We start from the raw sequence: 87,784 nt of genomic DNA, 5'->3' as shown, positions 1-87,784 counted from the left end.
TTCGACCGGAACCGACAGTATACAAGCCGTTAGGGAACTGCAATCGTCCGCAGAGCGTGACAGTGTGGAATCGAGTTGCGTCCTTAACAAATGGGGTTGCACGCTTCGCCACACATCCTCCCAACAACGTGCCTCACGTTCTACTAGCCCCCACTGGGAGCAATGCGACAGTCCGGATTTGTTGGAACGGTTCGACGCCGCAACTGCTCCTAAAGGACACGGCGGAGGCCCTCATTGGAGATCGGAGGTGCGTCGGCCCGAGCGCCTCGAGAAGGCGCACCCGTCACTCTCGAGGGGATTAGGCCGCCCCAGTGTCCGTACGGTCGATTTAGCATGGTCTGACGTCGTGTTATTGACACATATCATCCGATAAAGGACCATATATGTATGACTGACATAACCTCGCATGTCGCATCCGGGATCCTGGGTGTGTCGACGCGTGAAGTGCGTCGGTTGGCTGCTGAAGGCAGGATTCAGGGTTCGCGTTACATAGGCAGGACTTTGGTGCTCGATGCAGCGGAAGTGCATCGGCTAGCGCGCGGTCGTAGGCGCCAGGGAAGGCCGTGGTCGGAGAGGGTCGCTTGGGCGGCTCTCAACCTTTTGTCGGGGAAAGAGGCGGGTTGGTTGTCGTCGCCGGAGCGAACGCGATTAATGCATCGACTTCGGAGGGTCACGGTAGAAGACCTTGACCACCTTGCGGCGCATCGCGCCTGGGTAAGGCGTTTTCGCGGTCGGGACTCCACGCTGGATGACCTTGGGTCGTACGTAGTTCCCACGGGTAGTTCAGCTTTAAATGACGCACAGCTGGGGCTGTTGGGGCTGACTAGGGCGACGCGACATCTCGACGGCTATATACCGCTGTCGGAGTTGGAAACATTGCAAGAAAAGTTCGGGCTGGTCGAGGATCCTTCAGGAAACGTGACCTTGCGGGGGGTGAGCGTCGAGGATGCGTTTGAGGACGGCATCACTCCCCGTGCGGCAGTCTTTTTGGATCTGGCAGGTTCTCTTAATACACGAGAAAGCGTCGCGGGATTGCAAGAAGCAGCCACTCTGATTGCCGCTGTGGCGGTATAGCACCCATGGCGACTGCCCCTGACCGTCCGCAATGGTCGATACCGATGCCGACGGGCGGTTGGGGTCCTCCGTGGCCGCAAGCAGTCGAGTTGATTGGGGTCATTTCAGGCGATCGATGGACGCTAATTGGCGGCCTCATGGTTCAGTTGCATGTTGCCCATGCGGGCCTTGCGGTTCAGAGAACGACGACGGACATCGATATGATTCTGCATATCGAGACCGGTGCAATCACCTTCCCCGACGCGAGGAAGGCTCTTGAATGTCTCGGCTACGCAATGCAACTTCCACTTGGGAAAGGGAACCCAGTACATCGATTTGCGCGCGGGCAGGCTGATCGCGTAGACGTGATGGTTGCGGATCATCTCGCGCCAGATTATGTACCAAAAGTGCTCGGGCACAAGGTATTTCAAGTTCCGGCTGGTGCCTCGGCACTACGAAAGACTGTGAACTGTACGATTGAGCGCGAAGGCGAGAACAACCTAACGTTTAGTATTCCTGATGTGCTTGGAGCATTGGTCCTCAAAAGTGCTGCCTACAAGGAGGACTCGCGTGACCGTGATCGGCACTTGGACGATGCCGCATTGTTGTCATGCATTGTCGAAGATCCGTCCCGTGAAGTTGAACGGCTCGACCGCGGCAGTGACAGAGGTCGGATACAGCTACTTGCCGCAGAGCTGAAAGATCCAAGCCACCGGTCGTGGCAATTAATTCCCGAAGAAATACGTGAATACGGAAGAAATGCTCTCGCGATAATGAGCCGACATCCGGCGCCCACTAAACAACCGCGGCGTATGGGCGTAACTAAGGGATGACGTCAGTCGCTATGAATGGCCAGGCCCCTAGCGCCTCCCTGATGATCCGTTGTTACTAGTCCGTCAGCTCCGCGTCTTCGAGTCGGGCCAGACTCGTTCATGAGGTGAATGCGGGAGCCAGGAAACGCTGCAGCACCTGTTGTTCCACGCGACGACTTGCGAGGGGCCAGTAGGCCAGCGATAACACCACCCGGACGATCCACTGCGCGGCTTGGGGATCGTCGTCCGTGATACCGGTGAGCTCGGCGGCAAGATGACTGAGCACCGGCGACGAATGCAACTCGTCCAAATCCGGGCGACTGTTTGGAGTTAACATCAGGCGCCGCAGCGGGTCAGACCTGATCTGCTGCAGCGCCACACTGACAGCGGTGAGGACCCGCTCCGAACCACTCAGCCCGTCGACGGCATGCCGAACCCTATCGATGATCCGCGCTGAAAGGCGGATCAGCACTGCGTCGCGTATCTGGGCTTTACCCCCCGCGTAGCGATAGATGGTGGCTCTTGAACAGTGGACCCGTTTCGCCAAGGCGTCGATGTCGAAAGCATCCAGGCCTTCTCGTACCACGAGGTCGGTCGCGGCGGCATAGATGCGATCGGCCGCAGCGGCTCGGCGGTCGCCACCGACAACCCAGTCATCGCGAGCCATGGCCGCCCACCTCCGTGCACTGTGAAGTACATATCTTCTCAAGTCTGAGACAACCTTGACACTATGTCTCACCGATTTCCACTGGTGGCTTCGGCTCTGATGAGACAGTCCCAGCGCGAACCCTGCAGCGGGGTTTGCAACTTCGTGGACTCCGATTGACGCAGGACGCCGTTGTCGCTCAGCGTGGAGGAATGACATCGCTGGATGGTGACCTCGGACTGGCGCTGTTTGACGACCAATTCATCCAGAACCCGCACCGGCTCTACGAGCAGATGCATGAGACCGGGCATGTCCATCGCATTGGCGAGTCGGACTTTTACGCCGTGAGTAGTTGGGACGCCGTCAACGAGGCGGTTACCCGCTGCGACGACTTCTCGTCCAACCTGACCGCGACGATGATGTATCAGCCGGGAAGCGCCGTGACCGCTTTCCACGTCGGGGAACTCGGGGGACCCACCCAGGTACTGGCTACTGCTGACGAGCCTGGCCACTCGGTGCATCGAAAGTTACTGCTGCCGCAACTCGCAGCCAAGCGCATCCGCGCCTTCGAACCATTCATCGCCGATACCGCCGCTCAGATCTGGAATACCCATGCGCGACATGGATGTATCGAATGGATGAGCGCGATGGCAAACCGGCTACCGATGATGATCGTTGGCAGAATCATCGGGGTCCCCGCCGCTGACGTCGACAAGCTCATCCAATGGGGCTACTCCGCGACCCAAGTCGTCGAAGGACTGGTTTCCCAAGAACAGATGAACACCGCAGGAATCGCCGTGTTGGAACTCAGCGGTTACATCACCGAACAGTTCCAGCAGGCGGCAGCCGATCCACACGACAATCTGCTGGGCGACCTCGCGAACGCCTGCGCCGCCGGCGAACTAGACGACTTGGCAGCTGTGGCCATGATGATCATCCTCTTCAGTGCAGGCGGCGAATCCACTGCCTCTCTCATCGGTTCTGCGGCATGGGTTCTCGCGACACAGCCAGACATCCAGAGGCAGGTGCGCGACCAACCCGAACAGCTCGGGGCGTTCCTCGAAGAAGTACTGCGCTACGACCCACCCTTCCGGGGCCACTATCGACACGTCGTCAACGACACCGAACTGTGCGGCGTCGAACTACCCGCGGACTCGCGGCTGCTCCTGCTGTGGGGAGCAGCTAATCGAGACCCGTCACACTTCGACGATCCCGGACAGTTTCGACTTGACCGGCCTGCGGGCAAGGGTCACATCAGTTTCGGCAAGGGAATCCACTTCTGCGTTGGTGCGGCGCTCGCCCGGCTGGAGGCGAGGATCGTGGTAGGCCAACTCCTCGAGCAGACCTCGAACATCGCCGCCGCCGACGTCGGCACGTGGCTCCCAAGTCTCCTGGTGCGACGTCTCGAACGCCTACAGCTTGCGTATGAGTGAGACGCGCGACGGGTCAGGGATGGGCGACGAGGTACGTTTCGTTGTCCAGTCCGGCGGTGAGTTCGTCGATGTTAAACGGGCGGTCGAGGCGCGCGCGGAGCGTGGCGGGATCGACGAGAAGACTGATTTCAGCGGTCTGGTGTGCAACCAGGCGTCCGATCAGTGGATAGATCCGACGCATGATCGCTCGTTCAGCGGTAGTGCACCGTGAGGCGCAGTAGCCGACGTGTCCTACCTCGTCGATGAGGATTTCGCTGTAGAGGCGCTCGACGCGTTCGCAGACATCCGGCTCGTCGGCGAACAATTCGATCCCGGCGCGGCGCAGTTCGTCGAACATCACGCAGCCGGCCATCTCCGCCGCGCCGACGAACAAGATCCCAAGTCGCTCAGGGAGAAAGACGCCAGTCTTGACGAATTGGCGCATCACGAACGGCGGCGGCACCACTTGGAACGTCAGGTCGAAAACGTCTAACACGTACGCGAGAAGCCGGGTGTGGTAATGCTCTTCGAGTTCGAGGTACACCCGCTCGGGCGGCAGCTCCTCGTCGCTGTTCATTCCATAGGTTTCGCCAAGCCCCACGCCGAACCGCTCAGCTTGGTTCAGTTTGGCGGTGGCCAACAGGAACAGCATCTTGCGGTCCAAGCCTGGTTCGGGTTTTCGGCGGCGCAGGTTTCGCAGGAAAATCGCTCGGTCAGCGGGATGGCCTGAACGCACTGGATGGGTTTCAAGGTGCCTGAAGAACTGCTCGCGGTTTTCCAAGCGTCTATTGAGCAGGTCAGCTTCTCCGTCGCGCCTGCGCAGGAAGTCCCGGTAGCCCTCGATACCTGTGGTGGTCATCGCGTCTCCATTCCTTTGACCATCGTTGTCACGTAACGGCTCAGCACCGCATCCGCAGTCGCAGAGTCCTGTACGCCGGTTGCAAGTAGCGCGAATAGCCCGGCCAGGAAAAACACTCCAAGTTCATCTGCGTGCGCATCCGAGTGAACCCGCCCCGCTTGTTGCGCTGCGGTGATAGTCCCGATCACAAACTGCGCCAACGGGTGTTCTGCTACTTCGTCTTCCACGGGCCGGGTCGAGGAGAAGTGCAAGCCCAGCATGTCGCGGAAGACGACGGGCCCCAAGCGGCGTTCTGCTGCCAGGACGTGACGCACCAACTGCAGAAGTATGGACATCAAGTCGTCGTCGTCGTTCAGCGCGTCGCGTAGTTCGACGACGATCTGGGCCTGTTCGTTTCGTTCCAGTTCGACCAGGACGTGTTCCTTGGTCGGGAAGTGGAAGTAGAACGTTCCGCGCACCACTCCGACAGCGTTTGCGATGGCAGTGACGTCGGCGGCGGCCAAGCCCGAGCGACCGATTTCGGCCAGTGCGGCATCGAAGAGACGGGCCCGGGTTTCGAGCCGTCGGGCTTCCCTTGCGCCACCAGACGAACCTGCTGCCGGGTTGGCGCGCAGCGACGGCATACGAGGACCGTATACCCGTCGCTGACGGTCGTCAATGACGGCCGTCAATGAAAGGGGCGACTACGCGGGCAGTGACGACAGTCATAGATCACCGCATCATCATCCCCGACTACAGCGGTTTACCAGCCGTCACGAACTGCAACGCCCGCTGCGCCTGCTGCTCGACGTCGACCAACCCGGCCGTCGTGAAAATGTCGACGAACTCGTCGCGGCCGAACATGCGCACCCCGATCACGCTGGCCCCGGCGTCCAACGCATGTCGGAGCGGTGCGGTTTGCCCCGCATAACTGGTGAGGATCGCCACGCGTCCGCCCGGCCGCAGCACCCGCAGCATTTCCTCGGCGACTCGAAACGGTTCGGGCATCAGATACAGCGCACCGAAACAACAGACGGCGTCGAACGTTTCGTCAGCGAACGGCAACGTGCGGGCATCGCCGCGGACATAGCAGGTGCCCGGCCCGTGGTTGTCGAGCACCGCGCGGGTCAGCATCGGTTCGGAGATGTCAAACCCGACGGCTAGGCCACCGGCGGGCAGTCGCCTCGCCAACTCGCCGGTGAAATTACCTGGGCCGCAGGCAACGTCGAGCAGTCTCTTCGCTGACGACAACTGCAAAGCCGCGGCTGCGCGGCGCTGCTCGGCGCCGGTGGTGATCCCGCTGGCGACATAGAACGACACCGGCCGCCACAGTCGTTCGTACACCGTCGCGACGAAGGGGCTGTTCATCGCGCGCTGGGCAAACGTGGGCACCGGGGCGGCTGTCGATTCCCCCAACACGTCGAGGAAGCCATGGCGCTCCGACGCGGGCCGAGTCAGCAGATCGCGGGTCGCGGTGAGCGGATCGTCGCTGACGTCCATCAGATCAGGCCAAGCGCCAGCATGGCGTCGGCAACCTGGGTGAAGCCGGCGATGTTGGCTCCGGCCACATAGTCGCCGGGCTTGCCGTATTCATCCGCGGTGGCCAGGCACCGGTCGTGGATGCGGCGCATGATCTCGGCCAGGCGTTGTTCGGTGTCTTCGAACGTCCACGAGTCGCGCGACGCGTTCTGCTGCATCTCCAGCGCGCTGGTGGCCACGCCGCCGGCATTGGCCGCCTTGCCGGGGGCGAAGACCACGCCGGCTTCGGCGAAGAGTTTGACCGCGTCGGGAGTGCAGGGCATGTTGGCGCCCTCGGCGACGATGCGACAGCCACCCTTGATCAGCCGGGCCGCATCCGAGCCGTTGAGCTCATTTTGGGTGGCGCTAGGCACGGCAATGTCGCAGGGCACCTCCCACACCGACCCGCCGCCGACGAAGTGTGACTCGCCGCCGCGGGACTCGGCGTAGGCGCTGATGCGCTCCCGGCGTACTTCCTTGACGTCTTTGAGCAACTCGAGGTCGATGCCCTTGTGGTCGACGATGTACCCGGAGGAATCCCCGCAGGCGATCACGTTGCCGCCGAGTTGATGGATCTTCTCGATGCCATAGATTGCGACGTTGCCCGACCCCGACACCACGACTTGCTTGCCGTCGAAGGATTGATTGGCCGCTTTGAGCACCTCGTCGATGAAGAATGCGGTGCCATAACCGGTGGCCTCGGTGCGCACCTGCGAACCGCCCCAGGTCACCCCTTTACCGGTAAAGGTGCCGGATTCGTAGCGGTTGGTGATGCGCTTGTACTGCCCGAACAAGTAACCGAGTTCCCGGCCGCCGACGCCGATGTCCCCGGCCGGGACGTCGGTGTATTCGCCGATGTGACGGTAGAGCTCGGTCATGAACGACTGACAGAAGCGCATGATCTCGGCGTCCGAGCGGCCCTTGGGGTCGAAGTCCGACCCGCCCTTACCGCCGCCGATCGGCATGCCGGTCAGCGCGTTTTTGAAGGTCTGCTCGAATCCGAGGAACTTGATGATGCCCAGGTAGACCGACGGATGGAAGCGCAGGCCGCCCTTGTAGGGGCCGAGCGCGGAGTTGAACTCGACCCGAAAGCCGCGGTTGATCTGCACGACGCCGGCGTCGTCGGCCCAGGGAACGCGGAAGATGATCTGCCGTTCCGGCTCGCACATCCGCCGGATGACGGCAGCGTCGGCGTACTGCGGGTGCTTTGCCACCACCGGCCCCAGGCTGCTGAGGATCTCGTAGACGGCCTGGTGGAATTCCGTCTCGCCCGCGTCACGGCGTAGCACTTCGTCGTAGATGTCGTGCAGCTTTTCGTCCAGCACCGTTAAAGGTTATCGGTCCTTGCCGCGGCCCGAACTCGCGCCATAACCTGGGCAACAATTGCGCCGCGACCAGGGGTGTGCGAACTGGCGCACCGGACAGGGGGCGAGAAGTTCATGGCCACCGAGGCGACGGCGTTGCGCGCCGACGAACTCGCGGCCATGGAGGTCTTTGCCGGCTGCCCGGTCGAGGACTTGATGCCGTTGGCCGCCAGCCTGCAGCCCCTGCACGCCGCCGCCAACCAGGTGCTCATGCAGCAAGGTGAGCAGGCGGTCTCGTTCCTGCTGATCTCCACGGGTGCCGTCGAGGTCAAGCATGTCGGCGACGACGGCGTCACGACCGTCGAGGAGGTCTCCGCCGGCATGATTGTCGGAGAAATCGCCCTGCTGCGTGACATCCCCCGTACGGCCACCGTGACCGCACTCGAACCGCTGACCGGGTGGATCGGCGACAACGATGCGTTTGTCCGAATGGTGCACATTCCCGGTGTCATGGAGCGGCTGGTCCGCACCGTGCGCCAACGGCTGGCCGCATTCATCACGCCGCTGCGAATTCAGGTCCCCGACGGCACCGAACTTCTGCTTCGCCCCGTGCTGCCCGGCGACAGCGAGCGGACCATGCAGGGACATGTCCGGTTCTCCAGCGAGACGCTGTATCGGAGGTTCATGTCGCCTCGGCTTCCCAGCCGGGGGTTGATGGACTACCTGGCCGAGGTCGACTACGTCGACCACTTCGTGTGGGTGATCACCGACGCCGACGGCTATCCCGTCGCCGACGCCCGCTTCGTCCGTAACGACGGCAATCCCGCCGTCGCGGAGATCGCCTTCACCGTGGCGGACGCTTACCAGGGTCGCGGCATCGGCACGTTCCTGATCGCGGCACTATCGGTCGCGGCGTACGTCGACGGTGTCGAGAAATTCACCGCCCGGGTGCTTGCCGACAACGTGCCGATGCGGACCATCATCGACCGCTACGGCGCCTTCTGGGAACGCGACGACGTCGGCGTCGTCACTACCGTCATCGACGTGCCCGACCCGAGCGACCTGCCGCTTGAATGCGACATGATCAGCCACCTCAAACGTGTTGCCCGCCAAGTGATCCGGGCGGTCGGCTGAGAACTCAAAACGGTATCTGGTGCGCAGTGAACTGTGCGGTGACATTGCCGATCAGCGAGTGATCGTAGGGATCGATCGCCTGCGGCTCGGCCCCGTCGGTCAAGTCCAGTCCGTCCAGTTCCACCCAGATGGTGTTGGGGCTGGTCGACAGTTCGAAAACATACGTCCGGTGGGTGTGGTCGGTGACGGTCCGGTATTCGGTGTTGTAGATGCCGAACTCGCCATAGGGCGCGCCGAAGGGCACGGAGACGTTCCGCATGATCGCCATCACGGACGCCACTGCCTGGCGCTGGTCTTGCGGTTCGGGTAACAGCGCCGAGTAGTACGCGGCACGTTGGAATCGGTCGACCGGGTTGACGTTGCCGGGCAGCGGCATATCCCGACTCGGATGGGAAAAGTCCTGCTGTTCCAAGAGCGCCAGCTGCTCGTCGTAGCTTGGGTCGTTGGTCATCAACGTGTACTGGCGGCCGTGGTGCACGACCTGCTTACCGTCGGCGAATTCGATGATCGCCGAGTCGCCCGAGGCGTCCTCGATGGCGAGATGGATGGTGGCGTCGCGGCCGTGGGCGCCGACCATAACCAGTTGAACACCGTCCATCAAGCTCAGCGCCTCGGCGACGGTGGCGGCCTGGTCGAGCAGATACTGCACCCACAAACCGGTCTGTAGCCCCGGTCGGGACGCATCCCGCTCGCCGAAGCTGGTGGACTTCAGATACAGCCCGTGAGCACCGAGCCCACGCTCGTTGACGCCGTCGATACTGCCGATGCCATAGACCGTGGTGACCACACTGCCGTAGCGGCTGGTCCAGTGCAGCGCGTTCTCGTCGACGATCGTGGTGCCGGCCAGCGCGCCGCCATCGCGCTGCCGTCCGCGGGGGAACGCCACGATCAGCGGCTGGGTTGATTCCGGCCAGTCCATACTGCGTCCGGTCAAGACGGCGAGCTCGTTGGTGTTCCACAAGACACGGGTGCACATGGCCGAACCATATCTCTTCAGCTCTGGTATCAACGTCGCATGCGGCGGGTGTGGATCGCTGCGGCGGCGGCCGTGTTGACCGCGGCCTGCGGCCACTCGCCGGGCCCCGGGCCGGCGCCGTCGGCGAGCACGTCGACTCACCCGATCAATCCCGCCAACATCAAACGGGTGGGCCGGGAGCTGCCGTCCGGCTACGAAGTGCGCGGCGTTTCGGATATCGCCGCCCCGCCGGCGATCTGGGGCCTGGCCGCAAAGTGGACCGCCGATCCGGCGCGCTGTGGCGCGCTGGCAGACCCGGTCGACGGTCACTTTCAATCCGCGCAGGGCGTGTCGGGTTCCGGCGCCGGCGGCATCATCTACGCGGTGGTCACCGCGGCACCGACGCATCTGGATCCCGCGTTGGTGGCTGACTGCCCGCATTGGACCATGGCCAACCGGCGCGCCGTCGCTCGTGTCCATCTCATCGCGGCGCCTGACGTCGATGGCGCCGCGACCCTGGGCATGGCGAGCGAAACCACCACATCGGTCGAAGGCGGTAATGAAATCAGCTCGGGGACAACGACGTTCGCCGCGTATCTGGGCGACTACTATGCATTCGCCGCGGTGGTGACCGACCCGGGGTCGCCGCATCCGTCGCTGACACCGCAGACGGCTGCCGACCTGCTGGTGAAGACCGTGTCCGCGTTACGCAGCTGATCGCGGTGAGTTAGATTGCCACCGTGATGCGCTTGGCGATGGCAATCGGGTGCGTGTGCTGGCTGGCCGCCTGTGGATTCGGCGAGCCCGCCACCACCTCGGCCGACATCACCAAGGTATCCCAAGTGAAGTCGAGCTTCGGTCCTGATTTCCAGGTCAAGGATATTCCCAAGACAGGGATCGACCCCAAGCTGCTGTCCTCGCACAAGCTGCCTGAAGGACTGCAGTTCAAACCCGCAGACTGCGCGAAATTCGTGGTAGGCCAACAGATGCCGTCTGGGCTGCAGGGCAACATGGCGGCGGTGTCGGCAGAGGGCAACGGCAACCGGTTCATCACGATCGCCTTGCAGACATCCCAAGCTCTGCCGTTCAACGACCCGGGAAGAAACTGCACGAAGGTTGAATTCTTCGGAGGCCCGGTGCGCGGTTTCGTCGAAGTTGTCGACGTGCCGCAGATCGACGGGACGCGCACTTTGGGAGTACACCGCAAGGTCCAAACCGTGGCCGACGGCCAGCCCCGCACCGGCGAGCTGTACACCTATTCGGCGCATTTCGGCGACTACCAGGTCATCGTGACCGCCAACCCGCTGGTCGTACCGGACAAGCCCGTCGCTGCTGTGGACACCGAGCGCGCGCGTGACCTATTGGTCAAAGCGGTTGCCGCCGTCCGGAGTTGAGCTAGCGCACGTCGCGGGGCCGAAACTGGATACTGATTCGCGGGCCCGCGCAGCGCGATGTCTTGGGCACCGAGTGCTCCCAAGTCCGCTGACATGATCCGCCCATGACCAGCAGATCGCCATGACCCTGCGGTAGCCGCAGCGACGGCCCGCCGCCACGCGGCCGCATCGCGAACGTGCGGATAGCGCCGAGGCTGACGATCGCCACCATGGTGTCTTCTGCGCTGCTGCGCCCGATGGTGTCGCCATGCCAGGCAACGCTGTCGGACCCGTCGCGGTACAAGCACATGCCGACGGTGGTGAACGGCTCGCCCAACTCACCGGCGTAGATGTCGTTGAGCCGGCGCCGCAGGCGTGCCAGCTGAGGGTGCGGCGGATCCTCGACGGCGAGGTCATGAAAGCTGACCAGTCGCGGCACGTCGAGCACCTGGTCGTACATCCGGCGGCGTTCGGCACGCCACGGCACCGCGGCCATCAGCTCGTCGAACAGGTCGTCGGCATCGGTCAGCCAGCCCGACCGGATGTCGATCCAGGCGTCATCCCCGAGCGCTCTGCGCTCGTTGCAGTCGAACAGCGACTCCTGTACCGGTATCGCCACGGCTACGAGTTTATCGCACGCGCGTTCGAAGGCTATTGCAGGCGGACCGGGCCTGGTCCTTGCTCGGCGAGCACGTCGCCCGGATTGGACAGCGCACAACTGTGCAGGCTCAGGCAACCGCATCCGATGCAGTCGGCGAGATTGTCGCGCAGCCGCTGCAGGTGCAGGATCCGGTCGTCGAGGTCGGCGCGCCAACCGGCCGATAATCGCGCCCAGTCCTTGCTGGTGGGCACGCGATCGGTGGGCAGCGTGGCCAGCGCCTCTCGCACCTTGGCTAGCGGGATGCCCAGTCGTTGCGACAACCGGATGAATGCGACGCGGCGCAGGGTGTCCCGGCCATAGCGGCGCTGATTGCCCGAGGTGCGACGGCTGGTGATCAGTCCCTGCCGCTCGTAGAAGTGCAGAGCCGAGATCGCGACGCCGGCTCGGGCAGCCAGTTCACCCGGTGACAGCTCCCGCGCGTCCATACCTAAACATTACTTGAGGTGTGGTTTGGCGTTACGGTGCTAACTGTGAGTGTCGGCCAGCTGGGCTGCAATTCGGAGACAGGGACGTTGCGGACGGTCATCCTGCACCGGCCCGGTGCCGAACTGCGTCGGCTCACGCCGGGCAACAACGATCAGCTGCTGTTCGACGGGCTGCCCTGGGTCGCACGCGCGCAAGAGGAGCACGACGCGTTCGCCGAGCTGCTGCGGTCGCGGGGCGTCGAAGTGGTGCTGTTGTCCGATCTACTCACCGAAGCTCTGCACAGTGGTGCCGCACGGATGCAGGGAATCGCCGCTGCCGTTGATGCTCGACGGTTGGGTTTACCGCTAGTACAAGAGCTTTCGGCCTATTTGCGTGGGCTTGAGCCAGGTGCGTTGGCCCGTGTGTTGATGGCCGGTATGACCTTTGCCGAGTTACCGCCGGATACCCGGTCCGATGTGTCGTTGGTGCGCCTGATGCATCACGGCGCCGACTACGTCATCGAGCCGTTGCCCAATCTGGTGTTCACCCGCGATTCGTCGATCTTCGTCGGGCCGCGGGTGGTCATCCCGTCGTTGGCGCTGCCGGCGCGAGCCCGCGAGGCATCGTTGACCGACCTGATCTATGCCCACCATCCGCGGTTCACCGGGGTGCGGCGCGCCTACGAATCGCATACCGCGCCGGTGGAAGGCGGCGATGTGCTGCTGTTGGCACCGGGCGTCGTCGCGGTCGGGGTGGGGGAGCGGACCACGCCGGCGGGTGCGGAAGCCTTGGCGCGCAGCCTGTTCGACGATGACCTCGCCGAGGTGGTGCTGGCGGTACCGATCGAACAGAAGCGCGCGCAGATGCACCTCGACACGGTGTGCACCATGGTCGACACCGATGCGGTGGTGATGTACGCGAACGTCGTCGACACGCTGTCGGCGTTCACGATTGCCCGCACACCCGATGGTGTGAAGATCTCCGAGGAAGCCTCATTCGTCGATGCCGCTGCTGCGGCGATGCGCATCGACAAGTTGCGGGTGATCGACACCGGCTTGGATCCCGTGATCGCCGAACGCGAGCAGTGGGATGACGGCAACAACACCTTGGCTTTAGCGCCCGGTGTCGTCGTCGCCTATGAGCGCAACGTGCGGACCAATGACCGCCTTGAAGAGGCGGGGATCGAAGTGCTCACCATCGCCGCCTCCGAGTTGGGCACCGGCCGCGGCGGGCCGCGTTGCATGTCCTGCCCGGTCGCGCGCGACCCGCTTTGAGTTCGTTTACCGCGAGACAGAAGCCACGGCTGTGCTTTCAGGCCGCTTCGCGACCCTGGCTTCTGTTTCGCGGCGGCAACGGATACCCGCGGCGGGCAAGAGCGTTTCGTGCCCGCTTGATGATGCCGTAGGGCCGATCCTCCTTGATCACTTTGATCACATGCCAACCCAAGCCGCCGCACATCTCCGCTCGCCGGATGTCCTTCACATATTGTCGTCGGTCCGTGCGATGGTGGTCACCGTCGTATTCGAGGGCCACCATCGGCTCTTCCCAACCCATGTCGAGATAGGCGACGGCGTCGCCATCGGACACTCGAATCTGCGTTTTAGGCCGGGGGAGTCCAGCATCGATCAGCAGTAGCCGCAGCCAAGTTTCCTTTGGCGATTCAGCACCGGCGTCCATCAGGCTGATCAGTGGCCGCGCGCGTTTGTTCCCACGTGCACCGGAATAGCGATGGATCAAGTCCGTCAGATCCGCTTGGGTGATGCCTGTTGCGTGGGCCAGCGCGTCAAGGTAGGCGACGGCCATGGTGCGCCGAAGGTATCGAGCCAGGTCGTAGCCGGCTCTCGCCGGCGTGGCAACTGTCAATCCTCTAACAGATGTCACCTCGTCGGCCTGGAATCGCTCATCTCGAACGATGGTGCCGGGAGGATAATGGTTGTTCCGCCAAAGCAACTCGACCGGCGCGTGCTCGTCGACCCATCTGGCGCCGTGCAGGGCGGCCGCCGCCCGTCCGGTGATCACGGCCCGACGGCCCGACCACAGCCATGCGCCGGCCGCCATGTCCTCTAACGATCGACACATTTCTTTCGGGATGTAGATATCCGGAAAGATGGGCCGGAAGTTCCACCGCAATTCGCCGCGGGTCAACGAGCCGCAGCGCAACGCCTCACTTCCGATGAAGGGTGCACTCATGCGCGTGATCATGGCCCCAATTACCGACGCCGTGCCGCCAGCCAGAAGCCAGGGTTGTGGATAACGCCAATGAGCAGCCGTGACTTCTGTCTCGCGGCAAAGACCACTAGCGCCAACTGGGCAGCCAGATCTCCATGTTCCACGTGGACTGTGAAATCGGCTGACCGGTGAGCACCGGAAATAGCCACGCGAAGTTGGTGAGCACCAAAGCCACATAAGCCGATACGACGATCAGGCCGAGCACTCGGCGCTCGGCACCTTGACGAGGTTTGTACAAGATGTCACCGAGAACCAATGCGATAGCCATGACCAGAAACGGCGCCATCGTGGCGGCGTAGAAGAAATACATCTGCCGGTCGATGTCGGCGAACCACGGCAGCCAGCCTGCGCAGTAGCCGACCAGCACCGCGGCATAGCGCCAGTCGCGCCGCACCAGCATTCGCCACGCCGCATAAAAGAGCACCGGCACCGAAAGCCACCACATCGCAGGAGTGCCGACCAGCATCACCGCCTTGACACACGACTGCGCGCCGCAACCGGGGACGTTCTGTTGATCGATGGCGTAGAGCACCGGTCGCAGCGACATCGGCCAGGCCCACGGTTTGGATTCCCACGGGTGGTAGTTCCCGGCCGAATTCGTCAGCCCGGAATGGAATTGGTAGGCCTTGAACGTGTAATGCCACAGCGAACGGATGGCATCGGGCATCGGGAAGGATGCCTCGGGGCCGATCGACTGGCCCACTTCGTGGCGGTTGATGGCAGTCTCGGAGGCAAACCACGGCCCGTAGGAAGCCAGATACACCGCGAACGGAATGACCAGCAGCGCATACGCCGTCGGAGCCACGTCGCGGCGCAAAACCCCCAGCCACGGCCTCGGCACCCGATAGGCGCGGCGCGCGGCGACGTCGAACGCCAACGACATCAACCCGAAGAACATCACGAAGTACAGGCCCGACCACTTTGTGGCACAAGCCAATCCGAGCAGCACGCCGGCGCCGAACCGCCACCAGCGCACACCCAGCCGCGGTCCCCACATCGTCTCGGCGCTGCGGCCCTCGAGCAAAACGATGTGCATGCGTTCGCGAACCTGGTCACGGTCGACGATCAGCGCGCCGAACGCCGCGACCACGAAGAACGCCAGAAAGCCGTCCAACAGGGCGGTCCGAGACGCCACGAAGCTGACACCATCGGCGATGAGCAGCAATCCGGCGATCCCGCCGACCAACGTCGAACGGCTGATCCGCCGCACGATCCGCACCACCAACGCCACCAGAAGCACTCCAAGCAAGGCTCCGGTGAACCGCCAACCCACCCCGTTGTAACCGAAGACCGCTTCACCCAGCGCGATCAGTTGCTTGCCGACCGGCGGATGAACCACCAAGCCGAACCCCGGATTGTCCTCGACGCCGTGGTTGTGCAGCATCTGCCACGCCTGCGGCGCGTAGTGCTTCTCGTCGAAGATCGGGGTGCCGGCATCGGTAGGCGAGCCCAGATTCACAAAACGCGTCACCGCCGCCAGCGCGGTGATCGCGGCAGTGACCGTCCAGCCGTGCAGGCGGTCGACGGGCCCGAAATCGGCCACCGGCATCAGCGGGCCGGGGCTGACGACGGGAACTGTCCGCTCGGCGGCGACGTCGACGGGCGGGGCGGTCGTCACAAGCACCGATCGTAGGCTGTGGCCCATGACCGCTGGCCGACTATTGCTGGGCGCCACCCCGCTGGGCCAGCCGTCGGATGCCTCCCCGCGGCTGATCGCCGCCCTGGGTTCTGCTGACGTGGTGGCCGCCGAGGACACCCGTCGGGTGCGGACGCTGGCCGGGGCGCTCGACGTCCGCATCGCCGGCAAGGTGGTCAGCCTCTACGACCAGAACGAGGACACCCGGGTACCTGCGCTGGTCGACGAGATCACCGCCGGCGCGACGGTGCTGGTCATTAGCGACGCCGGGATGCCGGTGATCAGCGACCCGGGCTACCGGTTGGTGGCGGCGTGTGTCGAGGCCCGCCTGGACGTGACGTGTCTGCCCGGGCCGTCGGCGGTGACCACCGCGCTGGCGGTGTCGGGGCTGCCGTCGGACAAGTTCTGCTTCGAAGGGTTCGCCCCGCGCAAGCAGTCGGCGCGGCGATCCTGGTTAGCGTCGCTGGCGCAGGAGCGGCGCACGTGCGTGTTCTTCGAGTCGCCGCGGCGTCTGTCCGCCTGTCTGCACGACGCCGTCGAACAACTCGGCGAGACACGGCGGGTGGTGGTGTGCCGCGAGCTGACCAAGGTGCACGAGGAAGTGGTGCGGGGGACACTGGCGGAGCTGGCGGCCTGGGCGGCCGACGGCGTGCTGGGCGAGATCACGGTGGTGCTGGCCGGCGCACAGCCACGCGCAGACATGCCGGCCCTGGTCGCTGAGGTGGAAAGCCTGACGCGCCAAGGGATTCGCGTCAAGGATGCGTGCGCGCAGGTCATTGGCGAGACGCCGGTGTCACGGCGTGAGCTCTACGACGCGGTCCTGCGGTCGAGAGGCTGACAGGATCGGTGCTGCTTTGTGCAGGCACTCGTCCCACTCCGCGTCGGCGTCGGAATCGGCGGTGATGCCACCGCCCGACCCCAACACCGCGTTGCCGGCGGTATCGAACTCGACGGTGCGGATCGCAACGTTGAGTTCGCATCCGGCTACCGGCGACGCCAAACCCACTGTGCCGCAATAGACACCGCGCCGCGACGATTCCCAGTGCGAAATCAACTGACGGGCTCGCAGTTTCGGAGTACCGGTGACCGAGGCGGGTGGGAAGGTGGCGTCCAGCAGCGCCGGCGTCGGCAGGTCGACGGGCACCATTGCTGAGACCGTGGACACCAGATGCCACACGCCCGGCGCGGGCCGCACTACCAGCAGCTCGGGCACGGTGACCGTTCCGGTGACCGCCACCCGGCCCAGGTCGTTGCGAACCAAATCGACGATCATGATGTTTTCCGCCACGTCCTTGACCGAAGCCCGCAGCGCCGACGGCGGGGCGTCCAACGGCAGCGTGCCCTTGATCGGACTCGAGGTCACGACGGCACCGCGCCGGCACAGGAACAGCTCCGGCGACAGTGACGCCACCGCGCCCCACGGCCCGGCGAGATAGGCCGCCCGGCCCGGGTCCATCTGCTCGACGGCGTTGGCGAAGAAGTCCAGCGGTGCCCCGCTGAGGGAACCGGTGAATTGCGTGCACACGCACGCCTGATAGACCTCCCCGGCGCGGATGGCCTCCAAGCAGGCCAGCACTCCGGCGCGGTGGGCGTCGCGGTCGCCGGTATCCCAATCGATTCGGCAAGTCCGCGGCGGCACGGGCGTGGCCAGTGCCTCCGCCAGCCATCCCGGCATCGCCGCCCCCGACAGGCTCTCGAACCACCACTGCCCGCCGCGATCACAGCGCAACACGCAGTCGGTCCACCCGCCCGCCGCTTCAGGCACCCGGGACGGCGGACCGTCGGCGCCGGGATCGGGGTAGGACAGGTAGCCGATCCAGCCGCCGCCCACCGCGGCGGTGCCGGAGCCCGGACGAACGGCGAACGCGTCAACGGCGTCGACCGGCCGCACCGACACGCTGGGCGCAAGCACTGCCCGCGACCCGAACCAGTCACCGGTCAACGCCGCCGGTGGCGGAATACCGCGCCGCTGGGCGGCCTCGCCGACGGCGCGTAGCACAGCGGCTGCGCCGCCGAGATCGCCGAGCCGGTCGATTCGCATCAACCCAGCTTTGCAGACGCTCAGCCGCGGCTGATCTCCTGTGGGGTGGTCAGCCTGGTCAGCTTGTCGGGGTTGCGCATCGCGTAGAAGTTGGTGATCTTGCCGTCGATGATTTCGACGGTGAACACACCCTCCAGCTGGCCGGCGCGGTAGAGCAGTACCGCGGGCGCGGCGTTGCACACCACGGTTTCCACCCGGACATCGGGGACCTGCATGCCTCGGCCCACCAATCCGACGACGGCCCTGGCGACCTTCTCGGCGCCGACCACCGGACGGCGAGCCGCGCTGGCTTTGCCGCCACTGTCGGCGGTCCAGGTCACATCCGGCGCCAGCATCGACATCACGGCTGTGACGTCACCGGTAGAGGCTGCAGCCATGAATTCTGCGGTGATACGCGCGTTCTGCTCCGGGTCGACCGGAGTGAAGCGCCGGCGGCGAGCCTGCACGTGTTCGCGGGCTCGGTGGGCGATCTGTCGCACAGTTGGCGTGGGTTTGCCGACCGCATCGGCGATTTCGGCGTAGTCGAAGCCGAACACCTCTCGCAGCACGAACACCGCGCGCTCGTCGGGCGTCAGCGTCTCCAACAGAACCAGCATCGCCATCGACACCGATTCAGCCAGCACCACGTCGGCTGACGGATCCTGTTCGTCGAGCAACAGCGGCTCGGGCAGCCACGGGCCGACGTAATCCTCACGGCGCCGGGCACCGGCCCGCAGCGCATTGAGCGCCTGCCGGGTGACCAGCCGGGCCAGATAGGACTTCGTGTCGCGCACGGTCGACAAGTCGACGTCGGCCCATCGCAAATAGCTGTCCTGCAGGACATCGTCGGATTCGGTTGCACTGCCCAGGATTTCGTAGGCAATGGTGAACAGCAACGGCCGCAGCAGGGTGAACCGTTCGGCGTGTTCGGTGGGCGCGGCGGTCACGATACCGTGACCGCCGCATCCGCGATTTGCTGCGGGCGCTTGCCACCCTTGAGCCAGCGGTACCAGCCGGGTTTGGCGGCCTCGCGACGGATGCCCCAGACCGTGCCCTTGCAGACCACTTCCTTGATCGGCGCGCCGAACCGCCCGCCGATCGCGACGTTGATCGGGGTGTCGTCGAGGCGGGCCAGTTGGACGGTGGCATGCGACCGGCCGAGGCTGATGCATTGTCCGGTGAACGCCTGATTCACCGGCTCGGGCTCGGTGCCCCCGATGCGGCTCAACACAGTGTTGGCAGCTTGGGCGCCGAGCGGGATCGCGGCCTGGCAGCTCATCCGCAGCGGCTTACCCGACGGGGCGGCAGAGTCGCCGGCCGCCACGATCCGGATGTCGTCGACGCTCGTCAACGTCTCGTCGGTGAGCAACCGGCCCAACCCGTCAGTGCGAAGACCGCTGCGGGCGGCCAGGTTTGGCACCCCGAAGCCCGCCGTCCATATTGTGACTGCGCTGGGCAGGACGGCACCGTCGCTCAGCACCGCAGCGTTGGGTCGTACTTCGGCGACTACCGCCGTCTCCAGGATCTCGACGCCGAAGCGCGCCAGCGTCTTGGTTACCGAGCGCCGGCCGGCGCGGGCCAAGGACGGCCCTAATACGCCGCCGCAGACCAGCGTCACGCGCCGACCCTGTTCGGCCAACTCAGACGCTGTTTCGATGCCGGTCAAACCACCGCCGACAACGGTGATCCGGGCTTGCGGACCCAGCGCTTCCAGGGCACCGCGTAGCCGTTCGGCGTGCTCGAATTCACCGACAGTGTAAGCGAATTCAGGAGCGGCGGCGGTGCTGCCGACGGCGTAGATGAGGTAGTCGAAGTCGAGGGTGGCGCCGGAGGCCAACGCCAGCGTGGAATCGATGGTGTCGATCCGCTCGGCGGTGTCGACGACCAGTTGCACGTGCTGGCCCAGCATGGTGCCGTAGTCGACGGTGGCGGCGTGCGTACCGGCGACGAGCTGGTGCAGCCTGATCCGCTCGACAAACATCGGGCGCGGATTGACCAGGGTGACGTCGACGTCGGCACGCACCCCCAGGTGGTTGGCCGCCAGTGATCCGGCGTATCCGCCGCCGACGACGACGACGTGGGTGCGCTGCTCGCTCATAGCTGTCTCCTTCTTGCGGGTTGTGCCCTTGAGACACCGCCGGGGCAGCGAACGTGACATCGCGTGACCCAGATCACTCCGGCAGGAAGACGAAGTTGTTGACGTAGACGCCGCGGGCCGCCCATCCGTCTTCCCGGGTGCCGATGTTCGCCGGGTTCTGATGCTGTTCGGGGTCGAAGTCCTCGACAGAACGACGGACGTCGTCGAGGTCGAAGTAGCCCCGGTAGCCCAGGCCAGCCAGAAATTCGGCGATCGCCGGCACTGCGCCCGGATGGTGGCGCTCTTCGGCCTCCACGACAAGGGCGGGCCGATTGTGTTTGAGCGTGTCGGCGGCGCCCCGCAGCACCGCGAGTTCGTGACCCTCGACGTCGATCTTGATGAATCCGACGTTGTGCAAGCCCAGATCGTCGAGCCGCCGTACCTGGACGCCGACAGTGCGGATCGAACCGTCGGCGTCGGTCAAGGTATTCCCACTGTCGATGGTGCTCCGTCCCGGGTCGGATTCCAGCACGCGCATCGCCATCACACCGGGGCTGTCCGACAATGCCGCCGCCTCGATTCGCACTGCCGCATTGACGGCGTTGAACATCGCTTTGAGGGCACGCGCTTGGGCGGGCCGCGGTTCGAACGCGATCACCGACCGCGATGACGCCAGCATTGCGATGGTGAATTCACCGACGTCGGCCCCGATGTCCACCGAGATGCGATCCGGATCGCAAAGCGACTGCACCAGCTGTATTTCCGGATCGCCCTGGCTAAGGCGTTGCAAAATGGCGTATTTGCGCCGCCAGAACCAGCGTGGCGCTATTGCCTTTGCCAGGGGCGCGAGCCGACGCTTGGTCGATACGACAATGGGCATCTGCGGTGGTCCTCCCTGCAGTTTGCGGAGGACAACCCTAGCCGACCCGAAACGTCTGGCACCAGAACGGCTTTTTGCAGCAGCCGGCTGCGAGGCATTGAGCTCACTAGGGTCTTGTGTTTTTATAAACGCACTAGTTAATTGACATGTGGCGCCACCAAGCTTGTCCGGCCAGATACTTAATTAGACAGGCGCCCAATAGCTCTCAGGCGACCAGGTGTGGCGGCAACCGTCACGCAACGCGCCATACCGGTAGGGAGGACGCGTGGCGCGTAACTTGGTCACAGCCGTTGCCGCCCGGCTGATGATGGCGACCGCTGCCAATGTGCGCGAAGTCAGTGAGCAGGTACTGGCTCACCTTGTTCGCAAGCTCGACGTGGACGCCAGCTTTCTGCGGCACAACGATCATGACCTCCGGGTATCGGAACTGGTCGCAGAATGGCCACCGCGGCCGGTGACCGATCACGATCCGCTGGCCGTAGTGCCATTCAGCAGCGCCGACCCCATCTTCGCGCTGTGCGAAGACGGCAAGAAACCGGTGGTGATCGAGCCGGATCAGAAGGCGCGGGCGTACCGGATCGCCGGCAGCCGCCATGTCGCACCGCCCACCGTGGCCTGCGCACCGCTGATATCCGGGCAAGTGACCACCGGCATGCTGGCGTTCGTCAAATTCGGCCGCAGGAATTGGAAGCCGGAAGAGATCGACACGCTGGAGGCAGTCGCGTCGCTGTTCGCCCATCTTCAGGCCCGCGTGACCGCCGAGGAGCGGCTGCATTACCTGGCCGGCCATGACGACTTGACCGGGCTGCACAATCGGCGAGCCCTGGTTGCGCACCTTTCGGATCGGCTCGCGACTAGAGACCACGGGCCCGTCGCCGTTCTCTATCTCGACCTCGACCGGCTGAAATCGATCAACGACCGGTTCGGCCACAGCGCCGGTGACTGGTACATCCAGGTGTTCGCCGAACGGCTGCGTGCCAGCGTGGGAAGCCGCAACATGATCGCTCGACTCGGCGGGGATGAGTTCGTGATCATCCCGGAACGGTCGATGTCCACCGAGACCGCGGAAGCACTTGCGCGACGGCTTCGGACGATGCTGTGCGACCGGTTGGCGATTGCCGGCGACAGCATCACCTCCACCGTCAGCATCGGGGTGGCGGTCGGGCTGCCCGGCCGCGACGACACCACCGACCTGCTTGCCCGCGCTGATGAAGCCGTCTTGACGGCCAAGCGGGCCGGCGGCAACGACATCGCCGTGTCGAAGGGCTACGCGTCCGCCGAGAACGCGCTGCGCCATGACATCGAACTCCACCTCCAGGGCGACATCGACGACGATGCGTTGGTGCTTCACTACCTGCCGGAGGTCGACCTGTGGAGCGGTGCGATCGTGGCGGCCGAAGCCCTCGTCCGGTGGCGCCACCCCAAGCGGGGTCTGCTGCTCCCCGATGCGTTCATCGGTGTCGCGGAGTCGATGAACTTGGCCGGCGAACTGGGTCGGTGGGTGATGCGCAACGCCTGCGCCGAGTTCAGCCAGTGGCGCTCACGCGGTTTAGGCCAGAGCACCTGTTTGCGCATCAACGTCTCGCCGGCTCAGCTGGTGACCCGCGGCTTCGTCCGCAGCGTCGCCGACGTCATCGACGAATTCGGCATCGACAGCGGCTCGGTATGTCTGGAAATCACCGAGCGCGCAATGGTGCGTGACATCAAAACCACTCGACGCACGCTCGAGGAGCTGAAGGAGGTAGGAGTCCAGATCGCGATCGACGACTTCGGCACGGGCTATGCCGTCCTGTCCTACCTCAAATCCCTTCCGGTCGACATGCTCAAGATCGATACGACGTTCGTGCGTGAGCTCGGCACCAGCCCCACCGATCTGGCGATCGTTCGCGCGATCATCGGGTTGGCTGAGGCGTTCGACCTGCAATTGGTCGCCGAGGGCGTCGAAACCCCGGCTGCTGCACTGACTTTGATGCGCCACGGGTGTCACCGCGCTCAGGGATACCTGCTGTCTCGTCCGATCCCGGCCGAGGCCATGGAATCGCTGCTCGCCACGGGCTGGATGCCGATGCCGTTTTTGGCTGATCGCGAAGCCCTGACGCTGGGCGCGATCTAGTAACGATGATTCGCCGGATCCGTGACATCACCGGAGTCGTCGTGGTGTGCGCGGTGCTGGCCGCAATGGGTGGGTGCGGTGCCGCCCGACGTGACGGTCCGCTGGCTGCCACGAGCGCTCCGCCGATACCACACACCGTGCAGGAGATGGCGAACCCGCTGCGCGGGCAGTACGAGGATCTGCTGAAACCACTTTTCCCCCAAAGCAACCCGGCACAGCGGCGTTACCGGCCCTGGCCCACGTCGTACGACGCCAGTTTGCGCGTGTCCTGGCGGCAGCTGCAGCCGACTGACCCGAACACGCTCGGGCCCGATGCGCCCGATGACCTCAAATACGACTTCAGCCTGATCGACGACACGCTGGCGCAGCTGGCCGGCCGCGGCGTCCGGCTGACGCTGCGGGTGTACTCCTACAACTCCTGCTGTGATGCCGTTTACCCGGACAACACCAACGTCGCGATACCGGACTGGGTGCGCGGGCTGCCCGGAACGACCACCACTTACCCCGCGTCGACGAGCGGCCCCGGCGCGCAAGCGGTTACGCAAGTCGTACCGAACTGGAACAGTCCCGAGTATCTGGCCGGATTCGAGCAGCTGCTGGCGGCGCTCGGCCGCCGCTACGATCGCGACGAACGGCTGAGCGTGTTCGAGTTCTCCGGGTACGGCGACTTCAGCGAGAACCACAACGCTTACCTGCGTGACGCGCTGGGCACGCCGGGGCCGACGCCGGAAGACAGCATCACGGCACTCGGGTATTTCAGCCAGTTCCGCGACCAGAACGTCACCAAGGCCTCCATCCAGCGGCTGGTTACCGCGAACGTCGACGCTTTCCCACACACCCAGCTGGTGGTCACCCCGCAGAATCCGGAGATCGTTCGCGAATTGTTCGCCGACGACGTCACCGAAAAGCTGGCCGCACCAGTGGGCATCCGGTCGGACTGCCTGGGTGTGTATGCGCCATTGCCGGTGTGGGCGGAGTCGGACAAGTCCTACTATGTGCAGTCCGACGACCCGCTGGTCAACCGATTCCGCGAACGGCTGTCCGCGGCACCGGTGATCACCGAGTGGTGTCAACTCCCGGCGGGGACCAACCCCAAGGACTACTACCAGAAGGGCCTGAGCGACGTCGTCAAATATCACGTGTCGATGACGTCGAGCATCAACTTCCCGGATGCGGCAGCGTCCGCTGCCATGGACCCGGCGTTGTACGCACTGTGGTGGAAAGCCAACGTGTTCGCCGGCTACCGGTATTCGGTCGAAGCCAGATCGGGGTCTGAGACGCTCCGCAACGGGGTGGCATCGATCGCAGTCGGCTGGACCAACCACGGCTCGGCCGCCGCCACCGAAAAATGGGTGCCCGGCTACCGCCTCATCGATTCCTCTGGTGCGGTGATCCGCATGCTGCCGTCGACCGTAACGTTGCAAACCCTGGTTGGCGATCACTCCGGCGACGAGCCGGTCCCGGCGTCGACGACCGAGTCGGTAGATGTCGAGGTGGCCGGCTTAGCGCCGGGTCATTACACGTTGCAGGCGGCGGTCGGCTGGCAGCAACACAAACCGGGGGCTTCTCACGTGGTCGACTACCCGCCCATGCAGTTGGCACGGGACGGACGCGACAGCTCGGGGTGGTACCCGGTCGCGTCGGTTGACATCCCGATCAGCGCGCTGAGCACCGCAACCAACCCCTGACGAGTGCGACGTAGGGTTTGCGATTCCCATAGATATTAGACACAATGCTAGGGCATTCGCGTGTACGCGAACTGCGAGAGAGGTTATCGGTGGATTTCCGTACCTTTGCCCGGACAATGGCCAGGCATTGGAAGCTTGTCGCGGGCGCGTTGCTGGCGTGCCTGGTGGGCGCTGCCGCCGTCACGGCCTTCCAGACGAAGAGCTACGAATCGTCGGCCACCATCTTGATCTCGTTCTCCGGCGAAACGAACCTCGGCGACGTGTACCAGGGGACCGAAGCGGTCCAGGAACGGCTGTCGTCCTACGCCCAGATCGCCGGCGGGCACGCGGTCGCGCAGCGCGCGGTCGACGAGTACCACGCCCCGACCACTGCCGATGCTCTGGTGAGCCAAACTCACGTGTCGTTCACGCCGAAATCCATGTTGTTCACCGTCACGGTGCAAGACACAGACCCCAAACGGGTCGCAGCACTGGCCACCGCGATGGCTGACGCGTTCGCCGCGATGGTCCCTACGCTCGGCGCGGACCCGCCTCCGCCGCCGCCTCCAGTTCCGTTACCAACCCCGGTGGCACTTCCTTCCGAGCTGAACAGCGAAGAGTCTTCGGACGCAACGTCCCTCGAGTCGACCCAGCGAGCCGGTGTCGCGCAGCCGGCCCCACTGCCGGCGCCGCTGACGGCACCGCTACCGGTGGTGCGGGCGACGGTGATCGAACGACCCGGCATCCCGGATTTTCCGATCAAGCCCGTGCCGATGCGCAACATGGCCATGGGCCTGGTGGCCGGTCTGTTGCTGGGCATCGCCGTAGCGCTCACTCGCCAGGCCGCCGACCGCACCGTGCGTGACCGCGAACAGCTCGAAGAGCTTTCCGGCGCACCGACGCTGGCCGAATTGCCCGGACGCCGCAGCGGGGCCTTACGATTCGGCGCCGACGGAGCGTTCGACGACGCGATGCGCAGCTTCCGGACCCGGCTGCTGCGGGTGATGGGGCCCGAAGCGCGCCGGGTGCTGGTGGCAGCACCATTCGGCGGCGAGGGCAGCACCACAACCGCGTTGAATCTGGCTCTGTCATTCCTTGAGCTCGGCGAGACGGCGCTGCTTGTCGAAGGTGACGTGCGCCGGCCCGTCCTGGCCGGGTTACTGAACGTCAAGTCGGGAATGAGCCTGGCCAATGTGTTGGTCGATCCTGCCACCGCCCTCGACGCTGTCCGCGCGACACCCGTCGAGGATCTGTTCCTGCTCGCGGCGCGGACTGCTCGCGGTGACGAGACCTTGCCCCGCAGTTCGCAATTGCCGCAGGTGCTGCACGGCTTGTCGACACATTTCGGCAGGACGGTCGTCGACGGACCGCCGGCCCTGGCCACCGCTGACACCGGATTGCTGGCCGACGCAGTAGAAGTCACCGTGCTGGTCGTACGGGCAGGACGCACCACCATCGACGAAGTCAAAGATGCGCTGCATGCGCTGCGCACGGCCGGTACCGACGTCGTCGGCACGGTGTTGACCGATGCCCGGATACCACGGCACACCCGTGCGGCGATTCATGCCTATTGGCGTAAGCCCCACCGGGCCAGGCTGCGCTCGGTGTGATCCTCTACGCCACCCGCCGGCAGCAGCTGGCCATGACTACCGGCATGCGGGCGGCATTTCTGTTCGGCTGCTTCATGTTCGGCGTGTTCTCGGTGCGCAACACCACCCAGGGGGTGTTGCTGATCGGCGCGACCTTCTGCCTGGTGCTGTACTGGACCAAGCCCGAGATGATGGGCTGGGTTGCACTGTTTTTGGGATGTGCGTCGCTACCCCAGGGCCTGCCTCCCGGCAAAGTGATCGGTCCGCTGACCATCTACGGCCACCATGTGCCGTTGCTGCTTGGCATCTGTTACCTGATCCCGATCGTGCGGCTGCGGCTATCCACGTTTGCGCTGCCGTTGATGTTCCTGGGCACCGTTTTCTTCTTTACCGCGGCCGGATTCGCCACCGGCCATGCCCCTGCCGCGGTGCTGCACGAAGCGACGCTGCTGCTGGAAATGGTCGGCGGATTCGTACTGGCGCTGCTCCTGGTGTACGGGGGCTACATCAGCGGAACCGTTCGGGTGGTCGCCGTGACGCTGTGGCTGTCGGCGGGCATATCCGTGCTGAGTTCCCTGCACGTCATCCGCTTGGCCGGCCGGGCCGAAAGCCTGGAAGGAACCACCGGCGCCGCGGAAGCCACCCGGGTGATCACCAACACCCTGACGCCGGCCATCGCCGTACTGGCCACCCTGGTGGCCGCGCAGATCGTGGGGCGGGTGCGGCCCGGGGTTGTTCTCGCGCTGGGCCCCCCTGCGCTACTCATCCCGTTGTTGGCGTTCTCGCGTAACACGCTGATCGCAGTCGGATTGGCGGCCGTTGTCGCCTTCGGCACCAGCAACAGTTGGTCGGCGTTGCGACGCACGGTCAAGCTGACGTCGATCAGTGTGGCGATCTTTGCCGTGACGGTGCCCGGGGCGCTGTTTCTGTTGCAGCATTCAACCGCCGGGGCCTGGCTCGGCGATCAGTTTACCGCGTTCAATCATCGTGTGCTTGGCGGGGTTTCGAGCAGCGCACTGGCCGCGGACTCCTCGACCCAGGCCAGATTGGCCGAAGATGCCAACCTCTACCGTGCGATCGGCCAAGCACCGCTATTCGGTCACGGGCTGGGCTACGCCTATCAGCAACCATTCGGAAAAGACCCCGACGAGTTCACCGCCACACTGGGTACCACCTACTCGCACAACTTCTATCTGTGGTGGCTGTGCAAGGCCGGAGCGGTCGGAATGGCCGCATTCGCGATGTTCGCAGTGGTGCCCGTCGTCCAGGCGCTGCGCCGCGCGTCGGCGCCGGCGAAGATCAGTGCGGCGGTCAGCATTGGACTGCTGGCGATGTGCGTCGTCGACCCCCTGCCTGAGGACCCGGCCAACGCCCTGACGCTCGGCATGGCGTTGGGATCGGCGATGGCGTTCGGGATGTCGCGGTGACGGACATGGCAGACCGGCTGCGGGTACTGGTGGTCGGCCCGGCGCCGGCCGGTGCGCTGAGCAGGGGCGGCATGGCAACCGTGGCTGCGATGATGGCGGCACATCCCGACGACCGATTCGCGGTTACGGTCGTACCGACGTACGTGGACGGTCCGCTGCACCGGCGGCTGGCGACTGGTGTGCGTGGAATGCTCTGCGCCACTTGGGTGCTGTTGTGCCGGCGGGCTGACGTGCTGCACGTGCACCTCGCGCATGGCGGCAGCGTCGTGCGCAAAGCGCTACCGTTGGCTGCGGCGCGGCTGGCCGGTGTTCCCGCGGTGGTGCACGGACACAGTTATGACTTCGGTGGCTGGTTCGACCGCCTGCCGCACGTCGCAAAGCATGTGGTGCGCCGCCTACTGGTCGCCGATCAGTGGCTGGTGCTGGGCAAGCGTCACATCGAGGAATACGCCTACCGACTACAGCTATCCGATAGACGAATCGATGTGTTACCCAACGCCGTTCAGATCCCCGACGTCGCAGTCAACCAATCCGGGGACGAGTCGGTGCATGCCGTGGCTGTCGGGCGGTTAGGGGAGCGTAAAGGCAGCTATGACGTGATTGCCGCCATCGGTGTGCTCGACGAGGCGGTGCGGGCCAGACTGCGCGTGACGTTGGCCGGCGACGGCGACGTCGAGCAGGTTCGAGCCGCGGTCGCCGCAGCCGATTTGACGGGCCGCATCGACGTGCCGGGCTGGATGGACTCGGCGGCGCGAGACGAATTGCTTGGCAGCGCTCATATTTTCCTGCTTCCCAGCCGCGACGAAGGCCTCCCGATGGCGCTCCTGGAAGCGATGGCCTACGGGCTGGTGCCGGTGACGACGACGGTCGGCAGCATCGGCGAGGTCGTCACCGACGGCCTCACCGGTGTCGTGGTGCGGCCCGGATGCCCCGCCGAAATTGCCGATGTGCTAACCGCATTGGTGGATGACGACACGCTACGGGCGCGCCTGGGCGTCGCCGCACGCGGCCGCGCTAGGCACTTCGGGCTGGATGGCTGGTATGAGCGGTTGGGGCAACTGTGGATGCAACTCGCCGGTGATCGGCCAGTACTTCGGTGATGACGTCGATCAGCTGATCGGCAACGCGGTCAACGCTGTAGCGCAGGGTGTAGTGGCGTGCCGCTGTGCTGCCCAGTCGGACCGCCGCAGACGGATCAGCCAGAACATCGAAAGCGGCGGCCAGCCCGTCGACGTCGTCGACGCCGATCGGCGGGCAACCCGGCGGCTGATACTCGGTGAGCCCGCCGATATTCGAGACAATCGGCATGACGCCCAGTTGCATCGACAGCACTTGGACACCGCTTTGCGAGGCACGCCGGTAGTGCGCGACAGAGCCTTTCGCGGCGGCCAGCGTGCTCACCACGTCGGCATAGCGGTACGGCCCGGGCCGCCACCGGATGTGCCTGGGCAGTGTGCGCTGAATCCCGAGACCGTCGCCGATGAGGACCAAATCGTCGCCGTGCCAAGCGTCGCCGGTGACGTGTCGCTGCCAGGCTTGCAGCACCACGTCGAGGTTCTTGTAGGGATTGAGTCGGCCGATCATCACAAAGTCGCGGCGGCCGTCGGGGCGCACGAGGGGCGGCGTCAAAGCCGGATCGAGGTCACTGGTGAGCGGCACCACATGCATCCGGGTGCCGGCCGTGTCGCGCCGGGCGGCGACAGCGCACGCGACGTGCTGGCTGTAGGTGATGGTGGCCGCCGATCCGGCGCCCCAGCGGTCGAACACCGCACGCTCATAGGCCGGACGCTGTTCGACGGCGTCGTGCGGCTGGTCGTCGTGGACCAGCTGGACGCGGGGAGCCCGGCCGGCCAGAGCAATCCAGCGTGGATCGCGCACCAACTCGGTGATCACGACGTCGGCGCTGTACCGGCGGATGCGGCGCCACGCCGCGAACCAGGCCGGCCATGTGGCGGCAGTGCGAAATCGCGGGTCGAGCACCAGCTCGTAATCACGGGCGGTGTCGGACTCCGGGTGCTGGTCGGAGGTCACCAGCAACACCTCAACTCCGCAGCGCCGCAGTGCTTCGGCCTGCACGCGTGCGAGCGGCCGCATCCACGGCGAAAGCCAGAGCACCCGGGGAGCTTTCACAGCACCGTCCAACGTCCATCGAGCTGCGGATAGTGTTGTCGCACCTCGTCGTACAGGTCCGGAAGAGTCAACAGCACGCAATCGGGGTCGGCCGAGATCAGCTCCTGCGGTGAGATGACGGCGATATCGGTTCCGGGAATTCGGCGGCCGTGCTTAGCGGGAGACGCGTCGGCGATCGCTGAGATCAGCCGCTGGTCGATACCGGCGATGCTGAACAGCGAAGCCACGCGTGAGCCCGCACCATACCCGTACACCGAACGTTCATTGTTCGCCTGGGTGGCCAGCCAGCCGCGCAGCCGTGCAACCTGACTCTCGACCGCCAGCTGCAGTGACTCGAGGGCGGTGGCAGAGGTCAGTCTGCAGTCCAGCTCGCGCTTCAGGATCGCCTTCACAGAATGGTCCGGCTCGATGCGGCCGTGCACAGCGGCAACCAGGACGGTGCCGCCGTACAAGTCGAACTCCCATGCCGTCGCCACGCTCATCCCGACCGCATACAGCAGCCGGGTCAGCGTCGTCAGTGAGTAATAAGCGAAGTGGCCGTGACGCAACGTGTTCCACTGCCCCTGGTCGACGATCGTCAACAGTGAGTGAAATTGCAGCAGCAGCACTCCATCGGACGCGGTGGTTGCGGCGCGGAGCTCGAATGCCGACCGCTGGTCCCGCTCGTGCATGATGCCGAACGAGTCGAGCACGACATCCGCGGTTTCGCCGACCCGGAACCCCCGGTCGGCCAGCAGCGGCAACCATGTTCCGCCGTGTGGGCTGCCGAACTCGCGTACGGTGTCGCCCCGCAGCCAGCCCGCTTCGGCGACGTGTCGTACCGCTTCGGCGGCCTGGTCTCTCAGCGCTTGCGGCTCCACGCCGCGTGGCTCGGCCGCCACCGTATCGTCGTACGCTAGTTGGGCAAGCCCGCAGCGCAAGCACAGGTCCATCGCCAACGGATGCGACGACTCCTGCGGGCTCACCGGCATATCCGCGGACGGAAAGTCGTCTGCCGCCGGCACTTTCCCCAGGTCGAGAACGCGCTGCAAAATGCTGGCGCCACAGCCTCGGCAGCGGCTCACGGCGACATCGACCAATGGTGCTTGCTGCCGGCGAAGATAGCGCTGTGCAGTGTCGGAAGCGGGAAGACCAGTTGCCCGCCCCAGTCGGCGATGTAGCCCAGCTGCTCGGTCAGCTCGGTTTCCAGGTTCCACGGCAGCGCCACAACCACGTCCGGTTGGTCCTTGGCGATCAGCTCGGGCTGGTGGATCGGGATCCGTGTGCCCGGTGTGAAGCGGCCGTGCTTGTACGGGTTACGGTCGACGGTGTAGTCGAGCAGATCGCTGCGAATTCCGCAGTAGTTGAGCAGCGTGTTGCCCTTGCCCGGTGCGCCGTAGCCGACGACGTGCTTGCCGTCGGCGCGGCACTGCAGCAGGAACCGTAACAGCTCCTGCCGGACCTCCTCGGCCCGCAGGCGCAATTGCAGATATCCCTGCACGCCATGCAATCCCGCTGCGTCCTCGATGCGCAGCACTTGGGCCACCCGCGCGGTTGGTGGCCCGGCTGCCGCGGCGGGGCGAGCCCACACGCGGATCGAGCCGCCGTGGGTGGGTATGAGTTCGACGTCGACGACAGCCAGCCCCGCTGTGGCCAACGTACGAGTCGCCGAAAGCAGTGTGTAGTACTGAAAATGCTCGTGATAGATCGTGTCGAACTGGCCGAAAGCGATCAGGTTCAACGCGTGGTGCACCTCAATGCTGAGCCATCCGTCGTCGGCGAGCAGTCCGCGCAGGGCCTGGGTGAAGCCCAGCAGATCCGGGATGTGTGCGTAGACATTGTTAGCGACGAGCAGGTCGGCGGGTCCGTGCTCAGCACGAATGGTGCTTGCCAACTGCTCATCTAAAAACGCCGACATCGTCGGCACATTGCGGCCGGCAGCGGCGGCGCCGACATTGACCGACGGCTCGATTCCCAGACAGCGGACGCCGGCGGCTACGGCATGTTGCAACAGGTAGCCGTCGTTGCTGGCGACCTCGACCACGAACGACGTTGGCCCAAGGCTCAGTCGTTCGACGGCTTCGTCGACGAAAGTCTTCGCGTGCCGGACCCAGCTATCGGAAAACGACGAGAAGTAGGCGTATTCGGTGAAGGTGTCTTGCGGTGTGATCAGCGCGGGAATCTGCAGCAGCAGGCAGTTTTCGCACAGCCGCAAGTGCAGCGGAAACGTCTGCTCGGGTAGGTCGAGCTCGTCGGCGGTGAGGAACTTTTCGCAGGGCGGGGTCGCCCCGAGATCCAGGATGCTGACGAGTTGGTCGGAATCACACAGGCGACAACGCATGCAACCCTCGATTCGTAACGTGGTGGCCCGCGGCGCATCCTCGTGAACCAGTTCTCGCCGGACCGGCGCCGATGATCACCACTTCGTACATCACAACACCGCTTCAATCGCTTCGAGATAGCTGTCGGTCATTGCGGCCACTGTGTAGCGGCCGCGCATGCGCTCGAAGCCGCGGCGGCCGATCGCCGCCAACGACTCGGGCTGCGCCAGGATTTGGCCCAACTGATCGCGCCAACCCGCCACCGTCACCGGCTCGACGACATAGCCGGCTTGTCCGTAATCCAGCATTTCGGGGACCGCGCAAACCCCTGAGGCGGCAACGGGAACCGCACGCGCCATCGCTTCCAAAATCACCAGCGGGAAAGCCTCTGAGCGGCTCGGCACACAGAGCAGGTCGGCCTCGGCCAGAGCAGGGCCGGGTCCGGGCGACCAGCCGCGCCACCGTACCCGGTCGCGCAACGCCGTGGGAGTGTTGGCGCGCAGCCGGTCTCGATCGGGGCCGTCGCCGAAAATCGACAGCGTCCACGGCATATCCACCAACGCCGAGAGCGCCTCGATCAGCAGATGGGGGTTCTTGTGTTCGACGATGCGCGAGAGCATCACCAGATGCAGCGGCTTGCCGGGGACGCGGATCCGCCTTGTCGGCTCATCGGGTGTGGTGACACCGTTGGGTGCTACGAAGCTCCGGCTCCCGAGCCGATGATATCGGTTGAGCATGTCCCAATGCCGCTGCGCCAGAACGATGAAGGCATCCGCTCGGCGCATCGCCGCAGTCAGTGGTCGGGAGTAGATGGGCCGGTCCGGTTCCGGGGGGATGTGCGGTGCGACCAACCAGCGCCGACCGCGGCCGGCGGCCCGCCACAACGTCGCGAAGCCGGTTTCGGTGTTGGTGTCGCCGCTGATCACCACCGCCTGCCCGGCGGGGATATCGAGGGCCGGCGCCCACCAGGGTTGACGCACTACACGCACGCTGTGTGGAATGTCTCTGATCAGCGGCCCGAACCGCTGCATGCAGGCCAGGGTGACCGAATAGCCTCGCCGGTCCAATTCGGCTGCCAGCAACGCCTTTTGTCGCTCGGCGCCGCCGTACACCAGGCGGTTGGTGGTGATCACAATCGACGGCCGCGTTGTGCGCCGGCCGCTGCGCAGGGTTCTGCGGACACTACGGTTGGACCGCTGCAACCTGTCCAAAACCGTTGTCCCGGCCAAGTAGACGTCCGCGTGGTGGACGCTGTGTTGGTGTTCGAGTAGCAATGCGGCGTGGCTGCGCAACAGGTCATGGTTGCGGCGCCGTTCGATGGACGAAACCGGGCCACCATGCGTCGCGCCAGGACCGGCGGCTGATGCGCCGACCGCCGGCGACCCGTGGTCGACGCCGATTTCGTCGGCCAGCAGAATCCGCCAACCCGCCGCCCGGGCACGGGCCTGCCAATCGGCTTCTTCGCCGTAGAGGAAGAACTCTTCGTCGAAGCCGCCGATCTCGTTCCAGGCCGCCCGGTTGATCGCCAGGCAGGCGCCCCCGATGTAGCCGTCGATGCTTTCCGCTTCGGCAGGCTGACGAGCGTAGAGGTGTGAAAGTGGCGTGCCACGTAGTGCATTGGAGTAGCCGGCGGCCCCCACCAACGCACGGACCAGTGTCGTGTGGCGGGTCGCCATGTCCCACGCCGCCGGTCCCGGTGCGGCGGTGTCGCGCACCATCGGCGAGACGGCAGCGACGTTCGGTCGGCGCAGCAACTCCCGAGTGCGGGTCAACGGTCCCAGCAGGCGGGCATCGGGATTGAGGATCAACAGGTCGGTGTCGGGCGGGGTGTGTTCCACCAGCGCGTTGAAGGCGGCAGCGAAGCCGAGGTTCACCGGACCGATCACCCAGTGCACGCTCGGGTGGCGGGCAGCGAGTTCTTCACGGCCGGGGTATCCGTCGCCGCTGTTCTCGTACACGTAGATCGCTAGCCCGGCAAGATATTCGCCGATACTGGCGAGGCACTTTTCCAGCAGATCATGGCTCTTGTACGTCACGATCAGCACCGCCAGAGGGCGGTTCGCCGGCAGCGGCGCGGGGTCGCCGTGGGGCCGTTTGAGATATGCCCGGTTGAGTTCGTCAACCATCAGCGCCACTCCTCCTCATCACTTCGTTCTGCATCGTCGCGGCGCGAACCATCAGCGCCACTCCTCCCGCGCATCGAACTCACCGTTGACCAGTCGACCGGGCCCGCGGTCATGCTGACCGCCAGGTACGTCGCGGCGGCCGCGGTAATGACAAGCACCACATGCTGTCCGGTCAGCAGCAACACCGCCACGACGCTGGCCGCTGTGGGAACGAGTACCCGCAGCAGGAACGTCAGCGGTGTGCGGTAACCGCATTGGCGCTGCAGCCACCAACTGGCGACCACCAGGCCGAACAGTTCGGTGCACACCAGCGCCACACCCGCTCCGACAGCACCGAACCTGCTGTCCAGCATGAAGTTCAGGGTCACGTTGACTGCCAGCGTGGCGATCGCCAGCCGAAACAGGAATCCCTGGTGGTGGCAGGCGAACAGGCCCTGACTCAGGGTGCTGGTGACGAACCGCAGCGCTGCGGCGAGAAACAACAACGCCAGCGTCGGCGCCCCGCGGCCGACGAACGCCCGATCGCCGAATAATCCAATCAAGGGTCCGGCCAGTAGTGCTCCGACCACCGCGATCGGCATGGCCACGAAGCACATGAGTTCGACGCTGCGGCGCATGAAGGCGGCGAACGCAACGACATCGCGGGAAAATCGTTCGGTGGCCGTCGACAGCGTCGACTTCAAGAAGAACGTCGAGACGATCGCGGTGTTGCCCGCGATCGTGTAGGCCAGCCCGTACACGCCCACTTCGGCATGAGTGCTCAGCACCGACAGGATCACACCGTCGGTGCGCCAGTAGAGGATTGCCAGTACCGCTACTCCGATGGGCGCCAGGCTTTCCCGAAGTAGATCAGCGACCTCCCTGGCGGAGAAGATCGGTCGCAGTGAGATGTGCCGCGCCGCTGCGACGCCTTGAATCAGCAATTGCAGCGCGGGTGGGATGAGTTGGGCGACCGCGAACCAGATGACGTCGGCGCGTACCGCTATCAAAATGCTGACCATGGTCAGCGTGCCCAGTCGGCCGGCCAGGTCGGAAAACGCCACGGCGAAGAACCGGACGGTGGCCAGAAACACCGGTTCGAAGCGCGTCGTCATCGTCAACATCAGTAGTTGCCCCGAGAGCACGACCAGCATCACCCGCACATCGGCGTCGCGATAGACCAGAAACCCGGACCCGGCGGCCAGAGCGGCCAGTGGAACGCAGCACATCAGCGACAGGCCGCTGTTGAGCCGGACCAGCCGCTCGAGTTCGCCACGGCCCGCGGTGACCCGGCGCACGATGACGGTGCCGATCCCGAGATCGGCCAGACTGCCCCACATTCCGATGAACGCGACCGCGATGGTCAGTTGCCCGTAGCGCGCGGGACCCAGATATCGGGCGGTCATGGCTACCGAGACGACCGATGCCAGCATTCCCAGCGCGCGGCAGATCAGCTGGATCGTAAAAGCGTGAGCGATTCGCGCAGGCGAAGCTTCGGTGTCGGCGCGTAGCATCGGCTCGGGCATAGTCGCTCAGTACGCTCCGTCGCGGCCGAAGACGGCTTTGAGGGTGCGGGCGATAATCAGCAGATCGCCGGCCATTGACCAGTTGTCGACATATGAGAGATCCAGCCGAACGGATTCCTCCCAGGAGAGATCTGACCGGCCGCTGACTTGCCACAGCCCCGTCACGCCGGGTTTTACCAGCAGCCGCCGCCTGACTTCGCCGTCGTAGTTTTCTACCTCGCGTCTCAACGGTGGTCGTGGGCCGACGACGCTCATGTCCTGCTTCAGTACGTTGATGAATTGCGGCAGTTCGTCGATGCTGAATCTTCGCAGGACTCTGCCGACAGGTGTGACCCGTGGATCGCGGCGGATCTTGAACAGCATGCCGCCCACGCTTTCGTTCATCGGCAACAGCCGGTCGAGCTGGGTGTCGGCGCCGTGCACCATGGTGCGGAACTTCAACATCGTGAAAGGCTTGCCGTCCAGTCCGATTCGCTCGGACCGATAGAACGCCGGGCCTCTGCTGGTCAGTTTGATCGCCGCGGTCGCCACGAGGAGCAATGGCAGCGTTGCGGCCAGCGCGGCCAGCGAAAAGCAGAAGTCGAAGATCCGCTTCTCGAACGATTTGGCGCCCTGGTATTGCGGCTTTTCGACGTGCAACAGCGGGAACCCGGCTACCGGCCGCAGAGCCAGCCGGGATTCGGCGACGTCCATGACTCCCGGTGAGACAACGAGATCGACGTCCATGGGCTCCAGCCGCCACATCAACTGCCGGATGCCGCGCGCCCCGAAACGCTCCGTTCCAGTCACGGCAACGGTGTCGGCACCGCACCGGGGTATCGCCGCCAGCGCGTGGGTCTCATCGCCGAGGATCGGGATTTCGCGACCATGCACTACGAGCTTCTTGCCGCGCGACGGTCCATAACCTGGGATGCCGGCGCCGACGACGACGTAGCCGTCCCTGGGATTGCGCATGAGTTCACGTGCCAGATGGGAGACTCCGGGACGGTCGCCGATCGCCACGACCATCGTCTGGTACTTGCCACGCGCCCGCTGACGCGAGATATACCGGCGCCACACGTTGCGGCTCGTCAGCAATCCGACAGTGCCGACTGGCAGTGCGACCGCCAAATACCCTCGGGCCAGGTCGATTTTGGCCAGCAGCGTCGCCATGGCGATGATGCCGAACGTCCAGAATGACGCGCTGGCGATCCGTCGGTACTCGTCGATGCCGGCTCCGATGATGCGGGATGACCTGGTATGAAACACCGCGATCGACGACATCCACAGCGCGGCAAAGAGCAACGAGAACAGCGTCATCAGCTGACCCGGGTAGCCCGACGTATCTGGCGATTCCCCGAACCTGATGTATTGGGCAAGCATGACCGAGGCGAAGACGATGATCGAGTCGGTGATACGCAGCGAGGTGGCATACCGGTGCTGCCAATGCCGAGCGGCGACGCCGGTTGTCGCGGCCGGGCATTGGTCGACCGCCGAGGAATGCGCCCGGCCCGTCAGCGGTTTGGATACCAACGAGGTCATGGCGATCCGCCCGCGGTCTCGGCGTAGTAAGCCCCGGGGTAGCGGATGAGTTGGGCGCGTCCCGCCCGTAGTAACGAGATCGGGCCGTGCACTAGGTAGCGGCGGGCCAACCGCCGCGGCTCGTGGGTTAACCGGAAGAACCATTCCAGGCCGGCATTTTGCATCCAGTCGGGCGCGCGCCGGGTCTGGCCGGCCAAAAAGTCGATCGCGCCGCCGCACACCAGGAAAACCTTTGCCCCGGAGTCGAGTCCGTACTGGTCGACCCATTGCTCCTGACGTGGCTTGCCGAGGCTGACAATGAGGATGTCGGTGCGGGCAGCACGGATGGCCGCGGTGAGCCGGTCAGAGCACGACGCTATCTCTGCCGCCTCCGGCGCCCACGTCCCTGAGATGGCCAGCGCCGAAAAGTGGTCCGCCAGGTAGCCGGCCAGACGGCGATGGGTTTCCGGACTGCCGCCGAAGAAGCCCACTCGTCGACCCGTCGATTCGGCAAGCGCTAATACTTCAGGCAGCAAGTCAGCGCCGGTGATGCGGGGCCACCCACCCGTGGTGAGCAGCCGGCCGCGCCACGCGATCGGCATTCCGTCGGCCAGTAGAAGCCATTCCAATCGCCCGCGGGGCGCCGCAGCGAGTTTTCGAAAATGATGCAGGTGATCGAGGTTTACCGAGCCGATGGCCAAGCCGGCAGCGGAGCTCGATTGCAGCCGCGACTCGATGATCGACAGCACCTCGCGGGCCTCGCGGCGCTCGACGATGCTGCCGCTGACCACCATCCGTACCGTGGCCGTCGACGTGCCGGCCGTCATGGCCGCCCTCTGCGCCTGATCACGATGCCGTGCTCGCCGGGCTGACAAACGGCCAACTGGCGTCCTTTTCGGAGATGACTGTGACCGGTAGCGGCCACGCAACGGCAAATTCCGGGTCGTCCCAACGGAATCCCTGCTCACCGGCGGGCGCGTGGGCGCCGCTGGCTTGATAGAGGACCTCGGTGTCGTCGGAGAGTGTTTGCAGCCCGTGTGCGACGTAGGGCGGCAGGAACAACGCTCGGTGGTTGTCGGCGGTGAGGTGCACCATCACGTGCTTGCCGTAGGTGGGTGATTGAGGCCGTACGTCGACGGCAACGTCGACGATGGCGCCCCGGGTACAGCGCACCAGCTTGGCCTCCGCATACGGTGGCGCCTGGCGGTGCAGACCCCGAAGGGTTCCGCGCGCGTAGTTGTAGGAGATGCTTGTCTGCGCGACAGTCACATCCAAGCCGTATTTGGCGAACTCGTCGACACAGAACGACCGTGAGAAGAACCCGCGATGGTCACGGTGCGGTTCGATGTCGATGATGGTCACCCCTACGACATCAGTGGGTGTGTACTTCACTCAGACCTCCGTCCAGAACAAGCGCTGATCAACCTGCCCGGTCTTGAGCAGGTATTCGATTTGTTTGAGGCGGGTATGGCCGCGGCCATGGAATGTCTCCGGCTCCATCGCGATCGTGTCGAACACCCGATGTAGTTGGGCGGCGCCGGCTGCCACATCCCAGCGCGCACGAAAGTCACCGAATAGCTGGTGGATCTTGCCGAAGGCCACGCGGTAGCTGCGGTTGTCTCCGCTAGGCGAACCGAAAGTGAGGTCGCAGCCGGGAAACTCGGCGCTGACCGCTTCGGCGATCTCACGCACGGTCAGGTTGTTGTCGTCGGTGCCGACATTGACCACCAGGTTGTGTACGGTTTGGCGATCGGCCCGTAGTGCGCAACCGATCGCCTGTGCGATATCGAGAGCATGGACCAGCGGCCGCCATGGCGTGCCGTCACTGGTCATCGCGATGCGGTGTTCGGTCCAGGCGAGTCCTGCCAAGTTGTTCAGCACGATGTCGAATCGCATCCGCGGGGAGGCGCCGAACGCGGTGGCGTTGCGCAGGAAGGCCGGTGAGAAATCGTCGTCGGCCATCGCGGCCAGGTCTCGTTCGACCAGCGCCTTGCATTTGGCGTATGGCGTCATCGGGTTGATCGGACTGGTCTCATCGACGGTGCCCTCGGCGATCCCGTAGACGCTGCACGACGACATATAGATAAACCGGTTGACGCCGGCCTGTTTGGCGCAGTGTGCCAAATGCACGCTGCCGCGATGATTCACATCGAACGTCACATCGCCGATGAGGTCGCCGATCGGATCGTTGCTCAGCTCGGCCAGGTGCACGACAGCATCGAACCCGCGCAGATCGTCGACGGTGACGTCGCGGATGTCGCGCACGACGGTCAGCGGCACAGCGCTGTTCGGGCTGTCGGTGAGGTGAGCCGGGCAGAGCCAGCCGGCCTTGTAGTATCCGGTGTCCAGTCCGACCACATCGTGGCCGTCGTCGAAAAGCGCTGGGGCCACAAGGCAGCCCAGATAGCCTTCGGTCCCGGTGACCAGCACTCGCAATGTCAGTCCCTTCTTTGTCGTGGTGACGCGGCGGCTGGCCGGTTAGTTGGGTGACTGCATGTCGCCGGGTTGGAGCACGGACTTCGTGACGGTGAAGGCTTCGGCGAACCGCGCGCGGCATTGCACGCCGCGAACGCGCAACAGGCCCATGAAGGCCTCGTCGTCGAACCAGTCACGGCCCGATTGCGAGGGATAGCACTCCGTCAGCACCGCGGCTTTCCGGTGTGCGGTTTGAGCGGAAACCGGCACGTACACCGAAGGATTGGGCAAGTCGGACTCCCATTTGAGAATCTCGTAACCGAGGGTGAGGTGGTCGCGAAACTCGGTCGGTATCAACTCGGCAAGCAGCCGGTGATCCTGGTGATGATCGGCGCGCTGGGGGCCCAGCACCAGATCCGGCTGGCAGCCGCGACGGAAATCGGCCAGATGTTGCTTCACCGTCGCCCAGTGTTGGGGGAGCCGGCCGTCCGGCAGGTCGGTCACCGTCAATCGCACGTCGAGCGAGGGACATAGCGCCGCGAAGGCGTTCTTTTCCTCGATCTCGCGCTCACTGCCCCCGCCGGTGAGTACCAGGGCATGCACGACGACATCGGGATTGCGACGCGCGATCTCAAGCAACGTGGCGCCTGCGCCGATGACGATGTCATCACAGTGCGCCCCGATGGCGGCAACCGACGTGAGGTTCGACGGCCTCAGTGAGATCATGCCGTGCGGTCCCGCCGCTGCGGCGGATCCCACACCATCCAGGGCCGGACTCCCCTGTTGTAGTCGGCGTCGAGTTCGGCGCGTTCTTTGAACGTGTCGGCTGGTTTCCAAAAGCCGTCGTGGCGGTAACCGATCAACCGGCCGGTGCCGGCCAATGTCATGCATGCATCGCCGACCAAGTCGCCGTTCTCCGGGATCAGATCGATCACCTCCCGGCGAAGCACGAAATAACCGCCGTTGACCCAAATGGGAAACTTCGTGACCGGGGCGATCTCTTTGATGTCGCCATCGGAAGCGATGTCCACACAGTGGAACGACGATTGCGGCGGGACGATCAGCATCGAAGCCATGGCATCACTGCGGGTGACACGGTTGATGATGTCGTCGAGTGGAGCGTCGGTCAGGACGTCGGCATAGTTCGCCAGGAAATATTCGTCGTCGCCGAGGAATTGGCGCACCCGGCGCAACCGCTCGCCGATCGGCGACTCGAGGCCGGTGTCAACGAAGGTGATCGTCCAATCGGAGATGTCGGAATCGAGCAACTCGACCCGGCCGGCCCGAATGACGAAGTCATTGGACTCGGTCTCGCGGTAACGGAGGAAGAAGTCCTTGATCTTTTCGCCGCCGTAGCCGAGACACAGCACGAACTCCCGGTGTCCGAAGTGTGCGTAGTACCGCATCACGTGCCATAGCAGCGGCCGCGGTCCGACCAGTTGCAGCGGCTTGGGTATGACATCGTCCTCCGCGGTACGCATCCGCATGCCGTAGCCGCCGCAGAACAGCACGACCTTCATGAGGCGGCGATGAGGTGGTTGCGGGCGCGGAAACTGCTGCGCGAGTTGATCTTTGGCATGACTCCCACACTACATACTTTAGGAATGATTTGGAAAGCAATTAGCGACGTATGGTTTGTTCTGTTCAGGCCCAGCTGGAGCCGACGGCGGAGTCGGTGCTGGCCATGTTGTTGCCGGCGGTTTGGACTTTTTGGCCGTGGGCGTTGGCTTGTTCGTAGATGACTTGGAAGTTGCGGCCCAGCTGGGTGATGAATTCCTGGCAGGCCACCGAGCCTGCGCCGCCCCAAAAGTCGCCGGCGGCAAGCACATCGCGGATGATGGCTTGGTGTTCGGCTTCCAGGGAGGCGGCCTGGGCGCGGATCAGCGCGCCGTGGGCATCGACATCGCCGAATTGGTAGTTGATGGTCATGGCGGGTTCTCCTAGCTGCTCAGGATCTGCTGGGATGCTTGTTCTTGTTGCTCGTAGTTGTTGGCGTCGCGGATTAGCCCGTCGCGTACGCCGTGGAGCATGTTGACGATGTTGCGAAACGCGGTGTTCATCTGGCCCATGGTGTCGTAGGAGGTGGCCTGGGCGGTTCCGCTCCAGCCGGCTCCGGCGATGTTTTGGCTCGACGCCCACATCTTGCGGGCTTCGTCTTCGACGGTTTGGGCGTGCACGTCAAAGCGGCCGGCCATGTCGCGCATGGCGTGCGGGTCGGTCATAAACCGAGTGGTCATGGAACTCTCCTTACGGTGTGGCCATCGGAACAGCTTGGGCCGACGGGGTTTTCATATGACACCGCCGTAGCCGGCGGAAGGCGGTCGGGCCATGACGGTGTGCACGAGCCCATATTTGGGACCGGGGGTCGCGGTCGCCCCGACGGGCATTCCGCGCGGCAAGCCGCCTAATAGGCTCGGCGGTGCCGCGGCTGGGGCGCCCGCGCCGATGCCGGACACCGGGGTGCCCACAGATGTCAGCGTGCCGGTCTGGACCGCCGCTGCCCAGGTCTGCGGCACCGACAACGGGCCCAGCGCAGCGGCCTGGCCAACGCCGGCGAAAACTCCCGGAACCGCGGACTCGAGCGCCCCGACCGCGCCTTCGGCGGCCTCCCATGCGCCGGCGGTCGTCAGACCCTGCAACGTTTGCGCCATGCCGAGCACGCTGGAGAGCGCGTAGAGCGGCGTCGCCGACACCATCAAATAGCCCGGCAGCAAGCTGGGCCACTGCTCGGTGATTCCGGAGAGCCCCGTCGACCCGCCACCCAGCAGTGTGCCCCACGGGGTGGTGACCTCGGCGGACGTCGCGGTTGGGGAGGCAGGCGATGAAAGTTGCTGGAGTGCATTGGGAATCGAGGACACCAGCGACGACAGCGAGGACTGCTGGGTCGTGGCGGTACCGGTGGCCTGGGCGACCGCAGTGCCCTGCTGGGCAACACCCACCGGATTGGTGGTCTGCGGTGGTGACGTGAACGGGGTCAGCTTCGAAGCGGCGGCGGAATTTGCGGCGTAGCCGTACATCGCTGCGGCGTCCTGGGCCCACATCTCCCCGTATTGGGCCTCCACAGCTGCGATGGCCCCCGAGTTTTGACCGAAGAAGTTCGTCGCCATCAGCGAGATCAACTGAGCTCGGTTGGCGGCAACCACTCCGGGCGGCACCGTCATGGCAAACACCGAATCGTAGGCGTCGGCCGCCGCCCGCGCCTGGCTTGCCGCGTGCTCGGCCTGCGCGGCGATCGTGGTTATCCACGCCGCGTACGGCGTGGAGGCGCCGGCGATCGACGCCGACGCGGGCCCCAGCCACGGTCCGCTGGTCAGTCGCGAGATCACGGTGTAGTACGACGACGCCGCATTCTGCAATTCGGCCGCCAGCCCATCCCAGGCCGTCGCGGCGAACAGCATCGACTCCGGGCCCGGACCCGCATAGATCCTGGCGGAGTTGATCTCTGGTGGCAGGCCACCGAAGTCCAGTCCGAGCACTACCGGCTCCCTAGCCGGCCGAGGCCGCGTTCGCGGCGTCGGTGGCCGCGTACGACTCTGCGCTAATGCTCAGTGTGTTCACGAACATCTCGTGAATGGCCTGGGCCTGTGCGCTGATGGCTTGGTACATCTGCGCGTGCGCAGCGAATTGCGTCGCGGTCAGGGCCGAGACCTCGTCGGCGGCCGCCGGGACCACCCCGGTGATCGGGGCGGCCGCAGCCGCGTTCTGGGTGCTGATCGCGGCGCCGACGTCCTGCAGCTTGCCGGCCGCCGAGGCCAACGCCGCCGGCTGTGTGGTCACGAACGACATCTGCTTCTCCTAACGGAAGGCCGCTCGCTGGCGAGGCGGCGGCCCGCGTGATCTCATGCGCGCCGGTCAAGACTTCATGCGAACAGACCGACAATGGGTTGCAGAGCAATAGTACATACTTTTTGAATGATGTAAACCCGAAACACTTACTGATGGTATCCGCATTTCGGTGGCAGATGACTTAAGCTTTACGAACGCGGCAGTCGAGCAGAGGCTGCTACGCCTGCAGGCGGCTCTGTTCGAGGGAGAAGTCGCACCGTGATGCCGATGACCGCAATGACCACTCCGGGCCCGTACAGCGCCGATGTCGTCGTCCGGTCGCGACTCGGCGCAGTCCAGCGTTGCGGGGCCGGGCGATGAACGAACCCACCGACAGCCGGGCCGATACCACGCGGCAACAGATTCTGCGCGCCGCCGCGCACCAATTCGCCCGCCGGCCGTACCACGAGGTCGGACTCGACGACATCCTGGCCGACGCCGAGTTGACCAAGGGCGCAATGTATTTCCACTTCCGGTCGAAGCACGCCTTGGCGTTGGCCATCATCGAAGCGCAAACGGTGGCGGCTACCGCCGCCATCCAGGACTTGCTCGGGCGCAAGCTTTCTGGTCTGGAAACTCTTGTCGACTTCATCTACCTGATCGCGGTTCAAGACCTCGCCGAGGACAGAGCTCGCGCGGCTTTGCATCTGCTCGAGACGGTCGGCCGGGCCGAAGAATTTCAAACCAGACTGCAGGATGGCTGGATCGAAAGCATTGCGCTGGTTGCCGAGCGTGCCATCGGCGAGGGCGACATCATTAAAGACTGCGATCCGCACGACGTCGGGCGTCTTCTCGTGTCGCTGTATCTGGGGATGCGCTATACCAGCAAGCTGGACAAAGCGGAGCGCTTCCTTCTGGACCTCGAGAAGTCCTGGGCGCTTGTGCTGCCCGGCATCGTCCACGCCGACCGGATAAGTTACTTTCGCCAATTCATCAGGCGGCGTACGACGCTCGCAATCAGCGCTGCGGGCCAAGCGGCTGGCGGTGGATGATTTCCGGGACCGACACCCGGATGCACGATCGCGGCCAACGAACCAGCGACTGTTAGGCTTGGCGCGCTGGCCGGAAATGTGAGACGCCGAGGGTCCGGAGTCTAAGCAAATCAACGGAACTCCGGAGGTGCAGGGCGATGGCGCGCCAGATTCGATCGGAAGCCACCCGGCGGAAGATCATCGACGCCGCGATTGAGGTGTTCGGCGAGGTCGGTTATGCCGCGGCCGGTTGGGCCGCGATCATCGAGCGGACCGGGATGACCAAGGGCGCCCTCTATCACCATTTCGACTCGAAGGAATCGCTCGCGTCGGCCATCATCGAGGAAGGTTCGGGGACCGTGCTCACGGCGTTTCGCAGCATGTGTGGATCGTCTTCGCCTGCGTTGGAGAACATGATCCACGGCACGTTCGCCGCCACCGAGCTGTTCTCGTCGGACAAAGTAGCCCGCGCAGCCGAACAGCTGACCTTCGCCGTGAGCGGATTCAGTGCGGCGGCCGCACAGGTGTACACGGACTGGCTGGACGCGATGGCCGCCCAGGCGCAACGGGCGATCGGCGAAGGCGATCTTCGCGACGGTCTGGTTCCCGAAGCGGTCAGCGAGTCGATCGTCACTGCCATGTTCGGAACTCGGTTGTTGGCCAAGTCGATACCCGGCAGGGACTTCGCCGGGGGACTCAATCGCATGTGGGAGCAGCTGTTGCCGGTCATCGCAGCTGATGCATCGCTGCCTTATTTCCGCGAGTTTCTGGCGCGCGAGGCGTTGCGTCAGTAGCGCGGTCCAGCGCCCTGGCTCATTCACGAGATCAGTCAGTTTCGCCCCTGCAGGATTCCTTCGATGTTGCGCTCTGCGAGTGCGGTAATCGACATGAACGGATTGCAGCCGAGGTAACCGGGCAGCAGCGAGGCGTCGTTGACATAGAGGTTGTCGTACCCCTTGACCCGCCCATAACTGTCGGTCGCCGTCCCGCGAACACACCCGCCCATCGGGTGGACCGTGTTCGGCGCGAAGATGTTTCCGTCGAAAATGTCGTCGCGATAGTCGACGCCGTTGGCCTGAGTCACCTTGTCGAAAACCACCCGCGCTTTCGCGCACAAGTGCTCGGTATACCCTTCGGGCCAGTCGATGCTGATCGAGTCCGAACGACGGTCGTAACTGATCTCGGCGCGGTCCCCGGTCTTGACCATCACGTAGTAACCCAAGGTGAACGTTTCGACCGGCAGCGGGAGCGAGAACATGCTGGCGTACACCGGGTTATCGGGATCGGCACGCCCATCAAGGTTGATCATGCCCATGAGCGATTGTTCGGTTCCGGCGGGGTCGCTCTCGTTCAGGGTGTGGGCCACCATGATGTCGCCGTTGTTTCCATAACCGCGGCCGATTGCGTCGCTCAAGTCGGGTAGCGTCCCGGTATCTCTGGCCCGCAGTAGGAGTTTGGTGGTCCCGAGGACGCCGCCGCTGAGGAAGAGCTGGTCGCAAGCGAATTCGTCACGACCGAGTTCGTTGCCCCAACGGTCGATTTCACGGGTGGCGACCACGTACTCGCCCGAGCGTTCGCGCCAGATGTCGGTCACCTCGGTGAGGGGTTTGAGGCTAACTTTTCCGGTGGCCAGCGCGTCGCCGATATAGGTCTGGTCGACGCTGCCGAATCGACCGTTGTTATTGCCGTACTGTTGCTCGAATGCCAGCGCCGAACGTTGAACCTGGCCGGCCTCTTCGTATTTGATGTAGGGGAAGGAAAACGCACTGCCGTTGTAGTCGACCGGATACCCGGCTGCCGCCGCGTACTGCCTGCCCACCCGTGCGTACTGGAAGCATGGCGTCTTCTCGAACCACCGCATGTCGCGATAGTTGATCAACAGCGTGTCCCTGGCGCGTTGCATATAGGTGCCCAGGAATTGGGCGGGGTCGATGTCTGGAAAGGTTTCCCGGACTTGTGCCGGTGTCGGGATCGCGGCAATGGCCGCGTTGATCATGGACCCGCCGCCAACGGCGATGCCGCGGAATACATTGTGGGACCCGTGGACGACCTTGTCGCAGATGCCGGCCTGAACCGGCTGCGGCGAGGGCATATGTTCGGCCACCGAGTCGATCGAGACGCCGCGGAATGACGGGACCAGGCTCGGTGGATGTTTGGTGAACCAGCCCGCCCGGGTGTCCGGCGGTAACATCTTCGAAAATCGCCGGCCGTCCTCGTCACGGGTATCCCAGAGCCGGCCTTGTTCCAAGATCAACGTCTCGATGCCCGCTTGGCCCAGCCGCAACGCCGACACCCCACCGCCGTAGCCGCTGCCCACCACAATGGCGGGGTAGTGCCGTCGCGAAGCCGTTCGCTCGCGGGTCAATTCGAGCCCCACGGCGCTGGCGCCGGCCGCTGCGGTAGCCAACGCACTGACACCCAGAAAACGTCTGCGCGACATCACCACTCTGCGGCTCCTTGACGTGCTCTGATGGCCATCACCGGCGTGGACCGACTGTGTCGCTGCCCGACCGCGCGCCGCGATAACGCCAGGACAGGACGCCCGACAGCAGAACTCCAAGCCTTCTTAGACGGTTATACACCGACCAAAGGTATTAAAACAAGAGTTTTGAAGTATGATCAGTCATGCTACGTTCGGAAAATGCACTACCGGAACTCGTCGGGCCTGCGCACCAGGGACCGCCCGGTGCAGGGAAGCGCGCCGACCGGGCGCGATTTGTTCGCGGTCCCGGAGTGGCGGGATCCCAAGCGGTATCTGTGGTTGCTTGGTTCGGTCGTTCCGGCGTTCGTGTACGCGTCGTGGCTGGGCGTCCAGCTAACCGGTTCGGGAGTGTTTTGGTGGTTCGCCCCGATCGTGACGTTCGGAATCATCCCGGTCCTCGACCACATCGTGGGACCCGACGCGGATAACCCCCCCGACAGCACGGTGGCGCGACTAGAGGACGAGCGCTTCTACCGGTGGGCAACGTACCTGTATCTGCCCAGTCAATACCTATCGATCATCTTCGCCTGCTGGCTGTGGAGCGGCGGGGGCTGGCTCACGATGGATGTCGTTGACAAGTCGGGTCTGATGGTGACCGCCGGGATAATCGGCGGGGTCGCAATCAATGTCGCGCATGAACTGGGGCACAAGCGACCGCAGTCGGAGAAATGGTTGAGCAAGGCGGCGCTGGTGCAGAGCTGCTACGGACACTTCTTTGTCGAGCACAACCGCGGGCACCACGTGCGAGTCGCGACCCCGGAAGACCCGGCCAGTTCACGGATGGGTGAAAGCCTGTATCACTTCATTCTGCGGTCGGTAGCCGGCGGTGTGCGGTCGGCCTGGGACATCGAGGGCCGGCGGTTAGCGCAGTCGGGGCGGTCACGCTGGACTCTGAAAAACGACGTGCTCAGTGCATGGCTGATGAGCGCGGGACTGTTTGCCGGACTGGTTATTTGGTTCGGCATCGTCGTTCTGCCGTGGCTCGTCGGACAAGCGATACTCAGCTTCTGCCTGCTGGAGATTGTCAACTACATGGAGCATTACGGCTTACGGCGCCAAAAGCTCGCCAACGGGCGCTATGAACGGGTGCGTGCCGCGCACAGCTGGAACAGCAACACCGTCATCGCCAATGTCTGCCTGTTCCACCTGCAACGGCACTCCGACCATCATGCTCATCCGCTGCGCCGATATCAGGCGCTGCGCCACACCGACGAAGCCCCTCAACTGCCCAACGGGTATGGCACCATGCTGCTTTTGGCTATGGTGCCCCCGTTATGGCGTCGAGTGATGGATCCGCGTGTCCTTGACCACTACGGCGGCGACATCCGCTTGGCGGCGCTGAGCCCGCGCCACGAAAGGCAACTGCTGCAACGCTATTCGCTGCGGCCAGAGCACCAGTTCGCCTCGTAACGATGGCCAACTGGTTACGAGACGTCGCGACGGACGTCAATTCATCCCGGTCACTCTCGGGCCGCGCTCGGGCTCGCCGGTGGCGTCACCTGCTCGAGGTCTTTCCGTCCTTTCACGAAATGCGAGTGCTGGACCTCGGCGGCACACCGGAGTCATGGCGGATGGCACCGGTTCGGCCCAAGGCGATCACCACGGTGAACCTTTTGCCGTTGGAGTCATGGACTTCCGACATCGTGGCGGTCCAAGGCGATGCCTGCGACTTGCCGAGTTCGGTGGCCCGGGACCGCTTCGATCTTGTTTTCTCCAATTCCCTGCTCGAACACGTGGGCGGCCATGTGCAGCGCCAGCGGCTCGCCGGCAACGTCCATTCCCTCGGCGATCGGCATTGGGTGCAAACGCCGTACCGCCATTTCCCGATCGAGCCGCACTGGCTGTTTCCCGGCTTGCAGTGGTTGCCCTACGAGGCACGGGTACAGATCTCTATGCGCTGGAACCGCGGTCACGTTCGCACGCATACCCGCGAAGAGGCTGAGCAACAAGTCGACGAGGTTGAGCTGATCGGCATTTCGCAGTTGCGGCGATACTTTCCGTCATCGACGCTCTGGTACGAGCGCTTCGCCGGGCTGGTCAAGTCGTTGGTGGCCGTCCAATGCTGAGGGCCGGTGTGCGGTGGTCACGCGGTCGGCTCTGACGATCCGGGCCGGTATCCCGGCCACCTCGACGTCGTCGGGCACCGACTTGGTGACAACTGCGCCTGCCCGGATTCCGACGCGGCTGCCGACATCGGCGCCGAGGATCATCGCGAGGGGATAGATATAGACGTCATCGCCGATGACCGGAATCTTGCCGTTGGCTTCGCCGATAGTCACGCCCTGGTGGATTCGGCAGTTGGCGCCGACCCGTGCCCGGCAGTGCACCCATACCGGACCGGGATGTGCGATCGACAGCCCCGGGCCGAATACGTTGCGGGAAATGTAGAAACCAAACCGTTCACCTAGCAGCTTGGTGCGCAGTTGGAGCCACGCGGCAACGAACCGCCCGAGCGGTGTTCGGGCCGTGTTGGACCAATACTCGGATTTGCGCAGCAGACGCTGGAAATAGGCGGGCCGTTCCAAGAGGCGATAGCGGAACCTCCAGCGTTCCAATCCGTTCGCGCGCAAGTCCGCAGCTAGGTAATCCTTCAGGTCCTGACGGGTCCTGATCACTCGCCTACCATACTGTAGGTATCCGAATCAGGCTAGAGGTACACCAGTAGTTTGCACCCCGCCCGTCAGCCCGCACGCCCGTATTCGGGTGACTGGCGTCAGGCGCACGCGATGGCGGTGATCGGTCGAGTGGTGCTCACAATCCGGGCGGGCATGCCGGCCACCTCGACGTCGTCGGGCACTGACTTGGTGACGACTGCGGCGGCGCGGATTCCGACGCGGCTGCCGACGTCGGCGCCGAGGATCATCGCGCAGGGGTAGATGCAGACGTCGTCGCCGACGACGGGGATTTTGCCCTTGGCTTCGCCGATCGTCACGCCATGGTGGATGCGGCAGTTCGCGCCCACCCGAACCTGATAGTGGACCCAGATCGCGCCGGCGTGCGCGATCGAGAGGCCCGGGCCGAATACGTTGCGCGGGATCATGAACCCAAGTCGTTCGCCCAGCAGCTTGGTCCGCAGCCTGAACCAGGCGGCGACGGCGCGGGCGACCGGCGTTCGGGCCGAATTCGACCAGTACTCCGACTTGCGCAGCAAGCGCTGGAAGTAGGCCGGGCGCTGGGTGAAGCGGTCGCGGAACCGCCACCGCTCCAACCCGTTTGCCGTCAAGTCCGCCGCCAGGTAAGCAGTCAAATCCGCGCGAGTCCTGATCACCTGAACACAGTACTACGAGTTAGGCAAATCCCGTGGGTTTCATACTTTCGGTCGGCTAGTGAGGTGTCTGAGCGGCGCTGTCAGCGCTCGTCGACCCAGAGTTGTTCGGTCAGGTCCTGGAATGTCGCCAGCGCCACGTCGTCGTCGGCGCGCAGCAGCGCGGACTTACTCATCAGCGCCCGGACCGTCGAGCCGTCGCGGTGGGCAAGTTCGACCACCATGTTCGCCAGCGCGTGGACGACGGAGAGGGCGGATTCGGCGGCTGGCGCCGTGTGAAAGATTTGCGGGAACTTCAGCGACAGAACCTCCTCGGGGTCGTAACCCAGCATCTCCGCAAAGGCGGTATTCGCGAACAGAATGGTCCCGTCTTGCATGACGGCGAGCACCGGAACCGGGATCCGCTCCAACACCACCGACGCGGGCAACTGGGTCAAAGTGACCGCCGGTGATTGACTGGGCCAGTTTCGTCGCCGCTCCATTCGCCGATTATCACCCACCGCCCAGCGGCGAACTATCACGAAATTGTTGGCACAGCGTCAGTAAGCCACCGCGGCGATCGCTTTCGATGTCGAACGACGCGGCGTGGCCTCAACGCCCGGCGGACTCCGTGTCGTTGGAGGTTGGCTCGCGGTCAGCCGGTTGATATCGCGGAAACACGCCAGTGGGCGAGGGCAACACCGTGCCGGGCGCCAGCCGGGTGTCGATCACGTCGAACGTTCGTTGATCGGCGGGCTGGCCGAGCAAATCGAGCAACCTGGCCGCCGACTGCGGGAGCACCGGCTGAATGAGTAACGCCGCGATTCGCACCGCCTCCAGCGTGGTGTAGAGCACGGTGCCGAACCGAGCCTGATCGGCCGCGGCCTCGCTTTTGCGCAGCACCCAGGGCTGCTGAGCGGAGAAATAGCGGTTGGCGGCGCCCAGCATCAACCAGATCGCCTCCAACCCTGAATGCATTGCCTGCGCGTCGAATTCGGTGCGCACCCGGTCAAGCAACGCATCGGCGTTGGCCAACAGTTCGGCGTCGTCGGCGGTGAACTGGCCCGGCTGCGGCACGATCCCGTCGAGGTTCTTGGCCACCATCGACAATGATCGTTGCGCCAGATTGCCCAACTCATTGGCCAAATCGGCGTTGATCCGGGTGATGATCGCCTCGTCGCTGTAGCTGCCGTCCTGGCCGAACGGTACTTCGCGGAGCAGAAAGTAGCGCACCTGGTCGACACCGAATCTTTCGACCAGCTCGACCGGGTCGATCACGTTGCCGACCGACTTGCTCATCTTCTCGCCGCGGTTCAGCAGGAACCCGTGCGCGAAAACCCTTCGGGGAAGCTCGATTCCGGCCGACATCAGAAACGCCGGCCAGTAAACGGTGTGAAAGCGAATGATGTCCTTGCCGATCATGTGCAAATCGGCGGGCCAAAAGCGGCGAAACATCTCACCTTCGGTGTCGGGATAACCCACCCCGGTCAGGTAGTTGGTCAGCGCGTCGACCCAGACGTACATGACGTGGTCGGGATGCCCGGGCACCGGCACACCCCAGTCGAACGAGGTGCGGGAAATCGACAGATCGCGCAATCCGCCCGACACAAAGCTGACCACCTCGTTGCGCCGGACATCGGGGCCGATGAAATCCGGGTGGGCTTCGTAGTGCGCCAACAGTTTGTCCGCATACGCCGAGAGCCGGAAGAAGTAGGTCTGCTCCTCGGTCCAGGTCACCGGAGCGCCGGTTTCGGTGGCCACCCGAGTGCCGTCGTCGACAAGCACGGTCTCCGACTCGGTGAAAAACCGTTCGTCGCGCACCGAATACCAGCCCGAGTAGACGTCGAGATAGATGTCGCCGGCGTCGACCATCCGCCGCCAGATGGCCTTGGACGCCTCGTGGTGATCGGCGTCGGTGGTGCGGATGAACCGATCGAAGGAAATGCCGAGCTTTTCCTGCAACCGCTGAAAGACATCGGAATTGCGCCGGGCCAACTCGGCGGTCGGAATGCCCTCTGCCGCCGCGGTCTCGACCATCTTGAGGCCGTGCTCGTCGGTTCCGGTCAGGAAGCGCACGTCGAAACCGTCGAGTCGCTTGAACCGGGCGATCGCATCGGTGGCGATGTACTCGTAGGCGTGTCCGACATGCGGCGCGCCATTGGGGTAGGTGATCGCCGTGGTCACGTAGTAGGGCCTCATCGGCTTTCACCCTATTGTGTGCGGATGGGTTCCCGACGTCCGCCGCCGCCGGCCCCGGAGCCGTTGAGCCCGTTGGTCGACGCGCACACCCATCTCGACGCGTGCGGGGCCGACAATGCCGAAGCGGTGCGCGCGATCGTCGACCGTGCCGCCGCCGTCGGGGTCCAAGCGGTCGTCACGATTGCCGACGACATGGATTCGGCACGCTGGGTGACCCGGGCCGCCGAGTGGGACGAGCGGGTCTATGCCGCGGTGGCGCTGCATCCCACCCGCGCCGGGGCGCTGACCGACGCGGCCCGCGCCGAGATCGAGCGGCTCGCCGCCCAGCCCCGGGTGGTGGCCGTCGGCGAGACCGGCATGGACCTGTATTGGCCCGGCCGGCTGGAGGGCTGCGCGGAACCGGGCGTGCAGCGGGAGGCGTTCGCCTGGCACATCGACTTGGCCAAGCGGATCGGTAAACCGCTGATGATCCACAACCGTAACGCCGACGCCGAGGTGCTCGACGTGCTGGGCGCCGAGGGCGCACCCGACACGGTGATCTTCCACTGCTTCTCGTCCGACACCGCCATGGCACGGGCCTGCGTCGAGGCCGGCTGGCTGGTCAGCCTGTCCGGCACGGTGAGTTTCCGTAATGCGCGTGACCTGCGAGATGCCGTCGAAGTGATCCCGCCCAGCCAACTGCTGGTGGAAACCGATGCGCCGTTTCTCACACCCCATCCGTATCGGGGCGCGCCCAACGAGCCGTATTGCTTGCCCTACACTGTGCGAGCGTTGGCTGAACTGGTGGACCGGCCGGCCGAAGAATTGGCCCAGGTCACCACGGCCAACGCGCGTCGGGTTTACGGCCTCAGTACTTAAGAGTCCGGTAAGAGCCCGGCGCCGGAGTTGCTCAAAGGAGGCCGGTTCGTTACCGTCTTGTGATCGTACGGTGGGGCCCTGAGTGGCCCCTTTGTTATGTCACTGGGTTGTTGCTGAAGGTAACGCTGAGGTCGGGAATTAATAGACATTGAACGTACTCACCAGACTGCACCAGGCCCCCTCGCCGATTCTGCGACTTCTGGTCGCCGCTCTACTGGTGGTATTGAGCATCGCCGGAGGCATGGCGGTCGCCGCCTACAAAACCGTGACGTTAACCGTCGATGGAACCGCGATGACGGTGACCACGATGAAGTCGCGGGTCATCGACGTCATCAAGGAGAACGGCTTCGAGGTCGGCGAACGCGACGACCTCTACCCGGCCGGCGCCGAGCAGGTACGCGATGCCGACAACATCGTGCTGCGCCGCAGCCGGCCGCTGGAGATCTCGTTGGACGGCCAGGACACCAAGCAGGTGTGGACCACCGCCTCCACCGTCGACGAGGCGCTGGCCCAGCTTGCGATGACCGACACCGCGCCGGCCGCGGCCTCGCGCGGCAGCCGCGTTCCGCTGGCCGGAATGGCGCTGCCGGTCGTCAGCGCCAAGTCGGTGGAGATCGACGACGGGGGAGCCCTGCGCAATGTGCACCTGGCCGCACCCAACGTCGGCGAACTGCTGGCCGCCGCCGGTGCACCGCTGGAACAGAGTGACCAGGTCAGTCCCGGCGCAAGCACGCCGGTGATCGACGGCATGCACATCCAGGTGACGCGTAACCGGATCGAGAAGGTCACCGAGCGGGTTCCGCTGGCTCCGGAGGCGCAGCGCATCGAGGACCCGGAGATGAACATCAGCCGCGAGATCGTCGAGGACCCGGGTACGCCGGGCGTCCAGGACGTGACGTTCGCGGTAGCCAAGGTCAACGGTGTCGAGACTGGGCGGCTGCCGGTCGCCAACACCGTGGTGACACCCGCACGCCAGGCCGTGGTGCGTGTCGGCGCCAAACCGGGGACCGAGGTTCCCGACGTCGGCAACGGATCGATTTGGGATGCCATCGCAGGCTGTGAGGCCGGCGGCAACTGGGCGATCAACACCGGGAACGGCTACTACGGCGGCGTGCAGTTCGACCAGAGCACCTGGGAGCGCAACGGCGGCCTGCGGTATGCGGAGCGCGCCGACCTCGCCTCCCGCGAAGAGCAGATCGCGATTGCCGAAGTGACGCGGGCGCGCCAGGGTTGGGGAGCGTGGCCGGTGTGTAGCGGACGAGCGGGTGCGCGCTGACCATCCGGCTGCTCGGGCGGACCGAGATCAGGCGGCTGGCCAAAGAACTCGAATTTCGGCCACGGAAATCACTGGGACAAAACTTCGTCCATGACGCCAATACGGTGCGCCGGGTAGTAACGGCGTCCGGTGTTCACCGCCACGACCATGTGCTGGAGGTCGGGCCCGGACTCGGGTCGCTGACCCTGGCATTGCTGGAACGGGGCGCGGCAGTCAGCGCAGTGGAGATCGACCCGGTGCTGGCCGAGCGGCTGCCCCAAACGATCGCCGAGCACTCGCACAGCGAGATCCACCGGCTGCACGTCTACAACCGCGACGTCTTGTCCGTCGGCCCCGCCGACCTGCAAGCCGAGCCGACCGCGGTGGTGGCCAATCTGCCCTATAACGTCGCCGTCCCGGCCCTGTTGCATCTGCTTGCCGAATTTCCGTCCATCCGCACCGTGATGGTGATGGTGCAAGCCGAGGTGGCCGAACGGCTGGCCGCCGAGCCGGGCGGCAAGGACTACGGCGTGCCCAGCGTGAAGGTCCGCTTCTTCGGGCGCGTCCGCCGCCACGGCACGGTGTCGCCGACGGTCTTCTGGCCGATCCCGCGCGTCTATTCCGGGCTGGTGCGTATCGACCGGTACGAAACGCCGCCCTGGCCTACTGATGCCACATTCCGTCAGCACATCTTCGAGCTGATCGATATAGCGTTTGCGCAGCGGCGCAAGACCTCTCGCAATGCCTTCGCCGAGTGGGCGGGTTCGGGCAACGAGTCGGCGAGCCGGCTGCTGGCCGCCAGCATCGACCCGGCGCGCCGGGGCGAAACGCTGACGATCGAGGACTTCGTGCGGTTGTTCCGGCGGTCCGGGGAAACCGACACCGGCCGGAGCGCACCGCACCGGCACGCGCCGGCCAGCTAGCCGTCGACAGCACGGACGACGTGCTCGACCATTTCCACACAGGACCGGTAGCGCACCTCGGGATCGCGCGCCATGGCTCGGGCGACCACCGTGTCGAAGGCCCGTGACGCCCAGGAAGCCCTGCTGGACACCCGCGGCGGGATGCCACGCAAGTGCGCTCTGATCAGTTCAGCGGAGGTGTCGGCGCTGAATGGCGGTGCGCCGGTGAGTAACTCGACGACCGAGCAGGCCAGCGCGTACTCGTCGGTGGCGGCCGTCGGCGCCTGACCGCGCAGCACCTCGGGGGCGGCATACGACAGAGACGCCTGAATGTCTTTGGGCCGACGAAAGACGTCGTCGACGACCGCGTGTGCCACGCCGAAGTCGATCAAACATGCGCCGTCACGTGAAAAGTCCTTGGCGACAAGGATGTTCGCCGGTTTGACGTCGGCGTGAACGATACCTTGGCGGTGCACATAATCCAACGCGTCGGCGATCTGCGCCAGCGCCGCCAGCTGGTGGTCCAGCCGCTGCAACGCCGTGGACTTGCCGCCGTCGACGAACTGCATCGCCAGCCAGAACGGCCCCTGCTCGTAGACCGTGACGATGTGCGGATGACGCAGCCGGTGTGCGAATTCGAATTCGCGGTTCAGGCGGGCCAGGTCTGCCGGGCTGCGATGGTCGGCGCGCAGCACCTTGAGCGCCACCACCCGCTCGGGGGTCTTGCTGGGGTGGGCCCGATACACCGTGGCGTAGCCGCCGCGGCCGACTTCCCGGTTGACGACGTAGCCGTGGAGCTGCTCGCCGGCCTCAACCATGCCCACAGCGTAGGTTCCGGCGATAGTCTCGTGCGGTGCCGTTGGACGGAAACACCGCTGCTCAGTGGGTGCCTACTGGCTCGGTGACGGTCCGGGTCCCCGGGAAGATCAACCTCTACCTGGCCGTCGGTGACCGCCGCGGCGACGGCTATCACGAGTTGACGACGGTATTCCACGCCGTCTCCCTGGTCGACGAGGTCACGGTGCGGAACGCCGATGTGCTGTCGCTGGAGGTCTCCGGCGAGGGCGCTGACCAGTTGCCGGTCGACGAGCGCAACCTGGCGTGGCAGGCCGCCGAGCTGATGGCTGACCACGTCGGCCGGGCCCCCGATGTCTCGATCGCTATCGACAAATCCATCCCGGTGGCCGGCGGCATGGCGGGCGGCAGTGCCGACGCCGCCGCGGTGCTGGTGGCCATCAACGCCCTGTGGGAGCTCGGCGTGCCGCGCCGCGACCTGCACACGCTGGCCGCAAAGCTGGGCAGCGATGTGCCGTTCGCGCTGCACGGCGGCACCGCGTTGGGCACCGGCCGCGGCGAGGAGCTGGCGACCGTGCTGGCCCGCACCACGTTCCATTGGGTGTTGGCGTTCGCCGACGGCGGCCTGTCCACCCCAGGGGTGTTCGACGAGCTCGACCGGCTTCGGGACGCCGGGTCGCCGCCGCGGCTCGACGAGCCCGGGCCGGTGCTGGCGGCGCTGGCCGCCGGCGACCCCGAGCAGCTGGCGCCGCTGCTGGGCAACGAGTTGCAGGCGGCCGCGGTGAGCCTGGATTCAACGCTGCGGCGTGTGCTGCGCGCCGGCGCGGAGGCGGGCGCGCTGGCGGGCATCGTGTCAGGCTCCGGACCGACGTGTGCGTTCCTGTGCCGCTCGGCTCCCGCAGCCGTCGACGTGGGCACCCAGCTGTCCGGAGCCGGCGTGTGCCGCACGGTGCGGGTCGCAAGCGGGCCAGTACACGGCGCCCGGGTGGTGCCCGCGCCCGTCAGTGAGGTGTGACACCTCTTTGACGTCCACGTTTGGACGTTACTTAAGAGGAGTTTAAGATGATCGGCGGTGACGAATAGCGGTCCAGAAGCGCGCCCGATTCTGTCGCCTGCCGAGCGGCTGGGCAGGCGGTTTTTGAGTCGACGGCCACGGCGTGTCCTTGTCGACGCCGCGTCGTTGCGCGAGGTTACTGATTCATCACCGCTTCGAGACAGAACCGCTCCCCAATTGTGTATGCGCGCCTCCTGTGCAGTACCCCGTAACAGGGGCAACCTGAAATCCAGGGACGTTGCGCTGGAACCGAGGAGGTTGTCGTGAGCAGGTTTACCGAGAACTTGTTCCGTAACGCTCACGAGAGCACGAAGGGCATGGTGACCGGCGAACCGCACCAGCCGGTCCGGCACACCTGGCTCGAGGTCCATGAGCGGTCCCGCCGAGTGGCCGGCGGCTTGGCCGCTGCCGGGGTCGGCCACGGCGACGCGGTCGGCGTGCTGGCCGGCGCGCCGGTGGAAATCGCGCCGACCGCCCAGGGGCTGTGGATGCGCGGCGCCAGCCTGACCATGCTGCACCAGCCCACACCGCGCACCGACCTGGCGATCTGGGCTGAGGACACCACCACCGTCATCGACATGATCGAGGCCAAGGCCGTCGTCGTCTCCGACCCGTTCATGGCGGCCGCGCCGGTGCTGGCCGAGCGCGGTGTCACGGTGCTGACCGTCGAGCAGCTGCTGGCGTCGGACCCGATCGACCCGATCGACACCGACGAAGACGATCTGGCGTTGATGCAGTTGACGTCCGGCTCGACAGGGTCTCCGAAGGCCGTCCAGATCACCCACCGCAACATCTACTCCAACGCCGAGGCGATGTTCATCGGCGCCAAGATGGACCCCAGCGGCAACGACGTGATGCTCAGCTGGCTGCCGTGCTTCCACGACATGGGCATGATCGGCTTTTTGACCGTGCCGATGTACTTCGGCGTGGAGCTGGTCAAGGTCACCCCGATGGACTTCCTGCGCGACACGCTGCTGTGGGCCAAGCTGATCGACAAGTACAAGGGCACGATGACCGCCGCGCCCAACTTCGCCTACTCGCTGTTTGCCAAGCGACTGCGCAAGCAGGCCAAGCCCGGTCAGTTCGACCTGTCGACGCTGCGGTTCGCGCTGTCGGGAGCCGAGCCAGTCGAACCCGCCGACGTCGAGGACCTGATCGATGCGGGCAAGCCGTTCGGCTTGCGGCCCGAGGCGGTCATGCCGGCCTACGGGATGGCCGAAACGACGTTGGCGGTGTCGTTCTCCGAACTGGGCGACGGACTGGTCGTCGACGAGGTAGATGCCGATCTGTTGAGTGCGCTGCGCCGCGCGGTGCCTGCCAGCAAGGGCAACACGCGCCGGTTCGCCTCGTTGGGCCCGCTGCTGGAAGGGCTCGAGGCCCGCATCATCGACGAGGACGGCAGGGTGCTGCCGCCCCGCGGCGTCGGGGTGATCGAACTGCGCGGGGAGCCGGTGACGCCGGGTTACATCACGATGGGCGGGTTCATCCCAGCGCAGGACGAGCACGGCTGGTATGACACGGGCGACTTGGGTTACCTGATGGAGAACGGGCACATCGTGGTGTGCGGCCGCGTCAAGGACGTCATCATCATGGCCGGGCGCAACATCTATCCGACTGACATCGAGCGTGCCGCCTGTCGAGTCGACGGTGTTCGTCCGGGCTGCGCGGTGGCCGTGCGGCTAGACGCCGGGCATTCGCGGGAGACGTTCGCCGTCGCGGTGGAGTCCAACGCCTTCGAGGATCCCGCTCAAGTGCGCCGCATCGAGCATCAGGTGGCCCACGAGGTCGTCGCCGAGGTCGATGTGCGGCCCCGCAATGTCGTGGTGCTTGGCCCCGGGACGATTCCGAAGACCCCGTCGGGCAAGCTGCGGCGGGCCAACTCGGTCACGCTGGTCACCTAGCGCCTTTTGCGCAGCTTCTGCGCGAGCGTGCGTAACATCTGCGCGTGCGTGCGCAGCTTCTACGCGTGCGTGCGTAGCTACTGCGCGAGCGTGCGCAAATCCGGTAATTGATGCGGCGTGTCGACCGGGGACACGCACGCTCGGCGCAAGGGGGTCGCCCGCAATTACCAGGCGTGGACGACGTTTTGGGCCGGCTCCAGACCCAACTCGAGCAGCAGCTCGGTGGCGTCGGCGGCCTGCTCGCAAATCGTGGGAACCTCCGCCCGTTCGGCGGCGGCGAAGTTCTCCAACACGAAAGCCGCCGGGTCCTTGCGGCCCGGTGGGCGGCCGATGCCGATCCGCACCCGCTGAAAGTCCTTGGTGCCCAGCGCCGACGCCACCGAGCGCAGCCCGTTATGACCGCCCTCGCCGCCGCCGATCTTGAGCCGGATCCGGCCGAAGTCCAGGTCGAGGTCGTCGTGGACGACGATGACGTCGCGCGGCGGCACGGTGTAGAACTTGGCCAGCGGGCCCACCTGGCGGCCTGACTCGTTCATGTAGCTGCGCGGTTTGGCCAGCACGACCGAACGCCCACCGAGCCGGCCGGTGCTGATCTCGGTGCCAGATTTCTTGTGCGCCTTGAACTTCGACCCCAGCCGCGCGGCGAGCAAGTCGGCAACCATGAACCCCAGGTTGTGCCGGGTCTGGGCATAGTTTGGTCCGGGGTTGCCGAGGCCGACCACCAACTGGGGCCCCCGCGCAGCTGGGGATGGCTCGGCCATCTGTTATTCGGACTCGGGCGGCGCCGCCTCGGCGTCGGCAGCCTCCTCCGCCGGCGCCTCGCCCTCCGCGGCCGCGGTCACCTCGCCGGCACCCTCGCCTTCGAGTTCCTCGGCGGTCGGCGCGTTCACCACGTTGACGACCAGCATCTCGGGGTCGGACACCAGGCTGACGCCCGACGGCAGGGTGATCTGTCCGGCGGTGAACTGGGTACCCGGTTCGACGCCTTCAACCGAGACCGACAGCTGCTCGGGGATCGACAGCGCCTCGGCCTCGATCTCGATGGTGCTGGTCTCCTGGGTCACCAGAGTGCCCGGCGCCGCCTCGCCCTCGACCTCGACGTTGACCTCGACGACAACCTTCTCGCCGCGGCGCACGACCAGCAGGTCGGCGTGCTGAATGGTGCGGCGGATCGGGTGAATGTCCAACGCCTTGGTCAACGCCAGCTGCTCTTTGCCCTCGATGTCCAGGCTCAGCACCGCGTTGGTACCGGCGTGCCGCAGCACCGCGGCGAAGTCGTGTCCGGGCAGCTCCAGGTGTTGCGGCTCGCTGCCGTGCCCGTAAAGAACTGCGGGAATCTTGCCGTCGCGGCGGGCCCGTCGGGAGGCGCCTTTGCCGGTCTCAGTGCGTACCGAAACGCTGAGCTGGTTGGCGGACGAAGTCGCAGATTTAGCCATGGGTGTCGCTCCTGTGTTGGTCGGGGCACGGCCAGCATCGCGACAACCGGAATGTCGGTCCCCGTCGATAACGGCGGCTTGCCAAAATGCCCTGCCACCCTCGCCGTGACGCCCGGCCAGGTTAGCGCATCAGCACCTCAGAGCGGAAATTTGGTGTCCGTGAGCCGCTCGGACAGCTCCCACAGCTCGGCGGCGGTGTCGGCGCGTTTGGCCAGCGGGCTGCGGCCGACCGGCCGGGTCGAGCCGAACATGCCGAACCGCGGCCCGACGAAGGTGTCGCCCGGCAGGTCCTGAGACGCCGCGTACAACGTTTGCCGGGCGCCGAAGTCGGCGTCGGTGGCCAGCAGCCGGGTAGCCCGCGACACCACCGCGTCATTGAGCTTGTTGCCGGAGTGCCCCTGCAGGTTGGTGTGCGAATAGCCCGGGTGGGCGGCCAACGCGCGCACCGACGACCCGACCGACTCCAGACGCCGCTGCAACTCGCTGGTGAACAGCAGGTTAGCGAGCTTGGCCTGGCCGTACGCGCGCGACGCCGAATAAGGGCGGGCGGTCCAGTTCAGATCCGTGAGGCTGACGCGCCCCATCCAGTGCATGATCGACGACACCGTGACCACCCGGTCGGTGAGCTTGGGCAACAGCAGGTTGGTCAGTGCGAAATGGCCCAGATGATTGGTGCCGATCTGGCTCTCGAAACCGTCGGACGTCACCGCATGCGGGGTGGCCATGATGCCGGCGTTGTTGATCAACACGTCCACGCCGTCCACGCCGTCGGCGAAATCACGCACCGACCGCAGCTCCTGCAGGTCCAGCTGACGCACCTCGACGTCCCCGGTCATGTCCCGCGCGGCCGCCTCACCCTTGCCGGTATTGCGGACGGCCAGAATGACCTGAGCCCCCACCCGGGCCAGCTCGCGGGCGGTCACCGCGCCCAGGCCGCTGTTGGCGCCGGTGACGATGACGGTGCGTCCGGTGAACGACGGGAGGTCTGCGGCGGTCCAGGCAGTCATGGCAGTCAGACTAATGGGCAGCCTGATGCGCAGCGCCCGCTACTTGGCCGCGACGGTGAACCCGCGGATGATCTCCTCGATGCCGCCGGCTTGCGCGACGGCTTGGTCGGCCAGGCTGGTCACCGTGAGTTGCACGAGGTAGTGCTGAGACTCGGGTGGCGATCCGGTGGCGACGACGACGCGGTTGAAGGTGTGCAATCGCCTGCCGTTGAGGTCGTAGCTGCCCTGAATCATCGACGAGGGGAAGCCGTGGAAGTCGGCGCTGGATGCGTCGAGTTGTTTGAAGTTCTGCGCCAGCACCGCATCGGCATTGGCATGCTTGGCCACTTCGTGGGCGTCGAAATCACCGGTCAGCCTGGAGACCACCAGCATCGCGTTCGGAAGGCTGCCGTCCTTGGCGATCATTTCCGTTTCCGGCGGGATGGCGGGGTTGGTGTACTTCTCCCACCCCGCCGGGATGGGCATCGACACGGTCAGGTCGGTCAGCGCATCGGGCGCCACCCGTTGCTGGCCGATACCGGAGTCCTCCAGGTACGCCGAAAACGGGACGGGCGGCTCGGCGGGAGCATCCGTGGTGGTGGTCGTGGTCGTCGTCCAGATCGACTGGTAGTCAGGCGTTTCCGGTCCACAGCCGGCCGTGACCAGCATGACTGCCGTCGCGAAAGCCAAACGTCTCACAGAATTTCGCGGACCGCGTCGATCGGCCGTCCGAGCCGGGTGCCCTTGGCGGTGACCACGAACGGCCGCTGGATGAGGATAGGGTGAGCTGCCATGGCATCGAGCAACTCGTCGTCGCTGACGTCGTCGAGGCCGAGCTGACGGTACACGTCTTCGTTTTTCCGCACCGCGTCACGCACGTCGATACCGGCATCACGGATCATCGTGGCCAGATCGTCGCGACTAGGCGGGGTTTTGAGATATTCGATCACCGTGGGATCGATCCCGTTGTCGCGCAACAATTCCAAGGTCTTGCGAGAAGTCGAGCAGCGCGGGTTGTGATAGATCACACCGTCAGGCATCTATGCGTCTCCATCGAAAAGCCCTGTGACCGAACCGTTCTCGAAGACAGCTCGAATCGTGCTGGCCAGCAACGGCGCGATGGACAAAACGGTCAGCTGACCGAAACGCTTGTCCTCGCCGATCGGCAGCGTGTTGGTGACGATCACTTCGCGGGCACCGCAGGCCGCCAGCCGCTCCGACGCGGGCTCGGAGAGCACGCCATGGGTGGCCGCGATGACGACATCGCCGGCCCCGTCGTCGTGCAGCAGCTTGACCGCTCCCGCGATGGTGCCGCCGGTGTCGATCATGTCGTCGATCAGCACGCAGGTTTTGCCCTCGACATCACCTACCACCCGGTTGGACACCACTTGGTTGGGCACCCGGGGGTCACGGGTCTTGTGGATGAAGGCCAGCGGGACGCCGCCTAGTGAGTCGGCCCATTTCTCGGCGATGCGCACCCGGCCGGAGTCGGGGGAGACCACGACCATGTCGCCGCCTGGGTAGTTGTCCTTGATGTATCCGGTGAGCAGCGGCTGGGCCCGCATATGGTCGACGGGCCCGTCGAAGAAACCTTGGATCTGATCGGTGTGCAGGTCGACGGTCACGATCCGGTCGGCGCCGGCGGTTTTGAGCAGGTCGGCGACCAGGCGCGCCGAAATCGGTTCGCGGCCGCGGTGCTTTTTGTCCTGCCGCGCGTAGGGGTAAAACGGTACGACCGCGGTGATCCGCTTGGCGCTGCCCCGCTTGAGCGCATCGATCATGATCAGCTGCTCGACCAGCCACTGGTTGACCGGCGCCGGGTGTGATTGCAAGACGAATGCGTCGCAACCGCGCACCGACTCGTGGAACCGCACGAAGATCTCACCGTTGGCGAAATCGCGGGCGGTCTGCGCCGTGACGTGGACGTCGAGCTCCTTGGCGACCTCGTCGGCCAGCTCTGCGTGAGCTCGACCCGAGAAGAGCATCAGATTTTTGCGGTTGTCGGTCCAGTCGTGGCTCACGTGGTGCCCCCGCCGTTCGGATCGAGATGACTGCCTGATGGCTGGCCTACATATATTAAGGACAAAATCGCCCGGTCTGGCGCCGGGGTGACATCAGGAAGGTTCACCCGGCGGCTCCGGCTCGGTGGCGGCGCGCGCCTTGTCAGCGGCGTGCGCGGCGGCGCTGCCTGGGCGCTTGCGCTGCACCCAGTCTTCGATGTTGCGCTGCGGGCCCGCCGACACCGCCAACGCCCCCGGTGGGACGTCGTCGCGCACCACTGTGCCAGCTCCGGTGTACGCGCCGTCGCCGACGGTGACCGGCGCGACGAACATGGTGTCCGAGCCGGTGCGCACATGCGAGCCGATTCGGGTGCGCTGCTTGGATTCGCCGTCGTAGTTGACGAACACGCTGGATGCGCCGATATTGCTGTGCTCGCCGATGTCGGCGTCGCCGACGTAGGTCAAGTGCGGCACCTTGGTGCCGGTGCCGATGGTGGAGTTCTTGGTCTCGACGAACGCGCCCAGCTTGCCGTCGGCGCCGAGCACCGAGCCCGGCCGCAGGTAGGCGAACGGGCCGACCGTCGCGCCGTCACCGATCGCCGCCGACGTGGCGTGGGTGCGGATCACCGAGGCGCGCTCGCCGACGGTGACGTCGGTCAACGTGGCGTCCGGGCCGATGACGCAGTGCCCGCCGACGCGGGTCTGGCCGCGCAGTTGGGTGCCCGGCTCGATGACGGTGTCGCGGCCGATGGCCACGTCGATGTCGACCCAGGTGGTGGCCGGGTCGACGACGGTGACGCCGGCCCGCTGATGGGCGGCCACGATCCGGCGGTTGAGCTCGGCGGCCAGCTCGGCGAGCTGGACCCGGTCGTTGACGCCGGCCACCAGCGTGCTGTCGTCGACATGGCGGGCGTGCACGGCCTGACCGTCTTGCCGCACGATGGCGATCACGTCGGTGAGATACAGCTCCTGTTGGGCGTTGTCGGCGGACAGTCGGCCCAGCGCCGACCGCAGCGCGGCGACGTCGAAGGCATACACCCCGGCGTTGACTTCGCAGATCTGCTGCTGCGACGGCGTGGCGTCGGCCTGTTCGACGATCGCAATGACCTCGTGGTCCTGGGTGCGCAGGATGCGGCCGTAGCCGGTAGGGTCGGCAAGCGTCGTGGTCAGCACGGTGACCGCCGCCGGGTGGGAGCCGTGCGCGGCGACCAGGTCGGCCAGCGTCTCGGCGTCCAGCAGCGGAATGTCACCGGAGGTGACCACCACCACGCCGCCGAAGTCGGCGGGTAGCACCGACAGCCCGCAGTGCACCGCATCTCCGGTGCCCAGCTGCTGGTCCTGCAGCGCCACGTCGACGGGACGTCCCAGCGTGTCTGCCAGCTCGGCGACGACCGGCTCAATGCGCTCGTGGTCGTGGCCCAGCACCACGACCAGATGCTGCGGCGCCAGCTTGGTGATCGCCTGCAGGCAATGCGCCAGCATGCTGCGCCCGGCAATGGGATGCAGCACCTTCGGAATATCGGAGCGCATCCGGGTACCGGCTCCCGCGGCCAATACCACTACGGCGGTGTCAGCCCGGCTCGTCATAGGCACTCCTGCCGCGAGTGTGCGTGTTTGTCCGTCGCCACGCCGTCAAGCGTGTCATTTTGTGCACGCTCGCGGCAAAAAAGGAGCAAAGCCAAGCTCCGTCGCCAGGACTCGAACCTGAACTCTCAGAACCAAAATCTGATGTGCTGCCGATTACACCACGACGGACTGTTCGCCAGCGACGACTCTAGCCCGACAACGATGCAGAGCGCGAAGCGCGATGAGGTGGGGGTACCCCCAGCCGCAAAGCGGCAAGGGGGCGAGCCGGGCAATTCGACTAATGCAAGCGGATAGGCTGACAGACGTGGCAGCGCCGGATAAGGAGGTGCGCGCGCCGCGCGCCAGGATGACCGGCAGCGAGCGCCGGCACCAGCTGATCGACATCGCCCGGTCTTTGTTTGCCGAGCGCGGCTACGACGGCACCTCGATCGAGGAGATCGCGTTACGCGCCAACGTGTCCAAACCAGTGGTCTACGAGCATTTCGGCGGCAAAGAAGGGCTGTACGCGGTGGTCGTGGACCGGGAGATGTCGGCGTTGCTGGATGGCATCACCTCGTCGTTGACGAACAACCGGTCGCGGGTGCGCGTCGAACGGGTGGCGCTGGCGCTGCTGACCTACGTCGAGGAACGCACCGACGGCTTCCGGATCATGATCCGCGACTCGCCGGCCTCGATCAGTTCGGGCACCTACTCCAGCTTGCTCAACGACGCCGTCAGCCAGGTCAGCTCGATCTTGGCCGGCGACTTCGCCCGGCGCGGCCTCGACCCTGACCTGGCGCCGCTGTATGCCCAGGCGCTGGTCGGTTCGGTGTCGATGACCGCGCAGTGGTGGCTGGACACGCGTGAACCCAAGAAGGAGGTCGTCGCCGCGCATCTGGTCAACCTGATGTGGAACGGCCTGACTCATCTGGAAGCCGATCCGCATCTGCAGGACGAATAGGGCGCCCGTAGCCGCGTCGTGTGGTGGCGGTCACGTCGGTTGCCCAGTGCCGCAACGTGAATCGAGCGACGCATAGAATGGCGGAAATCATGGCACCACTCCCTCTGATCGCTACGCATTGCATCGTCGTGGCGCGATCATGACCGTAACCCCGATCGCGGGGCTGGTGGAGTTGGCGCTCACCGCGCCCACATTTGTCCAACTCATCGAGCACGCCGCCGACCGACCCGCTGACTTGACGCTGGTCGGCCCGGCCAGCGCGCGAGTGTTCGTTGCCGGTGCGCTGGCGCGCGGCGGTCCGCTGTTGGTGGTCACCGCTACCGGCCGCGAAGCCGACGACCTGACCGCCGAGTTGCGTGGCGTCTTCGGCGAGGCGGTGGCGATGTTCCCGTCGTGGGAAACGCTGCCCCACGAACGGCTCTCACCGGGCGTCGACACCGTCGGCGCGCGGTTGATGCTGCTGCGCCGGCTGGCCTACCCTGCCGACAGTCGACTGGGGCCGCCGCTGCAGGTCGTGGTCACCGCGGTGCGCTCCCTGTTGCAACCGATGACCCCGCAGCTGGGCCGGCTGGAACCGCTGAGCCTTGCTGTTGGCGACGAGGTCGACTTCGAAGGCGTGATCGCCCGGCTGGTCGAGCTGGCCTACACCCGCGTCGACATGGTCGGCCGGCGCGGGGAGTTCGCGGTCCGCGGCGGCATCCTCGACGTCTTTCCCCCGACCGCCGAGCACCCGGTGCGCGTGGAGTTCTGGGGTGACGAAGTCAGCGAAATGCGGATGTTCGCGGTGGCCGACCAGCGCTCGATCGCCGAGATCCATGTCGACAGCGTGACCGCGGTCGCCTGCCGCGAACTGCTGCTGACCGAGGACGTGCGGGCCCGGGCCGCCGAGCTGAGCGCCCAGCGGCCGTCCGCAGAAAACGCGGTAACCGGCAGCGTCGGCGACATGCTGGCCAAGCTGGCCGAGGGCATTCCGGTCGACGGCATGGAGGCGCTGCTGCCGGTGCTGCGGCCCGACGACTTGACGCTGCTGACCGACCAGCTGACCGACGGCACTCCGGTGCTGGTCTGCGACCCGGAAAAGGTCCGCACCCGGGCCGCCGACCTGATCAAAACGGGCCGGGAATTTCTCGAAGCGTCCTGGTCGGTGGCCGCGCTCGGGGCGGACGCTCCCATCGACGTCGAGCAGCTCGGCGGATCGGGTTTCCGCGAGCTCGACGAGGCGCGGACCGCCGCCCGGCAGGCCGGCCACCCGTGGTGGACGCTGAGCCAGCTGTCCGACGAGTCGGCGATCGAACTCGACATCCGCTCGGCGCCCTCGGCCCGCGGCCACCAGCACGACATCGACGGCATCTTCGCGATGCTGCGCGCCCACGTGGCCACCGGTGGTTACGCCGCCGTCGTCGCACCCGGAACCGGGACCGCCCACCGCGTCGTCGAGCAGTTGGCCGAATCCGACACGCCCGCAACGATGTTGGAACCGGGCGCGGCGCCGAAGCAAGGCGTCGTCGGGGTGCTGCAGGGCCCGCTGCACGACGGGGTGGTGTTGCCCGGGGCCAACCTCGTCATCATCACCGAAACCGACCTGACCGGAAATCGGGTGACGGCCACCGAGGGCAAACGACTGGCGGCCAAGCGGCGCAACGTGGTCGACCCGCTGGCGCTGACCGCCGGCGACCTGGTGGTACACGACCAGCACGGCATCGGGCGGTTCGTGGAGATGACCGAGCGCACCGTCGGCGGCGCCCGGCGCGAATACCTGGTGCTGGAGTACGCCTCGAGCCGGCGAGGTGCCGACAAGCAGACGGACAAACTGTTCGTGCCGATGGACTCGCTGGACCAGCTGTCACGGTATGTGGGCGGGCAGGCGCCGGCACTGTCGCGGCTGGGCGGCAGCGACTGGGCCAACACCAAGACCAAGGCCCGTCGCGCCGTCCGCGAGATCGCCGGCGAGCTGGTGTCGCTCTACGCCAAGCGGCAAGCCGCGCCCGGGTACGCGTTCGGGCCGGACACCCCGTGGCAGGCGGAAATGGAAGACGCGTTCGGGTTCACCGAGACCGTCGACCAGCTCACCGCGATCACCGAGGTCAAGGCCGACATGGAAAAACCGGTGCCGATGGACCGGGTGATCTGCGGCGACGTCGGCTACGGCAAGACCGAGATCGCGGTGCGGGCGGCGTTCAAAGCCGTGCAGGACGGCAAGCAGGTCGCGGTGCTGGTGCCCACCACGTTGTTGGCCGACCAGCATCTGGAGACATTTCGGGAGCGGATGGCCGGCTTCCCGGTGACCGTCAAGGGGCTGTCCCGGTTCACCGACCCCGCCGAGTCGCGCGCGGTAGTCGACGGCATGGCCGACGGCAGCGTGGACATCGTGATCGGCACCCACCGGCTGCTGCAGACCGGCGTGCGCTGGAAAGACCTGGGTCTGGTGGTCGTCGACGAAGAACAGCGGTTCGGCGTCGAACACAAGGAACACATCAAGAGCCTGCGCACCCACGTCGACGTGCTGACCATGAGCGCCACCCCGATCCCGCGCACGCTGGAGATGAGCCTGGCCGGCATCCGGGAGATGTCGACGATCCTGACCCCGCCCGAAGAGCGCTACCCCGTACTGACCTACGTCGGGCCGCAGGACGACAAGCAGATCGCGGCCGCGTTGCGACGCGAGCTGCTGCGCGACGGCCAGGCCTTCTATGTGCACAACCGGGTCAGCTCCATCGACCAGGCGGCCGCGCGGGTGCGAGCTCTGGTGCCGGAGGCCCGGGTGGTCGTGGCGCACGGGCAGATGCCCGAAGACTTGCTCGAATCCACCGTGCAAGGGTTCTGGAACCGCGAACACGACGTGCTGGTGTGCACCACGATCGTGGAGACCGGGCTGGACATCTCCAACGCCAACACGCTGATCGTCGAGCGCGCCGACACCTTTGGGCTGTCGCAGCTGCACCAATTGCGTGGCCGGGTCGGGCGCAGCCGGGAACGCGGCTACGCCTATTTCCTGTACCCGCAGCACGCCCCGCTGACCGAGACCGCCTATGACCGGCTGGCCACGATCGCGCAGAACAATGAGCTGGGCGCCGGGATGGCGGTGGCGATGAAGGATCTGGAGATCCGCGGGGCGGGCAACGTGCTGGGTGTGGAGCAGTCCGGCCACGTCGCCGGAGTGGGCTTCGACCTGTATGTGCGGCTGGTCGGCGAGGCCGTCGAGGCCTACCGGGCCGCGGCCGACGGGCAAACGGTCACCACCGCCGAGGAGCCGCGCGACGTGCGGATCGACTTGCCGGTGGACGCGCATCTGCCGCCGGACTACATCCCCAGCGACCGGCTGCGCTTGGAGGGCTACCGGCGGCTGGCCGCGGCCGCCGACGATGCGGCGATCGATGCCGTCGTCGAGGAGCTGACCGACCGTTACGGGGCGCTGCCCGAACCCGCGCAGCGGCTGGTGGCGGTGGCCCGGCTGCGGCTGTTGTGCCGCGCCGCCGGCATTACCGAAGTGACGGCCGCCTCGGCGGCGACGGTTCGGTTGTCCCCGTTGACGCTTCCGGACTCCGCTCAGGTACGGCTGGCGCGGATGTATCCGGGCTCGCATTACCGCGCCACGACGTCGACGGTGCAAGTCCCGATTCCACGCGCGGGCGGCGTCGGCGCCCCACGTATCCGTGACGTGGAACTGGTCGCGATGGTGGCCAAGCTGGTCGCGGCGCTCGATGGAAAACCGCAGGACAAAGTTGGTATAACGAATGCCGTGGCGACGAGCGGGGAGAGCGGCGCATGACTGTCGTCTTGGTCGACCCGCGGCGCCCGTCACTGGTCCCGGTGGAAGCCATCGAGCTGCTCATGGGCGAGGTGCAGTACACCGAGGAGATGCCTGTCGCGGTGCCCTGGACGCTGCCGACTGCGCGGCCCGCGCACACCGGTGACGACGCCCCGGTGTTGCTGTCGTCGGACCCCGAGCATCCGGCGGTCACCGCCCGCTTAGCCGCCGGTGACAGGCTGATATCGGCTCCTGATCAGCAGCCCGGCGAACGGCTCATCGATGCGGTCGCCATGATGGACAAGCTGCGCACCGCCGGACCGTGGGAAAGCGAGCAAACCCACGACTCGCTGCGCCGGTTTTTGCTGGAGGAGACCTACGAGCTGTTCGACGCGGTGCGCAGCGGCAACGCCGAAGAGTTGCGCGAGGAACTCGGCGACGTGCTGCTGCAGGTGCTTTTCCACGCCCGGATCGCCGAGGATGCGCCGCAACACCCGTTCGGCATCGACGACGTAGCCGACACCCTGCTACGTAAACTTGGTAATCGCGTACCGGGAGTGCTTGCCGGAGAAACGGTTTCGCTGGACGAGCAGTTGGCTCAGTGGGAAGAGGGCAAGGCTTTAGAAAAGAAGGGTAAGCCGCGGAACTCCGCGATGGACAATGTCCCCACCGCGCAACCAGCGTTGGCGCTGGCGCAGAAGGCCATTCAACGAGCCATCCAGGCGGGTTTTCCCGCCGACCTGATTCCGGAAGCGATCACCTCGATCACCGTGACCGGCGATGCGGATGCCGAAAATGCGCTGCGCGCTGCGGTTTTGGAGTTCATGGATACCGTTCGCGATGCCGAGAAGTTGATCGTCGCCGAGCGCCGGGGAGCAGACGTTCCCGAAGAGCTCGATGTCACACCGCTTGGCGCGATCACCGAGGAGGAGTGGCGGGCGTTCTGGCCGCCGTCGGACGCCGTAGAAGCCGCCGCTGAAGCGGACATCGAACCCGGCGAGTCGGACCCGGAAGACCGAGACCCGGCCGACCAGCGCGATAGCGTGGAATCGGAGTAGCCAGCGCGGGTAGGACGCGGCGACGCGGCGACGTAGTCGCTTCCCGTGGGACCATGGCTGGGAAAGATGATTTAGGGGAGTCTAAGGGGAGTTCCGTGTCGCCGGTGCGTTGGCTGCGGGCGGTCGCTGTCGTGGGGGCGACCGCGCTGCTCCTGGCCTCCAGTTGTACCTGGCAGTTGGGCACACCGATCCCCAAGGGCGTGCCGCCCCCGGCCGGGGATCCGGTGCCGTCGGTGGACACCCACGCCAAGGGTCGACCCGCCGACCAGCTCTACCACTGGGCGGCCGAGCGGGCTCCGAAGCTCGACATTCCGGTCGTCGCGCTGGAGGCATACGCCTATGCCGCGCGGGTCGCCGAGGTGGAAAACCCCAAATGTCATCTGTCGTGGACCACGTTGGCCGGGATCGGTGAAATCGAGAGCCATCACGGCACCTACCGGCGCTCGCGGGTGGCCCCCAACGGCGATGTGCACCCACCGATTCGCGGGGTGCGCCTCGACGGCAGCGGCGGAACCCTGCACATCGTCGACAGCGAGGCGGGTGAGCTCGCCGACGACGACGGCGTGGTGCGGGCGATGGGTCCGATGCAGTTCATTCCGGAGACCTGGCGCCTCTACGGCGTGGACGCCAACAACGACGGGATCGTCAGCGTCGACAATATCGACGACGCCGCGCTGTCGGCTGCCGGCTATTTGTGCTGGCGTGGAAAGGATCTCGCCACGCCCCGGGGATGGATCACCGCGCTGCGGGCTTACAACGATTCCGATCCGTATGCGCGCGCGGTACGCGACTGGGCCACCGCCTATGCGGCAGGTCACCCGCTCTGAGCCAGGCTTTAGGCTTAGACCCGGTCTGTCGCCTTTACCAGCAAGGAGAACCCAGTGCCCATTATCGAGCAGGTCGGGGCCCGCGAGATCCTCGATTCGCGCGGCAACCCGACCGTCGAGGTCGAGGTTGCGCTCATCGACGGGACATTTGCGCGGGCAGCGGTACCCTCTGGTGCGTCCACCGGAGAGCACGAGGCCGTCGAGCTGCGCGATGGCGGTGACCGGTACGGCGGTAAGGGTGTGAAGAAGGCCGTGCAAGCTGTCCTGGACGAAATCGCGCCGGCCGTCATCGGCCTGAACGCCGACGATCAGCGGCTGGTTGACCAGGCGCTGGTGGACCTCGACGGCACCCCGGACAAGTCGCGGTTGGGCGCAAACTCGATCCTCGGCGTGTCGCTGGCCGTGGCCAAGGCCGCCGCCGATTCCGCCGAGCTGCCGCTGTTCCGCTATGTCGGCGGTCCCAACGCCCACATCCTGCCGGTGCCGATGATGAACATCCTCAACGGCGGCGCGCACGCCGACACCGGGGTGGATATCCAGGAATTCATGGTGGCACCCATCGGCGCTGCGAGCTTCTCCGAAGCGCTGCGCTGGGGCGCGGAGATCTACCACGCACTCAAGGCCGAGTTGAAGAAGCAGGGCCTGTCTACCGGGCTGGGGGATGAGGGCGGCTTCGCCCCAGATGTCCCGGGCACCAAGGCGGCGCTCGATGTCATCGGCCTGGCCATCGAATCCGCCGGCTTCAAGCTCGGCCCCGATGTGGCGTTGGCCCTCGACGCGGCGGCTACCGAGTTCTACACCGACGGCAGCGGTTACGCCTTCGAGAACAACACCCGCAGCGCCGATGAGATGGCTCAGTTTTACGCCGAGCTACTTGACTCCTATCCGCTTGTGTCAATTGAAGATCCGCTGTCCGAGGACGACTGGGAAGGCTGGGTTTCGCTGACCACAGCCATCGGTGACCGGGTGCAAATCGTGGGCGACGACCTGTTTGTCACCAATCCCGAACGGCTGGAAGAGGGTATCGACAAGGGCGCGGCGAATGCGTTGCTGGTCAAGGTCAACCAGATCGGGACGTTGACCGAGACACTGGACGCGGTGGCCCTGGCCCACCACAGTGGGTATCGCACGATGATGAGCCATCGGAGCGGCGAGACCGAGGACACCACGATCGCCGATCTGGCGGTCGCCTCGAGTTGCGGACAGATCAAGACCGGGGCACCCGCGCGCAGCGAGCGTGTCGCCAAGTACAACCAACTGCTGCGGATCGAAGAAGCGCTCGGCGACGCGGCCCGTTACGCCGGTGATCTCGCTTTCCCGCGCTACGTGCTGGACGCCAGATAGCCGATCACGATGCCCGACGCGAAACGGCCTGATCCCAAGCGGCGCTCACGAGCGCCCCGGCCGGGACGGGCCGGCGATTCGGCTCCGGGCCGCCCGCGCAAGTCGGCGGCGGGGCGCCGGGTTTCGAACGGGTCGCGTGCGCAACCTGAGCCGGTCGAGCCGATCCGGCGCGCCATCGTCGCGTCGGCCGAGCAACGGTCCGAGCAGCGGCTGGGCCTGACCGCGCGGCGGGCGGCCATCTTGGCTGCCGTCGTGTGTGTGTTGACGTTGACCATCGCCGGCCCGGTGCGCACCTATTTCGCGCAACGTACCGAGATGAAACAGTTGGCCGCCTCCGAGGCCGCATTGCGCCGCCAAATCGCCACACTCGAGGAGCAGAAAGCCAAGCTGGCTGATCCGGCCTACATCGCGGCGCAGGCGCGCGAGCGGCTGGGGTTCGTGATGCCCGGAGAGGTGCCCTATCAAGTGCAGCTGCCGCCGTCGGCGACACTTCCCACCGAGCCGGGCTCGGAGGCCGCGACCCCGGCCAGCAGCGGCCCCTGGTACACGTCGCTGTGGCACACCATCGCCGACACTCCGCACGGCCCACCGGCACCGCCGTCGCCCGCGCCGCCGGAACCCGCGCCGCCCGGTGGTTGACCGCGCCGACCTCGACGCGGTCGCGCGGCAGCTCGGCCGCGAGCCGCGCGGGGTGATTGAGATCGCTTATCGCTGTCCCAACGGTGAGCCCGGGGTCGTGAAGACAGCGCCGAAACTGCCTGACGGCACGCCGTTTCCAACGTTGTACTACTTGACGCATCCGGTGCTGACCGCTGCCGCGAGCCGGCTGGAGTCGGCAGGGATGATGCGGGAGATGACCGAACAGCTCACGCATGACCCGGATCTAGCCGCGGCGTATCGGCAGGCACACGAGTCCTATCTGGCGGAGCGCGATGCGATCGAGCCGTTGGGCACCACGTTCTCCGGTGGGGGGATGCCCGACCGGGTCAAATGCCTGCATGTGCTGATCGCCCATTCACTGGCCAAAGGCCGCGGGGTCAACCCGTTGGGCGACGAGGCACTGGCGGTGTTGGCCGCCGAGCCGGTGATGGCCGGGATTCTCGACAAGGAGCAGTGGACATGACGAGGGTCGCGGCAATCGATTGCGGTACCAACTCGATTCGCCTGCTGATCGCCGATCCGGTCGACGGGCATCTGCGCGACGTGCACCGCGAAATGCGCATTGTGCGGCTAGGGCAAGGCGTCGACGCGACGGGCGAATTTGCGCCGGAGGCATTGACGCGCACCCGCGCCGCGCTCGTCGACTACGCCGCATTGTGTGCTGCCCACGACGTCGACCGCATCCGGATGGTGGCCACCTCGGCGGCCCGGGACGTCGCCAACCGCGACGTCTTCTTCGCGATGACGGCCGAAGTGCTCGGGGTCAGCGCCGAGGTGGTCACCGGCACGGAAGAAGCCGAGCTGTCGTTCACCGGCGCGGTCGACGAATTAGACCCTGCCGAAGCGCCTTTCGTGGTGGTCGACTTGGGCGGCGGCTCGACCGAGATCGTGCTCGGCGACGACGCCGTGGCGGCCAGCTTCTCGGCCGACATCGGTTGCGTGCGGGTCACCGAGCGCTGCCTGCACTCGGATCCGCCGACTGTCGACGAGGTGGTGGCTGCCCGCGAGCTGGTTCGCGCACGGCTCGACGAGGCGCTGAGCGCGGTCCCCGTGCAGCGCGCCCGGACCTGGGTGGGGGTGGCCGGCACGATGACGACATTGGCGGCCTTGGCCCAAGACATGGCGGCGTATGACGCTGCGACCATTCATCTTTCGCGTGTCCGTATTCAGCGGCTATTGCAGGTCTGCGAGGGGCTGATCGGTATGACGCGCGCGCAGCGCGCGGCGCTGGGGCCGATGCATGCGGGCCGCGCCGACGTGATCGGTGCCGGCGCGATCGTGGTGGAGGAGTTGGCGTTGGCGTTGCGCGAACGCGCCGGTATCCAAGAGTTGGTCGTCAGCGAACACGACATCCTGGACGGCATCGCGTTGTCGATCTGTTGACCCGCGAACGTCGACTTGTCGTGCCGCAGGGGCGCATATCGGCCCAACAACTCGACGTTGGGCGCCGCGCCAAGGTTCACACCTCGAAGCGGTAGCCCATACCCGCTTCGGTCAGCAGGTGCTGCGGCTTCGACGGGTCGTCTTCGAGTTTGCGGCGCAGCTGCGCCAAATAGACACGCAGGTAATGTGTTTCGGTGGCATATGCCGGGCCCCATACCTCTTTGAGGAGTTCCTCGCGACCGACCAGCTTGCCCCGGTTGCGGACCAGCACCTCCAGCATGCCCCATTCGGTCGGCGTCAGGTGCACTTCCGTGCCGTTCTTGATCACCTTCTTCGCCGCCAAATCGACACTGAACGAGGCGGTTTCGACGACCGGTTGATCGGTTTCGGACGCGGCGGCGTTACGGCGCACCGCAGCGCGCAACCGGGCGAGAAACTCGTCCATCCCGAACGGTTTGGTGACGTAATCGTCGGCGCCCGCGTCCAGCGCCTCGACCTTGTCCGACGAATCGGTGCGCGCGGAGAGCACGATGACGGGAGCGCTGAGCCAGCCCCGCAGCCCCGCCAGCACCTCGATGCCGGAGATGTCCGGCAGGCCCAGATCCAGGATCACCACTTCGGGACGGTGTTCAGCGGCCGCCCGCAACGCGCCGGCACCGGTAGAGGCGGTGATCACCTCGTAACCGCGAACCGAGAGGTTGATCTTCAGCGCGCGCAGAATGTGCGGCTCGTCGTCGATCACCAACACGCGGGTCATCGGCGCCGCTCCTGCGGTGCAGCCAGTTCCACGACGACGGTCAGACCACCGCCGGGAGTATCGGTCGCTTGGATGGTGCCGCCCATCGCCTCGACGAAACCGCGCGCCACCGACAACCCCAGCCCAACGCCGGTGGTGTTGTCGTGATCGCCCATACGCTGAAACGCCGCGAAGAGGCCGTCCTCGCTGCCCGCCGGGACACCTGGCCCCTCGTCGATGACATTGATCAGCACCCGCTGGCCCACCTGTCCGGCGTTGACGCGCACGACGCAATTAGGCGCGTAGCGCAGCGCATTGTCGATCAAGTTGGCCAGCACCCGCTCCAGCAGCCCCGCATCGGCCATCACCTGCGTGCCGCCGACGTCGACCTTGACGCGGTCGATACCGGGCCGCAGGAACCCGGTGGCGCCCGCGCCGATACCGACCAGCGCCCGTTGCACGGTTTCCTCCAGATACACCCGCCGCAACTCGGGTCGGATGACCCCGGCGGCCAACCGCGACGAGTCGAGCAGATTTCCCACCAGCGCGGTGAGCTGGTCGATGGACTCCTCGATGGTGGCCAGCAGTTCGGCGGTGTCCTCGGGGGAGAAGTCGACATCACCGGCGCGCAGACTGGACACCGCGGCCTTGGCCCCCGCCAGCGGAGTACGCAGGTCATGGCTGACCGCCGACAACAGCGACCTGCGCAACTCGTCGGCTTGTTCGATGGCTGCGGCTCTGCTGGCCTCCAGCGTCAATTCGCGCTGGCGTATCAGGCCCGCGGCCTGTTTGGCTACCGCCGAAAGTACCCGGCGGTCACGGGCCGCCAGTTTCCTGCCGGCCATCAGCATCCAGAATTCGTTGTCACCGACCTCGATGGCGGTGTCCGCGGAATCCACTGTGCTACAGGGGTTCATGCCCACCGAGGCGATGACGCGGCTATCGGTGCGCACCATGCTCACGGCGCGCTGCGAGTAGGTTTCCCGCACACGTTCCAGAAGTGTTTCCAGGTCAGCACCGCCCAGCACCGATCCCGCGAACAGCGTCAGCAGCTCTGCCTCCTGGGATGCCCGGCCGGCTTCGCGGGCCCGCTTGGCCGCGCCGTCGACCAGAACCGCGATCGCGACAGCAATCACCAGCAGCACCAATTCGGTTACGGCCGCGTCGGGTTCGGCGATGGTGAAGCTGTGCCGCGGCATCGTCAAGTAGTAATTCAACAGCAGACCCGATAACACCGCCGACAGCGCCGCCGGGGCGACGCCGCCCAACAGGGCCACCGCCAGCACGCCGACGAAGAACATCGCGCTTTCCCCGCTGGTGCCCAGGAACGGATCCAGCCAGGCGACGGTGATCGCGCAAATCGCCGACGGCACAACGACGGCCGCCAGCCATGATGCGGCGCGCCGCTGGCGCGGGGAGACCGGTGTCCGGCGAATGCCGAGTTTGGACTCTTCGTGGGTGACGATGTGCACGTCGATCTTGTCGGACAGTTGAATGACCCGCGCGCCGATGCCTTCTTCGACGATGCGCGCCCACCGCGAGCGGCGCGACGTCCCGATCACCAGCTGGGTGGCGTTGATCTGACGTGCGAAGTCCAGCAGCGCGGTAGGGACGTCGTCGCCGGCGACGATGTGCATCGAGGCGTCGAGGCTGGTGGCCAGTTCCCGGATCTTGCTGATCCGCGGTGCCGACGCCCCGGAGAGCCCGTCGCCGCGCAGCACGTGTACCACAAGCAGCTCGGCGGTGGACTTCGTCGCTATCCGGGATGCCCGCCGGACCAACGTTTCTGATTCCGGGCCGCCGGTGACTGCGACGACGACGCGTTCACGCGCCTCCCAGGTGTCAGTGATCCGTTTGTCCGCACGGTATTTGGCCAGCGCGGCATCGACTTGGTCGGCCAGCCACAGCAACGCGAGCTCGCGCAGAGCGGTGAGGTTTCCGCTGCGGAAGTAATTGGACAGCGCCGCGTCGACCTTCTCTGGTGCATACACGTTGCCGTGAGATAGCCTGCGTCGCAACGCTTCTGGTGCGACGTCGATCAGCTCGATCTGGGCGGCTTGCCGTACCACCGAGTCGGGCACCGTTTCCTGCTGGACGATTCCGGTGATCTGGGCGACGACGTCGTTGAGGCTTTCCAGATGCTGGATGTTGACCGTGGAGATCACGGTGATGCCGGCGTCGAGCAGCTCCTCGACATCCTGCCAGCGCTTGTGGTTCTTGCTGCCGGGCGCGTTGGTATGCGCGAGCTCGTCGACCAGGACCACCTCGGGGTGGCGGGCCAACACCGCCGGTACGTCGAGTTCGGGAAAGCGCTTGCCGCGGTAGTCGAGAAAACGGGGCGGGATCATCTCGATGCCCGCAACCAGTTCGGCGGTTTTCCGGCGACCGTGCGTCTCGACCACTGCGCCCACTAGGTCGGTGCCGCGTTCCAAGCGCCGGTGCGCTTCGCCGAGCATCGCGTACGTCTTACCGACGCCGGGCGCCGCGCCGAGGTAGATGCGCAGCTCCCCGCGTTTGCGACGGTTCTCGACACTCACCCAACCATCATCCACCAGTACCGGGATACGTTTGGTCCAGTGCGAGGTTGAGTCGCAGCACGTTGACCCTGGGTTCACCGAATATGCCGAGATCGCGGCCGCTGCTGTTGGCCCTAACCAGATCGCGGATTCGATCCGGCGCGACACGCCGAGCCGCGGCCACCCGTGCGATTTGAATCTCGGCATAGGCAGGCGAGATGTCGGGGTCCAGACCGCTGCCACTTGCGGTGACCGCGTCGGCAGGCACTCGCGGATCACCGGGCGCAACACCACGGACCGGCACAATCTGGCCGGTCGAGTAGTCCTGCCCGGGCTGTGCGCACTGCACAGGAACCCCGGCGTAGCTGCCCATGAAGGGTCGGGCCACGGTCGTGCACGGTTCGTTGACGCTGACCACTCTGGTCGGCGCGATGACGTTGCCCCGCGCATCGCGAGGCCCGATCACCGACAGAACGGCGCCGACACCGCCGGCCGTGCAGAATGGCCGCGACCCGTCCACCGCTTCCTGATCGCCGACCGCCTTGCTGTGCGAGCACACCACGGTGAGCAGGCTCGGCCGCGTCGGGGTATCCACCACGTCTTCGGGCCCCAGATTGCTTGCCCCGCTGCTTAACGGATCGTAACCGGCACCGGCCGCCGAAGGCCGCGACTGAAAGTACTGTGGGAGCGGCCGACCGGCGGCGTCGGTGAACGACTGGCCAATCAGCGCGCTGCCCACCGGCTTTCCGTCGATGCGGATGATCGAGCCCTCCGCCTGCTGGCGCAAACCGGGACACTGTCCGACCAGCCACACGAACAGCGGGTAACCGATTCCCAGGATCACGGTGAACACCAGCAGCGCCCGCAGCGCTGCCCAATGCTGACGAACCAGGACGGAAGTATTCATTGTCAGGCCATTCCCGGAAGAAGTTGGACCACCAGATCGATGAGCTTGATACCGATGAACGGGGTCACGATCCCGCCGAATCCATAGATTGCGAGATTGCGGCTCAACAGTTTCGACGCATGGCTCGGGGTGTACCGCACACCGCGTAGCGCCAGCGGAATCAGGCCGACGATCACGAGCGCGTTGAAGATGACCGCCGAGAGGATCGCCGACTGCGCGCTGTGCAACCGCATCACGTTGATCAGGTCCAGGCCGGGGAAGAGCACCACGAACATCGCCGGGATGACCGCGAAATACTTGGCGATGTCGTTGGCGATCGAGAACGTGGTGAGCGCACCACGGGTGATGAGCAACTGCTTGCCGATCTCGACGATCTCGATCAGCTTGGTCGGATCGGAGTCCAGATCCACCATGTTGCCGGCTTCTTTGGCCGCGCTGGTGCCGGTGTTCATCGCCACCCCGACGTCGGCCTGGGCCAACGCCGGAGCGTCGTTGGTGCCGTCGCCGGTCATCGCGACCAGTCGGCCGCCTTCCTGCTCACCCTTGATCAAGACCAGCTTGTCTTCCGGCGTGGCCTCGGCCAGGAAGTCGTCGACGCCGGCTTCGTCGGCAATCGCCCTGGCGGTCAACGGATTGTCGCCGGTGATCATCACCGTGCGGATGCCCATGCGGCGCATCGCGTCGAACCGGTCGCGCATGCCCTGCTTCACCACGTCTTTGAGGTAGATGACGCCGAGCACTTTGGCTTGGTTGCCGCTTACCTGACCCACCACCAGCGGGGTTCCGCCGGCCGCCGAAATGCCGTCGACGACCTGTCCGACTTGCGGCGACACCGCGCCGCCGTGGCCGCGCACCCATTCCGCGACCGAACTGGCCGCACCCTTGCGCAGCTGCCGTCCGTCGATGTCGACGCCCGACATGCGTGTTACCGCAGTGAATTCCACCCATTCGGCGTTGTCGAGCTCGCCGGGCAACCGGGCCCGCAGCCCGTAAGCGTCTTTGGCGTAGACGACGATAGAGCGGCCCTCGGGGGTTTCGTCAGCCAGGCTGGCCAGCTGAGCGGCGTCGGCAAGCTCCTCGAAGGACACACCGTCGACGGGGATGAACTCCGAGGCCTCCCTGTTGCCGAGCGTGATCGTGCCGGTCTTGTCCAAAAGCAGGGTGTTGACGTCGCCGGCTGCCTCGACCGCGCGTCCAGACATCGCCAGCACGTTGCGCTGCACCAGGCGGTCCATCCCGGCGATGCCGATGGCCGACAGCAGCGCGCCGATCGTGGTGGGTATCAGGCATACCAGCAGCGCCACCAAAACGATTCCGGTGATGCCGTTTTCGTCGAGAGCGGCGGTAGCCCGCACCCCGGGGTTGTTGGCTTTGGAGTAGATCGCCAGCGGCTGAAGGGTGGCTACCGCGAACACGAAGATGACCGTCACGGCGGCGAGCAGGATGTTCAACGCGATCTCATTGGGAGTTTTTTGCCGGTTGGCGCCTTCCACCAGGGCGATCATTCTGTCCACGAAGCTTTGACCGGGCTGTTGGGTGATCTTGACGACGATGCGGTCGGAGAGCACGGTGGTCCCGGCGGTCACTGCCGACCGGTCGCCACCGGATTCCCGGATGACCGGCGCCGATTCGCCGGTGATAGCCGATTCGTCTACTGACGCAATGCCTTCCACGACGTCGCCGTCGCCCGGAATGACTTGGCCGGCCTCGACGACGACGAAGTCGCCCCGCTCTAGCAGTAGTGCGGGGATCTGCTCTTCGATACCGTCGCTGGCCGGTGACCAGCCGACCAGCCGGCGCGCCTGGGTGCCGGCTCTGGACTTGCGTAACGTGTCGGCCTGCGCCTTGCCGCGCCCTTCGGCCACTGCCTCAGCCAGGTTGGCGAAGACCACCGTCAGCCATAACCAGAACACCACCAGCCAGCCGAACCAGCTCGGTTCCCCGACCGCCAGCACCGTTGACCACACGGCGCCGATCTCCACGACGAACATCACCGGGTTGCGCCACAGCGTGCGCGGATCGAGTTTGCGCAGCGCCTCAGGTAGCGACTTCAGCAGCATCTGCGGGTCAAGCAGCCCGCCCTCGACCGGATGGGTCGCCGAATTCCTTGCCGGGACACGCATTTCAGTGCAGCCCCTCGGCGAGGGGGCCAACAGCCAGGGCAGGCAGGAAGGTCAGCGCGACCAAGATGATTGTCACGCCGACGACCAGTCCGACGAACTGCGGCTTGTGGGTGGGCAGGGTGCCGATCGACGCGGGCGTCGTGCCCTGACGAGCCAGCGAACCGGCCAGCGCAAGCACCAGAATCATCGGCAGGAACCGTCCGATGAGCATCGCCAGCCCGAGCGCCGTGTTGTACCAGACGGTGTCGGCGGCCAGCCCGGCGAACGCCGAACCGTTGTTGTTCGCCGCCGAGGTGAACGCATAGAGCACCTCCGACAGTCCGTGCGGTCCGGTGTTGGCCATGGCGGCCCGCTGGCCGGGCAGCGTCAGCGCGGTCGCGGTGCCGAATAGCACGATCAGCGGGGTAATCAGGAAATAGCTGGCGGCAAGCTTGATCTCGCGTGGTCTGATCTTCTTGCCTAGATATTCCGGGGTTCGTCCGACCATCAGTCCGGCGACGAACACCGTGATCACAGCCAGGATGAGCATGCCGTACAGGCCGGAGCCGACGCCGCCGGGCGCCACCTCACCCAGCAGCATGTTGAACAGCGGCACCATCCCGCCCAAGCTGGTATAGGAGTCGTGCGCGGAATCGACTGCGCCAGTCGATGTCAGCGTGGTCATGCCGGCGTATACCGCGGAGTCGGGGACGCCGAACCGCTGCTCGACACCTTCGGTGGCGGCGCCTATTGCGGTGGGGACAGTGCCGTGGTGCTGCAGCTGCAACAGCACCACCACGGTGAGGCTGATCGCGGCGATGATCGACATGACCGCGGCGATCGCGTAGCCCTGCTTGGTATTACTCACCAGGCGGCCGAAGGTGCGTGGCAACGAGAAACTGATCACCGACAGCAGGAAGATCTCGACCCAGTTCGTCCACGTGGTCGGATTCTCGAAGGGATGCGACGAATTGGCGTTGTAGAAGCCGCCGCCGTTGGTGCCGAGCGCCTTGATCACCTCTTGGCTGGCTACCGGACCGCCGGGGATGGTCTGCGGCGATCCGGCCAGCGTGGTGACCACCTGGTCGTGCAGATGGAAGTTCTGCACGACGCCGCCCGCCATCAGCACCACCGCGCCGATGACCGCGATCGGCAACAGGATGCGCAGCGTGCCGCGGACCAGATCCACCCAGAAATTGCCGAGTTCACCGGTGTTGCGGCGGGCAAACCCACGAACGAACGCGATGGCCACCGCCATACCGACCGCAGCGGAGACAAAGTTCTGTACCGCCAAACCGGCCATCTGCACCAGATGCCCCTGCGTAGATTCGCCGGCATAGGCCTGCCAGTTGGTGTTGGTGACGAAACTTACCGCGGTGTTCCACGCCAGCGCCGCAGTCATGGGTGTCGCTGGCTCGGCAAGGTGCAGCGGGAGCTTGCCCTGCACGAGTTGAAGGAGGAACAAGAACACGAGGCTGACGGCCGAGAACGCCAGCATGCTCCGGGCATAGGTCGCCCAGCTTTGTTCGGTGGCCGGGTCGGCGCCGATCAGCCGGTAGACGAACCGTTCTGTACGCGAATGCTTCTCGGAGCTGTAGACCCGGTACATGTAGTCGCCGAGCGGCAGGTGGACTGCGGCCAGCGCCACGACCAGCAGCGCGAGAAACAACAGGCCAGCCGTTGCGCTATGCACTAGAACTGCTCCGGAAAGAGCAGGGCCGCAACGAGGAACGCCGCAACGAGCACGGCAAGCACCAGGCCGGTGGCGTTGGTGAGGTTCATCGGCCGTCGACCGCCTTCACCACGAGGCCGAGTAGAGCGAACACCGCGGTGGTTAGCAGCAGGTAGAGCACAACAGACATGTCGTCTCCGTTCACCCAGCATCAACTCGCCCTCGGCGATTAGGGCTGCACCGACGCTAACGCCGCGCCGCATCGAGCGACGGGGTCGTTGACGCTTTCTTTACGCGCGCAACCGCGACGTTTACGGTCTCTGGCGCTAGTCGCTCGGCGGTGCGCTCATGGGAAGGCGGACACGGAAGACCGTTTGACCGTCAGCGGATTCGGCGGTGACCGTCCCATGGTGCGCCTTGACGATCGACGCGACGATCGGCAGTCCCAACCCGTTGCCGGACCCGTTGGACCGCGACGCGTCCCCGCGCACGAACCGCTCGAACAGGTGCGGCAGCAGACCGGGATCGATATCGGGCCCGTTGTCGGTGACGGTCAACTCGACGTACGGCCCGTCTGCGCCCGACGGATGACGTGCGATCGCCGTCGTCACCGTGACTCCGGCAGGCGTGTGCACGTGCGCGTTGCTCAACAGGTTGCTCACCAGTTGATGCAGACGGTGGCGGTCCCCGCGCACCCATACCGGTTCCTCGGGCAAGTCTTTGACCCAACGGTGCGTCGGCGCGGCCACCGCCGTGTCGTTCACCGCATTGATCACGACGTCGCCCAAATCGACCTCTTCGGTGTCTAAATCCTCGCCTTCGCCCAACCGGGACAGCAGCAGCAACTCGTCGACGAGCGAGGTCATTCGCAGTGCCTCGGACTCGATACGGGCCAGCGCGTACTCGGTCGTCGGCGGCAACGCCGAGCTGTCCTGGCGGGTGAGCTCGGCGTAGCCCTGAATCGCCGCCAACGGGGTGCGCAGTTCGTGGCTGGCGTCGGTGATGAATTGGCGCATCCGGCGGTCGGATTCGACGCGGTACCTCAATGCGCTATCGACGTTGTCCAGCAAGCGATTCAACGTGTGCCCGACGATGCCGACCTCATTGTCGGGATCGGTGTCGTCGGGGCGCACCCGCGTGGTGATCCGGTGCTCGTCACCGATGAGCGGCATGGCTGCGACCTCGGCGGCAGTTGCGGCCACCCGGCGCAGCGGACGCAGCGCGTAGCCGACCACCCAGATCGTCAGGATCGCCGTGACCAACAGGGCTCCGGCCAGAAGCGCTGTGGCGGTGACCGTTCGGCGTTCGATCGTACGATTGGTGAGGCTCAGCGACACCCCGACCAGCAGACGGTCCGGCCCGTCGGCGCGGCTGTCCACCCGATAGGAACCCAAGCTGCCCAACTGCTCGGTGCGCGGCGGGCCGTCGGCCCAGGTGTGCGACTCGATGGCGCGAACCACGTCGGCAGGCGCCGGGTGCGGCTCGTCTTCGGAGAAGACCGCCGAGCCGATCACAGTGCCGTTACGCAGCACCGCGATCAGGTTTTCCGGCGTCTGGCCGGTGAATCCCAGCATCGCCGTTTCGATGGGCATGCCGCCGTGCGCGCCCTCACCGCTGCGGTACCGGGCGACCGAATGACTCAGCGCGTCCAGCGATTCGACCACCTCGGCGTCGTTCATCGTCGTGACGTATGCGCGCAGGCTCAACACCGAGACGATATCGACTGCCACCAAAACCACGCAGACAACGGCCGATACGCTCAGCACCAACTGGCGGCGCACGGATCGTGTCCGCCACCACGGCGCGACTCGACGTCGGATCATTCCGGCGATCGCAGCATGTATCCGACACCGCGAACGGTGTGGATCATCGGTTCTCTGCCGGAGTCGAGCTTCTTTCGCAGATACGAGATGTACAAGTCGACGATGCTGGTCCGGCCCGCGAAGTCGTAGTTCCAGACCCGGTCCAGGATTTCGGTGCGGGTCAGCGCGCGACGCGGATTGCGCATCAGGAACCGCAGCAGTTCGAACTCGGTGGACGTCAGCGAGATCAGCGTTCCATCGCGGGTGACCTCGCGGCTGGCACCGTCCAGGGTGAGATCGCCGACGGTCAGCACCTCTTCGGCGGGCGGCGCCAGGTGATTGGAGCGCCGAAGCAGTCCACGCAACCTGGCCACCAGTTCCTCGAGGCTGAACGGTTTGGTCATGTAATCGTCGGCGCCCGCGGTCAAGCCGGTGACGCGGTCCATCACCGAATCACGGGCGGTCAAAAACAGCGTCGGGGTGTAGGCGTCTGATTCACGCACCCGCTGCAGGATCTGCAGTCCGTCCATATCGGGAAGCATGATGTCGAGCACCAGCACGTCGGGGCCGACCTTGTCGAACTTGGCGACGGCCTCCCGGCCGTTGTGGGCAACATCGACAACCCAGCCTTCGTAATGCAGGGCCATCTTGACCAGGTTGGTCAGTGCCGGCTCGTCGTCGACCAGCAAAACCCGGATCGGCGATCCGTCGGCCCGGTTGATCTTGGGCAGCTGCCCGAGGATGGCCTGGCGTGGCCGCTGATCGCGTGCATAACCCGACATTGCGGTCATGTTCCTACATTCTCCCTGGCGCATATGAGGTTGTCACGGAGTTCATAGGGTTCTCACATGTAACCGGCGGCGGCCAGGCCCAGCGCCGACATCGGCAGATATGCGGTTTCTATGTATCCCATCAGCCTACTTGATATGGCTCTTATACGAAAAATACCGTGGTGCATAGCCGTTGAGCCACGAGATGACGCACAGCGAAGTGCGCCAGTCTAATCGTCCGCGCGCGAACAGCTTTGGCATTGACGCTGCGATCAGAGGCGGCCGGGAGCGGCCATTGCCCGCCGTCGTGCAGTTTGCGCGCGGCAAGCCCGCGAGCAGCGGCATGTTTTCCGCTTTCGAGAAAGTTAGGAGAAGTCAATGTCTTTCGCAGCTTTTGTCAATACTCATCCGGAGATGCTGGCCGCAGCCGCCGGCAGCTTGCACGGCATCGGTTCGCAGCTGAACGCAGGCAATGCGGCGGCGGCCGGCCCGACCAGCGGGGTGGTGCCGGCAGCCGCTGATGTGGTGTCGGCGTTGACCGCGGCGCAGTTCGTTGCGCATGCCGGCAGCTATCAAGCCGTCAGCGCCCAGGCGGCCGCGGTCCACGAGATGTTCGTCACCACGCTGCAGACCAGTGCCGCGTCCTATGCGGCCACCGAGGCCGCCAACGCCGCGCGGGTGTGAGCAGCCAGCTAACGCAACGAAAGGGGAGAGGCGATGGATTTCGGCGCGTTCCCGCCGGAAATCAACTCCGCGCGAATGTATGCAGGCCCTGGGCCCGGTCCGATGCTGGCTGCCGCGACCGCTTGGGACGGGCTGGCCGGCGAACTGCAATCCGCGGCAACGTCGTATCAATCCGTGGTCACCGGGCTCACCGGTGGACCGTGGCAGGGTCCGGCGTCGGCGTCGATGGGTGCTGCAGCAGCACCGTACGTGACGTGGATGAGCGCGACTGCCGCCCAATGTGAGCAGGTGGCCAGCCAGGCCAGGGCGGCCGCGGCTGCCTATGAGGCGGCCTTTGCGATGACGGTCCCCCCGCCGGTGATCGCGGTCAACCGAACCCAGCTGATGACTCTGGTTGCCACCAACTTCTTGGGCCAGAACACCCCGGCGATCATGGCCACCGAGGCTCAATACGGCGAGATGTGGGCCCAGGATGCCGCGGCCATGTACGGCTACGCCGCCTCCTCGGCTGCCGCCTCGACGTTGACGCCGTTCCCGCCGGCACCACAGAACACCAACCCGGCCGGGCTGGCTGCGCAATCGGCCAGCGTCGCGAAGGCCGCCGGGACTACGGCGGGTGGCCACGCGCAGGCGATGACATCCTCACTGTCGTCGGTCCCCCAGACACTTCACGGTCTTGCGCAGCCGCTGCAGTCGACGTCATCGACCTCCGGGCTGTCAATGGCGATGGGTACCGGGACATCAGCTGCCTCGTCTGCTGCTTTCACTCCGGCCAGCATGCTGACCGGAATGACGGGCGCGTCAAGCAAAGGAGCCCTCAAAGGTGCGGGCAAGAGCGCCGGGCTGGGCGCGACGGCGGCGGCTGCCCCGGCGGCTGCACTGGGCAGCGAGAACTCGATCGGGCTGGTCGAGGACACGGTCGGTCTGGGTATGGACGGGGTCGGTCTGGTCGGTTTGGACGGCGGTGGCGTTGGTCTGGACCTGATTGGTGTGGGCCTGGACTTCTTGGGCGCCGACGAGTTGACCGAAGCAGGCGGCTTGGGCCCGTTGGGAGTGGGCGGCTTGGGAGTGGGCGGCTTGGGCCACTTAGGTGGCGGCCTGGGTGGGGGCGCGTCGGCCAGCGTGGGTCAGGCGGCGTCGCTCAGCGGGCTGTCGGTGCCGCAGAGCTGGGCTGGAGCCGCTTCCCCGCTGGGGTCGTTCAGCCCGGCCAGCGCCATGCCGTTGCCGAATGCCAACCTCGGCGCCGCTGCTCCGGCTGCGTCGGCAAGCGGACCGGCGATGCCCAAGGTCACCTTCCCGAGCCTGGCTGGACGCGAGACCGATGGTCTGCAACGAATTGGGCTGCGTCCCAACATGCTGCCGCACTCGCCGATGGCGGGATAGCCGCAAAAAGTCGTGGCCCGCACACCCCGGTG

The 87,784-nt window shown here is 65.6% G+C and carries 82 protein-coding genes and 1 tRNA gene; 32 read left to right on the top strand and 51 right to left on the bottom strand.

The window, feature by feature from the left end; translation table 11 throughout:
* Positions 1 to 867: 867 nt before the first annotated feature.
* Together A5707_RS23920 and A5707_RS23425 are read left to right on the top strand one after the other, a co-directional pair.
* Positions 868 to 1,074 (top strand): hypothetical protein, encoded by a 207-nt coding sequence (locus A5707_RS23920; protein WP_156658013.1) that lies wholly within the window; start codon positions 868 to 870, stop codon positions 1,072 to 1,074.
* Positions 1,075 to 1,079: 5 nt separating this feature from the next.
* On the top strand, positions 1,080 to 1,886 hold the full coding sequence (locus A5707_RS23425) for a hypothetical protein (protein WP_232000736.1): 807 nt from the start codon (positions 1,080 to 1,082) through the stop codon (positions 1,884 to 1,886).
* Between the two features lie 97 nt (positions 1,887 to 1,983).
* Here the strand turns inward: A5707_RS23425 and A5707_RS16085 are convergent, their stop codons facing one another.
* A complete protein-coding gene (locus A5707_RS16085; protein ID WP_065015444.1) occupies positions 1,984 to 2,532 on the bottom strand; it encodes a TetR/AcrR family transcriptional regulator in 549 nt (182 codons plus the stop codon).
* Positions 2,533 to 2,723: 191 nt separating this feature from the next.
* On the opposite strand from A5707_RS16085, the gene A5707_RS16080 reads away from it, so the two are divergent.
* Positions 2,724 to 3,944, top strand: a complete 1,221-nt coding sequence (locus tag A5707_RS16080; protein ID WP_065015443.1) for a cytochrome P450 — start codon at positions 2,724 to 2,726, stop codon at positions 3,942 to 3,944.
* A 13-nt stretch (positions 3,945 to 3,957) separates the two neighbouring features.
* Here A5707_RS16080 and A5707_RS16075 read toward each other — a convergent pair whose 3' ends face one another.
* The 4 genes from A5707_RS16075 to gdhA all read right to left on the bottom strand — a co-directional run bounded on the left by A5707_RS16075 (position 3,958) and on the right by gdhA (position 7,604).
* Positions 3,958 to 4,782 carry a hypothetical protein gene (locus A5707_RS16075; RefSeq protein WP_065015442.1) on the bottom strand — a complete coding sequence of 275 codons (825 nt, stop codon included), beginning with the start codon at positions 4,780 to 4,782 and terminating at the stop codon, positions 3,958 to 3,960.
* The gene (locus A5707_RS16070; protein ID WP_065015441.1) at positions 4,779 to 5,405 is read right to left on the bottom strand and encodes a TetR/AcrR family transcriptional regulator; all 627 of its coding nucleotides are present in this window, start codon (positions 5,403 to 5,405) and stop codon (positions 4,779 to 4,781) included. The genes A5707_RS16075 and A5707_RS16070 overlap by 4 nt, the downstream gene beginning before the upstream one ends.
* Positions 5,406 to 5,514: 109 nt before the next feature.
* Complete coding sequence (locus A5707_RS16065; RefSeq protein ID WP_065015440.1) at positions 5,515 to 6,261, bottom strand: class I SAM-dependent methyltransferase; 747 nt, start codon at positions 6,259 to 6,261, stop codon at positions 5,515 to 5,517.
* Positions 6,261 to 7,604: an NADP-specific glutamate dehydrogenase gene (gdhA, locus tag A5707_RS16060; protein ID WP_065015439.1), complete on the bottom strand. Its 1,344-nt coding sequence runs from the start codon at positions 7,602 to 7,604 to the stop codon at positions 6,261 to 6,263. Before gdhA ends, A5707_RS16065 begins: the two co-directional genes overlap by 1 nt.
* A 114-nt stretch (positions 7,605 to 7,718) precedes the next feature.
* Here gdhA and A5707_RS16055 point away from each other — a divergent pair, with 114 nt between their 5' ends.
* Positions 7,719 to 8,717, top strand: a complete 999-nt coding sequence (locus A5707_RS16055; RefSeq protein WP_065015438.1) for a GNAT family N-acetyltransferase — start codon at positions 7,719 to 7,721, stop codon at positions 8,715 to 8,717.
* A 4-nt stretch (positions 8,718 to 8,721) separates the two neighbouring features.
* Here the strand turns inward: A5707_RS16055 and A5707_RS16050 are convergent, their stop codons facing one another.
* Positions 8,722 to 9,693, bottom strand: a complete 972-nt coding sequence (locus A5707_RS16050; RefSeq protein WP_065015437.1) for a linear amide C-N hydrolase — start codon at positions 9,691 to 9,693, stop codon at positions 8,722 to 8,724.
* A 39-nt stretch (positions 9,694 to 9,732) separates the two neighbouring features.
* On the opposite strand from A5707_RS16050, the gene A5707_RS16045 reads away from it, so the two are divergent.
* Together A5707_RS16045 and A5707_RS16040 are read left to right on the top strand one after the other, a co-directional pair.
* The gene (locus tag A5707_RS16045; RefSeq protein WP_065015436.1) at positions 9,733 to 10,389 is read left to right on the top strand and encodes a DUF5642 family protein; all 657 of its coding nucleotides are present in this window, start codon (positions 9,733 to 9,735) and stop codon (positions 10,387 to 10,389) included.
* Between the two features lie 23 nt (positions 10,390 to 10,412).
* Positions 10,413 to 11,066, top strand: a complete 654-nt coding sequence (locus A5707_RS16040; RefSeq protein WP_065015435.1) for a DUF5642 family protein — start codon at positions 10,413 to 10,415, stop codon at positions 11,064 to 11,066.
* Position 11,067: 1 nt separating this feature from the next.
* On the opposite strand, the gene A5707_RS16035 is transcribed toward A5707_RS16040, so the two are convergent.
* Together A5707_RS16035 and soxR are read right to left on the bottom strand one after the other, a co-directional pair.
* Positions 11,068 to 11,664: an alpha-ketoglutarate-dependent dioxygenase AlkB gene (locus A5707_RS16035; protein ID WP_065015434.1), complete on the bottom strand. Its 597-nt coding sequence runs from the start codon at positions 11,662 to 11,664 to the stop codon at positions 11,068 to 11,070.
* 32 nt (positions 11,665 to 11,696) lie between these two features.
* Complete coding sequence (gene soxR, locus A5707_RS16030) at positions 11,697 to 12,131, bottom strand: redox-sensitive transcriptional activator SoxR (protein ID WP_065015433.1); 435 nt, start codon at positions 12,129 to 12,131, stop codon at positions 11,697 to 11,699.
* 45 nt (positions 12,132 to 12,176) lie between these two features.
* On the opposite strand from soxR, the gene arcA reads away from it, so the two are divergent.
* On the top strand, positions 12,177 to 13,385 hold the full coding sequence (arcA, locus tag A5707_RS16025) for an arginine deiminase (protein ID WP_065015432.1): 1,209 nt from the start codon (positions 12,177 to 12,179) through the stop codon (positions 13,383 to 13,385).
* Between the two features lie 37 nt (positions 13,386 to 13,422).
* Here arcA and A5707_RS16020 read toward each other — a convergent pair whose 3' ends face one another.
* Both A5707_RS16020 and A5707_RS16015 read right to left on the bottom strand, forming a co-directional pair.
* Positions 13,423 to 14,301, bottom strand: coding sequence for a hypothetical protein (locus A5707_RS16020; RefSeq protein WP_065015461.1), 879 nt, complete (start codon positions 14,299 to 14,301; stop codon positions 13,423 to 13,425).
* A gap of 106 nt (positions 14,302 to 14,407) precedes the next feature.
* The gene (locus A5707_RS16015) at positions 14,408 to 15,889 is read right to left on the bottom strand and encodes a dolichyl-phosphate-mannose--protein mannosyltransferase (RefSeq protein ID WP_232000738.1); all 1,482 of its coding nucleotides are present in this window, start codon (positions 15,887 to 15,889) and stop codon (positions 14,408 to 14,410) included.
* Positions 15,890 to 15,983: 94 nt separating this feature from the next.
* On the opposite strand from A5707_RS16015, the gene rsmI reads away from it, so the two are divergent.
* On the top strand, positions 15,984 to 16,814 hold the full coding sequence (gene rsmI / locus A5707_RS16010; protein WP_065015430.1) for a 16S rRNA (cytidine(1402)-2'-O)-methyltransferase: 831 nt from the start codon (positions 15,984 to 15,986) through the stop codon (positions 16,812 to 16,814).
* On the opposite strand, the gene A5707_RS16005 is transcribed toward rsmI, so the two are convergent.
* The 4 genes from A5707_RS16005 to A5707_RS15990 form a co-directional block, all read right to left on the bottom strand.
* A complete protein-coding gene (locus A5707_RS16005; RefSeq protein WP_065015429.1) occupies positions 16,770 to 18,017 on the bottom strand; it encodes an aminodeoxychorismate synthase component I in 1,248 nt (415 codons plus the stop codon). The genes rsmI and A5707_RS16005 overlap by 45 nt on opposite strands.
* A gap of 20 nt (positions 18,018 to 18,037) precedes the next feature.
* Entirely contained in the window at positions 18,038 to 18,943 is a 906-nt protein-coding gene (locus tag A5707_RS16000; protein WP_065015428.1) for an RNA polymerase sigma-70 factor, read from the bottom strand.
* On the bottom strand, positions 18,940 to 20,094 hold the full coding sequence (locus A5707_RS15995) for an NAD(P)/FAD-dependent oxidoreductase (protein ID WP_065015427.1): 1,155 nt from the start codon (positions 20,092 to 20,094) through the stop codon (positions 18,940 to 18,942). The genes A5707_RS16000 and A5707_RS15995 overlap by 4 nt, the downstream gene beginning before the upstream one ends.
* 73 nt (positions 20,095 to 20,167) lie before the next feature.
* Positions 20,168 to 20,953, bottom strand: coding sequence for an FkbM family methyltransferase (locus A5707_RS15990; protein ID WP_065015426.1), 786 nt, complete (start codon positions 20,951 to 20,953; stop codon positions 20,168 to 20,170).
* 304 nt (positions 20,954 to 21,257) lie between these two features.
* Here A5707_RS15990 and A5707_RS15985 point away from each other — a divergent pair, with 304 nt between their 5' ends.
* From A5707_RS15985 to A5707_RS15965, 5 genes are all read left to right on the top strand, one after another.
* A complete protein-coding gene (locus A5707_RS15985; RefSeq protein ID WP_197495342.1) occupies positions 21,258 to 23,066 on the top strand; it encodes a GGDEF domain-containing protein in 1,809 nt (602 codons plus the stop codon).
* 5 nt (positions 23,067 to 23,071) lie between these two features.
* Positions 23,072 to 24,754 (top strand): hypothetical protein, encoded by a 1,683-nt coding sequence (locus tag A5707_RS15980; RefSeq protein WP_065015424.1) that lies wholly within the window; start codon positions 23,072 to 23,074, stop codon positions 24,752 to 24,754.
* Between the two features lie 89 nt (positions 24,755 to 24,843).
* Complete coding sequence (locus tag A5707_RS15975) at positions 24,844 to 26,343, top strand: polysaccharide biosynthesis tyrosine autokinase (protein ID WP_065015423.1); 1,500 nt, start codon at positions 24,844 to 24,846, stop codon at positions 26,341 to 26,343.
* Complete coding sequence (locus A5707_RS15970; RefSeq protein WP_065015422.1) at positions 26,340 to 27,749, top strand: O-antigen ligase family protein; 1,410 nt, start codon at positions 26,340 to 26,342, stop codon at positions 27,747 to 27,749. Before A5707_RS15975 ends, A5707_RS15970 begins: the two co-directional genes overlap by 4 nt.
* 5 nt (positions 27,750 to 27,754) lie before the next feature.
* Complete coding sequence (locus tag A5707_RS15965) at positions 27,755 to 28,849, top strand: glycosyltransferase family 4 protein (RefSeq protein ID WP_065015460.1); 1,095 nt, start codon at positions 27,755 to 27,757, stop codon at positions 28,847 to 28,849.
* Here the strand turns inward: A5707_RS15965 and A5707_RS15960 are convergent.
* From A5707_RS15960 to A5707_RS15890, 15 genes are all read right to left on the bottom strand, one after another.
* Positions 28,764 to 29,864, bottom strand: a complete 1,101-nt coding sequence (locus tag A5707_RS15960; RefSeq protein WP_197495341.1) for a glycosyltransferase family 4 protein — start codon at positions 29,862 to 29,864, stop codon at positions 28,764 to 28,766. The genes A5707_RS15965 and A5707_RS15960 overlap by 86 nt on opposite strands.
* Before the next feature lie 11 nt (positions 29,865 to 29,875).
* Positions 29,876 to 30,943 carry a class I SAM-dependent methyltransferase gene (locus tag A5707_RS15955; RefSeq protein ID WP_065015421.1) on the bottom strand — a complete coding sequence of 356 codons (1,068 nt, stop codon included), beginning with the start codon at positions 30,941 to 30,943 and terminating at the stop codon, positions 29,876 to 29,878.
* A complete protein-coding gene (locus A5707_RS15950; protein WP_065015420.1) occupies positions 30,940 to 32,199 on the bottom strand; it encodes a class I SAM-dependent methyltransferase in 1,260 nt (419 codons plus the stop codon). The genes A5707_RS15955 and A5707_RS15950 overlap by 4 nt, the downstream gene beginning before the upstream one ends.
* A gap of 90 nt (positions 32,200 to 32,289) precedes the next feature.
* Positions 32,290 to 34,305, bottom strand: a complete 2,016-nt coding sequence (locus tag A5707_RS15945) for a glycosyltransferase (protein ID WP_065015458.1) — start codon at positions 34,303 to 34,305, stop codon at positions 32,290 to 32,292.
* Positions 34,305 to 35,810 (bottom strand): flippase, encoded by a 1,506-nt coding sequence (locus A5707_RS15940; RefSeq protein ID WP_082969499.1) that lies wholly within the window; start codon positions 35,808 to 35,810, stop codon positions 34,305 to 34,307. Before A5707_RS15940 ends, A5707_RS15945 begins: the two co-directional genes overlap by 1 nt.
* 6 nt (positions 35,811 to 35,816) lie before the next feature.
* Positions 35,817 to 37,331 carry a sugar transferase gene (locus tag A5707_RS15935; protein WP_082969498.1) on the bottom strand — a complete coding sequence of 505 codons (1,515 nt, stop codon included), beginning with the start codon at positions 37,329 to 37,331 and terminating at the stop codon, positions 35,817 to 35,819.
* Positions 37,328 to 38,137, bottom strand: a complete 810-nt coding sequence (locus A5707_RS15930) for a WecB/TagA/CpsF family glycosyltransferase (protein ID WP_065015455.1) — start codon at positions 38,135 to 38,137, stop codon at positions 37,328 to 37,330. Before A5707_RS15930 ends, A5707_RS15935 begins: the two co-directional genes overlap by 4 nt.
* A gap of 19 nt (positions 38,138 to 38,156) precedes the next feature.
* On the bottom strand, positions 38,157 to 38,702 hold the full coding sequence (gene rfbC, locus A5707_RS15925) for a dTDP-4-dehydrorhamnose 3,5-epimerase (RefSeq protein WP_065015419.1): 546 nt from the start codon (positions 38,700 to 38,702) through the stop codon (positions 38,157 to 38,159).
* On the bottom strand, positions 38,703 to 39,746 hold the full coding sequence (locus A5707_RS15920; RefSeq protein WP_065015418.1) for an NAD-dependent epimerase/dehydratase family protein: 1,044 nt from the start codon (positions 39,744 to 39,746) through the stop codon (positions 38,703 to 38,705).
* Positions 39,747 to 39,788: 42 nt separating this feature from the next.
* The gene (locus A5707_RS15915) at positions 39,789 to 40,451 is read right to left on the bottom strand and encodes a PIG-L deacetylase family protein (RefSeq protein ID WP_065015454.1); all 663 of its coding nucleotides are present in this window, start codon (positions 40,449 to 40,451) and stop codon (positions 39,789 to 39,791) included.
* Complete coding sequence (locus A5707_RS15910; protein ID WP_065015417.1) at positions 40,448 to 41,245, bottom strand: glucose-1-phosphate cytidylyltransferase; 798 nt, start codon at positions 41,243 to 41,245, stop codon at positions 40,448 to 40,450. The genes A5707_RS15915 and A5707_RS15910 overlap by 4 nt, the downstream gene beginning before the upstream one ends.
* A 124-nt stretch (positions 41,246 to 41,369) precedes the next feature.
* Positions 41,370 to 41,654 (bottom strand): WXG100 family type VII secretion target, encoded by a 285-nt coding sequence (locus A5707_RS15905; RefSeq protein ID WP_065013049.1) that lies wholly within the window; start codon positions 41,652 to 41,654, stop codon positions 41,370 to 41,372.
* 11 nt (positions 41,655 to 41,665) lie between these two features.
* Positions 41,666 to 41,962 carry a WXG100 family type VII secretion target gene (locus tag A5707_RS15900; protein ID WP_065015416.1) on the bottom strand — a complete coding sequence of 99 codons (297 nt, stop codon included), beginning with the start codon at positions 41,960 to 41,962 and terminating at the stop codon, positions 41,666 to 41,668.
* A gap of 51 nt (positions 41,963 to 42,013) precedes the next feature.
* Positions 42,014 to 43,192, bottom strand: a complete 1,179-nt coding sequence (locus tag A5707_RS15895; protein ID WP_065015453.1) for a PPE family protein — start codon at positions 43,190 to 43,192, stop codon at positions 42,014 to 42,016.
* A gap of 19 nt (positions 43,193 to 43,211) precedes the next feature.
* Positions 43,212 to 43,511: a PE family protein gene (locus A5707_RS15890; RefSeq protein ID WP_065015415.1), complete on the bottom strand. Its 300-nt coding sequence runs from the start codon at positions 43,509 to 43,511 to the stop codon at positions 43,212 to 43,214.
* Positions 43,512 to 43,867: 356 nt separating this feature from the next.
* On the opposite strand from A5707_RS15890, the gene A5707_RS15885 reads away from it, so the two are divergent.
* Together A5707_RS15885 and A5707_RS15880 are read left to right on the top strand one after the other, a co-directional pair.
* Positions 43,868 to 44,542: a TetR/AcrR family transcriptional regulator gene (locus tag A5707_RS15885; RefSeq protein ID WP_065015414.1), complete on the top strand. Its 675-nt coding sequence runs from the start codon at positions 43,868 to 43,870 to the stop codon at positions 44,540 to 44,542.
* Positions 44,543 to 44,679: 137 nt separating this feature from the next.
* A complete protein-coding gene (locus A5707_RS15880) occupies positions 44,680 to 45,315 on the top strand; it encodes a TetR/AcrR family transcriptional regulator (protein ID WP_065015413.1) in 636 nt (211 codons plus the stop codon).
* Positions 45,316 to 45,350: 35 nt separating this feature from the next.
* Here A5707_RS15880 and A5707_RS15875 read toward each other — a convergent pair whose 3' ends face one another.
* Complete coding sequence (locus A5707_RS15875) at positions 45,351 to 46,961, bottom strand: GMC oxidoreductase (protein WP_082969497.1); 1,611 nt, start codon at positions 46,959 to 46,961, stop codon at positions 45,351 to 45,353.
* A 201-nt stretch (positions 46,962 to 47,162) separates the two neighbouring features.
* On the opposite strand from A5707_RS15875, the gene A5707_RS15870 reads away from it, so the two are divergent.
* Both A5707_RS15870 and A5707_RS15865 read left to right on the top strand, forming a co-directional pair.
* The gene (locus A5707_RS15870) at positions 47,163 to 48,413 is read left to right on the top strand and encodes an alkane 1-monooxygenase (RefSeq protein WP_082969496.1); all 1,251 of its coding nucleotides are present in this window, start codon (positions 47,163 to 47,165) and stop codon (positions 48,411 to 48,413) included.
* A 2-nt stretch (positions 48,414 to 48,415) separates the two neighbouring features.
* Positions 48,416 to 49,069 carry a class I SAM-dependent methyltransferase gene (locus A5707_RS15865; RefSeq protein WP_065015411.1) on the top strand — a complete coding sequence of 218 codons (654 nt, stop codon included), beginning with the start codon at positions 48,416 to 48,418 and terminating at the stop codon, positions 49,067 to 49,069.
* Here the strand turns inward: A5707_RS15865 and A5707_RS15860 are convergent.
* The 4 genes from A5707_RS15860 to metG form a co-directional block, all read right to left on the bottom strand.
* Positions 49,004 to 49,618, bottom strand: coding sequence for a serine acetyltransferase (locus A5707_RS15860; RefSeq protein WP_232000734.1), 615 nt, complete (start codon positions 49,616 to 49,618; stop codon positions 49,004 to 49,006). The genes A5707_RS15865 and A5707_RS15860 overlap by 66 nt on opposite strands.
* A gap of 98 nt (positions 49,619 to 49,716) precedes the next feature.
* The gene (locus A5707_RS15855) at positions 49,717 to 50,271 is read right to left on the bottom strand and encodes a serine acetyltransferase (RefSeq protein ID WP_065015410.1); all 555 of its coding nucleotides are present in this window, start codon (positions 50,269 to 50,271) and stop codon (positions 49,717 to 49,719) included.
* Between the two features lie 80 nt (positions 50,272 to 50,351).
* The gene (locus A5707_RS15850) at positions 50,352 to 50,750 is read right to left on the bottom strand and encodes a PAS domain-containing protein (RefSeq protein WP_065015409.1); all 399 of its coding nucleotides are present in this window, start codon (positions 50,748 to 50,750) and stop codon (positions 50,352 to 50,354) included.
* Positions 50,751 to 50,859: 109 nt separating this feature from the next.
* Positions 50,860 to 52,446: a methionine--tRNA ligase gene (gene metG / locus A5707_RS15845; protein WP_065015408.1), complete on the bottom strand. Its 1,587-nt coding sequence runs from the start codon at positions 52,444 to 52,446 to the stop codon at positions 50,860 to 50,862.
* 24 nt (positions 52,447 to 52,470) lie between these two features.
* Here metG and A5707_RS15840 point away from each other — a divergent pair, with 24 nt between their 5' ends.
* The 3 genes from A5707_RS15840 (at position 52,471) to rsmA (ending at position 55,482) form a co-directional block, all read left to right on the top strand.
* Entirely contained in the window at positions 52,471 to 53,304 is an 834-nt protein-coding gene (locus A5707_RS15840) for a TatD family hydrolase (RefSeq protein ID WP_156658009.1), read from the top strand.
* 148 nt (positions 53,305 to 53,452) lie between these two features.
* Positions 53,453 to 54,580, top strand: coding sequence for a resuscitation-promoting factor (locus A5707_RS15835; RefSeq protein ID WP_065015406.1), 1,128 nt, complete (start codon positions 53,453 to 53,455; stop codon positions 54,578 to 54,580).
* Positions 54,577 to 55,482: a 16S rRNA (adenine(1518)-N(6)/adenine(1519)-N(6))-dimethyltransferase RsmA gene (rsmA, locus tag A5707_RS15830; protein ID WP_065015405.1), complete on the top strand. Its 906-nt coding sequence runs from the start codon at positions 54,577 to 54,579 to the stop codon at positions 55,480 to 55,482. Before A5707_RS15835 ends, rsmA begins: the two co-directional genes overlap by 4 nt.
* Here rsmA and A5707_RS15825 read toward each other — a convergent pair.
* Complete coding sequence (locus tag A5707_RS15825) at positions 55,479 to 56,279, bottom strand: serine/threonine-protein kinase (RefSeq protein ID WP_065015404.1); 801 nt, start codon at positions 56,277 to 56,279, stop codon at positions 55,479 to 55,481. The genes rsmA and A5707_RS15825 overlap by 4 nt on opposite strands.
* Positions 56,280 to 56,314: 35 nt before the next feature.
* Between A5707_RS15825 and A5707_RS15820 the strand changes: the two genes are divergently transcribed.
* Positions 56,315 to 57,271, top strand: coding sequence for a 4-(cytidine 5'-diphospho)-2-C-methyl-D-erythritol kinase (locus tag A5707_RS15820; protein WP_197495340.1), 957 nt, complete (start codon positions 56,315 to 56,317; stop codon positions 57,269 to 57,271).
* A 302-nt stretch (positions 57,272 to 57,573) separates the two neighbouring features.
* Positions 57,574 to 59,211, top strand: a complete 1,638-nt coding sequence (locus tag A5707_RS15815; protein WP_065015403.1) for a fatty acyl-AMP ligase — start codon at positions 57,574 to 57,576, stop codon at positions 59,209 to 59,211.
* A gap of 164 nt (positions 59,212 to 59,375) precedes the next feature.
* Here A5707_RS15815 and pth read toward each other — a convergent pair whose 3' ends face one another.
* From pth to A5707_RS15775, 8 genes are all read right to left on the bottom strand, one after another.
* Positions 59,376 to 59,972, bottom strand: a complete 597-nt coding sequence (pth, locus tag A5707_RS15810; RefSeq protein ID WP_065015402.1) for an aminoacyl-tRNA hydrolase — start codon at positions 59,970 to 59,972, stop codon at positions 59,376 to 59,378.
* A 3-nt stretch (positions 59,973 to 59,975) separates the two neighbouring features.
* Positions 59,976 to 60,647, bottom strand: a complete 672-nt coding sequence (locus A5707_RS15805; RefSeq protein ID WP_065015401.1) for a 50S ribosomal protein L25/general stress protein Ctc — start codon at positions 60,645 to 60,647, stop codon at positions 59,976 to 59,978.
* A 137-nt stretch (positions 60,648 to 60,784) separates the two neighbouring features.
* A complete protein-coding gene (locus tag A5707_RS15800; protein WP_065015400.1) occupies positions 60,785 to 61,654 on the bottom strand; it encodes an oxidoreductase in 870 nt (289 codons plus the stop codon).
* A 39-nt stretch (positions 61,655 to 61,693) separates the two neighbouring features.
* Complete coding sequence (locus A5707_RS15795; RefSeq protein WP_065015449.1) at positions 61,694 to 62,302, bottom strand: LpqN/LpqT family lipoprotein; 609 nt, start codon at positions 62,300 to 62,302, stop codon at positions 61,694 to 61,696.
* A gap of 26 nt (positions 62,303 to 62,328) precedes the next feature.
* The gene (gene arsC, locus A5707_RS15790; RefSeq protein ID WP_065015399.1) at positions 62,329 to 62,673 is read right to left on the bottom strand and encodes an arsenate reductase (glutaredoxin); all 345 of its coding nucleotides are present in this window, start codon (positions 62,671 to 62,673) and stop codon (positions 62,329 to 62,331) included.
* Positions 62,674 to 63,654 (bottom strand): ribose-phosphate diphosphokinase, encoded by a 981-nt coding sequence (locus A5707_RS15785; RefSeq protein WP_065015398.1) that lies wholly within the window; start codon positions 63,652 to 63,654, stop codon positions 62,674 to 62,676.
* Positions 63,655 to 63,747: 93 nt separating this feature from the next.
* Positions 63,748 to 65,220, bottom strand: coding sequence for a bifunctional UDP-N-acetylglucosamine diphosphorylase/glucosamine-1-phosphate N-acetyltransferase GlmU (gene glmU, locus A5707_RS15780; RefSeq protein WP_065015397.1), 1,473 nt, complete (start codon positions 65,218 to 65,220; stop codon positions 63,748 to 63,750).
* Positions 65,221 to 65,316: 96 nt separating this feature from the next.
* Positions 65,317 to 65,388, bottom strand: a tRNA-Gln gene (locus A5707_RS15775).
* A gap of 178 nt (positions 65,389 to 65,566) precedes the next feature.
* On the opposite strand from A5707_RS15775, the gene A5707_RS15770 reads away from it, so the two are divergent.
* From A5707_RS15770 to A5707_RS15735, 8 genes are all read left to right on the top strand, one after another.
* Positions 65,567 to 66,160, top strand: a complete 594-nt coding sequence (locus A5707_RS15770) for a TetR/AcrR family transcriptional regulator (RefSeq protein ID WP_156658016.1) — start codon at positions 65,567 to 65,569, stop codon at positions 66,158 to 66,160.
* Positions 66,161 to 66,299: 139 nt separating this feature from the next.
* Positions 66,300 to 69,929, top strand: a complete 3,630-nt coding sequence (gene mfd, locus A5707_RS15765) for a transcription-repair coupling factor (protein ID WP_065015395.1) — start codon at positions 66,300 to 66,302, stop codon at positions 69,927 to 69,929.
* On the top strand, positions 69,926 to 70,966 hold the full coding sequence (locus tag A5707_RS15760) for a nucleoside triphosphate pyrophosphohydrolase (protein WP_065015394.1): 1,041 nt from the start codon (positions 69,926 to 69,928) through the stop codon (positions 70,964 to 70,966). Before mfd ends, A5707_RS15760 begins: the two co-directional genes overlap by 4 nt.
* A gap of 95 nt (positions 70,967 to 71,061) precedes the next feature.
* Positions 71,062 to 71,793 (top strand): lytic transglycosylase domain-containing protein, encoded by a 732-nt coding sequence (locus A5707_RS15755; RefSeq protein WP_065015393.1) that lies wholly within the window; start codon positions 71,062 to 71,064, stop codon positions 71,791 to 71,793.
* A gap of 54 nt (positions 71,794 to 71,847) precedes the next feature.
* A complete protein-coding gene (gene eno, locus A5707_RS15750; protein WP_065015392.1) occupies positions 71,848 to 73,137 on the top strand; it encodes a phosphopyruvate hydratase in 1,290 nt (429 codons plus the stop codon).
* Between the two features lie 9 nt (positions 73,138 to 73,146).
* Positions 73,147 to 73,776: an FtsB family cell division protein gene (locus A5707_RS15745; RefSeq protein WP_065015391.1), complete on the top strand. Its 630-nt coding sequence runs from the start codon at positions 73,147 to 73,149 to the stop codon at positions 73,774 to 73,776.
* Positions 73,769 to 74,260, top strand: a complete 492-nt coding sequence (locus tag A5707_RS15740) for a DUF501 domain-containing protein (protein WP_065015390.1) — start codon at positions 73,769 to 73,771, stop codon at positions 74,258 to 74,260. The genes A5707_RS15745 and A5707_RS15740 overlap by 8 nt, the downstream gene beginning before the upstream one ends.
* Positions 74,251 to 75,180 (top strand): Ppx/GppA phosphatase family protein, encoded by a 930-nt coding sequence (locus A5707_RS15735; RefSeq protein ID WP_156658007.1) that lies wholly within the window; start codon positions 74,251 to 74,253, stop codon positions 75,178 to 75,180. Before A5707_RS15740 ends, A5707_RS15735 begins: the two co-directional genes overlap by 10 nt.
* Before the next feature lie 76 nt (positions 75,181 to 75,256).
* Here A5707_RS15735 and A5707_RS15730 read toward each other — a convergent pair whose 3' ends face one another.
* The 8 genes from A5707_RS15730 to A5707_RS15695 all read right to left on the bottom strand — a co-directional run bounded on the left by A5707_RS15730 (position 75,257) and on the right by A5707_RS15695 (position 85,706).
* A complete protein-coding gene (locus A5707_RS15730) occupies positions 75,257 to 75,937 on the bottom strand; it encodes a response regulator (RefSeq protein ID WP_065015388.1) in 681 nt (226 codons plus the stop codon).
* A complete protein-coding gene (locus tag A5707_RS15725; protein ID WP_065015448.1) occupies positions 75,934 to 78,480 on the bottom strand; it encodes a sensor histidine kinase in 2,547 nt (848 codons plus the stop codon). Before A5707_RS15725 ends, A5707_RS15730 begins: the two co-directional genes overlap by 4 nt.
* Entirely contained in the window at positions 78,461 to 79,339 is an 879-nt protein-coding gene (locus A5707_RS15720; RefSeq protein ID WP_065015387.1) for a potassium-transporting ATPase subunit C, read from the bottom strand. Before A5707_RS15720 ends, A5707_RS15725 begins: the two co-directional genes overlap by 20 nt.
* A gap of 2 nt (positions 79,340 to 79,341) precedes the next feature.
* A complete protein-coding gene (gene kdpB, locus A5707_RS15715) occupies positions 79,342 to 81,462 on the bottom strand; it encodes a potassium-transporting ATPase subunit KdpB (protein WP_065015386.1) in 2,121 nt (706 codons plus the stop codon).
* Position 81,463: 1 nt separating this feature from the next.
* The gene (gene kdpA, locus A5707_RS15710) at positions 81,464 to 83,134 is read right to left on the bottom strand and encodes a potassium-transporting ATPase subunit KdpA (RefSeq protein WP_065015385.1); all 1,671 of its coding nucleotides are present in this window, start codon (positions 83,132 to 83,134) and stop codon (positions 81,464 to 81,466) included.
* Positions 83,134 to 83,223, bottom strand: coding sequence for a potassium-transporting ATPase subunit F (locus A5707_RS24565; protein ID WP_156658001.1), 90 nt, complete (start codon positions 83,221 to 83,223; stop codon positions 83,134 to 83,136). Before A5707_RS24565 ends, kdpA begins: the two co-directional genes overlap by 1 nt.
* Before the next feature lie 216 nt (positions 83,224 to 83,439).
* Positions 83,440 to 84,936, bottom strand: a complete 1,497-nt coding sequence (locus A5707_RS15700) for a sensor histidine kinase (protein ID WP_065015384.1) — start codon at positions 84,934 to 84,936, stop codon at positions 83,440 to 83,442.
* Entirely contained in the window at positions 84,933 to 85,706 is a 774-nt protein-coding gene (locus A5707_RS15695) for a response regulator transcription factor (RefSeq protein WP_082969493.1), read from the bottom strand. The genes A5707_RS15700 and A5707_RS15695 overlap by 4 nt, the downstream gene beginning before the upstream one ends.
* A 357-nt stretch (positions 85,707 to 86,063) precedes the next feature.
* Between A5707_RS15695 and A5707_RS15690 the strand changes: the two genes are divergently transcribed.
* Positions 86,064 to 86,369 (top strand): PE family protein, encoded by a 306-nt coding sequence (locus A5707_RS15690; RefSeq protein WP_065015383.1) that lies wholly within the window; start codon positions 86,064 to 86,066, stop codon positions 86,367 to 86,369.
* A gap of 33 nt (positions 86,370 to 86,402) precedes the next feature.
* Positions 86,403 to 87,752 carry a PPE family protein gene (locus A5707_RS15685; protein WP_065015382.1) on the top strand — a complete coding sequence of 450 codons (1,350 nt, stop codon included), beginning with the start codon at positions 86,403 to 86,405 and terminating at the stop codon, positions 87,750 to 87,752.
* Positions 87,753 to 87,784: the final 32 nt, after the last annotated feature.

The sequence above is a fragment of the Mycobacterium kyorinense genome, from assembly GCF_001672775.1.
GTDB classification, from domain to species: domain Bacteria; phylum Actinomycetota; class Actinomycetes; order Mycobacteriales; family Mycobacteriaceae; genus Mycobacterium; species Mycobacterium kyorinense_A.
Note: the sequence above shows the minus strand (reverse complement) of the source record. Positions and strands in the feature narration are given on the sequence as shown.

Coding starts and splice junctions, on each gene's coding strand:
- A5707_RS15685 (WP_065015382.1), top strand. CDS start 86,403: ATGGATTTCGGCGCGTTCCCGCCGGAAATCAACTCCGCGCGAATGTAT.
- metG (WP_065015408.1), bottom strand. CDS start 52,446: ATGAGGCCCTACTACGTGACCACGGCGATCACCTACCCCAATGGCGCG.
- rsmI (WP_065015430.1), top strand. CDS start 15,984: ATGACCGCTGGCCGACTATTGCTGGGCGCCACCCCGCTGGGCCAGCCG.
- A5707_RS16065 (WP_065015440.1), bottom strand. CDS start 6,261: ATGGACGTCAGCGACGATCCGCTCACCGCGACCCGCGATCTGCTGACT.
- pth (WP_065015402.1), bottom strand. CDS start 59,972: ATGGCCGAGCCATCCCCAGCTGCGCGGGGGCCCCAGTTGGTGGTCGGC.
- A5707_RS15850 (WP_065015409.1), bottom strand. CDS start 50,750: ATGGAGCGGCGACGAAACTGGCCCAGTCAATCACCGGCGGTCACTTTG.
- A5707_RS15800 (WP_065015400.1), bottom strand. CDS start 61,654: ATGACTGCCTGGACCGCCGCAGACCTCCCGTCGTTCACCGGACGCACC.
- A5707_RS15805 (WP_065015401.1), bottom strand. CDS start 60,647: ATGGCTAAATCTGCGACTTCGTCCGCCAACCAGCTCAGCGTTTCGGTA.
- A5707_RS15760 (WP_065015394.1), top strand. CDS start 69,926: ATGACTGTCGTCTTGGTCGACCCGCGGCGCCCGTCACTGGTCCCGGTG.
- A5707_RS24565 (WP_156658001.1), bottom strand. CDS start 83,223: ATGAACCTCACCAACGCCACCGGCCTGGTGCTTGCCGTGCTCGTTGCG.
- A5707_RS15990 (WP_065015426.1), bottom strand. CDS start 20,953: ATGCCCATTGTCGTATCGACCAAGCGTCGGCTCGCGCCCCTGGCAAAG.
- A5707_RS15870 (WP_082969496.1), top strand. CDS start 47,163: ATGCACTACCGGAACTCGTCGGGCCTGCGCACCAGGGACCGCCCGGTG.
- A5707_RS15980 (WP_065015424.1), top strand. CDS start 23,072: ATGATTCGCCGGATCCGTGACATCACCGGAGTCGTCGTGGTGTGCGCG.
- arsC (WP_065015399.1), bottom strand. CDS start 62,673: ATGCCTGACGGTGTGATCTATCACAACCCGCGCTGCTCGACTTCTCGC.
- kdpB (WP_065015386.1), bottom strand. CDS start 81,462: ATGCGTGTCCCGGCAAGGAATTCGGCGACCCATCCGGTCGAGGGCGGG.
- A5707_RS16055 (WP_065015438.1), top strand. CDS start 7,719: ATGGCCACCGAGGCGACGGCGTTGCGCGCCGACGAACTCGCGGCCATG.
- A5707_RS16005 (WP_065015429.1), bottom strand. CDS start 18,017: ATGCGAATCGACCGGCTCGGCGATCTCGGCGGCGCAGCCGCTGTGCTA.
- A5707_RS16015 (WP_232000738.1), bottom strand. CDS start 15,889: ATGCCGGTGGCCGATTTCGGGCCCGTCGACCGCCTGCACGGCTGGACG.
- A5707_RS16045 (WP_065015436.1), top strand. CDS start 9,733: ATGCGGCGGGTGTGGATCGCTGCGGCGGCGGCCGTGTTGACCGCGGCC.
- glmU (WP_065015397.1), bottom strand. CDS start 65,220: ATGACGAGCCGGGCTGACACCGCCGTAGTGGTATTGGCCGCGGGAGCC.
- A5707_RS15940 (WP_082969499.1), bottom strand. CDS start 35,810: ATGCCCGAGCCGATGCTACGCGCCGACACCGAAGCTTCGCCTGCGCGA.
- A5707_RS15690 (WP_065015383.1), top strand. CDS start 86,064: ATGTCTTTCGCAGCTTTTGTCAATACTCATCCGGAGATGCTGGCCGCA.
- soxR (WP_065015433.1), bottom strand. CDS start 12,131: ATGGACGCGCGGGAGCTGTCACCGGGTGAACTGGCTGCCCGAGCCGGC.
- A5707_RS15695 (WP_082969493.1), bottom strand. CDS start 85,706: ATGACCGCAATGTCGGGTTATGCACGCGATCAGCGGCCACGCCAGGCC.
- A5707_RS15840 (WP_156658009.1), top strand. CDS start 52,471: ATGGGTTCCCGACGTCCGCCGCCGCCGGCCCCGGAGCCGTTGAGCCCG.
- A5707_RS15825 (WP_065015404.1), bottom strand. CDS start 56,279: ATGGTTGAGGCCGGCGAGCAGCTCCACGGCTACGTCGTCAACCGGGAA.
- A5707_RS15770 (WP_156658016.1), top strand. CDS start 65,567: ATGACCGGCAGCGAGCGCCGGCACCAGCTGATCGACATCGCCCGGTCT.
- A5707_RS15880 (WP_065015413.1), top strand. CDS start 44,680: ATGGCGCGCCAGATTCGATCGGAAGCCACCCGGCGGAAGATCATCGAC.
- A5707_RS15730 (WP_065015388.1), bottom strand. CDS start 75,937: ATGACCCGCGTGTTGGTGATCGACGACGAGCCGCACATTCTGCGCGCG.
- A5707_RS16085 (WP_065015444.1), bottom strand. CDS start 2,532: ATGGCTCGCGATGACTGGGTTGTCGGTGGCGACCGCCGAGCCGCTGCG.
- A5707_RS15795 (WP_065015449.1), bottom strand. CDS start 62,302: ATGCTGGTCACGGCCGGCTGTGGACCGGAAACGCCTGACTACCAGTCG.
- A5707_RS15905 (WP_065013049.1), bottom strand. CDS start 41,654: ATGACCATCAACTACCAATTCGGCGATGTCGATGCCCACGGCGCGCTG.
- A5707_RS15745 (WP_065015391.1), top strand. CDS start 73,147: ATGCCCGACGCGAAACGGCCTGATCCCAAGCGGCGCTCACGAGCGCCC.
- A5707_RS15985 (WP_197495342.1), top strand. CDS start 21,258: ATGATGGCGACCGCTGCCAATGTGCGCGAAGTCAGTGAGCAGGTACTG.
- A5707_RS15945 (WP_065015458.1), bottom strand. CDS start 34,305: ATGGTTGACGAACTCAACCGGGCATATCTCAAACGGCCCCACGGCGAC.
- A5707_RS15950 (WP_065015420.1), bottom strand. CDS start 32,199: ATGCGTTGTCGCCTGTGTGATTCCGACCAACTCGTCAGCATCCTGGAT.
- A5707_RS16020 (WP_065015461.1), bottom strand. CDS start 14,301: ATGAGTGCACCCTTCATCGGAAGTGAGGCGTTGCGCTGCGGCTCGTTG.
- A5707_RS15910 (WP_065015417.1), bottom strand. CDS start 41,245: ATGAAGGTCGTGCTGTTCTGCGGCGGCTACGGCATGCGGATGCGTACC.
- A5707_RS15935 (WP_082969498.1), bottom strand. CDS start 37,331: ATGACCTCGTTGGTATCCAAACCGCTGACGGGCCGGGCGCATTCCTCG.
- A5707_RS16070 (WP_065015441.1), bottom strand. CDS start 5,405: ATGCCGTCGCTGCGCGCCAACCCGGCAGCAGGTTCGTCTGGTGGCGCA.
- mfd (WP_065015395.1), top strand. CDS start 66,300: ATGACCGTAACCCCGATCGCGGGGCTGGTGGAGTTGGCGCTCACCGCG.
- A5707_RS16050 (WP_065015437.1), bottom strand. CDS start 9,693: ATGTGCACCCGTGTCTTGTGGAACACCAACGAGCTCGCCGTCTTGACC.
- A5707_RS15720 (WP_065015387.1), bottom strand. CDS start 79,339: ATGAATACTTCCGTCCTGGTTCGTCAGCATTGGGCAGCGCTGCGGGCG.
- A5707_RS15890 (WP_065015415.1), bottom strand. CDS start 43,511: ATGTCGTTCGTGACCACACAGCCGGCGGCGTTGGCCTCGGCGGCCGGC.
- A5707_RS15700 (WP_065015384.1), bottom strand. CDS start 84,936: ATGATCCGACGTCGAGTCGCGCCGTGGTGGCGGACACGATCCGTGCGC.
- A5707_RS15995 (WP_065015427.1), bottom strand. CDS start 20,094: ATGAGCGAGCAGCGCACCCACGTCGTCGTCGTCGGCGGCGGATACGCC.
- A5707_RS16080 (WP_065015443.1), top strand. CDS start 2,724: ATGACATCGCTGGATGGTGACCTCGGACTGGCGCTGTTTGACGACCAA.
- A5707_RS15900 (WP_065015416.1), bottom strand. CDS start 41,962: ATGACCACTCGGTTTATGACCGACCCGCACGCCATGCGCGACATGGCC.
- A5707_RS16075 (WP_065015442.1), bottom strand. CDS start 4,782: ATGACCACCACAGGTATCGAGGGCTACCGGGACTTCCTGCGCAGGCGC.
- A5707_RS15915 (WP_065015454.1), bottom strand. CDS start 40,451: ATGATCTCACTGAGGCCGTCGAACCTCACGTCGGTTGCCGCCATCGGG.
- A5707_RS15875 (WP_082969497.1), bottom strand. CDS start 46,961: ATGTCGCGCAGACGTTTTCTGGGTGTCAGTGCGTTGGCTACCGCAGCG.
- A5707_RS15930 (WP_065015455.1), bottom strand. CDS start 38,137: ATGACGGCCGGCACGTCGACGGCCACGGTACGGATGGTGGTCAGCGGC.
- A5707_RS23425 (WP_232000736.1), top strand. CDS start 1,080: ATGGCGACTGCCCCTGACCGTCCGCAATGGTCGATACCGATGCCGACG.
- A5707_RS15865 (WP_065015411.1), top strand. CDS start 48,416: ATGGCCAACTGGTTACGAGACGTCGCGACGGACGTCAATTCATCCCGG.
- A5707_RS15965 (WP_065015460.1), top strand. CDS start 27,755: ATGGCAGACCGGCTGCGGGTACTGGTGGTCGGCCCGGCGCCGGCCGGT.
- A5707_RS15885 (WP_065015414.1), top strand. CDS start 43,868: ATGAACGAACCCACCGACAGCCGGGCCGATACCACGCGGCAACAGATT.